This is a genomic window from Chitinophaga filiformis, from assembly GCF_900102545.1.
Classification (GTDB): domain Bacteria; phylum Bacteroidota; class Bacteroidia; order Chitinophagales; family Chitinophagaceae; genus Chitinophaga; species Chitinophaga filiformis.
Genome location: NZ_FNBN01000006.1, coordinates 288,358 through 403,700 on the forward strand (window position 1 = coordinate 288,358; position 115,343 = coordinate 403,700).

General features: G+C 45.9%; 98 protein-coding genes and 1 tRNA gene (3 of these 99 cut by a window edge). 50 read left to right on the plus strand and 49 right to left on the minus strand.

Annotated features, from left to right (window positions below):
• The 5 genes in view from BLR32_RS23515 to BLR32_RS23535 are tightly spaced (at most 23 nt apart) and all read left to right on the plus strand, a layout consistent with a single transcriptional unit that may run on beyond the window.
• Positions 1-119 carry the 3' portion of a DUF350 domain-containing protein gene (locus tag BLR32_RS23515; protein WP_089835300.1) on the plus strand. Its footprint begins 85 nt before the window's first position, so only the last 119 of its 204 coding nucleotides appear in the window; its start codon lies beyond the left edge, outside the window; its stop codon occupies positions 117-119.
• A 12-nt stretch (positions 120-131) separates the two neighbouring features.
• Entirely contained in the window at positions 132-1,658 is a 1,527-nt protein-coding gene (locus BLR32_RS23520) for a polyamine aminopropyltransferase (RefSeq protein ID WP_089835301.1), read from the plus strand.
• A gap of 3 nt (positions 1,659-1,661) precedes the next feature.
• On the plus strand, positions 1,662-3,272 hold the full coding sequence (locus BLR32_RS23525) for a flavin monoamine oxidase family protein (protein WP_089835302.1): 1,611 nt from the start codon (positions 1,662-1,664) through the stop codon (positions 3,270-3,272).
• Positions 3,269-4,342 (plus strand): hypothetical protein, encoded by a 1,074-nt coding sequence (locus BLR32_RS23530; protein WP_089835303.1) that lies wholly within the window; start codon positions 3,269-3,271, stop codon positions 4,340-4,342. Before BLR32_RS23525 ends, BLR32_RS23530 begins: the two co-directional genes overlap by 4 nt.
• Positions 4,343-4,365: 23 nt before the next feature.
• The gene (locus BLR32_RS23535; RefSeq protein WP_089835304.1) at positions 4,366-5,049 is read left to right on the plus strand and encodes a VIT1/CCC1 transporter family protein; all 684 of its coding nucleotides are present in this window, start codon (positions 4,366-4,368) and stop codon (positions 5,047-5,049) included.
• Here BLR32_RS23535 and BLR32_RS23540 read toward each other — a convergent pair.
• Together BLR32_RS23540 and BLR32_RS23545 are read right to left on the minus strand one after the other, a co-directional pair.
• Positions 5,042-6,268, minus strand: coding sequence for an ATP-binding protein (locus tag BLR32_RS23540; RefSeq protein ID WP_089835305.1), 1,227 nt, complete (start codon positions 6,266-6,268; stop codon positions 5,042-5,044). The genes BLR32_RS23535 and BLR32_RS23540 overlap by 8 nt on opposite strands.
• Before the next feature lie 174 nt (positions 6,269-6,442).
• Positions 6,443-7,330 carry a sugar phosphate isomerase/epimerase family protein gene (locus BLR32_RS23545; protein WP_089835306.1) on the minus strand — a complete coding sequence of 296 codons (888 nt, stop codon included), beginning with the start codon at positions 7,328-7,330 and terminating at the stop codon, positions 6,443-6,445.
• Between the two features lie 156 nt (positions 7,331-7,486).
• Between BLR32_RS23545 and BLR32_RS23550 the strand changes: the two genes are divergently transcribed.
• Both BLR32_RS23550 and BLR32_RS23555 read left to right on the plus strand, forming a co-directional pair.
• Positions 7,487-7,912 (plus strand): ADP-ribosylation/crystallin J1, encoded by a 426-nt coding sequence (locus tag BLR32_RS23550; protein ID WP_089835307.1) that lies wholly within the window; start codon positions 7,487-7,489, stop codon positions 7,910-7,912.
• A 421-nt stretch (positions 7,913-8,333) separates the two neighbouring features.
• A complete protein-coding gene (locus BLR32_RS23555) occupies positions 8,334-8,921 on the plus strand; it encodes a class I SAM-dependent methyltransferase (RefSeq protein WP_245705506.1) in 588 nt (195 codons plus the stop codon).
• Between the two features lie 8 nt (positions 8,922-8,929).
• Here the strand turns inward: BLR32_RS23555 and BLR32_RS23560 are convergent, their stop codons facing one another.
• Together BLR32_RS23560 and BLR32_RS23565 are read right to left on the minus strand one after the other, a co-directional pair.
• Positions 8,930-9,637 carry a Crp/Fnr family transcriptional regulator gene (locus BLR32_RS23560; RefSeq protein ID WP_089835309.1) on the minus strand — a complete coding sequence of 236 codons (708 nt, stop codon included), beginning with the start codon at positions 9,635-9,637 and terminating at the stop codon, positions 8,930-8,932.
• Between the two features lie 155 nt (positions 9,638-9,792).
• The gene (locus BLR32_RS23565) at positions 9,793-10,383 is read right to left on the minus strand and encodes a class I SAM-dependent methyltransferase (RefSeq protein ID WP_089835310.1); all 591 of its coding nucleotides are present in this window, start codon (positions 10,381-10,383) and stop codon (positions 9,793-9,795) included.
• A gap of 216 nt (positions 10,384-10,599) precedes the next feature.
• Here BLR32_RS23565 and BLR32_RS23570 point away from each other — a divergent pair, with 216 nt between their 5' ends.
• On the plus strand, positions 10,600-11,316 hold the full coding sequence (locus tag BLR32_RS23570) for a Crp/Fnr family transcriptional regulator (RefSeq protein WP_089835311.1): 717 nt from the start codon (positions 10,600-10,602) through the stop codon (positions 11,314-11,316).
• A gap of 76 nt (positions 11,317-11,392) precedes the next feature.
• Positions 11,393-12,406 (plus strand): chemotaxis protein CheB, encoded by a 1,014-nt coding sequence (locus BLR32_RS23575; protein ID WP_176842406.1) that lies wholly within the window; start codon positions 11,393-11,395, stop codon positions 12,404-12,406.
• A gap of 54 nt (positions 12,407-12,460) precedes the next feature.
• On the opposite strand, the gene BLR32_RS23580 is transcribed toward BLR32_RS23575, so the two are convergent.
• Both BLR32_RS23580 and BLR32_RS34245 read right to left on the minus strand, forming a co-directional pair.
• On the minus strand, positions 12,461-15,361 hold the full coding sequence (locus BLR32_RS23580) for a CheR family methyltransferase (protein ID WP_317042846.1): 2,901 nt from the start codon (positions 15,359-15,361) through the stop codon (positions 12,461-12,463).
• A gap of 57 nt (positions 15,362-15,418) precedes the next feature.
• The gene (locus tag BLR32_RS34245) at positions 15,419-16,219 is read right to left on the minus strand and encodes a chemotaxis protein CheB (RefSeq protein ID WP_218124242.1); all 801 of its coding nucleotides are present in this window, start codon (positions 16,217-16,219) and stop codon (positions 15,419-15,421) included.
• A 104-nt stretch (positions 16,220-16,323) separates the two neighbouring features.
• Here BLR32_RS34245 and BLR32_RS23585 point away from each other — a divergent pair, with 104 nt between their 5' ends.
• Positions 16,324-16,728 (plus strand): response regulator, encoded by a 405-nt coding sequence (locus BLR32_RS23585; RefSeq protein WP_089835313.1) that lies wholly within the window; start codon positions 16,324-16,326, stop codon positions 16,726-16,728.
• A gap of 407 nt (positions 16,729-17,135) precedes the next feature.
• Here the strand turns inward: BLR32_RS23585 and BLR32_RS23590 are convergent, their stop codons facing one another.
• The 3 genes from BLR32_RS23590 to BLR32_RS23600 are packed head-to-tail and all read right to left on the minus strand — an operon-like array spanning position 17,136 to position 19,579.
• Positions 17,136-17,471 (minus strand): YegP family protein, encoded by a 336-nt coding sequence (locus BLR32_RS23590; RefSeq protein ID WP_089835314.1) that lies wholly within the window; start codon positions 17,469-17,471, stop codon positions 17,136-17,138.
• Positions 17,472-17,486: 15 nt separating this feature from the next.
• Complete coding sequence (locus BLR32_RS23595; protein WP_089835315.1) at positions 17,487-18,608, minus strand: SUMF1/EgtB/PvdO family nonheme iron enzyme; 1,122 nt, start codon at positions 18,606-18,608, stop codon at positions 17,487-17,489.
• 29 nt (positions 18,609-18,637) lie between these two features.
• Positions 18,638-19,579, minus strand: coding sequence for a caspase family protein (locus BLR32_RS23600; RefSeq protein ID WP_089835316.1), 942 nt, complete (start codon positions 19,577-19,579; stop codon positions 18,638-18,640).
• A gap of 241 nt (positions 19,580-19,820) precedes the next feature.
• Between BLR32_RS23600 and BLR32_RS23605 the strand changes: the two genes are divergently transcribed.
• The 5 genes from BLR32_RS23605 to BLR32_RS23630 all read left to right on the plus strand — a co-directional run bounded on the left by BLR32_RS23605 (position 19,821) and on the right by BLR32_RS23630 (position 25,218).
• Positions 19,821-20,288: a hypothetical protein gene (locus tag BLR32_RS23605; protein ID WP_089835317.1), complete on the plus strand. Its 468-nt coding sequence runs from the start codon at positions 19,821-19,823 to the stop codon at positions 20,286-20,288.
• A gap of 672 nt (positions 20,289-20,960) precedes the next feature.
• Positions 20,961-21,782 (plus strand): sensor histidine kinase, encoded by an 822-nt coding sequence (locus BLR32_RS23615; RefSeq protein WP_089835319.1) that lies wholly within the window; start codon positions 20,961-20,963, stop codon positions 21,780-21,782.
• Positions 21,779-22,456, plus strand: coding sequence for a response regulator transcription factor (locus BLR32_RS23620; RefSeq protein ID WP_089835320.1), 678 nt, complete (start codon positions 21,779-21,781; stop codon positions 22,454-22,456). The genes BLR32_RS23615 and BLR32_RS23620 overlap by 4 nt, the downstream gene beginning before the upstream one ends.
• 235 nt (positions 22,457-22,691) lie before the next feature.
• Positions 22,692-24,386 (plus strand): CBM96 family carbohydrate-binding protein, encoded by a 1,695-nt coding sequence (locus BLR32_RS33840; protein WP_143011555.1) that lies wholly within the window; start codon positions 22,692-22,694, stop codon positions 24,384-24,386.
• Positions 24,387-24,435: 49 nt separating this feature from the next.
• Positions 24,436-25,218 carry a hypothetical protein gene (locus tag BLR32_RS23630; protein WP_089835321.1) on the plus strand — a complete coding sequence of 261 codons (783 nt, stop codon included), beginning with the start codon at positions 24,436-24,438 and terminating at the stop codon, positions 25,216-25,218.
• An 86-nt stretch (positions 25,219-25,304) separates the two neighbouring features.
• On the opposite strand, the gene BLR32_RS23635 is transcribed toward BLR32_RS23630, so the two are convergent.
• The 3 genes from BLR32_RS23635 to BLR32_RS23645 all read right to left on the minus strand — a co-directional run bounded on the left by BLR32_RS23635 (position 25,305) and on the right by BLR32_RS23645 (position 31,590).
• Positions 25,305-27,104: a glycoside hydrolase family 36 protein gene (locus BLR32_RS23635; protein ID WP_089835322.1), complete on the minus strand. Its 1,800-nt coding sequence runs from the start codon at positions 27,102-27,104 to the stop codon at positions 25,305-25,307.
• Between the two features lie 24 nt (positions 27,105-27,128).
• Entirely contained in the window at positions 27,129-29,009 is a 1,881-nt protein-coding gene (locus BLR32_RS23640; protein WP_089835323.1) for an alpha-L-fucosidase, read from the minus strand.
• 127 nt (positions 29,010-29,136) lie between these two features.
• Positions 29,137-31,590: a glycoside hydrolase family 2 protein gene (locus BLR32_RS23645; RefSeq protein ID WP_176842407.1), complete on the minus strand. Its 2,454-nt coding sequence runs from the start codon at positions 31,588-31,590 to the stop codon at positions 29,137-29,139.
• Positions 31,591-32,136: 546 nt separating this feature from the next.
• Between BLR32_RS23645 and BLR32_RS23650 the strand changes: the two genes are divergently transcribed.
• The 4 genes from BLR32_RS23650 (at position 32,137) to BLR32_RS23665 (ending at position 35,941) form a co-directional block, all read left to right on the plus strand.
• A complete protein-coding gene (locus BLR32_RS23650) occupies positions 32,137-32,871 on the plus strand; it encodes a class I SAM-dependent methyltransferase (RefSeq protein WP_245705507.1) in 735 nt (244 codons plus the stop codon).
• Positions 32,872-33,011: 140 nt separating this feature from the next.
• Positions 33,012-34,427, plus strand: coding sequence for an aldehyde dehydrogenase family protein (locus BLR32_RS23655; protein ID WP_089835325.1), 1,416 nt, complete (start codon positions 33,012-33,014; stop codon positions 34,425-34,427).
• Between the two features lie 639 nt (positions 34,428-35,066).
• A complete protein-coding gene (locus tag BLR32_RS23660; RefSeq protein ID WP_143011556.1) occupies positions 35,067-35,597 on the plus strand; it encodes a DUF6232 family protein in 531 nt (176 codons plus the stop codon).
• On the plus strand, positions 35,594-35,941 hold the full coding sequence (locus BLR32_RS23665; RefSeq protein ID WP_089835327.1) for a hypothetical protein: 348 nt from the start codon (positions 35,594-35,596) through the stop codon (positions 35,939-35,941). The genes BLR32_RS23660 and BLR32_RS23665 overlap by 4 nt, the downstream gene beginning before the upstream one ends.
• Positions 35,942-36,129: 188 nt before the next feature.
• Here BLR32_RS23665 and BLR32_RS23670 read toward each other — a convergent pair whose 3' ends face one another.
• The gene (locus BLR32_RS23670; protein ID WP_089835328.1) at positions 36,130-37,326 is read right to left on the minus strand and encodes a hypothetical protein; all 1,197 of its coding nucleotides are present in this window, start codon (positions 37,324-37,326) and stop codon (positions 36,130-36,132) included.
• Between the two features lie 288 nt (positions 37,327-37,614).
• On the opposite strand from BLR32_RS23670, the gene BLR32_RS23675 reads away from it, so the two are divergent.
• The 3 genes from BLR32_RS23675 (at position 37,615) to rhuM (ending at position 39,525) form a co-directional block, all read left to right on the plus strand.
• Complete coding sequence (locus BLR32_RS23675; protein WP_245705508.1) at positions 37,615-37,899, plus strand: hypothetical protein; 285 nt, start codon at positions 37,615-37,617, stop codon at positions 37,897-37,899.
• Between the two features lie 129 nt (positions 37,900-38,028).
• Positions 38,029-38,367, plus strand: a complete 339-nt coding sequence (locus BLR32_RS23680; protein WP_089835329.1) for a hypothetical protein — start codon at positions 38,029-38,031, stop codon at positions 38,365-38,367.
• A 162-nt stretch (positions 38,368-38,529) separates the two neighbouring features.
• Complete coding sequence (gene rhuM, locus BLR32_RS23685) at positions 38,530-39,525, plus strand: virulence RhuM family protein/type II toxin-antitoxin system death-on-curing family toxin (RefSeq protein WP_176842419.1); 996 nt, start codon at positions 38,530-38,532, stop codon at positions 39,523-39,525.
• A 53-nt stretch (positions 39,526-39,578) separates the two neighbouring features.
• Here rhuM and BLR32_RS23690 read toward each other — a convergent pair.
• Both BLR32_RS23690 and BLR32_RS23695 read right to left on the minus strand, forming a co-directional pair.
• Positions 39,579-39,652 (minus strand) — tRNA-Met (locus BLR32_RS23690).
• 87 nt (positions 39,653-39,739) lie between these two features.
• Complete coding sequence (locus tag BLR32_RS23695) at positions 39,740-41,869, minus strand: alpha-ketoacid dehydrogenase subunit alpha/beta (RefSeq protein ID WP_245705509.1); 2,130 nt, start codon at positions 41,867-41,869, stop codon at positions 39,740-39,742.
• A 70-nt stretch (positions 41,870-41,939) separates the two neighbouring features.
• Between BLR32_RS23695 and BLR32_RS23700 the strand changes: the two genes are divergently transcribed.
• Complete coding sequence (locus BLR32_RS23700) at positions 41,940-42,374, plus strand: MarR family winged helix-turn-helix transcriptional regulator (RefSeq protein WP_089835331.1); 435 nt, start codon at positions 41,940-41,942, stop codon at positions 42,372-42,374.
• A 305-nt stretch (positions 42,375-42,679) separates the two neighbouring features.
• Here the strand turns inward: BLR32_RS23700 and BLR32_RS23705 are convergent, their stop codons facing one another.
• The 4 genes from BLR32_RS23705 to BLR32_RS23720 all read right to left on the minus strand — a co-directional run bounded on the left by BLR32_RS23705 (position 42,680) and on the right by BLR32_RS23720 (position 45,652).
• Positions 42,680-43,291 carry a fumarylacetoacetate hydrolase family protein gene (locus BLR32_RS23705; RefSeq protein WP_089835332.1) on the minus strand — a complete coding sequence of 204 codons (612 nt, stop codon included), beginning with the start codon at positions 43,289-43,291 and terminating at the stop codon, positions 42,680-42,682.
• Positions 43,292-43,354: 63 nt separating this feature from the next.
• Positions 43,355-43,930, minus strand: coding sequence for an aminoacyl-tRNA hydrolase (pth, locus tag BLR32_RS23710; protein WP_089835333.1), 576 nt, complete (start codon positions 43,928-43,930; stop codon positions 43,355-43,357).
• Between the two features lie 153 nt (positions 43,931-44,083).
• Positions 44,084-44,665 (minus strand): 50S ribosomal protein L25, encoded by a 582-nt coding sequence (locus BLR32_RS23715; protein ID WP_089835334.1) that lies wholly within the window; start codon positions 44,663-44,665, stop codon positions 44,084-44,086.
• A 42-nt stretch (positions 44,666-44,707) separates the two neighbouring features.
• The gene (locus tag BLR32_RS23720; protein WP_089835335.1) at positions 44,708-45,652 is read right to left on the minus strand and encodes a ribose-phosphate pyrophosphokinase; all 945 of its coding nucleotides are present in this window, start codon (positions 45,650-45,652) and stop codon (positions 44,708-44,710) included.
• 240 nt (positions 45,653-45,892) lie between these two features.
• On the opposite strand from BLR32_RS23720, the gene radC reads away from it, so the two are divergent.
• A complete protein-coding gene (gene radC, locus BLR32_RS23725; protein WP_089835336.1) occupies positions 45,893-46,603 on the plus strand; it encodes a RadC family protein in 711 nt (236 codons plus the stop codon).
• A gap of 62 nt (positions 46,604-46,665) precedes the next feature.
• The gene (locus tag BLR32_RS23730) at positions 46,666-47,646 is read left to right on the plus strand and encodes a Gfo/Idh/MocA family protein (protein WP_089835337.1); all 981 of its coding nucleotides are present in this window, start codon (positions 46,666-46,668) and stop codon (positions 47,644-47,646) included.
• On the opposite strand, the gene BLR32_RS23735 is transcribed toward BLR32_RS23730, so the two are convergent.
• The 4 genes from BLR32_RS23735 to BLR32_RS23750 form a co-directional block, all read right to left on the minus strand.
• Positions 47,647-48,330 (minus strand): 2-C-methyl-D-erythritol 4-phosphate cytidylyltransferase, encoded by a 684-nt coding sequence (locus tag BLR32_RS23735; RefSeq protein WP_089835338.1) that lies wholly within the window; start codon positions 48,328-48,330, stop codon positions 47,647-47,649.
• 72 nt (positions 48,331-48,402) lie between these two features.
• Positions 48,403-49,452 carry a tRNA preQ1(34) S-adenosylmethionine ribosyltransferase-isomerase QueA gene (queA, locus tag BLR32_RS23740; RefSeq protein WP_089835339.1) on the minus strand — a complete coding sequence of 350 codons (1,050 nt, stop codon included), beginning with the start codon at positions 49,450-49,452 and terminating at the stop codon, positions 48,403-48,405.
• Positions 49,453-49,543: 91 nt separating this feature from the next.
• Positions 49,544-51,292, minus strand: coding sequence for an ABC transporter ATP-binding protein (locus BLR32_RS23745; protein WP_089835340.1), 1,749 nt, complete (start codon positions 51,290-51,292; stop codon positions 49,544-49,546).
• A gap of 15 nt (positions 51,293-51,307) precedes the next feature.
• Entirely contained in the window at positions 51,308-52,078 is a 771-nt protein-coding gene (locus tag BLR32_RS23750; protein ID WP_089835452.1) for an AMP nucleosidase, read from the minus strand.
• Between the two features lie 115 nt (positions 52,079-52,193).
• Between BLR32_RS23750 and BLR32_RS23755 the strand changes: the two genes are divergently transcribed.
• Positions 52,194-52,637 (plus strand): type I restriction enzyme HsdR N-terminal domain-containing protein, encoded by a 444-nt coding sequence (locus BLR32_RS23755; RefSeq protein ID WP_089835341.1) that lies wholly within the window; start codon positions 52,194-52,196, stop codon positions 52,635-52,637.
• A 227-nt stretch (positions 52,638-52,864) separates the two neighbouring features.
• Here BLR32_RS23755 and BLR32_RS23760 read toward each other — a convergent pair whose 3' ends face one another.
• The 4 genes from BLR32_RS23760 to BLR32_RS23775 form a co-directional block, all read right to left on the minus strand.
• Positions 52,865-54,283, minus strand: coding sequence for a Glu/Leu/Phe/Val family dehydrogenase (locus BLR32_RS23760; protein WP_089835342.1), 1,419 nt, complete (start codon positions 54,281-54,283; stop codon positions 52,865-52,867).
• A gap of 35 nt (positions 54,284-54,318) precedes the next feature.
• Complete coding sequence (locus BLR32_RS23765; RefSeq protein ID WP_089835343.1) at positions 54,319-54,570, minus strand: CcmD family protein; 252 nt, start codon at positions 54,568-54,570, stop codon at positions 54,319-54,321.
• Entirely contained in the window at positions 54,567-55,229 is a 663-nt protein-coding gene (gene ccsA / locus BLR32_RS23770; RefSeq protein ID WP_089835344.1) for a cytochrome c biogenesis protein CcsA, read from the minus strand. The genes BLR32_RS23765 and ccsA overlap by 4 nt, the downstream gene beginning before the upstream one ends.
• Positions 55,230-55,319: 90 nt before the next feature.
• Entirely contained in the window at positions 55,320-55,985 is a 666-nt protein-coding gene (locus BLR32_RS23775) for a heme exporter protein CcmB (protein ID WP_089835345.1), read from the minus strand.
• A gap of 39 nt (positions 55,986-56,024) precedes the next feature.
• Between BLR32_RS23775 and accC the strand changes: the two genes are divergently transcribed.
• The gene (gene accC, locus BLR32_RS23780; protein ID WP_089835346.1) at positions 56,025-57,509 is read left to right on the plus strand and encodes an acetyl-CoA carboxylase biotin carboxylase subunit; all 1,485 of its coding nucleotides are present in this window, start codon (positions 56,025-56,027) and stop codon (positions 57,507-57,509) included.
• A gap of 60 nt (positions 57,510-57,569) precedes the next feature.
• Positions 57,570-58,055 carry a GtrA family protein gene (locus BLR32_RS23785; RefSeq protein ID WP_089835347.1) on the plus strand — a complete coding sequence of 162 codons (486 nt, stop codon included), beginning with the start codon at positions 57,570-57,572 and terminating at the stop codon, positions 58,053-58,055.
• A gap of 72 nt (positions 58,056-58,127) precedes the next feature.
• Here BLR32_RS23785 and BLR32_RS23790 read toward each other — a convergent pair whose 3' ends face one another.
• The gene (locus BLR32_RS23790; RefSeq protein WP_089835348.1) at positions 58,128-58,700 is read right to left on the minus strand and encodes a thymidine kinase; all 573 of its coding nucleotides are present in this window, start codon (positions 58,698-58,700) and stop codon (positions 58,128-58,130) included.
• Positions 58,701-58,828: 128 nt separating this feature from the next.
• Between BLR32_RS23790 and BLR32_RS23795 the strand changes: the two genes are divergently transcribed.
• The gene (locus BLR32_RS23795; RefSeq protein WP_089835349.1) at positions 58,829-59,800 is read left to right on the plus strand and encodes a hypothetical protein; all 972 of its coding nucleotides are present in this window, start codon (positions 58,829-58,831) and stop codon (positions 59,798-59,800) included.
• Here BLR32_RS23795 and BLR32_RS23800 read toward each other — a convergent pair.
• Positions 59,770-61,041 (minus strand): 3-deoxy-D-manno-octulosonic acid transferase, encoded by a 1,272-nt coding sequence (locus tag BLR32_RS23800; RefSeq protein WP_176842408.1) that lies wholly within the window; start codon positions 61,039-61,041, stop codon positions 59,770-59,772. The two genes, BLR32_RS23795 and BLR32_RS23800, sit on opposite strands and share 31 nt — an antisense overlap.
• A 106-nt stretch (positions 61,042-61,147) precedes the next feature.
• Here BLR32_RS23800 and BLR32_RS23805 point away from each other — a divergent pair, with 106 nt between their 5' ends.
• The 6 genes from BLR32_RS23805 (at position 61,148) to rfbD (ending at position 67,145) form a co-directional block, all read left to right on the plus strand.
• Positions 61,148-62,287, plus strand: a complete 1,140-nt coding sequence (locus BLR32_RS23805; RefSeq protein ID WP_089835351.1) for a DegT/DnrJ/EryC1/StrS family aminotransferase — start codon at positions 61,148-61,150, stop codon at positions 62,285-62,287.
• Positions 62,284-63,597, plus strand: a complete 1,314-nt coding sequence (locus BLR32_RS23810) for a UDP-glucose dehydrogenase family protein (RefSeq protein ID WP_089835352.1) — start codon at positions 62,284-62,286, stop codon at positions 63,595-63,597. Before BLR32_RS23805 ends, BLR32_RS23810 begins: the two co-directional genes overlap by 4 nt.
• Positions 63,598-63,625: 28 nt before the next feature.
• Positions 63,626-64,564: a UDP-glucuronic acid decarboxylase family protein gene (locus BLR32_RS23815; RefSeq protein WP_176842409.1), complete on the plus strand. Its 939-nt coding sequence runs from the start codon at positions 63,626-63,628 to the stop codon at positions 64,562-64,564.
• A gap of 92 nt (positions 64,565-64,656) precedes the next feature.
• A complete protein-coding gene (gene rfbB / locus BLR32_RS23820) occupies positions 64,657-65,712 on the plus strand; it encodes a dTDP-glucose 4,6-dehydratase (RefSeq protein ID WP_089835353.1) in 1,056 nt (351 codons plus the stop codon).
• 2 nt (positions 65,713-65,714) lie between these two features.
• Entirely contained in the window at positions 65,715-66,281 is a 567-nt protein-coding gene (gene rfbC, locus BLR32_RS23825) for a dTDP-4-dehydrorhamnose 3,5-epimerase (RefSeq protein ID WP_089835354.1), read from the plus strand.
• The gene (gene rfbD / locus BLR32_RS23830) at positions 66,282-67,145 is read left to right on the plus strand and encodes a dTDP-4-dehydrorhamnose reductase (protein WP_089835355.1); all 864 of its coding nucleotides are present in this window, start codon (positions 66,282-66,284) and stop codon (positions 67,143-67,145) included.
• A 61-nt stretch (positions 67,146-67,206) separates the two neighbouring features.
• On the opposite strand, the gene BLR32_RS23835 is transcribed toward rfbD, so the two are convergent.
• Positions 67,207-67,902, minus strand: a complete 696-nt coding sequence (locus tag BLR32_RS23835) for a TapB family protein (RefSeq protein ID WP_143011557.1) — start codon at positions 67,900-67,902, stop codon at positions 67,207-67,209.
• Between the two features lie 128 nt (positions 67,903-68,030).
• Here BLR32_RS23835 and tyrS point away from each other — a divergent pair, with 128 nt between their 5' ends.
• Entirely contained in the window at positions 68,031-69,314 is a 1,284-nt protein-coding gene (gene tyrS / locus BLR32_RS23840) for a tyrosine--tRNA ligase (protein ID WP_089835357.1), read from the plus strand.
• A gap of 166 nt (positions 69,315-69,480) precedes the next feature.
• Here the strand turns inward: tyrS and BLR32_RS23845 are convergent, their stop codons facing one another.
• The 3 genes from BLR32_RS23845 to BLR32_RS23855 all read right to left on the minus strand — a co-directional run bounded on the left by BLR32_RS23845 (position 69,481) and on the right by BLR32_RS23855 (position 74,425).
• Complete coding sequence (locus tag BLR32_RS23845) at positions 69,481-69,984, minus strand: pyridoxamine 5'-phosphate oxidase family protein (RefSeq protein ID WP_089835358.1); 504 nt, start codon at positions 69,982-69,984, stop codon at positions 69,481-69,483.
• Positions 69,985-70,089: 105 nt separating this feature from the next.
• Entirely contained in the window at positions 70,090-71,382 is a 1,293-nt protein-coding gene (locus tag BLR32_RS23850; RefSeq protein ID WP_089835359.1) for an amidohydrolase family protein, read from the minus strand.
• Between the two features lie 25 nt (positions 71,383-71,407).
• Positions 71,408-74,425 (minus strand): amidohydrolase family protein, encoded by a 3,018-nt coding sequence (locus BLR32_RS23855; RefSeq protein ID WP_089835360.1) that lies wholly within the window; start codon positions 74,423-74,425, stop codon positions 71,408-71,410.
• A gap of 205 nt (positions 74,426-74,630) precedes the next feature.
• On the opposite strand from BLR32_RS23855, the gene BLR32_RS23860 reads away from it, so the two are divergent.
• The 9 genes from BLR32_RS23860 to BLR32_RS23900 all read left to right on the plus strand — a co-directional run bounded on the left by BLR32_RS23860 (position 74,631) and on the right by BLR32_RS23900 (position 85,647).
• Entirely contained in the window at positions 74,631-75,059 is a 429-nt protein-coding gene (locus BLR32_RS23860) for a hypothetical protein (RefSeq protein ID WP_089835361.1), read from the plus strand.
• A gap of 201 nt (positions 75,060-75,260) precedes the next feature.
• Positions 75,261-75,827 (plus strand): RNA polymerase sigma-70 factor, encoded by a 567-nt coding sequence (locus BLR32_RS23865; RefSeq protein ID WP_176842410.1) that lies wholly within the window; start codon positions 75,261-75,263, stop codon positions 75,825-75,827.
• Between the two features lie 40 nt (positions 75,828-75,867).
• Complete coding sequence (locus BLR32_RS23870; RefSeq protein WP_089835363.1) at positions 75,868-76,857, plus strand: FecR family protein; 990 nt, start codon at positions 75,868-75,870, stop codon at positions 76,855-76,857.
• Positions 76,858-76,880: 23 nt separating this feature from the next.
• Positions 76,881-79,445: a TonB-dependent receptor gene (locus tag BLR32_RS23875; RefSeq protein ID WP_089835364.1), complete on the plus strand. Its 2,565-nt coding sequence runs from the start codon at positions 76,881-76,883 to the stop codon at positions 79,443-79,445.
• A 93-nt stretch (positions 79,446-79,538) separates the two neighbouring features.
• Complete coding sequence (locus tag BLR32_RS23880) at positions 79,539-81,014, plus strand: HmuY family protein (protein ID WP_176842411.1); 1,476 nt, start codon at positions 79,539-79,541, stop codon at positions 81,012-81,014.
• A 100-nt stretch (positions 81,015-81,114) separates the two neighbouring features.
• Positions 81,115-82,425 (plus strand): glycerate kinase type-2 family protein, encoded by a 1,311-nt coding sequence (locus BLR32_RS23885; protein ID WP_089835366.1) that lies wholly within the window; start codon positions 81,115-81,117, stop codon positions 82,423-82,425.
• 208 nt (positions 82,426-82,633) lie between these two features.
• Entirely contained in the window at positions 82,634-83,809 is a 1,176-nt protein-coding gene (uxuA, locus tag BLR32_RS23890) for a mannonate dehydratase (RefSeq protein WP_089835456.1), read from the plus strand.
• Between the two features lie 120 nt (positions 83,810-83,929).
• On the plus strand, positions 83,930-84,406 hold the full coding sequence (locus BLR32_RS23895) for a MarR family winged helix-turn-helix transcriptional regulator (RefSeq protein ID WP_089835367.1): 477 nt from the start codon (positions 83,930-83,932) through the stop codon (positions 84,404-84,406).
• Between the two features lie 308 nt (positions 84,407-84,714).
• Positions 84,715-85,647 (plus strand): tetratricopeptide repeat protein, encoded by a 933-nt coding sequence (locus tag BLR32_RS23900; protein ID WP_176842412.1) that lies wholly within the window; start codon positions 84,715-84,717, stop codon positions 85,645-85,647.
• Position 85,648: 1 nt separating this feature from the next.
• Here BLR32_RS23900 and BLR32_RS23905 read toward each other — a convergent pair whose 3' ends face one another.
• On the minus strand, positions 85,649-85,885 hold the full coding sequence (locus BLR32_RS23905; RefSeq protein ID WP_089835369.1) for a hypothetical protein: 237 nt from the start codon (positions 85,883-85,885) through the stop codon (positions 85,649-85,651).
• 162 nt (positions 85,886-86,047) lie between these two features.
• Here BLR32_RS23905 and BLR32_RS23910 point away from each other — a divergent pair, with 162 nt between their 5' ends.
• Both BLR32_RS23910 and BLR32_RS23915 read left to right on the plus strand, forming a co-directional pair.
• On the plus strand, positions 86,048-86,908 hold the full coding sequence (locus BLR32_RS23910) for a helix-turn-helix domain-containing protein (RefSeq protein ID WP_089835370.1): 861 nt from the start codon (positions 86,048-86,050) through the stop codon (positions 86,906-86,908).
• Positions 86,909-86,950: 42 nt separating this feature from the next.
• The gene (locus BLR32_RS23915; protein ID WP_089835371.1) at positions 86,951-87,610 is read left to right on the plus strand and encodes a siderophore-interacting protein; all 660 of its coding nucleotides are present in this window, start codon (positions 86,951-86,953) and stop codon (positions 87,608-87,610) included.
• Positions 87,611-87,655: 45 nt separating this feature from the next.
• On the opposite strand, the gene BLR32_RS23920 is transcribed toward BLR32_RS23915, so the two are convergent.
• The 8 genes from BLR32_RS23920 to BLR32_RS23960 form a co-directional block, all read right to left on the minus strand.
• Positions 87,656-89,176 carry a RagB/SusD family nutrient uptake outer membrane protein gene (locus BLR32_RS23920; RefSeq protein ID WP_089835372.1) on the minus strand — a complete coding sequence of 507 codons (1,521 nt, stop codon included), beginning with the start codon at positions 89,174-89,176 and terminating at the stop codon, positions 87,656-87,658.
• 11 nt (positions 89,177-89,187) lie between these two features.
• Complete coding sequence (locus BLR32_RS23925; RefSeq protein ID WP_089835373.1) at positions 89,188-92,295, minus strand: SusC/RagA family TonB-linked outer membrane protein; 3,108 nt, start codon at positions 92,293-92,295, stop codon at positions 89,188-89,190.
• A gap of 310 nt (positions 92,296-92,605) precedes the next feature.
• The gene (locus BLR32_RS23930; RefSeq protein ID WP_143011558.1) at positions 92,606-93,202 is read right to left on the minus strand and encodes a response regulator transcription factor; all 597 of its coding nucleotides are present in this window, start codon (positions 93,200-93,202) and stop codon (positions 92,606-92,608) included.
• 991 nt (positions 93,203-94,193) lie between these two features.
• Positions 94,194-94,508, minus strand: coding sequence for a LytTR family transcriptional regulator DNA-binding domain-containing protein (locus BLR32_RS23935; RefSeq protein ID WP_089835375.1), 315 nt, complete (start codon positions 94,506-94,508; stop codon positions 94,194-94,196).
• Positions 94,509-94,821: 313 nt separating this feature from the next.
• On the minus strand, positions 94,822-95,112 hold the full coding sequence (locus BLR32_RS23940) for a hypothetical protein (RefSeq protein WP_089835376.1): 291 nt from the start codon (positions 95,110-95,112) through the stop codon (positions 94,822-94,824).
• Between the two features lie 791 nt (positions 95,113-95,903).
• Positions 95,904-96,605, minus strand: a complete 702-nt coding sequence (locus tag BLR32_RS23950) for an alpha/beta fold hydrolase (RefSeq protein ID WP_089835378.1) — start codon at positions 96,603-96,605, stop codon at positions 95,904-95,906.
• A gap of 11 nt (positions 96,606-96,616) precedes the next feature.
• Positions 96,617-99,202 carry a phosphatidylglycerol lysyltransferase domain-containing protein gene (locus BLR32_RS23955; RefSeq protein WP_089835379.1) on the minus strand — a complete coding sequence of 862 codons (2,586 nt, stop codon included), beginning with the start codon at positions 99,200-99,202 and terminating at the stop codon, positions 96,617-96,619.
• A gap of 222 nt (positions 99,203-99,424) precedes the next feature.
• Complete coding sequence (locus BLR32_RS23960; RefSeq protein WP_089835380.1) at positions 99,425-102,022, minus strand: family 20 glycosylhydrolase; 2,598 nt, start codon at positions 102,020-102,022, stop codon at positions 99,425-99,427.
• Between the two features lie 148 nt (positions 102,023-102,170).
• Between BLR32_RS23960 and BLR32_RS23965 the strand changes: the two genes are divergently transcribed.
• The 3 genes from BLR32_RS23965 (at position 102,171) to BLR32_RS23975 (ending at position 107,520) form a co-directional block, all read left to right on the plus strand.
• Entirely contained in the window at positions 102,171-102,989 is an 819-nt protein-coding gene (locus BLR32_RS23965) for a mechanosensitive ion channel family protein (RefSeq protein ID WP_089835381.1), read from the plus strand.
• A 39-nt stretch (positions 102,990-103,028) separates the two neighbouring features.
• Positions 103,029-104,585, plus strand: coding sequence for an FMN-binding glutamate synthase family protein (locus BLR32_RS23970; RefSeq protein WP_089835382.1), 1,557 nt, complete (start codon positions 103,029-103,031; stop codon positions 104,583-104,585).
• 121 nt (positions 104,586-104,706) lie between these two features.
• Complete coding sequence (locus BLR32_RS23975; protein ID WP_089835383.1) at positions 104,707-107,520, plus strand: S8 family peptidase; 2,814 nt, start codon at positions 104,707-104,709, stop codon at positions 107,518-107,520.
• A 375-nt stretch (positions 107,521-107,895) separates the two neighbouring features.
• On the opposite strand, the gene BLR32_RS23980 is transcribed toward BLR32_RS23975, so the two are convergent.
• Positions 107,896-109,344 carry an alpha-L-fucosidase gene (locus BLR32_RS23980; RefSeq protein WP_089835384.1) on the minus strand — a complete coding sequence of 483 codons (1,449 nt, stop codon included), beginning with the start codon at positions 109,342-109,344 and terminating at the stop codon, positions 107,896-107,898.
• Between the two features lie 578 nt (positions 109,345-109,922).
• Positions 109,923-110,648 carry a 6-phosphogluconolactonase gene (pgl, locus tag BLR32_RS23985; RefSeq protein ID WP_089835385.1) on the minus strand — a complete coding sequence of 242 codons (726 nt, stop codon included), beginning with the start codon at positions 110,646-110,648 and terminating at the stop codon, positions 109,923-109,925.
• A 5-nt stretch (positions 110,649-110,653) separates the two neighbouring features.
• A complete protein-coding gene (zwf, locus tag BLR32_RS23990) occupies positions 110,654-112,159 on the minus strand; it encodes a glucose-6-phosphate dehydrogenase (protein WP_089835386.1) in 1,506 nt (501 codons plus the stop codon).
• Between the two features lie 58 nt (positions 112,160-112,217).
• Positions 112,218-113,630: an NADP-dependent phosphogluconate dehydrogenase gene (gene gndA, locus BLR32_RS23995; RefSeq protein ID WP_089835387.1), complete on the minus strand. Its 1,413-nt coding sequence runs from the start codon at positions 113,628-113,630 to the stop codon at positions 112,218-112,220.
• Positions 113,631-113,808: 178 nt separating this feature from the next.
• Complete coding sequence (locus tag BLR32_RS24000) at positions 113,809-114,510, minus strand: urease accessory protein UreH domain-containing protein (RefSeq protein WP_089835388.1); 702 nt, start codon at positions 114,508-114,510, stop codon at positions 113,809-113,811.
• Positions 114,511-114,522: 12 nt separating this feature from the next.
• On the minus strand, positions 114,523-115,343 hold the 3' portion of the coding sequence (locus BLR32_RS24005; RefSeq protein WP_089835389.1) for an urease accessory protein UreD. The gene runs 16 nt beyond the window's last position; 821 of the gene's 837 nt are visible here — the last part of the coding sequence; its start codon lies off the right edge, out of view; it ends in the stop codon at positions 114,523-114,525.
• Positions 115,302-115,343, minus strand: partial view of an urease accessory protein UreG gene (gene ureG / locus BLR32_RS24010; RefSeq protein WP_089835390.1) — the 3' end only. It continues 597 nt past the right edge of the window; 42 of the gene's 639 nt are visible here — the last part of the coding sequence; the start codon falls outside the window, past its right edge — the gene reads right to left on this strand; its stop codon occupies positions 115,302-115,304. Before ureG ends, BLR32_RS24005 begins: the two co-directional genes overlap by 58 nt.

Consider the following 115,343-nt stretch of genomic DNA (forward strand, 5'->3'; position numbering starts at 1 on the left):
TGACGCCCAGGCATAACCTGCGCAAAGAGATCATGGAGAAGCAGAATATGGCCGTAGCTGTACTGGCAGGATTTTTCATGCTGGCCATGGCTATTATCATCGCATCTGCCATTCACTAAGTAAACGAACCAATGTCTAAAAAAGAAAGCGGCGCACAGTGGCTGTTATTGACGGCAGTATTTGTTATTGCTACCTGTGGATTAATTTATGAACTGGTAGCGGGTACCCTGGCTTCCTATCTGCTGGGGGACAGTATCACACAGTTCAGTACTATTATTGGCGTGTACCTGTTTTCTATGGGAATAGGCTCCTTCCTCTCCAAGTATTTTAATCAGAACCTGCTGGCCTGGTTCATCAGGATTGAACTGCTGGTAGGATTGGTGGGAGGATTCAGCTCCGCCCTACTTTTTATCGTATTCCCGCTGGCCGCCTCCTTCCGCCTCATCCTGTACGCCATCGTGCTGATCACCGGTGTACTGGTAGGTCTGGAGATTCCCCTGCTGATGCGCATACTGGAAAAAAAAGTAGCTTTCAAGGAGCTGGTCAGCCGTGTGTTCACCTTCGACTATATCGGTGCTTTGCTGGCTTCCCTGATATTTCCTTTATTGCTGGTACCTCACCTGGGGCTCATCAGAACATCCCTCTTCTTTGGGATATTAAATGTAGGTGTAGGCTGGTACCTTGCCCACCATTTCTCCAAAGAGATCAGGCAGGTTGTGTTGTTAAAAACAGCCGCCATTACATTGCTGCTGACACAGCTGGTCTGCTTTGTATTTTCAGAGAGCATTATGAGTTACAGTGAAACGATGACTTATGATGACAATGTGGTGTACTCCACGTCCACTCCTTACCAGCGAATCGTCATCACCAAAAACAAACATGAACTGCGGCTGTTCCTGAACGGCAATCTACAGTTCAGCACTGCGGATGAATACCGTTATCATGAAGCATTAGTACATCCCACATTTTCCTCTCTCGATCAACCCGAGCAGGTATTGGTACTGGGTGGCGGAGATGGTCTTGCAGTAAGGGAGATCCTGAAATATCCATCAGTCAAACAGGTTACCCTGGTTGATCTCGATCCGGCTATGACAAAGCTGTTCTCCCGGCAGGAGATGCTTGTCAGGCTGAATGATTCCTCCCTGCTGAACAGCAAAGTGCATGTACATAATGCAGATGCCTTCACCTGGCTGCGGAGCAATAAAACATTATTTGCCGCGATCGTGGTAGACTTCCCCGATCCTTCCAATTTCTCCATCGGGAAGTTATACAGTACTTCATTTTATCAGCTGTTGAAACGTGCACTGCGTCCCGATGGTATAGCCGTAATACAAAGCACCTCTCCTTATGTAGCACCTAAAAGTTTCTGGTGCGTGGATACCACCCTTCGTTCAGTAGGATTACACACCATCGCTTATCATAACTATGTTCCATCCTTTGGCGAATGGGGGTATATCATGGCTACCCCGGAGGAACCACATCGCTGGTTCAGTCATCTTCCGGCGCCATTGAAATTCCTGAATCCAACTACCCTGCAACAGATGCTGACATTCCCCGAGGATATGAAAGCACATCAGTTGCTCGACATCAATAAACTCAACAACCAGGCGCTGGTAAAGTATTTTGAAGAAGAGTGGGGCAAATATCTTGAACATTAAGATATGCGGAGAAGATCATTTATACAATCCATAGCAGGACTCACAGTTGTGAGCAGTGTCATCGCCTCCTGTCACCGGCAACGGGTGATTGGTGGCAGTGTGATAGGGGCTAATTTCCATACGGGACATCTGTTGCGGGATAAAAAGTTTGCTGCACCGGTCAGTACAACAGAACATGCTGTAGTAATTGTGGGTGGTGGCATCAGCGGATTATCCGCTGCACGTTATCTTCACAGGCAGGGCGTCAGGGACATCGTTATACTGGACCTCGAGAAAGAAATGGGAGGCAATGCAGCCTGTGGAAAGAACGATATTTCAGCTTATCCATGGGGCGCGCACTATGTTCCTATCCCTAACAATGACCTGACGGAATATACCGACTTTATGCGTGAGTGTGGGGTTATCACCAGCGATGCCGCCGCTCCCCTACCCGCTTACAATGATTATTATATCTGTTTCGACCCCGAGGAAAGACTCTACATCAATGGGCAGTGGCAGGAAGGACTTATTCCTCAATTTGGTGTACCTGCTTCGGAAAAGGCACAGATACAACAGTTCCTCGATAAAATGCAGGCCTTCCGCCTTGCTAAAGGACAGGATGGGAAAGATGCTTTTACCATACCGCTGGATCATTCCAGTAAAGATCCCGCCTTCACACAACTCGACAGCCTTACCATGAAACAGTGGCTGCAGCAGCAGGGATTGACCTCTCCTTACCTGCAATGGTATGTGAACTACTGCACCCGCGATGATTACGGCACCACTTATGACGAGATCAGTGCCTGGGTGGGCATCCACTATTTCGCCAGCAGGAAGGGCAAAGGCAGTAATGCTGAACATCATGATGTACTGACATGGCCGGAAGGCAATGGCTGGCTGGCAGCACATCTGAAGCAGGAACTACAGCCTTATTTTCATAACGAAGCATTGGTGGCCCGTATTCAGCAGGAAAATGATACACTAGCGGTAGACTACTTCGATGTAAAAGAGAGTCGCCTAAAAAGGATCATTGCACAACAGTGTATCCTTGCCGTACCACAGTTTGTAGCTGCCAGGATATTACAGGATGAAGCACGCCTGCAGAAAGTACATCAGCATATACAATACAGTCCCTGGATGGTAGCCAATATCCGCACAAAGGAACTGAAGGAAAGGAGTGGTCCGCCACTCAGCTGGGACAATGTCATCTATAATAGTCCGTCATTAGGATATGTGGAAGCCACGCACCAGGAAATCCGGCAGGGTATCCATCGTAGGAACCTGACCTATTACCTGCCCTTAACAGCTCATACACCCGCAGAAGGAAGAAAAGCAGCACTGGAAAGAACACATGCGGAGTGGGTAAAACTGATCGTCGAAGATCTGGAGAAAGTACATTCCAATATAACAGATGCCATAGAAGAAGTGAATGTGATGATCTGGGGCCATGCCATGGCCAAACCCTTGCCAGGCATAGCACATGGTACGATTCGGCAGGAACTGGCTGCATCTGTGAATGACCGGCTACACTTTGCCCATACCGATCTGGCGGGCAACAGCATATTCGAGGAAGCCTTTTACCAGGGACTTTCCGCTGCAAAAAAAGTAATGACTCACTTATCCGGTAATATATGAACAAGCAAGCGTGGATAGGCAAACCGTGGATTGACAGTATATTCATACTACTGCCCCCATTTTTAAGCCTGCTGGTAATTATATTCTTTCCCTCCCTCTTCAGCAACAACAAAGAGATGCCGGAGGCAGGCTGGGTAGTGCTTGTACTGCTGGTAGATGTGGCGCATGTATACAGTACCCTGTACCGGACCTACTTCGATCCGCAGGCACTGAACAAACAACGCTTCCTGCTCTGGATCATACCACTGGTAAGTTTTATAGCAGGTGTATTGGTTTACACGATGAGTAGTCTCTTATTCTGGCGGATACTGGCTTATGTGGCTGTTTTCCATTTCGTGCGCCAGCAATATGGCTTCATGCGTGTATACAGCCGGCAGGAAAATGCACACCGGTATAGTAAACTCATAGACACGGTTACCATCTATACGGCAGCATTATACCCAATGGCATACTGGCATTTCAGTGGTCCGCGGAATTTCAGCTGGTTTATTGAGAATGACTTTGTCTTCTTCCCATCGGCAGCACTACTGTATCTGCTGACGATCGTATACCGGGTGATCGTCGCTATATATGTCATCAAGGAGCTGTACCTGCTCTTTACCACACGTACTATCAACATTCCTAAAACAGCTATTATCACAGGTACGCTTGTGTCCTGGTATTTTGGGATTGTCTTCTTTAATGGAGATATGGCCTTTACTCTGTTGAATGTGGTTAGCCATGGTATTCCTTATATGGCATTGATCTGGGTGTATGGAGAAAAGCAATACAAAGATCCGCGTAAGAGTAATTCATTCCTGCAACTCGTATTCAGCAGGTATGGCATTGTGATCTTCCTTCTGCTGATCTTCCTGTTTGCATTCATTGAAGAAGGTCTCTGGGATATGACCGTATGGCAGGAGCATGCCACTATCTTTGGTACTGCGCATCTGCCATCGCTGGAACTGAACCATCAGCTGCTCTGCCTCATCGTTCCCTTGCTGGCCTTGCCACAGATCACACATTATATTCTCGACGGTTTTATCTGGAAGATAAAGAAGGAAGAATTTAAATGGAGCAATGAAATTTAATACTTTTAGATAAAAGATCACCTATGCACCAGGAAACGCATGTCACCAGTTCTAACATCGTAAGGGATATCATCATTGGTATGGCTGACGGACTGACCGTGCCCTTTGCACTGACGGCAGGCTTAAGCGGTGTGCTGGATACCAATCACCTGATTATTGTATCAGGTGTATCTGAGATTGCGGCAGGCTGTATTTCTATGGGTCTTGGTGGTTTTCTGGCTGGTCAGACGGAAGTAGAGCATTATGATTCGGAACTGAAACGGGAATATGAAGAGGTAGAGAAAGTGCCGGAAACAGAGCGGAAAGAGGTGGAGGAGATCTTTATTTCTATGGGGGTAGATGAGGCGCTCAGTAAACAGGTGACGCTGCAAATCAGCCAGGATAAGCATAAATGGGTGGACTTTATGATGCGCTTCGAACTTGGACTGGACAAGCCGGATAAGAACAGGGCTTATCAATCTGCTATTACTATTGCACTGGCCTACCTGGCGGGAGGATTTATCCCTTTATTCCCTTACCTGGTCACCAGCAACAATCAGCATGGCTTTTACTGGTCATGTGCTATTACCATTCTTGCACTACTGATATTCGGATATTTCAAATCAAAAGTAACAGGGCAGCCGCTGCTGAAAGGCACCCTGAAAGTAGCTTTCACAGGTATCCTTGCCGCAGCGGCTGCATTTATTATCGCAAAACTGATCAGTTAGTTTCCGCCTCTGCCATACTTCCCTGGCTGACTAATGCGAGCAGTTCTTCTTTTTTACCAGTCTGCAGCAGCATACCGATCAATCCTATGTATACACGCTGCTGCTCCTTATTCAATCCCTGAAACAGTCTGGGTTCTGTAGAATAGATCCCTTTCAGGAACTGCTGCAGTTCTTTTTTGTTTCCTGTATTCGGCAATATGCCATTCCTGTCATAGTTATCTATCAGTTTCACCGCCGCTTCGCCATCTACAAAAGATTTCTGCCTTAGTCTTACCAGTTCATGCAAATGTCCCATCAGTTCCTTGAATACACTATGCTGTTTCGTTCTTTCAAACAGGTTCTGTGACAGCTCAGTATCGCCTGGATTGAACGCGTCAAAGTAACGGGACTCCACGTAAACGCTATGATAAAACCCGATCGCATTGTTGTTGAACGAGGTCAGGTCTTTAAATACTTCCGACTGCTTTGAGTTCAGGAAATAGAAGAAGAACTTATCTCCTATTCTTTCTGCCCACCTTACAAAGGTGATCCTGAAGAAGAATTCTGCTCCTTCTGCATCTCGTAGGGATATCACGCCGGTATCACTTTCGGCAATAGATGGTGTATATTCGATGGGCACACCGTTGATCCTGATCTTATATTCCTTTTCCCTGTTCAGCATCAGGAACCAGCCAAATTCACGTACCAGGAAGCTTTTAAACTCGGCCGACTGGAAAGAGAAACCAGATACTTCAAACAGGTCATAAAAAGTAACGGTAGTACCGGTAGCCTTTTTCAGGGTTGTTTTCTTCCCTTCCGGATCATAGAAATCCTTGGAATTCCTGCTGATGGTAATATCGTATTCCATCATATCTCCTGTCTGGCTATCCCGGTATACGGTATGCCACGTTGCCTTTCCGCTGAAAGCGGAAAAAGAGAAACGACCACGCCCCTTATTTCCCTTTATAAAGGAAGACGATTTCTGAAAGGATGCTTTTTTGATGGAATCATTGAAGTGCCCAAAGGTTTCCTTCAGGAGATCATAGTCGATACCAGTACCATTATCGGTAATAGATAAACTATAGATCGTATCAATCTCATTGGATTCAAAATGGATATCGATCACAGAAGCAGCTGCGTCAAAGCCGTTCCAGATATACTCGGCTACGGCCTCCATATAATCTTTCGGCAGTCCGGAAGACTGGATGCCGGTATCCGTCACTGACACCTTTTCTTTCATCTTAGCTATTTTGGCTGCTATTTACTAATTCTTTTAGTAACTACAGCATTTTTTCTCGTTGATTATGAGGATGTATACCTATCGAAACAGATCATCCTGCCTTATATACCGCGTATAAAACAAGGGTATAGGAGGCAGGATGATAAATTTATTTACTGCGGATAGTGCTGTAAATTATACCAGGTTCTTTTTGATATATTTAATGCTCTTCGCTATGCTGACAAACGGATCGCCGGGGGTTTTATCCTGTTCTACGAAGAAATATTTCATACCGGAATCGCCTGCATGTTTAAAGATCTCTTTGAAGTTGATGGAGCCATTGCCCACTTCTGTAAAATCCTTTTGAGGCGTTTTGTCCATATCCTTTACGTGCCAGAGCGGGAAACGGCCTTTATGCTCCTTCATCAGGGCTACAGGGTCCAGGCCTGCTTTCGTTACCCAGTAGATATCCATTTCCATTTTCACCAGGTCTTTATCCGTCTGCTGTAAGAGGATATCATAAGGCAAGCCACCGTCCTGCTGCTGGAATTCAAAATCGTGGTTGTGGTAACAGAACTGTATACCGGCCTTTTTACAGATCTCACCGGCCTTGTTGAAATATTCAGCCAGTTGTTTATAATGGTCGAGGTTACCACGTTCTTCTTCAAACAGGTAGGCGCATACCATATATTTGATGCCTACAGCAGCCGCATCTTCCACAGCTTTGTCCCATTCATGCAATACAGTCCCTTTTACATCTGCTCCGCCCATCTTCTGTTCTCCCAGTACATAATGGCTGCTCGGCATCTTCAATCCCTGTTGTTTCAGCACCTGCGCAAATGCTTTAGGGTTCATACCATAGAATTGCTGCGTGCCGGTGTAGGTAGCACCTTCTACGGTGTTAAATCCCAGTTTTGCTACCTTTTTCAGGGTGCCTGCCGGGTCTTTCTGCATCGCATCTCTCACTGTATATAGCTGCAGCCCTATATTGGTAGCTGGCGTTTTCCATAATTCGGAGGGCCTGATCAGCAAACCGGCCGAAGCCAGGGTGGTTGTTTTCAGGAATGATCTTCTTGACGTCATTGGAATTTATTTCTTGTTTTAAATTGGGCTGTGCTCTCGCCGATACCGGGGATAAAGATATAGTTTAAGGGGATATACTGCTAGTCAATTTTAACAGCGGTAAGAGATGTACAGTGGTATGCCGGAATCAGAGCAAACGGCGTACCTTGCATTGCTATGGAAACGGTTACCCTTTATCGTCCGATAGGACTGAAAGAATTCATACTGATCGCTGCCGCTGATTTTAAAAGTTTCCCGCCAAGACTTTCCTGGCAGCCCATTTTTTACCCCGTACTTAACCAGGCATACGCGGAGCAGATCGCATTTGAATGGAATATCCATGACGAAGCGTCGGGATATTGTGGTATTGTGACCCGGTTCAGCATCAGCAAATCCTTTATTGAAAAATATGAGCCGCAAAATGTTGGGAGTACCAACCATGATGAGCTCTGGATCCCTGCGGAAGAACTGGAGGTTTTTAACCAGCATATCCAGGGGAAAATTGAGGTGGTAAGCACCTTCCTGGGAGAAAAGTTCGTTACACCAGAAGATCCGGTATTGGCTGAGATGATTATTTCCAATAGCCGGGAGCATCAGATTTAAACAAAGTATTATCAAATGGATCTCAACCTGGCTATTTGCCCTTTTTGGGGCGGCATGGAACATCCGGAGCTTAAATGTTCCAAGTCCAACCTAAAGCCATAGTAAAGGCATAACAAAGGCATAGTAAAGGCATGGTTAAAGCATGGTATCGTGGGCCAAAAATGGCCCACACAATCCGAGGGCACCTTTCCTGCATATAAACCAAGCAAACCAGGATCAAACTTGTATATGAACTTACATGCTCACTATACCTACTGATAGTCAACGAGAGTGACATTTTGCAACTTTTTTATTGAAAAGTATCAGTCTGACCGAAGTCATCCACTGCCTACCTTTGTAAGGTTAAATGATGCTTCATCCGTCGCTGGCGGAACGAAGTCTTTATTAGTGATGAAGAGCCAACATGGGAAATATTAGAAATATGATATCAGGATCATCCTGGTACACAAGTGATGCTGCATTTGACTGGTTATATCCGGCAAGAATTCAAAAACTCTCCAAACAACACTGGACACCTATGGAAGTGGCCAAAAGAGCCGCGGGCTTCCTGGCTACCGGAGAAGGAACGAAGGTCCTTGACATAGGCAGTGGTGTCGGCAAGTTTTGTCTTATCGGCGGATATCATTTCCCGGAAACTACCTTTTATGGCGTGGAACAGCGAAAAGAGCTCTATCATTTTGCCCGCGCAGCCAAAGATTTAACGGAAGCAAAAAATGTGGAGTTTATCAATGCCAACTTTACGCAGATAGATTTTGAGGACTTCGATCATTTTTACTTCTACAATTCCTTTTTTGAGAATCTGGTGGCTGACGGACAAATCGATCAGCAGATGGAATACTCTACCAGCCTGTATAACTACTACTCCCGGTATATGCTGAATGCCCTGGACAGTAAGCCCAGTGGTACCCGCCTGGTTACATTTCACAGTTTGGAAGACGAAATACCGCCCAGTTATCAACTGGTAGATGCCACGGTCGATTTCCTGCTGAAAATGTGGGTAAAGCGCTGATAACGCTGTTATTTGTAGTTTGCTATGGAGATCAGCTGGCTGACATCTTTGATGATGATCTTCCTGCCTTTTGTTTCCAGTATATCATGCTCTTTAAATTCAGTCAGCACGCGTACCACATTCTCCCTGGCGGTGCCTACAAGGCTGGCCAGGTCTTCGCGACTGATATCTATTTCTATAGGCATACCCTCCACATGATTGACTTTATACTTTTCCCGGATGATGATCAACTGTAGTGCAAGCCTTTCCCGTACGGTTTTCCGGGCAGATATTGTAAGACTATTGGCCAGCACTGCAAATTCATGACTTAGGGTTTTGAGCAGCCTGTTGTTGAGCAATGGAGAGTGGTCAAGGGTATTCAGAAAATCTTCCCTGGGAATAAAGGCGATGGCACTTTCTTCCATTGCGGTAGCGGAATCGGGGTACCTGTCTTCTGACAAGACAGCATGATAGCCGATCAGTTGTCCTGAATTGGCGATGTAAATGATCTTTTCTTTGCCATCTTTATCTACCTTATATTTTTTGACCTTGCCTTTAGTGATGTAAAATATACCGGAAGGATAAGTTCCTTCCCTGAACAGCTGCTCATTTTTTCTGTATACCTGCTCACTCATGTGGACTGTCAGCATCTCATAGACAGCTTGTGGCAGGTCTGCCAGAATGGACTCACTTTTAAAATCCCATTTATCAATTGGAAACTTATCCCGGATGTTCATAGACCACAAATTACTATTTTAAAAGCAAGGGTATAGATGGGATAAATATTAAGGGACACAGACGTATCCCCTCTCTTATTGTTCAAGTTCAAATTAGAGATAGCGTTGCGTTATCCACAATGCCATATCTTCCGATTTAGACTATGTATATTCTGTTATCTCTTCATCCACATTTTTAACAGGAAATCTGCTGAGGTATCCACCACCTGATAACTGGGTGGTATCTCATCTTCACTGCTATGGAAGGTCACCAGTCTTGTTCCGGCGGGTTTCCTGTCCAGTTCTTTGTACAGAAAACGGGAGTAATAGTGATACAGGCTGTCGGAATATTCAATGCGATGATCTATTCTACCATGGGTGGTCAGATTCTCAAAAAAGGCATTGTAAAAGTAAAAGTGATCATATGCAGCAAGATTCACCTGTGTAAAATTCTGGTTGATGAATGTTGCATTTTCCGTTCCTGTATATTCTTTTGCTGATAGTGCATAATGATGCAGCTCGCTTCTTTGCTCCACGCCATAAAAGAACGACCGGGGATGATAATGGGCACCAATGAGGGTAAATTTGCCAACGCCACTTCCTATATCGAGGATCTTCTTCCCTTCCTCTGCTGCCAGAAAGCCAGCGGCTTTTTTTGCAATGCCCATTGGAGTCCAGTGTCTTCTTGACATCTGCTGGATCCATTCCGGATATAGCCAGTCAAAAGAGGCATCGCTCATGAACGATGCCGGTCTTGCATTTCCCATTCTCTGTAATCAATTGGTAAATTTTGGGCATATTAGCTTTACGAACCCAACAGCACTATTAAAACCCATCCACATGAAGCCGGTGAAATTAAATACCGGGTCAAAAACAGTTGATATTTTCGTATTGCGAAGGTACCTTTGATACTATTCGATTTCACTGATACTTTTCAATTTAAAAACTGCAAAAGATCACTTTTTACCACATAGTCCATTACTATGAGTTTAGCGGGTCTGTTTCCCATTGATAAATGGAATTTTAAATCTCAGTCCATTTTAAATAGTCTGCCGGAAGATGAGCGTGCGGACCTCTATTCTCATATGCAGGAACAACGATATGGTAAGGGAGAGATCATTTTCAGGGAGGGAGCTGTGGCTTCCGGTATTTTCTTCATCAAAAAGGGGAAAGTTAAAAAGTACCAGGTGGACCAGGCCGGTAAGGAACAGATCATCTATGTAGCCAATACGGGAGAGCTAATCGGATATCACGCTATTCTGGCGGAGGAACATTACCCCGATTCTGCAGCCACATTAGAAGAAAGTATTATTTCATTTATCCCGAAAGAAGATTTTACAGCTGTGCTGGAGCGATCCAGCGTGTTACCCCGAAGACTGCTGAAAGCGCTCAGCCATGAATTTACTGTGCTGACAAACAGTATTTCTGTATTTGCCCACCGCTCGGTGAAGGAAAGGCTTGCCATTGCATTAATAGTGTTGCGCGAGAGATTTAAAGCGGAAACATTGCCGGGAGAAGAAATAGTGATCAATCTTTCCCGCAGCGACCTTGCCAATATGGTAGGCACGGGCAATGAGAATATTGTCAGGTTCCTCACAGAATTTAAAGCTGCAGGCATTTTGAATACCCAGGGAAGAAAGATCTGGATCACGGATATAAAGGAGCTGATCAGGTTATCAGGTTATGGCCTTTCCGGATGAGCCTTTGCCTGCCGGCGTTTGGCATAGTCGTTGTACTTTCAAAGCGACTATTTCAATCATCCGAAGTATCAGGTATATGGATACATCCCCCCAATTCATTGTGGTAACCGGCACGTCCGCAGGCGGCTTGTCTGCACTCCGTCAACTGCTTGGCAGCATCAGTACAGATGGCGATGTAGCATATGTAGTAGTAATGCATTTATCAGGCAAGCCGGTCACTAATGTTTTATTTGATGGATTACGCACGCATACAGCGTTGCCGGTAAAGATGGCAGAGGATGGAATGCCCATTCAAAGAAATCACATTTACATTGCACCACGTAATGTACACCTCATCGTAAAAAAGGGATATCTGAAACTTGGTTACGGGCCTAAGGAAAACCGGTGGCGCCCCAGTATAGATGTATTATTCCGGTCGGCAGCAGTTGCGTATAATACCCATGCTATCGGTATCGTATTAACCGGTATGCTCAACGATGGTGTGAGCGGCTTGAAGGCGATTCAGCGTTGTGGTGGTATTACTATCGTGCAGGATCCTGATGAGGCATCCTTTCCTGATATGCCGCTGAATGTGCTGGAACAAATGGAGGTGAATCATACGCTTCCCATTTCAGGCATGAATGATATCATTCAAAAGGCAATACAACGGGATGTAGCATTTATGACACCACCTGAAAACCTGCGCCTAGAGGCAGAGATATCCGAAAAGACTGTCATAGGGGCCGAGATTGTTCCCGGACTGGGGATACAAACCACACTATCTTGTCCGGATTGTGGAGGCTCTTTGTGGGAGATCAAAAACGATAATATAACACATTATCGTTGCCATATTGGGCACACATACGGAGAGCAGGATCTTTTGCTGAAACAATGGGAAAAACTTGAGTCCGCCCTTTGGATCGCCGTCAGGATCACAGAAGAGCGACGTAATATGCTGGCTAAGCTACAGGAAAAAGCTATTAACCGGGGATTTGTCAAATCAGCTGCCAGTTATGAGGAAAATGCGGCTGAGCTTGGGAATACGATAGAGACATTGAAACAACTCCTGTATCAGATGGAGAAACGCGAATCGGATACAGCTAATGAATAAAATAAAAGCCAGCAACCTAGAGGCCACTGGCTTTTTATAATGTTATTTATTCAGTTAATTATTCACGGGCTGCGTTACAGGCAGAATAATATAGAAGGCAGTACCTTCATTCCCTAAGGATCTTGCAAAGATGATCCCGTTATGATTATTGACGATCTTCCTGCACAATGCCAGTCCAATACCCATACCAGGAAACTGCTCCCTGTCATTCAGGCGCTGGAAGATTTCAAAGATCTGCTCTGCAAATTCAGGGTCTATGCCAATTCCATTATCAGCAATTACCACTTCATGATATTTCAGGCTGGGCTGTAATTCTTTATATTCAGCTAGCTCCTCTGCTGTTAGTGCTCTGGAATTGATTTTTATAACGGGAGGGACAGATGATTTTGAAAATTTCAACGCATTACTGATAAGGTTATGAAACAGTTGTTCCATCTGTAAAGGAATTGCCTGCAAAGAAGGCAACTTGCCTATATCTATTACAGCATGTTTCTGACTGATGACCAGGTCAAAATCAACCAGCAAGTCTTTTACAACCTTATTAAGGCTGGTCCTTGTGAAACCATTATCGTTGCGGGCGGTGCGTGAAAAATTGAGCAGATCATCTATCAGGCGTGTCATGCGTTGGGAGGAGACGCCAATTTTGTCGATGTACTTGCGTTGTGCTTCCGGGAGGCTATCCTTATGTGATTGCAGGCGATCGGCAAAGGTCATGATCTTACGTAATGGTTCCTGCAGGTCATGGCTGGCCACATAAGCGAACTGTTTTAGTTCGCTGTTTGAGCGCTGCAATTCTTTATTCATTTCTTCCAGGTCCTGCGTACGTCTCTTCACCAGTTGCTCCAGCTCGTCATGCATCATCCGTTTATCGTGAATTTCTATACAGGAGCCGATGTAACCTGCAAAGTTACCATCTGCTGAAAAATCGGGCTTGCCGGTTTCCTGTATCCAGCGGTACTTGCCATCGCCCCGGAGCAGGCGGTAGTCGAGTACATATGCTTTACGATCATCAAAATAGGCATTATAGGTATTGAGACACCGATCTCTGTCTGCTTCATGCACACTGCTTTTCCAGCCATCGCCGATTTCCGCATCAAGCTTTCTGCCAGTGTATTCAAGCCAGGTACGGTTAAAGAAATTACGTTGCTTATTACGGTCGGCCACCCATATCATTACAGGGGCGTTGTCGGCCATATTACGGAACCAGGCTTCACGTTCATTTACGAGGCGCTGGGCCTGTTTGTGTTCAGTAACGTCCTGGATAGCCAGCAGGATAAGTTGCTGCCGGTGTATCTTTTGAATAATACGGCGTCCACTGAGCAATAGTACTTTCTCACCAATGCCGCCAAATGTATGCCTGATCTCGCGGTTCTGGAACTGGCTTTCGTTGGGGATCGTTTCCTGCAGCAATTCACGCAGTGCAGGAATATCCCATTGCCTGTGGCCAAGTTCATAGATGAGGATTCCTTCCGTTGTTTCTTCCCGGGCCTGGAAGATACTATAGAAGGCTTTATTAGCGGTTTTTATCCGCAGGTCTTTATCTAACAGTATCACCGCTTCCTGGATGGTGTCGAACACGGCTTCTGCATATTCATACGATTCTGCCAGCTGTTCGTTACGGATCTGCAACTCAGTATTAATGGTCATTAATTCTTCGTTGCTGGATTCGACTTCTTCCTTGGAAGTTTCCAGTTCTTCATTGATACTTTGCAGTTCTTCGTTGGTAGATACGATCTCTTCGTTAGCTGACTGCAATTCTTCATTGCTGGCTTCCTGTTCTTCCACGATGGAACGCATATCTTCTTTTAGGGCGGCGAGTTCATCCTGCAGTCTTTTCACCATCTTGTCTTTGGAAGAAGCCCGGCTGCTTTCTATGAGTTCCATATTAGCAAACAGCTCTTCGAAGATAATGACACAGAGCTTCTCTTCAGTTTCTGAGGGCAGTGGCAATACTTCTATGCTGACCTGCTGTAAACCGCCTTTTGTCTTGATCTCCAGCCCTGATTTCTTGAATGGCTGATTGCTCTTATTCACTTTATGTACTGCGCTGCGCAGTTCGAAGGCCAATCCCTGTTTAGCCATTTTCAACAGATTTAGACTGGCTTTGCCTGGCGCAGGTTCCAGGAAGGTACTTACTTCCCCCCGGAACTGCAGGATCTCAAGTTCCTGATTTACCAGAACAGTTGCCGGAATGTATTTACTCAGCAGCAGATCGTCTACTACCTTTTCCAGATCTTTCTGCGGAGCTGTCTGTTCCCGGGGAACGTTCCTGCGTGCATGCAGATGTTCACTACGCTGTACTTCCGGCAGCCTGTAGTTCATTTCAAAGATAGCTTTGCTGGCTGCATCATTCTTACGTGCATAGATTTTAAACTTCTTTTCTACCTGGGTGAACAGCTGGCCTGAAGCACCAATTGTTTCAGACTTTCCAAGGATCAGGTAGCCTTTATTATTCAGGGAATAATGGAAGGTAGCAATGATTTTCTTCTGCAATACCGTATCAAGATAGATCATGACATTGCAGCAGCTCACCAGGTCCAGGCGGGAAAACGGTGGATCTTTAAATACATTATGGGGAGCAAATACAACAATATCGCGGATTGCCTTGGAAATACGATAACTACCGTCGATCTTGGTAAAAAAACGTTGTAAGCGTTTAGGAGACACATTTATCAGATCATTGCGGCTATACAGGCCCAACCTGGCTTTGGCAATGGCGAGCTCACTAAGGTCTGTTGCAAAGATCTGGATAGGAATACTGGCATACCGCTCTCCCAATATCTCCATGAGAATGATGGCCAGCGAATAAGCTTCTTCACCTGTAGAGCAGGCCGGCACCCAGATACGGAGGGGATTCGTTTCATTCTTTGTTTTGAGAATGCCTGGCAGTAATGTTTTTTTCAGGTATTCCAGGGAATCGGGATCGCGGAAGAATGTTGTAACGTTTATCAGCAGGTCCTGATAGAGGTGGCTTACCTCATCAGGGTGCTGTTTGAGATATACCGCGTATTCCTACAGAGTATCCAGCTTAAAAAGCAGCATACGCCTGATAATGCGGCGACGGATAGTATTTACTTTATAATGCGTAAAATCAACACCTGTATTTTTTTTTACCTGTTGCAGGATGGGCCCCATGTCTTCATTCATTCCTGCTGTTACCTCGTCTTCACTTTCCTGCATAGCAGCCTGAAAGATATCAGCCTTACTACTGATCCGCGCCAGCTCTTCTGCAATCTCCTTTGGAGACAGCACCATATCAACCACACCTTCGGCGATAGCCGAACGGGGCATGCTCTGGAACTTGGCAGTCTGGTCCTGTGCGAAGGTAAGACCGCCGGCCGTTTTAATAGCCTTCAGTCCGAAGGTGCCGTCACTGGCTGAACCAGACAGGATTATACCTATTGCGCCTTCCCGGTGTTTGTCTGCCAGAGAAGCAAACAATTTATCGATAGGCATGTGAATTGCGGGCTTGGCAGGTCGTGGATTTAAGGTTACAACACTGTCAACAATCGTCATGTCCTTATTTGGCGGAATAACGACAACCTGATCGGGTTCCACACGCATGAGGTGCTTTGCCTCAAGCACCTTCATTTTTGTTACTTTCGACAGAATAGGCACCATCTTACTTTCATGCGTAGGATCCAGATGCTGAATATAGATATAAGCCATCCCTGTACGGGAAGGCAAGTGTGACAATAATTCAACTACTGCCTCTAATCCTCCGGCGGACGCACCGATCGCGACAATAGGATAAGGCTTGGTCCGGCGTTTTTTTTCTTCACCGGTTGGTCTATTTTTTGTATTTTCACGCATAATGCCCTTAAATGTACTGTATATAAGGAGAATGTAAGCACTAAAGTTACATATTCCCTGACAAGTCAAATTAATTTCGTAACTAAATTCCGGAACTTACTACAATGCTTACGAAAGCCAAAACTGTTCTCATCGCAGATGATGATCCGGATGATATAGAAATGTTCGTAGAAGCACTGCAGGAGCTAGACAATCACATACGCTGTCTGAGTGTAGGTAATGGTTATGAAGCACTTCAGTTACTGAATGTTGTGAATGCACCAAAACCCGATATCATCTTTTTAGACCTCAACATGCCAAAACTCAATGGTAAACAATGTCTTATTAAATTGAAGCAACAAGACCGATTTGCTGACATTCCAGTAATTATCTTTACTACATCCAAGCTGGATGACGACAATGAAGAGATGCGCCGGCTGGGGGCTGTCGATTTTATTACCAAACCATCGAAGTACGGTGACCTGGTACATTTACTGTCTAATTTACTGACCAGTATATCAGTACACTGATCGTACATCTGCCTATTATGTCATGTGACAGATTTACGACCATTAAATGAAAAAGCAGTTATGTCGAGTATGTAGAACCAAAAATTTTAAAATAGGGGGATTGTCTGAATAAGCGTATAGAAGCTATGCGCAGGGATTTATTTTGTGTTTATTGGCTGTTAGCAGTTAATGGTTATTTTATTGACTTCACGAACGAGCCCGGCCGGGTCCATCCCCTTTTGCTATAATAATAGTTCGCCTGGATAAGGTACCAGGCAGACATGCGGAAATTTTTGAAAACCATCTCGAATCAGTATGCATTTCGAGGTGACTTACTATTTCATTTTCTGTTGGGTTCCTGAGGTACATAATAAGCTCGTGAGCTGGATGTAAAAGGGGAACGAACAAATACTTCGTTCCCCGCGGTCTTAACACAGATCATCAACTGTTGCATTGGGTGCGTCTTCCTTTACCGAGTCAATACCAGTATCACGGCTTGCAGGAGAGGTATAACTCTGGCTACGGCCGATAATTTCACCATTACGGGCTTTTAGCACAAAGGTGTAACTGCCATTGTTCTGTCTGCGCTCGAAGCGTTGTTCATCCGGGGCATTTTGTTTGACGGATGCTATACCATCTTTACAGGATTGCTTAGCGATATACCCTTCACTGCTGAGGGTAATTTTTCCATTGACAGCTTTCAGGCGAAAGTAGTACTGGCTGTTAGCGGAACTTTTGTAAAGTTCAAATTTGGGATTTTCCATGTTGTTTGATTTTTATTAGCGATTATTCCAGGCTACCCTGAAACCGATATAGGGGCTTCGGATATCGGGATGTTCTTTGGTACGGTAGGTAAGGTCTAATTCATTCACAGGCCTGATGCTGCTATTGTAGGAACCACCTCTTACAGCCTTCCATGTGAGGGAAGAGTCAAACCAGTCATCACACCACTCTGCCACATTACCAGTCATATCGTATAGTTTAAATGCGTTGGGATCTCTGGAGGCGACCCGCATAGGCTTCTGCCTGTGGTAGACAGCTACCTTTGATGCGTTATTGCCGCCACTATATTTAACAGCCAGGCCTGCGCTGGCCGCATACTCCCATTCAGCTTCAGTAGGGAGCCGTCCCTGCACCCATTTACAGTATTCCAGCGCTTCGTACCATGTGACGTTCCTTACAGGGCCATTTTCATCAGAGTAGGGTGGTTGCGGAGGACATTCCTTTTGCTGACTTTCGCAAAATTTCCTGTATTGGGTAATGGTGACTTCGGTGTTGCTGATGTAAAAAGAATTTATGTCCCTTTGTATATTTCCCCCATTTTCCGTTAGGGCGGGCATGCCTGTGATTAATACTTTTTCTTCCTTTGGCGGGGTCATAAGAGGGCGTCCTCCAGGTGGCCAGGAAATGTGATAACTTACCGCTGCGGTAATGCTCAAAAGAACAATACATATAAAAAGCGGGAGCTCTCTGCGTAATGCTGCACGTTTCTGCCGCTTAATCTTTTCTTCGAGAATACCGGCAATTTCTTCGGGATTATTATTCCATTCGAGATATACCTGGTGCTTAGAAATACTGTCTACCGGGGTATTATCCAGCCTCAGTTGCAGCACACGTGGCTTGCCCCTTACAAAACTTGAAACAGCCACTTGTAATTCTACACCAGACCAATATTTCTCCACATAGATCTGGCTGGTGATCAGTAAAATGTACCTGGCGTGTTTACCATAAGCATCCTTCGTGAGGTTCATGACGTATTCTCCCCAGTTACCAGCAGTATCATCTTCATAATAGTAGTAGGGTATGCTCTTCTTCTTTAATGCTGCGACAATTTGCTTTGCGACATCTTTATCTTCCTCGGCGACGGAGATAGCTACATCATATTTAAACGGCTTTCTCATTATTCAAGGGGATTTACATATTGCTGGAGTTATATTCTTTTATCTGTGAGTAGCTTCCAATAATAAGTCCCCATTGAGGTGAGGCGACAACTTTTCCTGTTGATAGCGGCCCAATACATATACTCTTCCCCTACAGGCTCGACCAGGCCTATGAGCTGCATTCTGCGCAAGACCTTAAAGATGTTGATATTTTCGGTGTCTGGAGCTTCAGCGGTGTATTCATAACTCGGGTCAAGCGGATATTCGCTATCGGCATGCTGAAAGTATTCTGTCAGCTTTCTTAATTCTGACAAGGCTACCAGGGGTTTTACTTTACGTAGGCTGACCGTACGTACTATGTTAGCCTTAAAAACCGGGCGCTGTTTCCATCCGCCAAGTGCTTTGTCAATATAACTGTAAATATTGCCGGGTGTCACTTCTCCCCCTATATCGGCAGCGCCACCTTTTAGTGCATCGATAAGTAAATTTGTAAATACGCCATGTCCGGATGCCTCCATTGACAATTCGGTCCTACGGCTTGATGCAAGTATAATAACCCCCTGTTCCAGGAATGCTGCGCTATTTCCGGGTATTGTAACAGTTCCCATGGCCCCCGCATGACAGCAATCAAGGATCACGATCTTGTGCCTTGCGGCAGACAGGCTGGCAATTTTCAGTATTTCGTCCATTGAAATGCCTTCATCATGCCGACTGAAATCGGGCGTTACGATATAGCCACCTATATCTGTCACATATCCGTGGCCTGAAAAATAGAAAAGGCTGATTTCATCATCACCTTTAAAAAGGTCGAGTATCAGGGATTTGAGGACAGACCTGGTCTTTACATTATTGCTGACCATCACATCAAAATTTGGGGATCCATCGGCGTTTGTGTCTAACAGCCTGGCTACTTCCATCGCATCATTTTCGCACCCTTTCAGCCTGGCGCTACCGGGGTATTCATCGATGCCGACAACCAATGCTTTTCTCATGGGGAATAAATTGAGGATAAGAACAATCTCTGTTTAACAACACAAAGGTTATAAAGCCTTATGAAGGAAAAAACCCGTGTGAAGGGGGAAAAATCCCCTTTTTTCTCATTACCGGATAAACCCCTTTTCCATAGGGAGGATTTTTCCTGTATTTGCGTTGAGCTGAATTTTTTAAACTGTTGAAGCCATAGTTTCGCAGTGGTAAAATTCCATACTCCAACTATTTTTTAAAACTCCAATTATGCAACACCATGTAACAGTAAAGCCCCTTCCTTTTTTCTATGTGGGCCAAAAAACAACCGCAGACCGAATCACCCGGTTCCAAAATCAAAAACACAATGTTTTAAGTCAGGCATTAGGCAAGCCAGACACTAAATCAGTCTGGTATTCAAAAGAGCATTTCGTAAAGTTGTTGGAGGAAATTGAGTATGCCGGGGGAGACGGTATCAGAATCAACTTTGGCACGTACGAAGACGGCCATCAGTATGCAGGACAATTATGCCTGCTGTTCAATGTTACCAGGGAAAAGGCCATCGGTAATACTACCATACACCATAATGTGGTACTGGAGAAAGAATCGAATTATTCGGAAAGATCATCCCTCCCCAGGGAGATCATCTTATTTCCCGGCGACGACCCTGCTGAAGATGGAAAAGACTTTAATCTGGGACTACCCTGTCCCCCACGCTGCGACGACAGTTTTGAATAACATTCAGTAAATTGAGTAAATGCAGCGTCTACTAAAATATGAATACCTATTTCTTGTACCACTATTGCTTAGCGCCATTTTTAGCCTGAAGAGTTTCTGGCAAAAATGGCCTAAGCCATATAGGTTACTTTCGATATTAGTAATAGTATCACTGTTAACTGAACTGGCAGCTTTCTTCTGGCGTTTGTTTATCCACAAGATGTTCTTCTGGGATTATTCAAAAAATAACTTCTGGATCTATAACCTCTTTATTACCATCCGCCTGGGAATCCTGTTGGTCGTCTTCTATCTTATCCTGGATGCTCCGCGGATAAAAAGGATCATTCCGCCTGTGGCATTCATGCTGGTATCATTCGGCCTACTGGATTACCTGATTATTCAGGGCCCATTTCAGTATAACACTTACAGCGTGATCTTCGCGCATATACCAATCATTGTGCTATGCCTCCTTTATTTTAAACAGTTATTACAGGAAACCAGAATAATTGTGTTACATAAAGAACCATTGGTTTGGATGACGTTGGGATTATTTGTATACCATGCAGTATCCCTTCCATTTCTGATAATGTTGGGATTTCTGAACATGCAGCAATCCGATTTGTCTTTAGTGTTCCTTCCAATCAATGATACGTTCAATTTATTAATGTGCACCTGTTATTTAATAAGCTTTTTATGCAAACCTCAACTCTCGCAACCGCACTAACGATTATAATTTCCACCGCTATTGTTCTTTGCCTTAGCATTGCTATTATCTATTTCCTGTTCCTCTATCAGCGGAAAAGATTCCGACATCAACAGGAGCTAGTTGAAATACGCGAAGCATTTAACCAAACCCTACTTCAGTCCAAGCTCGCCATCCAGGAGCAAACCCTTGACCATATTTCCAAGGAGCTGCACGCTAACTTCAGCCATCTTGTTTCGCTGATCAATATAAATCTTTCCGAGGCCCTGCCCCAGATTCCGGTAGAACAACGTGAGAATATTATTGAAACGAAGTCGCTGGCCAAACAGCTGATGAGTGAATTAAAGGCCCTGAGCGCCAATCTTAATACCGATCACATTATTCACATTGGTTTTGTAAAGGCATTGGATAATGAGCTAAGCAGACTTGCTAAAACGAAAAAATATGAGATTGTCATTGCCAAAACCGGTGAAGAGTACCGGATGTTACCAGAGCATGAAATCATTCTTTTCCGTTTGTGCCAGGAGGTATTAAACAATGTCGTAAAGTATGCGAAGGCGTCAAAGGTCTCCACATCCCTTACCTTCTCTCCGGACCAATTTGAACTGACAATAGCGGATGACGGATCCGGATTTGATGTAGAAGAAGCTTTAAAACGAAGTGGGGAGAAACAAAGCACTGGCCTCCTTAACATCCGTAAAAGGGCGGCGCTTATTAATGCCGAATTTAATATTGCCAGTCGGGAAGGAGAAGGTACCTTAGTGTCGATAAATATACCACGTCCCGAAATACTTAAATCCCTCGTTTTATGAAAGACGCTGTCCCCAAACTGAATACACTGAACATTGCCATTGTCGACGACCACAATCTATTCCGCAAAGGCCTGATCAAGCTTATTAACCTCGGTAATGTACAGAACAGATATAACATCCTCTTTGAAGCAGACAATGGACATGAGCTCCAGGAAAGTATGAAACAGGTACCGTTTCCCGATATTATCCTGATGGATATCGAAATGCCGGATATGAACGGGTTTGAAGCCGTGGATTGGTTGCAACGCACGCATCCTTCTGTGAAAGTAATGGTGATATCCATGGTAGAATCAGATGAGGCGATCCTGCGCATGTTACGCCTGGGTGTAAAAGGATATCTATCCAAAGATATTGAAGTAGAAGATATGCATCGTGCACTGGAGACCATTGCCAATAATGGTTTCTATTATTCTGATACGGCAACCCAGGTTATGAATCACAATTTAAACGGTACAATAAGCAAAAATAAAGACGCTGTATATCTGTCAGAAAACGAAAGGGAATTCATTAAGCTTGCTGCTTCAGACCTGACTTACCAGCAGATTGCTGAAAAAATGAGCCTGAGCCCGAAGACTATTGATGGTTACCGGGAGGCACTCTTTCAACGTCTGAAAGTAAAGAACAGGGTGATGCTGGCACTTTATGCTGTAAAACATGGTATTGTACAATTGTAGGCAGGCATCTTTTAAGGAAGATCTACTCAAATTTCCGAAAAGCATCCTATAAACATATTACATCCCCGGGGACTCATTATAGAATATAGCAATCATTTGCCAAATTAAAAAATTTGCTTTCTATTAGAAACTCACTAATTTAACGTTAGATGCAATCGATTGGCAAGTCGAAACAAACGTTTACTTTTTAGATAAACTTTAATTCCCACATCCCCTTCACCTCAAAATTTCCGTTATGAAAACATCCCTACGATGCGGCAGCATTATGCTGTTTTTATTTTCCATGTCCCCTCTGTTGCATGCCCAGGTTACATTATCGGCGAATGGGCCAGGTGATACATATGAGCTTATTCAAAGTGTTTTAGGCAGTGGCACGGCCGGAGAAGTGCCCGACTGCGGCCATACTTCTTTTGGCAGACATATTACCGAGGAATTTGATGCCCAGCTTAACAGATATGTTTTTGTATTCCATATTCACGTAACACCCGACAATGATCGCTGCAATGGCAGTACAGACAGGCAAAGGAATGAAATTAAAACACAGGGCTCCTCTCCTGCCAATGTGAAAGGCTCATTGAACGAAACCGTTACTTATCGCTGGAAATTCAAGCTGGACGCAGGCTTTAAACCTACGGCAAACTTTTGTCACATACACCAGATCAAAGCAGGTGATGGCGATGATGGCGCTCCTATCATTACCATTACACCACGTGCCGGCAATCCACAGAAACTGCAGATCATCCACAGTACTGGCAGTGGCGGCACCGGAGGAGAAGTTCATAGTGTAGATCTTTCTGCATTCAAAGGCGTATGGGTGGAAGTATTTGAGAAAATCAAATACAGCACGAGCGGTTCTTATGAGGTAGTAATAAAACGAGTCAGCGATGGCGCCACGCTGCTTACCTACAGCAATAGCAATATCAATATGTGGCGTGATGGAACTACCTTCTGCCGGCCCAAGTGGGGCATCTACCGTAGTCTCAACAGTATATCAGACCTGCGGGATGAACAGGTACGTTTTGCAGATTTCTGCATTGCGGAAGGCAATAATACCTGCCCAAGTGATGTAGGTAATGGTGGCGGTGGAGAAACAACCACATTAACGCCAAGCGCAGATGCCTACGTAAGAAGCGGCACTTATGCAGGTACAACACATGGCAGCACGGACCCCAGTATCCTGATTGCCAAACTTAATTCCTCGGGCTCTGCTGACAATGACCGGCAAACCTATGTAACTTTTGATCTGGGCAGTGCAGGGACTGATATTTCATCTGCTGTATTAAAGCTATACGGAAAGATCGACGATACCAGGTCGTCAAACGTACCCGTCAGTGCATACAGTGTATCCAATACATCCTGGTCGGAATCTTCAATTACATGGAATAACAAACCAGCTACTTCCAGCGCGGCGCTTAGCAGTGCAACTATTACTGATGCCACCGCCAGGTATTACACCTGGAATGTGACGAATTATGTTCAAAGTCAAATTGATGCTGGCAACACGAAAGTATCTTTTGCGTTAAAGAGCACACAGATCACCGATCCACGAATCACCTTTAACTCGAAGGAAACAGGTTCTAATCCGCCACAGCTGGTGCTTAATCCAACAAGTGCAATAATTGCACAAGTTCCACCAGCTTATGCACCTGTTGACAAAACAGCCAAAGAAACGGCTGACCTGGTAGTAAATGTATTTCCTAATCCGCTGGGCGATAATACTACGATAGATCTTAACTTAAAACAGGCTGGCCGTACCCAGGTAGAAGTATTTGATCTGCAACGGCGGAGAATAGCGGTACTGATAAATACCTATTTGCCGGCGGGAGCTCATCGCACTATCTTCGACGCCAAATCTGTTCCTGCGGGCACTTACATTGTAAGCGTACTGCACAATGGGAAGGTAGTTACAAAGAAAATCTCCAAACAGTAACACTAAATTTTATTTCCACGTCATTTATTAACTGATCAAATCAACAACCATGAAAACCACCGCAATGGGCAGCAATGCCTCACATCTGCTATGGCAGCTAAAACCGCTGCTGGTATTATCTCTCATCATCTTTCTTAGCAGCAGTTGTAAAAAAGAGGCGCAAACACCTGATGAGCGTCCTTCCCCTTCATCTGAAACGGCTAACATCAACGAAGATGTAACAATAGCTTCTGCCGTAGGTAGCGGCTGGGTGGCATACTCTCCTACCAAAAAAATCCACCTGGACGATGAGGACGGGCTGCAGATCTTTAACTGGACATCTTACAAGTCTGTCGGAGACCCTATCTGTGCAGACTACCAGTACGACAATGGTACAGAGACTTTCCGCATTGTAAATAATAAGTCGAACCGCTCTGAAATACGACTGCAAAATGAGTATTCCTCAGGCAGCCGCCAGTTTGAGGGATATGTTACTTTCAATGCCCCACTTGACGATGAATCATTAATGCAGATCTTCGGCAGTACTGAGGGAGCAACCCAGTTAATGATCCGTGGATATGCTGCCGACGGAGGTTCCATCAGAGGGGCTGGCCAGACATTGGCTACAAACGTTTATGGAAAAGAAGTGCATATAAACGTCATTCATTTGCAGGAGGATAAAGGCAACAGGATCAAAATCTATATCAATGGTGTCAAGAAGGCGGATATTGCCGATAATGAAGCGGTTACCAACTATATGAAGTATGGTAATTACGGTACATTAAGAACCGGCACTGCTACGGTAAAATGGAGAGGCGTGAAAGTGTATAGGGATGGTACTGCGCCTAACTGATTTTTCATCATACTACTATTTATCCCTTAAAAGGCTTTCAGACGGGTGTCTGAAAGCCTTTTGACATGTTTTATTATCAGCCTGTATTATTCCTTTATTTCTACCACACTTCCATCATGCGCATTGAGATTTACAGTGTATTTATCCCGGAATTTCCCCAGGCTTTTGCCTGTCCAATGATCCGTAATTTCGCAGGGCCTGTCCAGTTTAACGGTGATAGTTTTAGCAGAGCTATCCCAGTTTAACAAGACGAGGCATTTACCATTGGAGGTAGACAATCTGCCTATTTCAAACTTTGTGTTTTCAAAAGCAGCAGCATGTGCGGTGGGCGGTACTGTTTTCCGTAAGATGTTTAAGCGTTCGGGAGTAATTGTGGTCAGGTCATCGCCACTTAACAACATTCCACCAGTGCCGTATATCAATGCTGCATGAAAACGAAATTCGTTATCCGGCATTTTACCGGTCAACAGCAGGCAATCCGGATCGTTCCACCATAAACGTCCATTCTGCCAGGAACGGTACAGATTCTCCCTTCCTGAGCGCTCAAAAGTAGTCCATTGACGTTTGATATCCATCGAGCTGCGGGAGCCATGTATAAGACCTAATGAAGGCCAAAGCGGATGATTACAACCCAGTATAAAGGCATCTCCGGTTCCTTTGAGTATAGCTTCCATACCGCGGCGGTAAGCCTCTACACGGGTAGCCTGTTTGTCATAGAAATGGCCACCATGTATAGCGCCCCAGAAATTGGCATCCAGTTTAAAGTAGGTACATCCCCATTGCTCACGCATAGTGCGGAACAACGCTTCCAGGTGTTTCTGCACTGCCGGATTGGTACCATCCAGTACGTACCAGGGTTTGAGTCGCCAGCCCCCAAACGTTACCAGGTCACTACGCAATGGCTTACCGTTTGCGTCTTTCACCAGCCAGTCAGGATGCTCTTTGTACACTATTGAATTACTGTCGCAAATAAAGGGGGCGACCCATATAGCAGGCTCAAAACCTTTGCTCCGTATACTACTCAACACTGGCTGTATATTACCGCCAAATGATTGGCCTGTCGACAGCCAGTCGCCCATATGCGGCTGATACCCGTCATCTATCTGTATATATCGCAGGGCGGGTATATTAGCCTTAATGTAATCCAGGTTATCATAGATATTCTGCGCAGTTACCCGCGGACCAAAACAATACCAGCTACACCATCCGGTAGGTGGCTCTTTAAAGGCCAGCCGTGGATGATGATGATTGATACGACCGGCGAATTTTTCGAGCAGGGCATTCCCTTCCCTACCCTTCAGCAGGGTCCATTCTTCCAGTTGAAAGGTTGCGCCGGGAGCCAGGAACAGGTTCTCCAGGTCCATTGCCACTTTAATAGTGTCTGCATTGAGATAGAACTTGCCGACAAAACGCCTGCAACTGGTAAATCCTGCCAGCAGTTCCGGTTCTCCTTCCGGATATAACCGTAACAAGTTATACACAGCCAGATAGCCGGCTGGCTGCGGTATCCTGTAATGTCCATCGTCAGTATAATTCCCAAGCACCTGCGGTTTTTCAAGGGTGCCACTTGTCTGCGTCAGCATCTGGAATCCCTCAGCGTAAAAGGGTGTATTGCGCGCTAATATTTTACCTGCCTGTGCCAGTATTACTTCGCGGATGCGTACCGGCGTATTCCCCGTATTTACTATCCGTGCGGTACAAAAATCTCCTTCCCAGGTACGCGAGACTTGCACGGTAGCAGGAGCAGGCTCTCCATTGGCCATAACAACGGTCGCTTTACTGTTTTTTAAGGCCTGCAGGAACTGGTCTGCCGGACCAGCATGCAGACCTGCTCCCGCAAGGAGGGCTGCCAATAAAAAGGCTGGAAAAGGTTTCCTGAATATCATCTGTATAAATTTTTCTGCCAGTTATTAAGGTGCTAAAGTGATCTCAAATAATTTCATCAATTCCTTACCCCTGATTGCCTCCGGCCGGATGCTTAAGGTATGTACACCGGCAGGTAAAGACAGATCTCCTAAAGCCTGAGTCATGATCTTTTCCTTAGGCACTGCCTGGGTTGTCCCATTGAGTGTTTTCCCATTTACCGTCACTATGAATTTATTTTCGCTGGTAGTGGAATCTGCTGAATATTTGATATTCGTATGGAAACGCGCCGGCTCTGTCAACCGGAACGTCCAACTGATATACTGTTCAGGTCTGGTCCAGTTATATACGTAATATTTCGGTGCTTTGCCATCGCCATACTGGAAACCGTCTCCATGCAACGTACCGTCGAAAGCCCGCAGTACATTAGTGATAGAGCGGGTATCCAGTACACGGATGCTATCCGTTTTCACTTCCTGCATTTCCAGTACGATTACGCTGTTCATGGAATCAATTGCTTTAGCGGGCAAGGCAATTGTGATATCCCTGTCGTTCACCCGTTTTACAGGCAGGGCCTTCTGTTGCGGGTCTGCCAGTAGCCAGGCTTTGCGGACATTGCTCTTCAATCCGCCCACGTATAGAGGCGCTTTTGATGGCCAGTCAAATACATGCAGGTACAGGCGATTACCCTTCAGGGTACTTTCTCCCCAGGGTTGCAAAGGCAGTGGAGATGCGGTAGTACCATAAATGCTTTCGCCATTCGTTTGCATCCAGGCGCCAATACTGTGCAGGATAACTGTATCACGCGGATCTACCAATCCATTGCCCATAGGGCCGATGTTCATCAGCAGGTTACCTCCCCTGGCAGCAGCTTTGGCCTGCAATCTTACGAAGAAGCCGGCTGGCTTATGGCTGTCGTCGTACTTTGAATAACCATAGGATTCATTTGTGGTAGGAATGGCTTCCCAGTCGCCGGTAACCGGGTAAAATTCTGCAGGACGATCGGATGTGTTTATATAATCACCAAAAGAGATACGGGGAGTACGTGCCAGGCGGCCATTTACTACAACGTTGTTGTCTACTTCACGGATCGCTTTTAAGATGCGGATATTTTCACTTAAGGGTAATTTACTAGGAGTATCAAACCATAGTATATCCGGGTGGTATTTCCGGATCAATTCTACTATCTGTGGTATCGCTTTTTCGTTCACGTACTTCACTGCTTTGGGCAATTTTTCAGGATGCACATCAAACCAATTGAGTCCTCCCCATAAACGTTTATCGCCAGCAGGATTATCATAATCCCAGTCGTTACCCGGAGCATCTGGATGCTCCCAGTCGAAAGCATGTGAATAATAGAATCCGAAGCGGATGCCGTACTTCTTACAGGCAGCAGACAGCTCCTGCATAGGATCACGTTTAAATTGAGAAGCACTGATATTCAGATCGCTTACTGCTGAAGGATACATGGCCACGCCGTCATGATGTTTAGACGTAATGATCAGGTAGCGCATACCGGCGGCTTTTATCATTCTTACCCAGGCATCAGCATCGAACTGTTCCGGGTTGAATGTTTTCAGCAGTTTCTCTTTGTACACGGCTCTGGGTATCGTCTCTTTACGCATCAGGTGTTCTGCATAGCCATCCACCTTTTTGCCATTCCATTCACCGCCTGCAGTGGAATACACTCCCCAGTGAATGAAGCAGCCAAATTTAGCTTCCCGCCACCAGGCAATGCGGGTATCGTGATTTTCCATGCTACGCTTCCACCAGCCATTTACAGCTTCATTGATAGCTGCCTGATCCCGTTCAGCTCCTTTTTGCAATAAAAGGCCTTGTTCGTCGCCTTTATCAGCGCTGGCCTGCGTTTGCGCCTGTAGCCGGAATGATATCATGATAATGACTACACTGAAAAATACTTTCCTCATAGTATTATGTTTTATGTGAGCTACGCGTTTATAGGTGTTTAAGTGTAATTATCTTTTGTGGTTATTCTAAGGTTTATACAGTCATTACCTCTTTACGGGGCAGCTACATTATCTGGGACGGGAAGCATTATAAAGCAATAAACGCTACCGGTATCCCTTTTACGATAGCTCCTACCGTACTTTTCCCTTTATTCAACTGTACACTGATCTGCGCCTGTCCGTTGGCCACTTGTACTCCACGTGATCCGCCGGCAGTTCCCTGATCATCTATCAGCATGCCATTTCCTGCAATGGAAAAATTGATATAGTCTGCTGCGTCCAGACAGGGTACACCCTGAGCATCCAGCAGCTTAACCTTTATTATAGCTGTGTCGCCGGTAATTGTCTTCTCCATTGCCAGGCTCGCAGGTTTGGTCCATTGCGCTGTCTGATAAGAAAACGACACTTCATCTGTTACAGTTTCTTTTCCTTTACGAGCTACTACTTTCACCTGGTATTCTCCTTTGTGCAAAGGCAGTTGCCAGCGAAGGCCGGCTGCAGGGAAGTCCTGGCTGTTACGTTTTTTAACACCATAACTTTTACCGTTTACAAACAGTTCTGCTTCGGGACAGTTAGAGTACACCCATATCATTTTGTCTTCTCCATCTTTACCCCAGCGTATTGGCCAATTGTGTCCGTAAATATGTGCCATGGGCCGTGTGGTCCAGTAGGATTGGAATACATAGTAAGATTCTTTCGGTGTAAGATCACGGGCTACTACACCTTTCTGGTTTACATATGGCACAGGATTGTCTGGCCGTAAGGGTGTGGAGAAATCTTTAAAGATCCAGTAAGCGCTGCCTGTAAGTTGTGGTATTGTTTCCTGTTCTTTCAAATGCCAGTCGATAAGTTTACACGCATATGTTTCTGACCAGTCGCCATCTTTGGATGCACGGGCACTACCACCGGTAAGTGCGAAGTCGCCAGTGCGTTCATCTGTGCCTTTGCCGGTGGCTACTTTTTTCAAGGCAGCTTCAGGATATTCTGCATGCCGGCCCTGATGGCTGTCAGCGCCCCATTCCGCATGAAAGAAATGAGGAACATCAGCAATGGCTTTTAAGGTTTCATCCTTATACTCTGTGTAGCGACCGCGATACCAGCCAGCCCAGATGGAAGGAGAATATACGTCTACAATATCCTTACAGAAATCACAGCGACGAATGGTTGTTTTACGTGAGCTATCCAGTTGATGCGCCAGCGCATTAAGTTCGCTCATGAAAGCGCGGATCTTCTGTTTGTCAAACTCGGGGAAATCACCAGGCCAGTCATTTTCATTTCCCAACCCCCATAAGATCACTGCAGGGTGATTAGCATGTTGGCTGATCATGTTTGTCAGCATGCGGCGTGCCTGCCCTTTGTATACTTCACCTCCTAATCCACCGCGGCACCAGGGAATTTCTTCCCACACCAGTATGCCCAGGCTATCACATAAGTCAAGCACTAAAGACGACTGCTGATAATGCCCCAGTCGTATAAAGTTGGCGCCCATGTCCTTTATCATTTTCATTTCCCGGCGTATCATATCTTCAGTAAGTCCTGCCGCAACACCAGCACCATCTTCATGCCGGTGCGTGCCTTGCAACAGGAGACGCTGTCCATTCAGCATAAAAGGTCCGTGCGTTACAAATTCAAAATGCCGGAAGCCGAAATGTCCTTGCCAGACAGCTTCTCCAGCAGAGCTCTTGATACTGGCCTGCACTGTATATAACTGCGGTTGACCAGGTGACCATAACCAAGGTTTCCTGATAGTAATTGGAGGTATTGCCAGGATGCTATCTTTCAGTAATACCTGTTGTTTGTAGTGTTGTACTACTTTTCTCTGAGGGTCAAGTATGTTGATATCAAGCGTAGCCTGCTCAGCATGTTGTGGATTACGGAACGCTGCACGTAATTGTACCACACCTGTTTTTCCCTGTGCATCTACCTGTGGCTGTATATGTAATTGTTCAAAGGATAATGCCGGCGTGTATACCAGGTTTATGTACCGGTATAGGCCTCCATACACATTAAAGTCTGACATAGAAGAAGGGATCATCTCAGCATCCCGTGCGTTGCTACAGCGGATTTCCAATGGTACTTTCCCTTTGTACCGTTTGGCATCAGGGCTTTGCAGGAATTGTTGTATAGCGTCGGTAACGTCTACCGTCCATGCGTCATAACCACCTGTATGATGAGCAACGAGCGTCGTGTAAATGTATACGTCTGTTTTTTGTCCGGCGCCTTCGAAATGTAGCAGGGTACGACCCTGTGTATATGGGTTTGTAATTTCCAATGTTGTTCTATACCAACCCGGTCCCTGGTAATAATTCACGTCGGGATCTACAGCATCTTTTGCGTTGAAGCAATGAGGTAAGGTGACCTTTTCCCACAAGGGCACGGATTCCGGGCTACCTTCTGCAGCGGGGCGTACAGCTTCCCATGCGCTGCTTAGATCTTCCTTTAAGAATTCCCAATTCTGTGTAAGGCGCTGGCTTTGCTGCGCCTGTGCAGTTGACAATAGCAGACAAAAGATAAGTCCTGTTAAGAGCAGGTGACGGATCATTATTAATATCGAATTATGTGTTCAATACTAGTGTTCGTAGATTACAGGCAAAGGCTTGTCATGCGTTGTCTTTAATGGCAACGGTGCTATTATGACGGCATTTTTAATTGAGAAAAAGAGGGGATAGATAATAGTGGGTGTTACTCCTTCTTTTTCATAAACCTGGAATCTTGTTGTAAGTTATGCAATCGTTTGCACTAAATGAAATTATTGGGGGAAATTTAAGTACTGGGGAGCGCTGATAGTTCGAATGGAGGGGCATGTGGAGGCAGAAATGTAGAATAATGACGCATTCTGATGTTATTTTATCAAGAGTTCGGATTTTCCGAACAGTTCGTTAGACAATATGGTTTCCATTGAATCTGAATAATACTATCTCGATGATTATATTCGATCAGAGGCATTCAGTTCTGCATACAGCTACACAATTTTCAAGGATTATCTTATCCAGGGATATCCCATCAATGAGAAAGCGCCCAAGTGGTGGTAAGCCTTATCAGTAGGTATAATTGACAATGCCTATGATTCTACGGAAAAAGACTCACAGTGGGAGAATTTCTTAATAACTTTATGGTTGTACGTTTAATTAGTATGGAACTATTAACAGAAAACCAGTTAATCTGGTCGCCAATTGTTGCTAACAATCGGATGAACCGGAAGCGAATAGCAAGCGGGGTAAACAGCTATGAAAAGGAGTTGAATTTTAATCCGGGCGTATATTTGAATAAATGTCTGGAAGAACGAAAATATGCGAAATGGTTGGATCTATGCTGTGGAGAAGGCAATGCACTGATTCAGTATGCCAAAGAAGTAGCGGACAAAAACCTGCAGGAGCGAATCACATTAAAAGGCATTGATCTAGTAGATCAGTTTGAATCAATCCCACTCGCTATCAACTGCCTGCAATTTGAGATATGTTCGCTTGTTGATTGGGAAGATGAGGAGCAGTTTGATCTGATTACCTGTGTTCACGGCCTTCACTATGTTGGCGATAAACTTAAAGTTCTGATGAAGGGATTGAAGGCAATTAGTGAACACGGCATAATGATGGCAAATCTTGATTTGAATAATATTAAGATTGAAGGCGATCAGAAGAGAAATTACCTAAAGAAGTTGTTCAAGGAAAATGAAATCGGATATAACGCCCGAAGGAAACTAATTACATGTGAAGGTCCGAGAGATATCAAATTAAATCTTATTTATAGGGGCGCAGATGATAAGGCCGGTCCTAATTATACCGGGCAAGCCGCTGTAGATTCTTATTATTCAATAACGGATTAAAATCAATCCCTCTCTATTGAGAAGTGCTTGCCAAGGCAATGTTATCCCTCAAGCATAGCTGAACTTTACAACAAAGCAAATTGACCTTTATAGCAAAAGTGAATGTCTAACACCGCGGTACTTTTGTATAAAAAGGAACAATGAAAAACATAGATCGAATTTACATTAACGGGAAATTTATTACCCCGAAGGGAACAGAGAAGGCAGATATCATTAGCCCTGTAGATGGCTCGGTAGTAGCGCAGCTCACATATGCTAACGAAAGCGATACAAATGACGCCATTGCCGCGGCAAGCGAGGCTTTAAAACACTACTCCCAAAGCACAATAAAAGAACGGACAACTTATCTTCAAAACATCCATAACGAGATTATGAAGAGAATGGATGATCTTATTGAAGCTACCATTACTGAATATGGCGCCACCAAAGAACGGGCTAAGTGGTCAAATATGCTTGCAGCAACCACATTCTCAAGCCATATATCGATCCTCGAACACTATCCATTTGAAAAGAAGATCAATGAATCGAAAATTGTGATGGAGCCGGTTGGCGTTGCAGCGTTGTTTACGCCCTGGAATTCCAGTTCCGGATCAATTGCAGTGAAGCTCGCTCCTGCGCTGGCTGCAGGTTGTACAGTGATTATCAAACCGAGCGAGTTTAGTCCCTGGCAGTCGCAGATCATCATGGAATGCATTGATGCGGCGGGTCTACCTGCCGGTGTGGTGAATATGGTCAATGGACGGGGAGACGTTATCAGCAAGGCACTGATGGAAAGTCCGGCGGTTACAAAGATCGCTTTTACCGGTTCTACACAGGTGGGAAAAATCATTGCACAGCAATCTATTGCCACAATGAAAAGACTCACATTAGAGCTCAGTGGTAAATCTGCCAATATTATCTTAGATGATGCAGACCTCTCCATAGCAATCCCTATGGCTCTGCAGGCAGCTTTCATGAACAACGGACAAGCATGCATTGCAGGCTCGCGTTTGCTGATACCTGAAGCCAAAACGGCTGAAGTAAGAGAAGCGTTGTTAAAGGCTGCTGGACACTTTAAAGTAGGCAAACCTTACTATGACGGTATCAATGTCGGTCCGGTTGCCAGCCAGAAGCAATATGATCGTATACAACAATATATCGGCATCGGTATTGAAGAGGGCGCCGAAGTAATATGGGGGGGACCTGGTCGTCCCAAAGGACTTGAGGATGGTTATTATGTGAAGCCCACTATTTTTATGGGCGTCAACAATAACATGCGTATTGCGAGAGAAGAGATATTTGGGCCTGTGCTTAGTGTCATCCCTTATCGTAATGAGGAAGAAGCAATAGCTATTGCCAATGATACTGATTATGGATTGATGGCTTATATCAGTTCAAAAGATGTTAGTCGCGCGGAAAAGATTGCGTCCCGGCTTCAGGCAGGCAGGGTATTGATCAATACATTGAAACATGATCCTCTGGCGCCCTTCGGTGGGTTCAAACATTCAGGCATCGGAAGAGAAAACGGAGCATTTGGATTAGAAGCATTTTTGGAAGTGAAGGTGCTCATATCTTAACTCGCACTAGATAGTAGAGGCAGGGAAAACTTGATATCCCTGCCTCTTTTATTGCATTAAAATATTTGTTCCAGGCCCCTTTACGATTTCATAACACATCCTTCCTTCCATTTTTATAGTTTCATCCCTTATCCTACCTGTTCTGACGGTGGCATTAACTGAACTTTCAATATCTGACTATATATATGAGAGGAAACTATTGCTTACATCTGTAAGCTTGCCGGCACTCTGTGCCAGTATGCAGGCGCAGGACCTACCAGTGGTGGAAAACAAAAGAGTGCCTTACCTGATGGCGGGTCACTCACTTCAACAGGCAGCAGTCTGCCACCCGGAGATCTGGTGCCCTCCCAGTATATCAATTCGCAAGGTGCTGCGGCGACAAAAGCTTCGGGGAATAGCCTGGAGTCTTTGTTGTTATTGTTAACATTTAATGATCACTATTTAATGATCACTTTTGCAAACTGCATATCATATACCGAATACAACTATTAGGACTGCATTATTACCGCTCCTTTCTTACAAGGGAAGGGGCAGCTCTGTTACAAAGAGATGATGTTATTTCCTACAATAATTTTTTTTTCGTATTTTAAATACCTGATATCCCCGTTACAGCTATTATTTGACCCTAAAATCGACAACATGAGGAACAGCAAAGGAGAAGGTAGCAAACCGTATCGCGGCTCGTTAACATTCACTAATCAAACTATATCATTTGGTGGAACAACTATTCAATTAAGAAATGTAACAAGAGTCGGGACGTATGAACTTAAAAGGTCTCATCGAATTTCACCTCTTGCACTGGCAATAGCAGTAATAGTATTCTTTCTGTCTTTCTCAACAAAAGGTTGGGGAATTATCAGCATTCTTGCAGCAGCAATCGCAGGATATGGCATCTATGAATACTTCCGCCCAAAGTTATATGCACTTATTATTGAATTAAATTCTTCCTATCATTATACGCTAAGTAGTACTGACAGAGAGGGAATACTCCAGGTACGTAACAGAATTACGTCAGCCATGAATGCTACAGAACCAGTTAATACCACTGTTAACTTCAACGGCGACAAGATTATATTCGGAGATCACGTTGGACGCGACAAATATGAGATTCACAATTCAAAGATTGGTAAAGTAGGCTCATTTGATAACAATTCAGAAAAATCATTATGAAAAACAATGACTTCGTTATGGGAGACAAAATAAGTATACACAATTCTGCAATTGGTGCTGTTGGCAGTGGCGCTGTTAATTATGGAAACGTAACTTCAGCATCTCCAGATTATGATTATAGTGTAATACTCGAGGAAATCAAAAAACTCAAAGAAGCACTATATAATATTCCTCAGAATGATGCGCAGATTATTGCGCTGTCAGATATTATTCATGCTGAACAAGCTGCAGTAAGCCAGGATGGTTCTACAATGGTGAAATATCTGAAGAAATTGGGAGTATGGGTACTTGATGTAGCTAAGGAAGTAGGAGTAAATGTTATATCAGGTTTGATAGGTAAGTGATAGCTATAGCTCTCCCTTATGTAAAACTTAGATCAATTATTTCAATGCACCGGACAACTACAATTTCCTGCAACAATTGCCTGTATGTTTCCGGTGCATGCCTTTACTTGCTGATACAAGCAGCAAAAGATATATTCCTAGAAAGATTATTTCTTTGAAATATTGATGAATTATATAGAATCACTTTCTTATAAAGGAAGCATTCCCTTTTGCCTCCATATTGCTATTACATCTTGTTTCACCCCACATTCTGACAGGATCTCTTCAAGCTCTTCATCATTATGTCCCTCAATAGACCAGTCGATAGCGTATGCAGCAAAATCTTCCGTAGCCTCTATTTTACCAAAAAGCTTACCCTCGGTTAGAATAGTGCAGGCCTTACGTAGCATCACACTGCCAGGCTCCATGTCATCATTCTCATTCATCATTTGTTCAAGCAAAACAAAAAGATCTTCAAAAGGTGTTATATCTACACCCGGCCCTCCATATTTATCATTGATAAAAGGAATATCGCCACGCTGTATTTTTTCTTCTATTTCTTTAGTCGATTGCCATGACAAAATAGGATGATAATTATCCCCTAAATGATAATATAACTCAAGAAGAGCAATCGGCTCCTGTATATTTTGATATGTCAGGACTTCAACTATTGCACTTGCCATAGCCGATGCAAGTTTATCTATAAGCGCGGCTAAATCAAGATTCTCCTTGTTTCTGCAATAACTAAGTTGGCTTCTTCCGTCTTCAAAAAAGGTCCTGATTTTCTCAAGAACTCCCGGTTCGTCATAGATATATTCACCAGTGGTCGTATACATTCCTAAACCAGGCGTATTATGAATACTGGAGGATGTATTAATTCTATCACCTTCATATTTAAAGCTGGTAGCTGTAATAAAGAAAGAAGATTCATCATTCTTCAACTCATTTATTCTCTCCTGCGGCGTTAAATGTGGGTATCCACTCCCCCTGCTATTCACGACCAGGTGTTGCAGCATAACTTTCCTGCCATCCAGGAAAACCATTCGGGCAAATACAGAAGGCACACCTGTATTAAGACAGAATTCTATATATTTTACCTCGTCGCCACTATATGTGTAAAAACCTTTCCAGGCTACTTTATTATACACATGCCCGAACTCAATGTAACAGGGTAATCCTGTTTCATTGAATCCATATTTATACAGATCGGAATGTTCCAATCCGGGGCTGTCTTCTATCATGGGACCACCACTTGGAAATGATGTCCTGTTAAATTTTGAGATGTCATATCGACTACCATTTGAGTATTGAATGGTATTGACCGCATCTCCATAATAGTCAATTAAATGTATATCATCGAATGCCTGCTCCCATCTTTGAAGGAGATCATCAAGTAGTTCTTTCATTTGAGAATAATTAGTACCTGATTGGTTAAAACTTATAACATTTACCCATGACTTCCATGTTCGGGGTTGGTTAGATATAGAAAATTACAAAAAAGTGGGATGAAACATGAAACAATCTCAACCAAAATAAAAAGCTTTTAGAGAAATTCTTTAAAAGCACGGCCTATATTCTAGCGAAAACAGGTGTAATATCCCTCCAGTTGCTATCAGACTTGCTATCTTAGATTCCTGATTATTAATATTACATTATTAAAAAAAAACAGCAAACAACACAGAACGGCAAAATATATGAATACCCAAAGAGATAAAAGTAAAATAATAACCTATCCTCCAGAGACATTAAGAACCTTTAGCGTGGAAGCGTATCAATGGATAGATAATCTGAATTTCACCATCAATCCGGAAGAGTGTTTGAAAAACGCGGAGGAATATCTCAGTATAGCAAGGGAAATGTTCTTAGATGCAGGCTGGGACGGCGACGGAAAAATAGAACTCATGTGGATTCCTCCTTTTATGTTGCGGAGTAGCCCAACAGCGGAGCTTACCCTTGGAGTTACTAATCTGGCATGTTAAACAATTAGAAGATGGGGTATCCTGGCTTTTATCACCAGATAGAGTTGCCCGGTTCAACCTGGTCCGGAATCGTTTATCAGTTGATGAATAGTTTGGAAAAATCTTGCTATACCAGAAAAAGGAAAATATATGAATAGTCAAAGAGATAAAAGTAAAATAATCACCTATCCACCGGAAACATTGAGAACCTTTAGAGTGGAAGCATATGAGTGGATAGATAACCTGAATTTCACTATTAGTCCGGAAGAGTGCTTGAATAACGCGGAGGAATATATTAGTATAGCAAAGGAAATGTTTTTGGATGCAGGCTGGTATGGTGACGGGAAAATAGAACTAATGTGGATCCCTCCTTTTATGCTACATGGTATATTGACGGAGGAATTAACAGTTGGAGCTACTATCTGGCATGTTAAACAAAAAGAAGATGGTATATCCTGGCTGCTGTCACCAATAGATTTGCCACGTTAACAATTTAAGTAAACAATACAGACCTGGATAATAAAGGAGTAGTGCACCATGCATTATTGCAGTTAAAGAAAAAAGCTTTCATGCGTTTGCCTGAAAGTTTTTTTAAAACCTTTAACCACCTCTAACTATGGATATGCTACCTTCATAGTAATACGATCAATGATGATAGAAAATAATCAGATAGTTATTTATCAGACATCCGATGGGGAGACGTCTATAGATGTTACTCTTGATCAGGATACTGTTTGGCTCTCCCAAAATCAGATGGCTGAATTATTTCAAAGCAGCAAGCAGAACATCAGCTTACACATAAATAATATTTTCAATGAAGGAGAACTTGAGAGAAATGCAACTGTCAAGGAATCCTTGACAGTTCAAAATGAGGGTAAAAGAGCGATTAAGCGAAAAATTGAACAGTATTCATTGGATGTAATTATTTCAGTAGGATATCGGGTTAAATCCAAACGCGGCATTCAGTTTCGTATATGGGCAAACAAAGTGCTAAAAGAATATCTTATTAAAGGCTATGCCTTGAACGAAAAACGCCTGCACGAACAAAAGCAGCAATTCGAAGCACTAAAACAAACAGTGCGACTAATGAGCAATATTGCAAGCACGCAGGAATTATCAAATGATGAAGCTACGGGATTATTAAAAGTAATTACAGATTATACTTATGCGCTGGATGTTTTAGATAAATACGACCATCGCAATTTGACAATTGAAGCTATCCATCTCCATGACTCTTTTGTCTTCACATATGAAGAAGCAACAAAAGCTATTTATGGGCTAAGAAATAAATTTGGAGGAAGTAACTTATTTGGAAATGAAAAAGATGAATCTTTCCGAAGTTCTATCTCAACAATTTATCAATCTTTTGGAGGACAAGAATTATATCCTAGTATTGAGGAGAAGGCCGCACATCTCTTATATTTCGTTGTAAAGAACCATTCTTTTTCAGATGGGAATAAGAGAATCGCTGCATTCTTGTTCGTATGGTTTCTTGAGAAGAATAATATTCTTTATCGGGAGGATGGATCTAAACGTATTGCAGATAATGCGTTAGTAGCACTTACGCTTATGATTGCCGAAAGTAAACCAGATGAAAAAGATATAATTGTGCAGGTGGTTGTTAACTTGATAAATGGTTACAACTAATATTCACAACAAAAAAGGCTTTCAAGCGTCTGCCTGAAAGCCTTTTTAATTCGTAGCGAGAAAGGGAGTTGAACCCTTGACCTCAGGGTTATGAATCCTGCGCTCTAACCGCCTGAGCTACCTCGCCATATTTCCCACTCGTCCAAAACGGGAGTGCAAAGATAATAGGGAATTTCCTAAAAGCCAAGAGCTACCCTTAAAAAGTTTCTAATATTTAATAAGATAACAATTCTTTCATTGCTGCTGCTACCTTTTCGGGATTCGGCAACATCGCATTTTCCAGTATGGTATTGATCGGTACTGCCGGCAGATCAAGGGCGCCCAGCGTAAAGACCGGTGCGTCCAGTGATTTGAAACAAGCGCGTTGAATCCGTCCTGCCAGTGCCTGTGCGAATGAATTGTTCAGCTGCTCTTCTGTTAAGATGAGCACCTTGCCATGTTTTTTGACCGTAGAAAAGATCAGTTCTTCATCCAGCGGAAATAAAGTACGCAGATCAATGATCTCTACCTGGCCCGGGAAACTGGCAGCGGCGGCCTGTGACCAGTATACGCCCATGCCGTAAGTGATAACACAAAGCGTATCCCCTTTTTTCAGGTCGCGGGGATGAGCATTTTGCACGATCCTTCCCTTACCCAATGGCAATACGTAGTCGGCGTCTGGCTCTACGGTGATGGCGCCCTGTGTACCGGGCACTTTACTCCAGTAAAGACCTTTGTGTTCCAGCATGACCACAGGATTGGGATCGAGGAAGGCTGCCTTCATGAGTCCCTTCATGTCGGCGGCATTGGAAGGGTACACCACTTTGATGCCTTTGACGGTCAGCAGAGTGGATTCCACGCTACCGGAATGGTAAGGTCCGCCACCACCATATGCGCCGATAGGAACGCGTATAAGTGTCTGCACGGGGAACTTCCCATTGCTCAGGTAACAGGATTTGGAGATCTCGGTCACCAGCTGGTTAAAGCCGGGATAGATATAGTCAGCAAACTGGATCTCTACTATGGGTTTGACACCCACAGCTGAAAGGCCGGCGGTCGAACCAACGATATAGGCTTCCTGGATGGCAGTGTTGTACACCCTGTTATCACCAAATTTTTCCGCCAGCGTAGCTGCCTCCCGGAATACGCCTCCGAGCCTGCGACCTACGTCCTGACCGAAAAAGATAGCTTCGGGGAACTGTTGAAGAATCTCCTCTACCGCGTGCAGAGCGGCATCCACCATCATAACCTTATTACCGTTGGTAGGAAACCTGTTACCTTTTTCAGCGGTAACAGCTGCCGGAGCAAAGACATGGTCTGCTACTGAATCAACAGTAGGGTCCGATGCTTCTTTTGCCCGGTCAAATTCAAGACTGATATATTTTGGGGTGTCTGACTCTATTGCCAACAGATCCTTCTCCAATACACCTATCTCTAGCAACCGCTCCCTCAACAGCGGTTTAGGATCCTTTGCCGCATGCAACGCCAAATCTTCTTCTGTACGGTACCATTCCTTCCGTACACCGGAGGTATGATGCCCTAACAAAGGCACACAGGCGTGTACCAGGATGGGCTTCCGTTCCTGGCGTACATAACCGATAGCTGCGCCCATTGCATGAAAACACTCTTCGAAATTACTACCGTCCACACGCATGCGTTCCATGCCTTTAAAGCCGGCCGCATACTCATAGGCATCCATTACCCGGGTCTCTTCGGCACTGGCCGAAATACCCCACTCATTGTCCTGTACGAGGTAAATAACAGGTAATTCCCACAACACAGCACTCTGCCAGGCCTCACTCACCTCTCCTTCCGTTACACTGCCATCACCCAGGGAACAAAGCACTACCGGCGCTTCACCTTTAGGACCTGTCCTTAAACAAGTAGCCCCTATCTTTTCCAGGTAGCGAATACCTTGCGCCATACCGGTGGCTGGGATGACCTGCATGCCCGTGGCACTGCTCTGATGTGGGATACAGGGTTTCTCAGGGTCCAGGCTGCTGGGATGACTGTAGTAAGAACGCCCTCCGGAGGCCGGATCGTCCCTTTTGGCCAGTAGCTGCAGCATCAGTTCATAGGGCGTAAAGCCCATCGCCAGGAGCATGCTGTCGTCCCTGTAATAAGGACTGGCATAATCCCAGGGGCTTAACTGCATGCCTGCAGCGATCTGAATAGCCTCATGACCGCGGGAAGTGGAATGTACATATTTGCAGATATTGCGGTTCGCTTCGTAGACGGCAGCCATCTCAGCAGCCTGACACATGAAGCGGTAAGCTTTTAATAGTGTAACCTGTTTGCCGGAAGACCGCTCCTTACCGGGAACAGCAGCTTTTAAAGTTGGAACACTTATGCTATCTTTAAACACGTAAGAATTGTTTTGGTGTGTGAGTACTATTAGTTGCTAAAGCAACTATTGCTATTGCAAATTAACAAATATGACTGATACTTTTGTAAGCAATCCGTCTTTTTTTAAGTTGGACGCTACCTTAAAACGGATACGGAATTACTGGCAAAAAACCTTTGACGCCCACAAGAAAGATATTACCGTAGACCAGTGGTTATTAATTGAAAACCTCTATAAGCACAAGAAAATCACCCACAATGAGCTTGCCAGAGTGACCTCAAAAGACATTACCACTGTTTCCCGTATTATTGAATTGCTGGTAAAAAAGGAACTGGTGGTCAGGGAAGGCTCCCCGCAGGACCGTCGTAAGGTATTTCTTCAGCTGACTGCCAAAGGCTCGGAAAAGTATAAGGATGTAAGACCCCTGGTACTGGAAATGCGAAAAACGGGTTGGGCAGGATTAACGGAAAATGATTATGCTGATTTGACGAGGATACTTGATGTGATCTATAATAACATTCCCTGATAACCGCAACAGTGAATTGAAGACTACGCACGTCCTGACTATGAACGTTACCATCTGAAATCTGTCATTAACGTAAACTATCTGTCAGCCCTTCACCTCATTATTGAAATTCTCCGGATAGTAGTTTTGTTCTGCCAGCCTTAGATAATACACTGCATAATATGCGGAAGGCAGGTTATTGCCCATAAATGTACTTTATACTAAAGTTTCTTCCGGATGCAGGATATGGATTTAGATATAAAACAAAAACGCTTAACGCAAGAGATAACAGTTTGCGTTAAGCGTTCCTTATAATTGCATGGGATCTATTTTATCATAAACTCCAGCAGGCTGTCATTTTCAATAAATGCTTCCAGCGTGTCCCCTATTTCAACTGGTCCTACACCCGCAGGTGTGCCTGTAAATACAAGATCACCTATGTTCAGGGTGAAGAATTTTGAGATGTAGGCGATAAGGAAATCAAAAGTGAACAACAAGTCTTTGGTATTTCCCTGTTGCATCAGTTCCTTATTCTTATAGAGACAGAAATTGATATCTTTCTTGTCCATCTCAGTTGTAATAGGAATGAATTGTCCAACTACCGCAGAATTGTCAAAAGCTTTGGCAATCTCCCAGGGCAATCCCTTCTGCTTCTGCTTTTCCTGCAGATCACGAGCGGTAAAGTCAATGCCGACGCCGATATGATCATAATATTTATCCGCAAATTTCTCCTGGATATGTTTACCGTTCTTGCTGATACGCAACACCAACTCACATTCGTAGTGAAGATTGTCAGTAAACTCAGGATAATAAAACGGGTGATTGTTCTGTAACAATGCATTCTTCGGCTTCATGAAAATCACTGGTTCAGTTGGCACCTCGTTTTTCAGTTCCTTTGCATGATCTGCATAATTTCTTCCGACGCAAATAATTTTCATGACAGATTTTTCTTGGTTTTAAGGTTAAATAAACGGATCATATCAGATTTCGTCAATTTATTGCTAATAAGGATAGACCAGGGTATTAAAGATATTCATAGTACGTGGTAAGCCCACAGACGCAAAGCTCTCGATCAGTTCCACACATTTCCCCAGCTTTGCCATCACAACAGCCCATTCCTCATTATTCCATTTACCTAAGACAAACTCTACCTGCCGACCACGAGGGAAGTTATTCCCAATACCGAAACGCAAACGGGGATACTGGTTAGTACCCAACAATTCCTGGATGCTCTTCAACCCATTCTGACCGGCGTCACTGCCACCAGCGCGAAGACGTATTACTTCCAATGGTAATGCCAGATCATCTACTAACACCAGTATATTCTCCAGTGGTACTTTCTCTTTATCCATCCAATATTTCACCGCCTTCCCGCTCAGGTTCATGTAAGTGGTGGGCTTGATGACCACGAAAGTCCTCCCCTTCCACTTCACTTCGGCTACATCAGCCAGCCGGTCTTCCCGGTAGCTACCTCCATGCTTTTCTACAAAAGCATCTGCAATATCAAACCCTATATTGTGGCGTGTATGTTCGTATTCTGCACCTATATTCCCCAATCCTACTATCAGGTACTTCATCGGATTACAATTTTAATGCTAAACACTGCATTACGCCCTGCTCATACCTATACATACGAAAGAACGGGAAAACGTAATGCAGGGCAAAAATAGAAAAAGTCCCATCCCGGACGAGCCGGAACGGGACTTTTTGCAAAATATTCTAAAAGAAAATTATTTCTTTTTACCTTCTGCAGCTTCTTCCTGACGCAGCTGACGGGTCATTACTACTGAAGCGATAGGAATACGTGGAGAGTTCAGGATCTCGATGTTCTCAGCAATCACATCTTCTACACGGATGTTAGCATTCAGCTGCAGATTGTCGATGTTTACCTCAACATTCTCACGCAGGTATTTAGGCAGTGCCTTTACCTTCAGCGTCTTCATTTTTACTACCAGTTTACCACCGGCTTTAACACCTTCGGACTGGCCAGTAATTCTGATTGGCAGTGTAACAGCAACAGGCTTATCTTCTACCAGTTCCATGAAGTCGATGTGAGCCAGTTCGTCTGTAACAGTGTCAAACTGTTTGTCTTTCAATACACATTTGTAGGTTTTACCACCTACTTTGATCTCAGCGATCTGAAAATCAGGCGTATACACCAGATCTTTGAAAGATGTTGCCGGAGCTGAAAAACTTACGGTTTCTGCACCCCCGTAAATAACACAAGGCACTTGTCCCTCAGAACGTACCTGGCGGGTGGCTTTTTTGCCAAATTCGCTCCTGAGTTGTCCTTCGATTGTTATCGTTTTCATTGATTAAACATTTATGATTGTTATAAATAATGCTTGTTCTTATTACCTCCGGTGACTATGAACGAACAGGTTCGTGATAGACCTGTTCTCGTGCATATTGCGGATAGCTACTGCAAAGAGGTCCGCTACACTGATCACTTTGATCTTGGGACTCTGCTGTTTCATCGGCATTGTGTCGCATATTACCAGCTCTTCCAGTACGGAGTTGTTGATATTTTCATATGCCTTACCGCTTAACACCGGATGGGTACAAAAGGCTCTTACACTTCTTGCTCCCTTTTCTTTCAACAGGTTAGCTGCCTTGGTCAATGTACCTGCTGTGTCGCAGATGTCATCTATCAATACAATGTCCCTGTCTTTCACATCTCCTATCACCACCATGGAAGCAATTTCATTCGCACGCTTACGATGCTTGTCGCAGATCACCATTTCGGCATTGAAATAGGCTGCTACTTCCCTTACCCTGTTGGTACTACCCACGTCAGGGGACGCAAAGGTAAGATTTTCCAGCTTTAAATTCTCAATGTACGGGATGAAAATTGCGGAACTGTCCAGGTGATCTACCGGGATGTCAAAGAAGCCCTGGATCTGTGGAGCGTGCAAATCCATGGTTATCACACGGTTAGCACCTGCAGAAGTCAGCAGGTTGGCTACCAGTTTCGAGGCAATCGCCACCCTGGGTTTGTCCTTCCTGTCCTGCCGGGCAAAACCAAAGTAAGGGATCACTGCAGTGATATAACCTGCGGATGCCCTTTTCGCGGCGTCTATCATCATCAACAGCTCCATCAGGTTGTCTGAAGGGGCATTGGTGCTCTGTACGAGGAAAACATAATCACCGCGGATACTTTCCATGTAAATTGGCTGGAATTCTCCATCGCTGAACTTCTGAATAGTCAGCTTGCCAAGACCGTTACCGTAACGCTTTGCAATTTTTTCTGCAAGAGCTGTATTACTGTTCCCTGTGAAAATTTTTACTGATGGTTGCATGGATTAATAGAAAGAGGTTGCAAAACTATGCTTTTTGGAGTAGCTATTCTTATTTTTTTAGTCATTGTGCCCAGTGGTACACAATTCCAGTATTTCCCAAATAGATAACGTGATTATTTACAATGCCTTACATTCACACTTTACGCTGTGGTTCCTTATTGGTAGGCTAATTTAAATTAAAATTGGGGGAAGTGAAAAAAACCAGACGGAAAGGATATATTTGCTAATAATTTTAGCAAAATGGAAATGGTAGTTACCCCCACAAATCATGTTGCAATCAAAGATTGGGCGCCAGATGACCAGCCACGGGAAAAACTGATCAATAAAGGCTGCACGGCTTTAAGTGATGCAGAATTGTTAGCTATTCTACTGAATAATGGTCACAAACAGAAGTCTGCCTTGTCCCTTGCCCAGGAAATATTACGCCTGTCCTCCAATAATCTCGGGGAAATGAGTAAGCTGAATGTACAGCAGCTGAAAAAGATACAAGGAGTTGGTGTTGCCAAGGCCACTACCATTGTGGCAGCCATGGAACTGGCCCGCCGCAGGCAGGCAGGGTATATGCACGCTAAAAAGACTATCCGCACCGGCGCCGAAGCAGCCCTGTATTTTAAGCCACTATTAGGCGATTCTCCTTACGAGTCCTTTCACGTACTCTACCTCAACCATGCCTGCCGCGTATTACAACACCGCTGTATCAGTAAAGGCGGCGTGGCCGGTACCGTCATTGACATCGGTCACATCTTCAGGGCAGCCGTTGAACTGAACGCTACACAACTTATGCTCTGCCATAACCATCCATCCGGCAATTTGCGCCCAAGTACAACAGATATTCACACCACCAAAAAACTTATACAGGCAGGCAGTTTATTTGATATCCGAATACTGGACCACATCATAGTTTCTGAGGCCGGTTATTGCAGCATGGCAGAGGAGGGATTCATTATATAATATCTCGATATAATACTCTCTTTTTCCTTACATTCGCAATTATTTTATTATCAGATAATAACATGCTCAAAATAGGAATCTTCGGTGTGGGGCACCTGGGCAAGATACATCTATCCCAATGGGCCACTATGAAAGACGTAGAAATAGTCGGTTTTTTTGATCCAAGCAATGCAAATGCCGACAGTGTAGCTCAGTACCAGATTCCGAGATTCGCCTCCGCGGAAGAATTGATACAGGCGTCAGATGCGATAGATATCATCGCTCCTACTACACAACACTTCAAACTATGTGAACAGGCTATCCGTAACGGGAAACACATCTTCGTGGAAAAGCCGATGACCAATACCATGGAAGAGGCCAAAACACTGGTAAAATTGGTGGAAGAAGCCAACATCAAATTCCAGGTAGGTCACGTAGAACGCTTCAACCCGGCATTCCTCGCCCTTAAAGGACATGAACTGAAACCTATGTTCATAGAGGTACACCGCCTGGCTGAATTCAATCCCCGGGGAACAGATGTCAGCGTGATCCTCGACCTGATGATCCACGACATTGATATCATTCTGAGCATCGTACAATCAACTGTAAACCGCATCTCTGCCAGCGGCGTAGCCGTGATGAGCGATACACCCGACATCGCCAACGTCAGGATAGAATTCCATAACGGCTGTGTAGCGAACCTCACCTCCAGCCGTATTTCCCTGAAGAAAATGCGCAAAATGCGCCTGTTCCAGAAAGATGCCTACATCGGTATTGACTTCCTCGATAAAAAGACTGAGATCATCAAGCTGAAAACGCCTGAAGACGAAGGACTCTTTACCCTGGATATTGAAACCAATTCCGGTAAGAAGACTATCGCTATTGACAATCCGGAGATCAAACAGGTAAATGCCATCCGTATGGAGCTGGAACTGTTCCGTGATAGCATTCTCCTCAATAAACCTGTGCCGGTGAATGCAATAGATGGCTTACAGGCAATGGAGGTTGCTCACCAGATCCTGGCGAAAATCAACAAGAGCCTGTCTGCAGACGTGGCTCAATAACTATACATTCTTTTCTTTTAACAATGCGCCGGCAATGGTCAGATCAAGCGGGCGCGTGATCTTTATATTCGCTTCTTCTCCGGGTACCAGGTGTACGCGGTGTCCCTGCCGCTCTACTACTGTCGCTTCATCCGTAAACAACGGATCATAGGGTAATTCAAATGCAGGTAACAACCATTCAGACAAAAACGTCTGGGGAGTCTGTATAATCTTGAACTGTTCGCGGTCTACCGCTTTATTCCCCTCTCCTTCCACCTCCCGGATACTGTCTTTCATATCGATAACGGGAATAGCACTTCCTTTCGTTAAGGCTGCTTCATAACAGGTATGGATCAATGCAGTACTGATCAGCGGACGCACGCCATCGTGTACAAACACCACAGAAGGCGTCTTTACTTCCTGCAAGCCATTCTTTACAGAATGAAAACGGGTTTCCCCTCCTTTTACGAGTGTAACGTTTGCGGTTGTATTAAATTCATGCAGCCAGGGCTCAACATATCCAAAATGCACTTCCGGCAATACTAATACGATGCGGATATCGCTGAAAGCACTTACAAATGCGTTCACTGTGTGCCATAATACAGGCTTCCCCGACAGGTCGAGGAACTGTTTGGGAATAGAGCTTCCCATACGGGAGCCGGATCCGCCGGCAACAATGATCGCTATTTTATTACGCTGTTCCATAAATGGCCTTACATGAATAGTCCTGTCCCGTATGGATACGAGACAGGACCTTTTTCAATAGTTCGTTATCGCTTAGATGATCAGCATGGCATCACCATAGCTGAAGAAACGGTATTTTTCTTTGATTGCCTGCTGGTAGGCTTCCATCACCAGATCATAACCTGCGAATGCGCAAACCATGATCAGGAGGCTTGTTTTAGGCAGGTGGAAGTTGGTAACCAGTGCATTAGGAATAGCGAAATCGTAAGGCGGGTGAATGAACGTGTTTGTCCATCCTTCTGCTGCTTTCAGCAGGTTCTGCGCAGTTACGGAAGACTCTACCGCTCTTACAGTAGTGGTACCGATAGCACAAACCTTGCGGTTTTCTTCTTTCGCTTTGTTGACAATCTTAACGGCATACTCGTCGATGTTGAAATACTCAGCATCCATCTTATGCTTGCTCAGATCTTCCACCTCGATAGGACGGAATGTACCCAGACCAGTGTGGAGAGTAACCTCTGCAAATTTAACACCCTTGATCTCGAGACGTTTGATCAGCTCACGGCTAAAGTGCAGACCGGCAGTTGGAGCTGCCACTGCGCCTTCATACTTAGCATATACTGTCTGATAACGCTCCTTGTCCTCATCTTCCGGCTTACGTTTGATGTACTTAGGCAGTGGCGTTTCACCCAGGGTGTCAAGCACCTGCTTGAACTCGTCGTCATTACCTTCGAACAGGAAACGGATAGTACGGCCACGGGAAGTGGTGTTATCAATTACCTCTGCTACCAGCGACTCATCATCGCCGAAGTATAACTTATTACCCACCCTTATCTTACGGGCAGGGTCTACTATTACATCCCACAGACGGTTCTGCTTGTTCAGCTCACGCAACAGGAAAACCTCAATCTTTGCACCGGTTTTCTCTTTACGGCCATAAAGGCGTGCAGGGAATACCTTGGTGTTGTTCACCACCATGACATCCTTATCATTGAAGTAGTTGATAATATCACGGAAAACTTTGTGCTCTATTTTTCCGGTGGCACGGTTTACCACCATCAAACGTGCTTCATCTCTTGTTTTGGAAGGGTGCTGCGCAATCAGATTTAAAGGAAGATCGAATCTAAACTGTGATAGTTTCATATTACGGTATGAATAAATTTAAAGGCTGCAAAGGTATTGATTATTATACAATCTATCAAAAATGATTATGGATAGACTATCATTCACAAGCTTACACATAAATATTTTTAGGTATAGAATTAATTAGCTGCTTTGTATATGCACTCTTCGGATTTTCATAGACCTCGACAGCCAGACCGGCTTCTTCAATTTGCCCCCTGTTCATCACCATCATCCGGTCACTGATAAAACGTACAACTGACAAGTCGTGAGAGATAAAGATACTGGTAAATCCGAACTCTTCCCTCAATTGCATCAGCAAATTCAGTACCTGGGCCTGGATGCTGACGTCCAGCGCAGCAACAGACTCGTCGCAGATGATAAAGGACGGGGTTAGTGCCAGGGCCCGGGCAATCACAATACGCTGCCGCTGCCCGCCTGAGAATTCATGCGGATACCGGTTATAGTGTTCCGGCAAAAGGTTCACTTTTTCCAACAGCTCCTTTACCTTTTCCCGGCGACCGGCTTCATTACCATATAAGCCGTGCACCTTCATGGGCTCCTGGATGGCCTGTCCTATAGGCAGACGGGGATTAAGAGAGGAATAAGGGTCCTGGAAGATGATCTGGATGTCTTTACGCAGGTCACGCAATTCTGCAGCAGGCAAAGCGGTGATGTCCTTCCCCTTGTAGAGAATGCTGCCCGATGTAGGTTCAGCCAGTCGCAGCAAAGTCCTGCCCAAGGTGGTTTTTCCACAACCAGATTCTCCCACCAGGCCCATCGTCTCTCCTTCCCTGACATCAAAACTGACGCCATTGACGGCCTTGGTCCAGCTAAGTACTTTCCCGAAAATATTCTTCCTGGCCGGGAACCAGGTATGCAGATCCTTCACTTCCAGCAAAGCGGGACGCTGTGATAATTCTTGCGCTCTATTGATGATAGTATTCTGGGGAATCTCCAAACTATGGACGAATGCTTTTACTTCCCGGGCTTTTTCGACAATATTGCCCTGAGGGTCTATCTCCATAAAATCCCGCGTTACGGGAAGCCTGAACAGTCGCTTGTCTAACGGCGGCCTACAGGCCAACAGCCCTTTGGTATAAGGATGCTTCGGGTGGGTAAACAATTCCTGTACACTCCCCTCCTCCACAATGCGACCTTTGTACATCACCGCTACCCTATCAGCTATTTCTGCAATGACGCCCAGGTCGTGCGTAATAAAGATTACGCTCATACCTGTCTGGCGTTGCAGCTCTTTCAACAGTTCCAGGATGGTCTTCTGTACTGTCACATCTAAAGCGGTAGTAGGTTCGTCGGCTATCAATAACCGGGGCTGGCAGCTGATGGCCATTGCAATCATGACCCGCTGCTTTTGTCCGCCGGACAGCTGATGAGGATATCTCTCCATCAGTAACTCAGGATCCGGCAAACGGACCTGTTTAAACAGGGCCAGTGTTTGCAGCCGGGCGGCTTCCCTACTCAGTTTTTTATGCAGGAGGAGGGCTTCCATTACCTGGTAGCCGCATTTATGCAGAGGATTCAGAGAGGTCATGGGCTCCTGGAAGATCATGGCGATTTCATTGCCCCGCCAGGAACGCATTTCTGGTTCTGATAGCTGGACAATGTCGCGCACCGGCACCTTACTACCCCTTAACTGGTACAGCAGGCTGCCGCCGGTTATCTTACCCGGGTGTTGCAGCAAGCGCATGAGCGATAATGCGGTCACGGATTTCCCGGAACCGGATTCTCCTACAATGCCCACTATCTCACCCGGCATAATGTCCAGTGAAATATCATTGACAGCCTTTGTGCTGCCAAAAGAAACCGTCAGATTCCGGATGGATAATAATGGTTGCTGCATATTGAGAACGCGGTGTTAGAACCGCAGGTGCTTCACTGTCTGGTGACTGTTAATCAGATTTTTCAGGGAATCAATACCGATACGGACATGCCTTTCCACATATTCGGTAGTTACTTTCCTGTCGCTTTCCTCTGTTTTCACGCCTTCCGGGATCATGGGCTGGTCAGATACCAGCAATAGAGCACCGGTAGGGATCTTGTTGAAGAAGCCGACAGAAAAGATAGTAGCTGTTTCCATATCGATGGCCATTGCCCTGATCTTTTCGAGATAACGTTTGAACTCCACGTCATGTTCCCATACCCGGCGGTTGGTACTGTAGCAGGTACCTGTCCAGTAGTCACAACCGTATTCGCGGATAGTGGTAGAGATCACTTTCTGCATGGCGAAAGACGGCAGGGCCGGCACTTCGGCAGGGAAATAGTCGTTGGAAGTACCCTCTCCCCTGATGGCAGCAATGGGGAGTATCAGGTCGCCGATACTGTTCTTTTTCTTCAGTCCACCACATTTACCAAGGAACAATACCGCTTTCGGATGGATAGCGCTGAGCAGGTCCATTACGGTTGCAGCACTGGGACTTCCCATACCAAAGTTGATAATGGTGATATCATCTGCAGTGGCGCATTGCATGGGTTTTCCGACACCTACAATTTCTGTATTGTGCCATTCAGCAAAATAAGTGAGGTAATTACTAAAGTTGGTGAGCAGGATGTGGGAACCAAAATTCTCCAGTTTCTCTCCTGTGTAGCGCGGGAGCCAGTTAGCTACAATTTCTTCTTTTGTCTTCATAGCCTTTTGGCATACGAATATACGGAAAAATCTCCGATCTCCGGTCCTTTCTGTCGTGTTAACCATCTGTTATGTCTTACAGCTGCAAAGGGAATCTATCAGTTATCTTTGTGGTATGATCGCTATTGAGTTTCCGGCACCGGATTTCAAAATTGTACAGGAGAATGGTAAAACGCTCATTTTTGACCGTTTCCGTAAAAAGCATGTGGTGTTGACGCCGGAGGAATGGGTACGGCAGAACTTTCTCAATTACCTGGTAAGTACCCTCGGATATCCTGCTTCGCTGATCGGTATAGAGAAAGAAATATACCTGGGGGAACTCCGGAAGCGCTGTGACATCGTGGTCTACAACAGGGATATGCAACCCTGGATGATCGTGGAATGTAAAGAGATGGATGTACCGCTTACCCAAAGCACACTGGAGCAGATCGTTCGTTACCATATGGTGTTGCCAACAGCTTACCTTGTTATCACCAATGGGGTGAATACCTTCTGTTGCCAGCATATGGTAGATGCACAGCAATGGCAATTCATTGCACAGTTACCCTCTCATTTGTGATATTATTTTCACATCCGTCGTTTTTAATAGGCGGTTACAGGAAGATAACCTGGCCAAACCCTGTAGCACAGGCCTTGTATACACGAAGTAAGGGTGGACTTAAGGTGGAGTTGAGGTGGACTTAAGTTGGACTTAATATTACAACAAAATGGAGAAAATGATATAAAACGGAGGGTGTACCCGTAAAGGTACACCCTCTTTTGTAAACTTTTATATTGATATAAAAATCAAGGGAAAATACCTAACTGGTCGTAAGCAGCTCCCACTTTATCAATAGCACATACATAAGCGGCGGTGCGCATATCGTGAATATCCGGGTGGTTTACCATGATGGTACGCACTTCATGCAGTGCTGCATGCATGGTTTCTTCCAGGCCGGAATATACCAGGTCAACTTCATCTGCACCATGTGCGATGAATTTCCTTTCTCTTTCTGATACGGATTTACCGGTGAGGTCTTCGATAACGCCCAGGATGTGGATGTTCATATTCTCATCGAAGCGTTTTCCCAGACGACCATAACGCACGTGGCTAAGGTTTTTCAGCCATTCGAAGTAAGAAACGGTCACACCGCCTGCGTTGAGGAACATATCAGGTACTACGATCACACCTTTCTTGTTCAGGATCTCATCCGCTTCCGGAGTGATAGGACCGTTAGCACCTTCACCGATTATTTTAGCCTTGATACGCGGAGCGTTCTCTTTGTGGATCACGTTTTCCAGTGCTGCAGGGATCAGGATATCACAATCCATTTCCAGACCTTCTCCATTTGCGCCCAGTGTTTTTGCACCCGGGAAGTTGATAATGGAGCCTGTTTCAGCCCTGTGTTTCAGCACTGCTTCAGGATCCAGGCCTTTTTCATTGTACAAGGCGCCATCCCACTCTATCAGGCCTACGATGATAGCGCCTGCTTCATGGAAATATTTAGCGGCATGGTAACCCACGTTACCCATACCCTGTACGATCACTTTTTTGCCGATGATGCCTGGTTCGAGGCCGATACGTTTCATATCTTCCTTGATGTTGCAGAGTTCCTGCAAGCCAAAGAATACACCGAGACCAGTAGCTTCCTTACGGCCACGCACACCACCCTGGGAAACCGGTTTACCGGTTACGCAACCATAACCATCTATCTCACCCGGACGGAGACTCATGTACGTATCCAGGATCCAGCTCATTTCCCTTTCACCTGTACCATAGTCAGGAGCGGGAACATCCACACCGGGACCAATGAAATTCTTTTTTACCAGTTCCGCGGTGTAACGGCGGGTAATGTTTTCCAACTGGAAGGGGGAATAATTACGTGGATTGATCTTGATACCTCCTTTGGCGCCGCCAAAAGGAACGTTTACGATAGCGCATTTATAGGTCATGAGGGCAGCGAGCGCCATTACCTCATCCTGGTTAACGGCATCGCTGAAACGGATACCACCTTTACAGGGTAGTTTGTGGTGTGAGTGTTGAACGCGGTAGGCTTCTATCACTTCGATCCTGTCGCCAATGCGTACCGGGAACTTAATCTGGTACACAGCGTTACAGGCCTTGATCTGTTCAAGAATCCCGTTTTCCCATTTCGTGAATTTTGCGGCTTTGTCAAAACTTCTTTCTACGCTCTTAAAGAAGTCATAATGTTGCTCTTGCGCCATAGACAATTGTTTTGGTAAAATATGTAGAGTTGGACTTATTTGCCGTGGATGTTCTCCCGCTGTTCCAGCCTGGTAATTTTCCGGTCGAGCGCTATCAAAAATATCACAATGCCAATAAAGATGATCAGTAGCACTCCTACTATAACATATATCTTGCCATTGCTGCGGAAAAATTCGTTTACAGGCCCTGTCTCTGTATTCTGATTCTGGTTTTCCTGTGCGTTAGCGAAAAGAGAAACAAGTAACAGTAAGCAGGTACAGCAGAAAGAAAACGCTTTGTTGATCATTTAAAAATATTTTTTAGCTCTAGTTTTTTATACCGTACAAACAGGGTATAGATCCAGACACTCAATAAGACCCAACCAATGAATGCAGGGTACAATACCATTCTCATATGGTCGTCGGTGTCACTGGATGCAAATCCAGGCGTCGTGGCGCTTCCGGGATGAAGGGAATCAACCATACGCGGGATGATATACGTTAAGGGAATCAACAAAGCGAATGCGAAAACGTTAAATACGGCTGAGATCCTGGCACGTTTGTCAATGTCAGGGATGGACAGACGCAGTACGAGATAGGCCATATAGATCATGAGCGCCACAGCGGTGAGCATCTGTTTGGGATCGCTGGTAAAGGAGCCTCCCCATGTGTAGGTAGCCCACAGTGTACCTGTTGCGAAACCGAGAATACCATAAAACACCCCTACATTGGCTGCCGCGCTGGCATATACATCTCTGCGGAGGTCGTATTTAGCGAGATAAAGAACGGAATTGACTACGGAGATAGTAAACATGGTGTACATGCACATCCACATAGGAACGTGAAAGAAGAGGCCCCGGGAAGACTGCCCGTTTGTGCCGATAATCGGTATCTCAATCGTAAATCCAGCTATGATCACATAAACAAGGATTAATACTGCTAGAGCTTTCCACCAATGCTTTGCCATTTTAACCAACTATATTGTGGGCAAACCTACACGTTTTATCACTAATCACAAAATTCCGTAACCTGTTTCCCATCATCCAGGCTCAGGTTGTTAATCTTTCCACAAAAATGGGAATAATACCAGGGATAGGGCGATGATCAGAAAGTCCATCGTTCCTAACATAAGGAACATTTTGGGCAACCCTGGCTGGTATACAGTGATGAAGGAAGATTTGGCGATATTGGACAGCAACATGAGGAGGGGCAGCATGATAGGGAACCCCATAATGGCCATCAATGCGGCATTTTGATTGGCCTGGGCCGCGATGGCCGCCAGCATGGTGAAAAGCAGGGACAGGCTGATGCCGCCCAACAGGCTCACACCCATGAAATACATAAAACTGGTGACAGGATTACCCAGGAACATCATACAGCACACGATCGTGATCAGCGTCATGACAGCCATCAGTATGATATTATAGATAAGTTTCGCGACTATAAAGCTGCGGGGATGTACCAGGGAATAGAAATACAGGAGACGTCCTCTGTTTTCCTGCAGGAAGCTTTTAGCAATAGCATTCACAGCCACGAACAGCTGTACCACCCAGAAAAGCGCATTCCAGATCTTTTCTTCCGGCTTATTGATCATCAGGTTGATCACAAATACGGTAGATACAATATATAAGAGGATACCGTAAAAAGCGTACTTCTGCCTCAATTCCAGCAGTATGTCCTTTTTTACCAGGGTGATTGTTTGTCTGAAAGGGCTAGATTTCATGTTGGCGCAAAGATAGGAGAATCACTTATATTCGCTTCCATGAAAAAAATACTGGTAGCCAACCGTGGTGAGATTGCACTGCGTATCATGCGATCAGCCAGGGAAATGGGCATCGCAACAGTAGCTGTATATTCCGAAGCCGACCGCGCTATGCCATTTGTACAATATGCAGATGAAGCGGTGTGTATAGGCCCGGCTCCTTCCAGCCAGTCCTATCTGCTGACAGATAAGATCATGGGCGCTGCCCGGCAGACCGGAGCAGACGCTATTCACCCCGGATATGGATTTCTCAGTGAGAATGCCCGTTTTGCCCAGGCGGTGAAAGACGCCGGACTTACCTTTATTGGTCCCAGTCCCTCGTCTATTGAGGTAATGGGCAGCAAGCTGGCGGCCAAACAGGCAGCCCAGCGGTTTGGCGTTCCCATGGTGCCAGGCACTGAAACGCCCCTGCGCAGCATTGACGAAGCCCGGGAAGTAGTGAAAAAGACGGGATTCCCCATCCTGATCAAAGCATCTGCCGGTGGTGGCGGTAAGGGTATGCGGGTAGTCAACAATGCGGATGAACTGGAAGAGCAGGTCAGACTGGCTAAAAGTGAAGCTATGAGTGCGTTTGGAGATGACGCTGTGTTCATTGAGAAATATGTAGGCGCACCACGACATATAGAGATCCAGGTACTGGGCGACCAACACGGAAATTATGTCTATCTGTTTGAACGCGAGTGCTCTATACAGAGAAGGCACCAAAAACTGATCGAGGAAGCGCCTTCCTCCTGCCTCACGCCTGACATCCGGGAAGCGATGGGCAAATGTGCACTGGATGTGGCCCGCGCTTGTCAGTATTACGGAGCAGGCACCGTTGAGTTCCTCGTAGACGAAAATCTCCAGTTCTACTTCCTCGAAATGAATACCCGCCTGCAGGTGGAACATCCTGTTACAGAAATGATCACAGGACTGGACCTGGTGAAAGAACAGATCAGGGTAGCCAGGGGTGAGAAGCTTGCCTTCAGCCAGGCAGACCTCAAAATAAACGGACATGCCATCGAACTGCGCATCTGTGCGGAAGATCCAGCCAATAACTTTTTACCGGACACGGGCACACTTACTACCTATGTACGTCCGCAGGGTTATGGCATCCGCGTGGACGATGGTTATGACCAGGGAATGGACATTCCCATCTACTATGACCCTATGATCTCCAAACTGATCGCCTGGGGAGCCGACCGGGAAGAAGCCAGGGAACGGCTGCTACGCGCTATCAGTGAATACCATGTAAAAGGCATCCGCACTACACTGCCCTTCGGCAGCTGGGCACTGCAACAGCCCGCATTTATTAATGGCGCTTTTGACACTAATTTTATTGGGAAGTATTTTACCCCGCAATCGCTGGACCATTCAGATCCTGAGGCAGCAAAAGCCGCAGCCATACTGGCTGTACAAGTATGGCAGGAGCAACAACGGAGGGTCAGACAGCAACCTGTGAATCAACAGCAAAAACTTTGGAAGAACAGAAAATTGTTAAGATAATATAAAAGCGCAGTACAGTAACGGTAAAACTGACTAGTTTTGTTGCTGTACAAATATTTTATGAAAAGGTTCATTTTATTGGTATTAGATTTTTTTTACCTCCCCTTTGCGAAGCTTATGCCTTTGCAAACCTTCCGTTACCTTGCCTGTGGCAGCGGTAATACGGCTATGGATATCCTATTGTATTACATCAGTTACCATTTCATCCTGAATGAAAAACCTGTACATTTCTCTTTTCTAACCATCAGTCCGCATATTGCCGCACTGTTTATGGCCATGACAGTTACATTCCCTACAGGTTTCCTGCTGAGTAAATACATTGTTTTTTCTGAATCCAACCTGAGAGGCAGGGTGCAGCTGGTCCGCTACTTCATGCTGGTGGGCATCTGTATATGCCTGAACTATGGATTTATGAAGCTATTCGTAGAATACCTGCTGATCTATCCGACTATTGCTAAGATATTGACAACCATATTTGTAGTAGGATTCAGCTATCTGACACAAAAGAAATTTACGTTTAAGGTGAAAGAAGGTGAGGCCTTATAAACGTAATAACATCATAGAAAAGGCCGTATTGGACATCCCGATACGGCCTTTTCAATTATTCTGCGGTTTGTATTAATCTACATTGTTATAGTAACAATGCCTGCACCTGGGTTCGTACACGTCTGTTTCTCCGAGCAACACCGTGCTTTTTTCCTTCGTTTTACGATATGAGTAATTGGCGATATTGCCACATTTCACACAGATAGCGTGCAATTTGGTAATATAGTCGGCCTTTGCCAGCAGGAAAGGCATCTGTCCAAAGGGCTTGCCCATATAATCCATATCGAGGCCGGCCACTATCACCCTGATACCACGCAAGGCCAGCTGATCACAAACCTCGGGCAATTCTCCATCAAAGAACTGTGCTTCATCAATACCCACCACATCTACTTCCTGCGCCAGCAGCAGGATCTGCTGGGAGTTTTCCAGTGGTGTGCTGATGATACGGCTTTCGTCATGAGACACAATGTGTTGTACATCGTAGCGTGTATCTATCACCGGTTTAAAGATCTCTACTTTTAAATTGGCTATCCGGGCCCGCTTTAATCTTCTGATCAATTCCTCCGTTTTCCCGGAAAACATTGAGCCACAGATCACTTCTATCCACCCTCTTCGCCCTCCTGCTAGAGAAGGTTCAATAAACATATTTTAGTATTTGATTAACAGTTAATTAAAATGCGCTAACTTTATGCAAATAAAATAAATTCCCCCATATCGCGTTAACAATTAAGGCATGGAACGCATTTTGCATTCAATTTATTTTTTTTACAGCTATGGAAAAAATAAGTGCATTAATTGATAAGTTACAGGAATTAAAGAACTCAAACGCCGGACTGCAGTCTATATCGTACTATGTACAGCTACTTCAGGCAGAGATCTTACACGCAAGGAATCTTCAAAGAGAGCATGAACGCACACAGCAAAGGCAGGATAGCCATGTTGCAGTGATTATGCCTGCTACTCCCCTGACAACGACTGCGACTCCAGCCACTGTTATTGTGGAAGTACCTGTAACAACATCATCCAGAGAAACATTACCGGAAAATAAACAGGCGGCGCCTGTAGCGGCACATACTGCTGCGGAGGCCTCGACCTTAACATTACCCTTACAGAACACCTCACTTCCCAAACCGGCGGCAGCACCTGCAGCTACGATGAACGGGAATGGGACTTCCGCTGTTACTGTGAGTGTTCCTCCTTCTACCGCTGCAGCGGCCACTAATGGCGCGACTTCTTATCCGTCTACGGCTACGGCTCCCTCTTCTATTCCTCAACAAACGGAAGAGGTTCCGGCAGACAGGAAACCGGCATTTGTCACCATCTACAGTAATGTGGAAACGCCACAACCGGTTAGTACGCCATCAGGTAACTCTGAGAAAAAACCAGAAACCAACGGAGCGCGTAAAGAGCTGAAGGAACTGAACCAAATGATCGCTCAGAACACGACTTCGCTCAACGATCGCCTGAAGCAGACGCAGACAGAACTGGGAGACCGTTTTAATGAAATTCCTGTCAAAGACCTGCGCCAGGCTATCGGGATCAATGACAAATTCCAGTTCATACAGGAATTATTCCGTGGTGATGTGGACACTTATGAGCGTTCCGTTAAGACCATCAACGAAATGAGTTCTCTCCAGGAAGCAGAATACTGGATTGAAAGAGAATTGAAGATCCGTCAGGGATGGGTAGACGATAACCGTACTGTAAGACAGTTCTACAATCTTGTCAAGAAGCGTTTTTCCTGAATATACTGTAGTATTTTACTGGTAGCTCCTTTGTTTTCAGCCACATACTCTTTAGCCTTTGCGCCCGTTTGCAGACGAATGGCTTCATCCTGCAACAGCTTCCCCATCTGTGTATCAAAAGTGCCCAGATCATGAATGCTGATGCCTCCGCCGGCAGTGATCAGTCCTGCGGCTTCCGGGTATTTATGGAATACAGGCCCGAACAGTACGGGTTTGCCATAGGTAGCGGGTTCCAGAATGTTGTGAATGCCATCTTTCCCAAAGCCTCCCCCTACATAAGTGACGGCAGCATAGCGGTATAATACCGACAGCATGCCTACATTATCGATCAGCAACACACGCCCTGCCTGCTTCTCCGCTGTTTTTACCCATTCAGTGTATCTTATCGCTTCCGGGAACAATTCCAGCAGTTTACTGATATGGGCAGCGTCTATTTCATGCGGAGCGATGATGAGACAAGGTCCGTCCTTATCCTGTTGCTTCTTCCACCATGCAGCCAACAAGGCCTCATCTGTTTCCCAGGTGCTTCCGGCAATAATGGCCTGCCTGTCGTTGATGAATTCCCCAATACCAGGTAGTGAGCGTTCTTCTTCCTGCAGGGCCCAAACCCTGTCAAAGCGGGTATCACCCGCGATGGCTGCATGCCGGACGTCTATCTGGTCCAGCAGCGACATAGATTCCCTGTTCTGCACAAAAATGTAGCTGAACTGTTGCAGTAGCTTCCGGAACATGCCCCCGTAGGATTTGAAGAAAGGCTGTCCCGGCCTGAATATACCCGAAATAAGAAGTACAGGCACCTTTTCCCGGTAAAGCCGTGTGAGCATATGGTACCAGAACTCGTATTTAATAAAAATGGCCAGGGCCGGCTTTACAATACGGATAAAATCCTTTGCATTCCGTGGGGTATCCAACGGCAGATAACATACGTAATCCGCACCGGGATAGTCTTTACGCACCTCATAACCTGAGGGAGAGAAAAAGGTAAGCAGGATCTTACAATGCGGATATTGCTGCCGGAGGGCTTCCAGGACAGGGCGTCCCTGTTCAAACTCTCCCAGGGAGGCGGCATGTACCCAAACGATGGGACCGGCATCAGACAAGTGCTGTTCCAGCACTGTCCGCCAGCTTCGGCGTCCTTCCAGCCATTTCCGGGCTTTGGCATTGCCTGTGGCCGCGGCCAGGGCCACTCCTGCTTTGTATCCTCTTATTCCCAGATCGTATATGATGGTGCTTACCGGCATGCCTGAAGGTACTTTTACTGTTTTTTGGATCGGCTGCAAAGATACTGCCCTTCCTATGTCAATTTTTGTAAATTTGCTCACTTTAAACAAAATATCTATCCCACACATGGTTCCTATTCAAATGGTGGATTTAAAACGCCAATACTTGAAAATAAAGCCGCAGGTAGATGCTGCAATGGCTGACGTGCTCGATAATGCTGCTTTTATTAATGGCGCACCTGTACAACAATTCACCACTGCGCTGCAGACTTACCTCGGTGTAAAACATGTCATCCCCTGTGCCAATGGTACGGATGCACTGCAGATAGCCATGATGGCGCTGGATCTTCAGCCGGGCGACGAAGTGATCACACCTTCTTTCACTTTCATCGCTACTGCGGAGGTAATTGCCCTGTTACAGCTGAAACCTGTATTTGTGGACGTAGATCCTAAAACATTCTGCCTCGACCCAGTGCAGGTGGAAAAAGCCATTACACCTAAGACAAAGGCGATCGTTCCTGTACACCTGTATGGTCACAGTGCAGAAATGGAAGCTATCATGGAAATTTCCAGGAAATATAATATCCCTGTCATTGAAGATAATGCCCAGGCTATAGGCGGACACTATACTTTTTCAGATGGCACTACCCAGAAACTGGGTGCTATCGGACAGATAGGATGTACCTCCTTCTTCCCTTCCAAGAACCTGGGTTGCTATGGAGATGGTGGTGCGATCTTCACCAATGATGATGCACTGGCCGCCAAAATAAAAATGATTGCCAATCACGGACAATCTGCCCGTTACTACCATGATGTAGTAGGCGTAAACTCCCGCCTGGATACACTGCAGGCGGTTGTACTGAATATCAAACTGCCTTTGCTCGATGAATATATTAAAGCACGCCGCGCTGTAGCGGATGCTTATGATGCCGGTTTTGCCGGTATTCCGCAGATCACAACTCCTTACAGAGCCGGCAACAGCTATCATGTGTATCATCAGTATACACTACAGCTGAATGGCGCTGACCGCAATGCATTGCAGCAATATCTGGCCGAACGCAAGGTACCTGCAATGATCTATTATCCTGTTCCTGCACACCGTCAGAAAATGTTCGAGAATTTCGGTGGTGCTGAATTCAATCTCCCGGTTACTGACGACCTGACCTCAAAGGTTATTTCATTACCGATACATACTGAGATGGACGCTGACCAGCTACAGTACATCATTGATTCAGTTAAATCATTCTTAAATCAAAACTCCAAATGAAAATTACAGTAGTAGGTACAGGCTATGTAGGCCTGGTTACGGGGACCTGCTTTGCGGAAACGGGCAATGACGTTGTCTGCGTTGATATAGATATCAACAAGGTCAACAAGCTCTCCAACGGGCAGATCACCATCTATGAACCTGGACTTGAAAAATTGTTCGAGCGTAACCTCAAAGAAGAACGTCTTCATTTCACTACCAATCTCGCTGATGGCGTAAAACACGGGGAAGTGATTTTCCTTGCCCTGCCTACTCCTCCTGGCGAAAATGGCTCTGCTGACCTTTCCTATATCCTGCGTGTAGCAGATGAACTGGGGAAGCTCATCACAGATTACAAAGTGATTGTTGACAAAAGTACTGTACCGGTAGGCACAGCCGAAAAGGTACAGGCTACCATTGCAAAACATTGCAAACATCCTTTTGACGTAGTATCCAATCCGGAGTTCCTGCGTGAAGGGGTAGCGGTAGATGACTTTATGAAACCAGACCGTGTAGTGATCGGTACCCGCTCTGAAAGGGCGCGTAAAGTAATGGGCGATCTGTTCGCACCGTTTGTACGTCAGGGTAACCCTATACTCTATATGGACGAGAAATCCGCAGAACTGACCAAGTATGCAGCTAACTCCTTCCTGGCAACCAAGATCTCTTTCATGAATGAGATCGCAATTCTCTGTGAGAAACTCGGCGCTGACGTGGATATGGTGCGCAGAGGTGTAGGCAGCGACGACAGGATCGGTAAACGTTTCCTGTTCCCCGGCATTGGCTACGGAGGCAGCTGCTTCCCGAAAGATGTGCAGGCGCTGGTAAAATCATCTGAAGATGCAGATTATGCATTCAAAATACTAACGGCAGTAATGGATGTGAATGAGCGGCAGAAACTGTTCCTCATGCCAAAGATCAAGGCATGGTTCAAGGATGAACTGAAGGGCAAACATTTTGCTCTCTGGGGACTGGCTTTCAAACCTAATACAGACGATATCCGCGAAGCACCGGCATTATACATGATTGATGCCCTGCTTGCGGCGGGAGCAACTGTAAGCGTATTTGATCCTGAAGCGATGACAAATGTGCAACGTCTTATCGGCGACAAAGTAACATATGCTTCCAGCCAGTATGAATGTCTTGCAGATGCAGACGCCCTCGTCATTGCTACAGAATGGAGCGTGTTCAGGACCCCTGATTTTGACAGGATTGGCGCATCTCTTAAGAACAAACTGATATTCGACGGAAGGAACCTGTTTGACGTAGCCCGTATGGCCGAACTGGGATTCCATTACGAGAGTGTCGGACGCGCTGCTGCTACTAACTAACTTTCACGCATTGAAAATGCCTATTGAAATGAAAAGAGTGCTAATTACCGGCGCTGCCGGCTTCCTGGGATCACACCTGTGTGATCGTTTTATTGCAGAAGGCTACCGTGTTGTTGGAATGGACAATCTCCTGACCGGCAACATCAAGAATATAGAACATCTCTTTCCTTTACCGGAATTTGAATATTATCATCATGATGTAAGCAAATTTGTGCATGTACCAGGCGAACTGGATTACATCCTGCACTTTGCTTCTCCCGCCAGTCCTATTGACTACCTGAAAATGCCTATCCAGACATTGAAGGTAGGTTCATTAGGTACCCACAACCTGCTGGGGCTTGCCAAGGAAAAAAAGGCGCGTATCCTGGTGGCGTCTACATCTGAAGTATATGGCGACCCGACAATACATCCACAGCCGGAAGAATACTGGGGGAATGTGAACCCGGTAGGCCCACGTGGTGTGTATGACGAAGCCAAACGTTTCATGGAATCTATCACCATGGCATACCACAATTTCCATGGTGTAGATACAAGGATCATCAGGATCTTTAATACCTATGGTCCGCGTATGCGCCTTAATGACGGCCGTGCACTGCCTGCTTTCATGAGCCAGGCGCTGACAGGTCAGGACCTCACCGTTTTTGGCGATGGCTCCCAGACCCGCTCTTTCTGTTATGTATCAGACCTGGTAGATGGTATTTACCGCCTGCTGCTGAGTGATTATCACCTTCCGGTGAACGTCGGCAACCCGGCAGAGATAACCCTGAAAGAATTTGCAGAAGAGATACTGGCGCTGACAGGCAGCAAACAAAAGATTATCTATCAGCCACTTCCGAAAGATGATCCGAAGCAGAGAAAACCAGATATCACCAAAGCACAGGAATTACTGGGCTGGGCGCCAAAAGTAGACAGGAAAGAGGGGCTGAAGATCACTTACGAATATTTCAAACAGGCGCTTAATAAATAATTCCGGATAGCGGGTGAGCCTTTACTACCTAAACTGGTTAGAAAAAGGTTCATCCGCAATTCGTAATTTGTAGCCCGAATTAAATAATCATTATGCACAACACCATATTAATCACCGGTGGCGCAGGATTTATTGGATCTCATGTAGTTAGATTATTTGTAAATAACTACCCTCATTACCAGATCATCAATCTGGACGCATTAACCTATGCCGGTAATCTTGAAAACCTGAAAGACATTAAGGATAAGCCTAATTATAAATTTGTGAAGGGCGATATCACCGATGAATCATTCATCGATGAGTTGTTTGCCACTCATCAATTTGATGGCGTGATCCATCTGGCAGCTGAGAGTCATGTGGACAGGTCCATCATGGATCCGCTGGCGTTTATCAGGACCAATGTGATGGGGACTGCCGTGCTGCTGAATGCCGCCAGGAAATACTGGAAAGACAATTATGAGGGCAAGTTGTTCTATCATGTGTCAACCGATGAGGTATATGGTAGCCTGGGGGCAGAAGGTTTCTTCACAGAAGAAACTGCGTATGATCCCCGTTCACCTTATTCTGCCTCTAAAGCGAGTTCAGATCATTTTGTGAATGCATATTATCACACTTATCATCTGCCAGTTGTTATATCAAACTGTTCCAATAACTACGGATCCAATCATTTCCCGGAAAAATTAATTCCGCTGGCTATCCACAATATCAAGAACAATAAGCCGGTACCTGTATATGGTAAAGGTGAGAATGTACGTGACTGGTTATTTGTGGAAGATCATGCCAGAGCGATAGATACTATTTTCCATAAAGGCCGCGTTGGCGAAACCTACAACATCGGTGGTTTTAACGAATGGAAAAATATTGACCTTATTAACCTGCTGTGCATGATCATGGATAAAAAACTCCAGCGTGCACCGGGTACTTCTGCTAAACTGATCACTTTCGTAAAAGACCGCGCCGGCCATGACCTGCGCTACGCCATTGATGCTACCAAGCTCAATAAAGAACTGGGTTGGGCGCCTTCCCTCCAGTTTGAAGAAGGTCTTGAAAAAACAGTGGACTGGTACCTCGCCAATGAAGAATGGCTGGAACATGTAACCAGCGGAGCGTACCAGGATTATTACAGTGAGCAGTATCAAAAGAGATAACTATGCCTTTTACAGAAACAGGGATCCCAGGGTTGTTAGTATACGAACCCAGGGTGTTTAATGATAGCCGTGGCTATTTTTTTGAGAGTTACAGTGCGCAGACCTTTGAACAGTATGGATTACACCTGCCTTTTGTACAGGATAACCAGGCACGTTCTACTTACGGTGTACTGAGAGGATTACATTACCAGCTGGAGCCCTATGCGCAGACAAAGCTGGTGAGAGTGCTGGAAGGAAAGATCATCGATGTGGCAGTGGATATCCGTAAAGGATCTCCTACCTATGGTAAGGCCTTCAGCATAGAGCTGACTGCTGAAAATAAATTACAGCTGCTGGTGCCGAAAGGCTTTGCTCACGGATATTCCGTGATCAGTGAAACAGCAGAAGTGATGTATAAATGCGATAACTTTTATCATAAAGCCAGTGAAGGAGGTATTATATACAATGATCCTGCACTGAACATTGACTGGGGTATTGACCTGGCCGATGCGATCGTGTCTGAGAAAGATATAGTGCTGCCTACACTCGAAAACTGTACGCATAACTTCGTTTTCAATCCAAATAAGTAAATGAAAAATATTCTGGTAACCGGCGCCAATGGCCAGCTGGGACAAGCATTGAAAAAGATTGCTGCGGATTATTCCGGGTTTTCCTTTGTGTATACCGACTTCAATGAGCTGGATATTACCAGTGAGGAAGCTGTCAGCAACTTGTTCTCACAGCAGGAAATACACGCCTGTATCAACTGTGCAGCGTATACCGCGGTAGACAAGGCAGAGAATGACGAGGAACTGGCCTTCAAACTGAACTTTGAAGCCGTACTCAACCTGGCCAATATCTGCCAGCAGCATAATGCGCAGCTGGTACATATTTCCACTGACTATGTGTTTGACGGCAAACAGAACGTGCCTTACACAGAAACTGATGACGCCAGTCCTGCCAGCATCTATGGAAGTTCCAAGCTGCGTGGAGAAGCGGCTGCTGTAGATGTCAACCCGGATACTATCGTGATACGCACGGCCTGGCTGTATTCCGAATTCGGTGTCAACTTCGTAAAACGTATGCGTGAGCTGATGCAGGAGAAAGAGCACCTGAACGTGGTATTTGACCAGGCAGGCACTCCTACCTACGCCGTAGACCTGGCAAAAGCCATGTTGAATATCCTGACCAAAGTATGGGATACCCCAGGCAACTATGGTGGAGTATATCATTTCAGCAATGAAGGGGTGACCAGCTGGTATGATTTTGCAGTGGCTATCCGCGAGCTGACAGGCGCGTCCTGCACCGTGGCGCCTATTACTTCAGACCAGTATCCTACTCCGGCAAAAAGACCGGCTTACAGTGTTCTGAACAAACAGAAGATCAAAGATACTTTCGGATTACAGATCCTTCACTGGCGTGAAAGCCTGAAGGAATGCCTGAAAAGCCTGTAAACCGGCTTCATAAAAGAAAGCCCTCCATCTTCGTGGAGGGCTTTCTTTTTATACGATCAGGCTATTTCTTTACATGGGTGATCTCCATATGGCCCGCCGGTTTGCCATCTCTGGAGGTTTCGGTTTTTACCACACCGAAACCGGGAGCAAACCATTCAGCAGCTACCATTTCCACCGGGATGCTCATTCCCATCATTTTCATGGAGAGGCTTATGTTGTAAGTGATCTTATAGCAATCCCAGCTACCGCCGGCAGTCGTTACCTTTTCTTTACCAGCCACTTTACGGTTGGTCACTTTGTATTGAAGGCCCATATCCATGCCGTTGGCATTACCATTCATTTCGAATGAGCCATCCGGCAGCGACTGCCCTTCTTTCAGGTTTGTCGGGTAATTCAAAAAAGCATTCCCTTCTGACTCCATTTTCATATCCTGCAGCTGGGGAAGATTAGGCAGGGACATTTTCATATCGATCATGATCTGACCGCCATCACATTTGAATTTTCCTTTTCCGGAAGAGATCGTTTTTCCTTTTACATCTTTCAATGTAGAGGTAAAGTCAGATACGCTGGCATCGCCTTCTTTACTGACAGACAATACGTTGTAAACATTCTTAGCTACAGCAGCGCCCTTTGCATCGAACACCGTCATTTCTACTTCTGCATTGTTCAGCAAATAGTAGTAGTTCTTGCAGTCCTGGGCACTTAATGCATTGATTGTCAATGACAGGCATGCGATAAAAAACAAGATTTTTCTCATAGTGTACTCTTTACAGAAGATGGCGGTTTTATCCGGGATTCAATGTACGAATTTAACGTACACAGCCGGTTCCCCACATATCGTTTAAAATTCTTTTCTTACGTTTGCAAAAATTATCCCAATTAATCATGAACCTGATAGAGGAATTACGCTGGAGAGGAATGGTGCAGGATATAATGCCGGGCACAGAGGAGCAATTATTAAAAGAAATGACCAGTGCTTATGTAGGATTTGACCCTACGGCAGACTCCCTTCATATAGGCAGCCTGGTGCCGATCCTGCTGCTGGTACACTTACAAAGAGCTGGCCACAAGCCATTTGCGCTGGTGGGAGGTGCTACCGGTATGGTGGGCGACCCTTCCTTTAAAGCAGAAGAGCGGAAAATGCTGGATCTGGATACGCTGGCACACAATCAGAAAGGTATCAAGGCACAGCTGGAGAAATTCCTGGATTTTGATCCGGCAAAGCCTAATGCAGCTGAAATGGTCAATAACTTCGACTGGTTTAAGGACATTTCCTTCCTGGATTTCATCCGTGATGTAGGTAAACATATTACTGTTAACTACATGATGTCCAAGGATTCTGTAAAAAGAAGACTGGAAGGAGATAGCGGTATGTCCTTTACAGAATTTACCTATCAGCTGATTCAGGGATACGACTTTTACCATTTATACACTGCGAAGGGCGTTAAGCTCCAGATGGGCGGTTCTGACCAGTGGGGAAATATTGTGACTGGAACTGAACTGGTACGCCGTAAAGCGAACGGTGAGGCGTTTGCATTTACCTGTCCACTGTTGAAAAAAGCGGATGGTAGTAAGTTCGGGAAATCAGAGAGAGGCAACGTGTGGCTGGATCCTCAGAAAACATCTCCTTACCTGTTTTACCAGTTCTGGGTAAAGGTTGCTGATGAAGATGCCAAGAATTATATCAAAATATTCACGTTCCTTCCTCAGCAGGAGATCGATGAACTGATCGCTTTACATGATCAGGATCCGGGTAAAAGACTGCTTCAGAAGAAACTGGCAGAACAGCTGACTATCTTTGTACATGGAGAAAAGGAACTGGAATTTGCGCTCAAAGCATCCGATTTACTCTTCCGTAATGATACAGCCGAGGTACTACAATCCCTGACAGAAACACAGCTATTAGAAATAATGGATGGTGTACCACAGGTAGAGGTAGCTGCCGCGGATCTTGAAGCAGGTAAAGATGTTGTTTCTTTCCTCGCAGAAACAAGTATACTTCCAAGTAAGGGAGAAGCAAGAAAAATGGTGCAGAACAATGGTATCAGCATTAATAAGGTAAAAGTAACTGCTATTGACCAGAAGGTTGACAAGAGCCAGCTGTTAAACGACAGATATATACTCGTTCAAAGAGGTAAAAAAGATTACCATCTAATAATCGTTAAATAAATAATTACAGGGACAATCAAGGGCCGGCAATTCATCATTTGCCGGCCCTTATTGTTTAATGTCTTTCCGTTGGACCCGTATTATTCCCCGGGGTTGAAACCCCGCGCTACAAACAACAGGACTCCTACCGGAGTCTATCGGCGTTTTGTTTCCCGAACATATTATTCTACTCTATATCCAGCTCCCCATGCTCCCCTTCCTGATACTTCTTTCCTGTAATAATCGATGTCAGCATATTAAAGAAGATCACCATCTTACTGGAAGAATTATCCCAGAACCAGGCCTGTTTCGTATCTACTTTCAGCAGGCATAAGCGGGGATCGTCAATCCCCTCGGGGAACCAGGCTTCTACTGCCGGTGTCCATAATTCCCTCATTTTCTCCCGGTCAATGATGATAGAGCCAATACCGAAGATATTCAGATAGGTATTATGCCCCGGATGGGAGTAAATAAGGTTCAGCTCATTATTCTCTGAAATCTGGGTCACTTTGCCGGAATATTCGTTGGAAAAGAACCATACATTCCCATCTTTATCCACATCAACAGTGGCCATGGGTCTGGAAATGACGTGTCCGTGGTCGTCTATGGTGGTGAACATGCATACCCTTACCTCATTGATCAGGTCGGAGACCTTCCGGATAGCATCTTCTCTTTTGAGGATTGCACCCATTTTACTGTGTTTGCTATGGAAACAATAAAAATTCATGCCATAACTCAAAAAAAAGCAGGGTATTGCATAGTACAACACCCTGCTTTTCAATTATTTTTCTATGCCTTACTTCAGTCCGTACTTATACTTATAACGCTCATACAGCTGTTTGTGTTTATTGTTCAGATTGATCTCCCTGCCCTGGATAAAGGCATGGGTCACAACACTGCTACGCATATCCAGCAGATCTCCGGTGCTTATAACGATATTCGCATCCTTACCTGTTTCCAGGGAACCGGTGCTTTTATCAATGCCCAGGATGCGGGCTGTGTTCAGCGTTACCGCACTCAGGGCCTGTTCTTTAGTAAGACCATAAGTGCTGGCGGTACCGGCTTCAAAAGGCAGGTTACGCTGTTGCCAGAAACCTTCATTGCTCAGGCAGTACAATACGCCTGCCTGCTGTAACTGAGCAGCTGTTTTATATGGCTGGTCTACATCATCGTCCTGTAATACCGGCAGGCTATGCGGCTGGATCAGCACCACAGCGATATTGTTTTGTTTCAGCACATCTGCGATGATCCAGGAATCAGCTCCTCCCGCAATCACCACATCAATTCCGAACTCTTTTGCAAAGTCAACCGCCACCAGCATTTCCTTTACGAAGTTGCAGTGAATGAAGAGCTTCTGTTCTTTCGTAAACAGTTTCCTCACGGCTTCAAACTTCAGGTTCACTTCATTGTGTTTGTCTTCCTGCAGATAAGCTTTTGCCTCGCGCAGAAAGGTACGCACCTGACCGGTCTTTTCTGCAAACTCTGCTACCACATCTTTGGTGACAGGGAAACGACCCGGTGTTGAAGGCGGCGGCAACAGGCTGGGCATATAGAAATGGATAGCCCCGTCTTTCTTATAAGCGGCATCTTCCCAGTTCCAGGCATCGAGTTGGACTACGGAAGATGTACCAGGAATCAATCCACCTTCAGGTGTTACCTGTGCTAACAGGATACCGTTTGAACGAAGGGTATTGATCACTTTTGAATCGGTATTATAAGCTACCAGTGAACGTACGGAAGGATTGATCTCTCCTACTTCATGGAAGTCGTTGGTAGCCCTTACAGCCTCCACTTCGGTCAGACCAAGGTTGCTCAACGGAGCGATCACACCGGGATATACATGATTCCCTTTCAGATCCATGATGGTACCATCGGCAGCGGGAGCAGGAAGATTATTGCCTACAGCAGTGATCTTGCCATTGGTAAAAGTCAGAGCGCCGTTTTCGATCACCTGTCCGTTACCAACATGAATAGTGGCGTTGATCAGGTAAATAGTCTTTCCCTGCGGCGGTGCAGGATATATTGTTTCCTGGGCAAATGCAGCCATACAGGAAAGCGCGGTGATATATGTTAATATGATCCGTTTCATGATGTTTAGTTAATGCGTCGGGCAATTACAATTCATTATTTCCATCTGTCAGGCGTTGCTGATGGCCACCCTGCAGATCTTCACAATGATACATTTCCTCCATGGTAGCAGCGGCTTTCTGGGTAGGCGTACCTTTTTTCTTCTCTCCCAGCATTTTCTGCACCAGGCGGTTGCGCTCAGCACTGATACGCTGACGCAGTTCCAGGTCTTTTTCCCTGTCGAAATAAACGATACCGTCTACCAGGGTTTTGTCGGCCTTTGCATAGATACTGAGCGGGTTGTCGCTCCAGAGTACCAGGTCGGCGTCTTTACCTGCTTTAATACTACCTACATGAGCGTCTACATGCAGCAGTTTAGCCGGGTTGAGCGTAACAAGTTTCAGTGCCTCCTCTTCTGTCATATCGCCGTATTTGATACTTTTTGCCGCTTCCTGGTTCAGTCTGCGAGCCATTTCAGCATCATCAGAGTTGATGGCTACATTCACACCCACACGTTGCATGATTGTAGCGTTGTAAGGAATAGCGTCCTGTACTTCCATCTTATACGCCCACCAGTCAGCGAAAGTACCGGCACCAGCGCCATGCTGTTTCATTTTATCAGCTACCTTATAACCTTCCAGGATGTGGGTGAATGTGTTCACACGGAAGTGGAAAGTATCTGCCACATGCAGCAGCATGTTGATCTCACTCTGTACGTAGGAGTGGCAGGTAATAAAGCGTTTGCTGTTCAGGATCTCTACAAGCGCATCCAGTTCCAGGTCACGCCGTTTGTTCGGGCCTGCTTTTTCATAATCACGGGCGCGGGTAAAGGCATCTGTCAGTACCTGTTCTACTCCCATACGCGTTTGCGGGAAACGCTCACGCTGGCGTTCACCCCAGTTGGACTGCTTCACGTTTTCACCCAATGCGAATTTGATAAACGGATCAGCGCCGGCAAATTTCAATTCTTCCGCATCAGCGCCCCAGCGTAACTTTATCAGCTGGCTTTGTCCGCCGATAGTGTTGGCAGAACCATGCAGCAGGTGAGACGCTGTAACGCCTCCACTCAGCTGCCTGTAGATATTCACATCATCAGGATTCACTACATCAGCAATACGCACTTCAGAAGTCACTGACTGCGTGCCTTCATTCACGCCCTTAGAAATAGCGATATGAGAGTGCTCGTCGATGATACCCGGTGTAAGGTGTTTACCTGTACCGTCAATAACACGGGCATTACCAGCAGGCAGATTCTTACCTATCTGGGCGATCTTGCCATTACGTACAAGTACATCTGTATTTTCCAGTTTACCTTCCTGCTCATTTGTCCAGACAGTGGCGTTCTTAATCAACAGGTCCTGCTGTTTAGGCAATGATTCCCATCCGTAGCCATTGAAAGGGAAATAGACATTACCGATCTGCAGAGCTGTCTTTGGTTTAACTGAATCCGGTTTGTTGTTGGCTGCACTGAACACAGCGCTCCATTTCACCCATTTTCCGCTCGTATCCACTCCTGTACCTGTCCATTCAGTAGCACCGGCTACACCACTCAGGCGTAACTGAGCGCCACCTTTTTTCAGGGGGAATGCCAGTTTTACCAGCTGACCATTGATGGTCACTGTACCTGTCAGAGTATCCTGCTGTATGAGCGACAGCGCAGGCGTTGCAGCCGTTCCTTTTAACTGGAGGGTATATTTTGCATTGCCGGGATTAACAGTAAGTGTGTAGGTACCACGTACATCTTTCCAGCCTTCGTCTTTTACAACATATTTCTTACCCTGTATCCAGTTCTGGAACAATACGGTATTTTCATTGAAGATGGTGCCTGATGTAAGCAGGAAGTTAGCCAGTTTGCCGGGTTCCAGTGAACCCACCTGATCGTCTGCCTTAATGATACGTGCAGGCGCAAGCGTTAATGCATCTAATGCCTTTTGTTCACTGAGGCCATATTCAATAGATTTTCTTACAGCTGCAAGCAGCTGTTTTACATCTTTCAGGCCGGCAGCGGTAAAGCAGAAAGGGATATTTGCCTTTTCAAAAGCAGCAGCTTCCGTAGGCGCCAGTTCCCAGTGTTTCATTTCACTCAGGGCTACAAAGCGCGCATCATTTGGATCTTCCACGTCTATCGGCTGAGGAAAGTTTAAGGGCAGAATGAATGACGCTTTCGTAGCGATCATTTCAGGCATGCGCTGGTATTCATTACCACTGGCTTTGATGATATATTGTACACCGAATTCGTCGCCTATTTTATCAGCACGTAATACATCCCATTTATCGGATACTTCAAATATCTGAGGCAAGGCACGGTTGTCATTCCATGCCTGCAGCGAGAGGTTGGTACCTTCTTTTGCAGGGTGTGACTGATACCATTGGGCATCGAGATATGTTTGCCGCAGCAGGGCAATGCTACCCATTAAAGAGCTGGGATAATTCTGTGTGGAACTTCCTTTGTCAAAGGAGTACTGCGCACTGGCTTTCTCCTTTATCATCGCTTTATTATCACGCTCGTCTGCCAGTGTTACCAGTACGCCGGTACCACGGGCAATACCATCCTGCTGATGGGACAGTACTGTACCGAAACCTACATTCCTGAGTGTTTCTGCGCCAGTGTCATCTTTCGTAAAAACAGCGGCAGCGTTCACTTCACTTTTGATGGCCTGATTCCAGCCATAGGCGCCTTTTGTGGCAGACAGGAACTGTACTTCACTTCTGTAGCCACCGGGACCTTTCTTCACGGGCGGGGTACCGTAATCGCTGTACAGGTCTACGAAAGAGGGATAGATATATTTACCTTCACAGTCGATCACTACAGCGTCTTTAGGCACAGAGCCATTGCCAACACTCACTATACGTCCATTGCGGATCACCAGGGTGGCATTGTTAAGAACAGTACCTGCGTTTTTTACAATAGTAGCTTTGACAAAGGCATAACAGCCTTCTCTGTTGTCAGCCACACCATTCACAGGAAAGGTCTCCTGGGCCCGGGCATAACTACCTGCAAGCAGGCCGCCCAGTAGGAGACACAGACGGGAAAGCCGCTTACGCGGCCAGGAAAATTTACTCATTGGCTTTCGTTTGACTATTTGGTTTAGATTTTGGGTTCATAGCGTACTGACTATCAGAAGAGTGCTACCAATGCGAATAACACCAGCCGATCCTTAAAAGTAACAAATGATTAATGTGGTGTCTGCATGTTCATCAAGTTTTTTGATGATTGGTACTAATATTGCAGTAATTACCTATATTTAAGGGGAGAACAATTCCTTTTTTATGAAAAGACGTATGATCCGAATCAGTGGGCTGCTGGTATGTCTGTTACTGGCTTTCAATGGTATCAGCATGGCACAGAAGAGTGATAGCACTGCAACAAAAAAGGTACGCTTTACACCCGAGGACCGTGCTAATAAAATGAGCGATAAACTTGACCGGCGGTTGAACCTTTCCAAAGAGCAGGACAAAGATATTCATACGATTAACACTGATATAACCCGTCGTATGGAAGAGCTCAAACACAATACCACGCTTTCCAAAAAAGATAAGATGCAGCAGATGAAAGCATTGAATGAAGAGCGTAGCCAGCGTTTTAAGTCAGTGCTGACACCCGATCAGTACAAGAAATGGAATGACTGGGAGATGAAGAAGAAAGAACAAATGGAAGCCAGAATGGATAAGAAACAACAAAAGCGTAATGCCCGCTGACAACACCACTTTGCAATAACCTGCAACGCGGTACATCCATTGAACTGTTACTCAATTTCCTGCTGATCCTGCAACACCTGTTTCACTATCCTCATATCAGATTATTTTTCTAATATTATGCTCTCTGTACTGCCTGCTTAGAGTGCATGTTGCAACATACGTCTACATAAGCCAGTCCGTTTATTACAAAAAACATTTCATGTGGATCGCCAGGATCTTTATACACAGTTTCGCCAACTATTCCAGGAATTCTATGACCCTCTTTGCAAGTATGCATTTCACCTGTTAACTGACAGAGACGGCAGTGAAGATATAGTCCAGGAAGTCTTTACCCGCATCTGGGAAAAACACCAGGACGTTATTCCATCCCCGAAGATCAGGGCGTACCTGTATCAGGCGGTAAGGAACAGCTGTTTTAATTTCCTTGAACAAAAGAAACGTTTTCCGGTTGCCAGTGCAGACTGGAATGCTGAGGAGGAAATTGCTGCCAGCTGGGACATTGCAGAGGGACCGGAAGAAGACAATCTGCAGGCCTACCGGGATTTGCTTAAGAACGGCATTGACCAGCTTCCGCCAAAATGCAGGGAGGTATTTCTATTGAGCCGGACGGGCCATCTCAGTAACCAGGAAATTGCCGACAACCTAGGTATTTCTGTCAATACCGTCAATAACCAGACCTGGAAGGCCATGAAACTGCTCAAGGCCTTTGTACAAAAGGCCAGAATATGGGTGTTACCCTTTTTTCTTATTTTTTCTGCAAGACAATAGGAGTTTTTAAAAAAGTCTTGTCTTATATCGGGGATAACTTATGATACAGATACCTGAACATATCGTCTCAATCATTATAAAGCATTTACGCGCCATTCAGACCAGTGCGGAAGAAGAAACACTGCAAGCCTGGATAGCGGGGAGTGAGGAGCATGAAAAGGCCTATCAGCAAGTGGTTAAACTGTGGCATGAATCAGGCAGCATTCTGGAGCGACCTGCTTTTGATACCGCGAGGGCATGGGAGAAACTGGACAGCTCTCTGGGCCATGGCGCCCCTCTGGGAAAAAGCGCGAAGGTCCGCTATATGCGACTGGCTGCGGCGGCCTGTGTGGTGGGCATACTTGCACTTGCCGGCTGGATATTTTACCAGCAGCAGGACAAGACCATCCTGACAATTGCAGCAGCAGGCAAGGGTAGTCAACGGCTGACGCTTCCTGACGGTTCCCTGGTCATATTACGGGAAGGCGCCTCTATTCGTTACCCTAAGACATTCAGTGCCACAGAAAGGGCTGTTACGGTGACCGGTGAATCCTACTTTGATGTGCAGCAGGAAACCAATCATCCCTTCCGGATACAGACCGCCAGGGCTACCATCGAGGTATTAGGTACTTCCTTTACGATCAACAGTAATGAGCATCAGGACAGGCTGATAGTAAGTAGTGGAAAGGTCCTTTTTACCGGCAAGGACCAACATGCCGGAAAGCATATCGTGACTGCGCAGCAGGACGCTGTATTGGATGAAAAGGGCATTAACATTGCGACTGTCAAAGATTCCAACTACCTGTCATGGCAAACGGGCATACTGCAATTTGATAATACTCCTTTTGCAGATGTAGTGACTGCCCTTGCCGACTATTATCACCTGCATATAAAGGCCGACAGTGTGCTCACAAGGCAGGCGGATCTATCCACTATTACTGCCAGATTTGACCATCAGCCTTTGGAGCAGGTGCTGGAGGAGATTAAGCTGTTGATAAATGTGAGTTACCGTAAGCGAAACGACACAATCATATTCTATCAATCACAATAAAACATCCTGTATCCTTTTCTGAGATGCCTATATTCCGTTTAATCCTTGCCCTGGCAGGCTGCTTCATTCTGTCAGAAAGTGCCGCCCAGGGCAGCCTGTTAAAGACGAAGTTTTATTGCAGGGCTACTTCTGGGAAAACCGCTGCCATACTTCGCGAATTATCCGGCTATTGCGGTGTTGCCATTGAGTTTTCACCCTCCAGCCTGGATACCACTAAAAGACATACACTTACGGCAGGGCGGACCTCATTGGGCGCAGTACTGGACAAAATTCTGGCAGGCCAGTACGTTACCGTCACGGAAAGAAATAACAAGATCCTCATTGGAAAAGGCAGCACTCCCCTGCCCAACGGTTATCTGCAGGAGAAATACATGTTGTATGGGTATATACAGCAGGAAAGTGGCCTGGAACCCCTTCCCTTTGCATCTATTACCGTCATGCCTGATAACCGGACCATCCAGTCGAACGTACATGGCTTTTATAGCCTTAACCTGCCTGCTGGCAGGTATGTCCTGATGATCTCTTTTTCCGGCGCGTCTTCAAAGACGGTGGCGGTAGACCTGCAGGAGAATACCACCATGAATCTTGTACTCTCACCCGTACTACTGCCGGAAGTACAGGTCGATGCCGGGAATCTTCCCCGTCGGGATGCCGCTGTAAAGCTGGACAGATACAAGGGAGGTATGTATAGTAATATGCTGGGAGAAACGGACCCCGTGAGGTCTATGTATCTGCTGCCTGGCAATACGGAAAGCCAGGAATCCGGTGGCAAACTGCTGGTACGCGGAGGAGATCCGGGACAGAGCATGTTCCTGCTGGATGGAAATCCGGTGTTTAATCCGGCGCACTTAATGGGTGAGATCTCCATACTGGGTAATACCAGTATTAAGTCTGTGCTGCAATATAAAAATGATTTCCCCAGCCGTTTCAGCGGAGGTCTTTCTTCCATCACCGCCATCAATACAAAGGAAGGGAACATGGAACACTGGAGCGGAGAAGCAGAGGTCGGGCTTACCTCCCTCGCCTTCGCTATTGAGGGACCACTGAAGAAAGGACGTACCGCCATGATGGTATCTGCCAGGCAAAGTTTAGGCGAGTCCGTCTACCACGACATACTCAGTTATGATGCTAATTTTGGCGATATCCACCTGAAGTTGACACATCTGCTCAACAGGCACAATAAACTGATGGTAAGCAGTTATATCGGCAATGACAGACTGGAATTGACACAGGATAAAATGCAGCAACTGGTACAGAATACGAACCAGTATCTGCATCGCTGGAATAACACACTGACAACAGTTAACTGGAACAGTATTATCGGCAGACGTGCGTTTGCGAATACTGCCTTTAACTACAGCAGTTACAATAACTATATCGCCATTATGTATACGCCTCCGTTAGATGGAGGTGTTGGTGGTTTATTTGACAGAGCTGCTCTCAACAATTATTCCTCCGGCAAGCGGTATGAGGTAAAAACAGATATCGAGATCACTACCCATGATCACCTGCAGCATTTTTTCGGGGGAAGATTTGAATATACCACAATACAACCTTACCGTACACTGTTTGGCAGTGATTTTAAAGAAGCAGCAGATGATTTTAGTCGCAGGGCCTTCCTCCCATTTTCAGACAGGATGCTGTATTACGAAATTGCGCTGAGAGTTGGCAACAGGTTGCTGCTCAGACCCGGTTTGCATTTCAATGACTATCAGCACAACAGCTTTCATAACCAATCCTTTCAACCCAGGTTTTTCTCCAGCTATGCAATTGATAAGCGGCAAAGGATAAACTTAGCATATACACATATCGGGCAACTGCTGCACATGATCACGAGTCCTTACACAGGCATTAACCGCGAACTATGGCTTCCGGCAAATGAAAGGCTGAAGCCAGCGGAGAACAGGATGGTCAATCTCGGTTATGAATACAAAGACAACAGGATAGTCAATATCACAGCAGATTTTTATTACAAAAAGATCAGCAATCTGGCCATGTTTGGAGAGAAGACCAATATACTTTATAACAGCGACAGCACTGAGAAAAATATAGTTACGGGGACAGGTTGGAGTTATGGCGCCGAAGCAGCTCTTGAAAAAAGATTTACCAAATGGAAGATACTACTGTCTTATACCTTGTCCTGGAGCTGGCGCCAGTCAGACAGTCTGAATAGCGGTATAAAGCAACCGTACCGTTATGACAGACGACACAATGTAAATATGCTATTGGGCTATCAGCCTCTGAAGGGGCTTGAGATAAGCCTGCTCTGGCATTTTCATACGGGTGATTTCATTACGCTACCTGTATTGATCTCCTTCAAACCTGAAGCAACATTTGCTGATACCAATATGGGAAGTGTGCCTTTCAGAGGTAGCATTTACAACAGGCTAAATCTGAATGCCAGTTATCGCATCCCTACTCATGGCCGGTTCAAACATACTGTTGGCAGTGGTGTGCATGCTGTCAGTCAGTCGCAGGGAGATTATCTCACAACGATTGCAACTACATCCAGAAATTATACAACGCCCTTATACCAGGAACAGCTATTCAAGTTTAACCCTTATTTCAGCTATAAATTCAGTTTCTGATTCCTCCGCATAAATTATTTCTTCTTCACGCATAGGAGTTTTTCAAAACGTGCTGTCTTAACTGCAGAAATCATGTTTAATTCCTTTACACTTATGCGTACAACAACTTTAAGAATTTTACTATTACTGGCAGTAATATATGCGATTGCTTCATGCAGTAAGAAAGATACTGGCATTCTCCCCGGAGATACACCCAATCTACCCACCCCCCCTGATTCTTCGCATCAACCGGGAGACTCCTTACCTGGAGATTCTGTGATCGTGGTTAATTATCTTGCATTTACCAGCCGCGGACAAGAGATTGCGGATGAAATAAATACGGCTACTGTAGCACTGAAACTTGACAAGCCCGCAACGAAACAAATCACTGTTACAATTGAGCTTACCAATAAGGCTATTGAATACGGTAAAGACTATACAACAGTGCCTGCTGCAGACTTAGGAAAACTGAAAATAAATATTCCTGCAGGTACAAGTACTTCCAGCTTTGTAGTGAATGTGCCGGCAGACAAACCATTTAAGGAAGGTGATGGCATTGATTTCAGGATCACCGCTGTAGATACACCGATCAGGATCAGCAATGATTCCGTACATGCGCTTCGGTTCCTGGAGAAACAATATCTTGATTCATTAGTGAAGATGAACATTAATATCGGTCCTTATGGCGTATACAAAACGTTCGTTGATCTGAGTGAAAGCAAACAACAGGCAGTTGCACCTACCAAATGGGATTTTGGCTTCTATTCCGGTGGAGATGATTTCAGGGTAATACTTAATTCTTCCGCTGGAATGCTGGTAAAACGATTGGATAAAAACGATCTGAATGCAGTGACTGCTAAAGATACAGTAGACATAGCGCAGGCGGAAGAACTTATATTCAGCGATCCTCCCTATTATATTGGCGCCTCTTCCGCTTATTTTGATGATGCCGGTGGAGACCTTTCAAAAACAGCCATTGCTGCCGTATCTGCCAATGCTGCAGATAACAATGTATATATCGTCAACCGTGGCTGGAACACAGGTACGACAAACGGGAAGAGACCCTGGCAAAAGATCCGGGTACTGCGTAATAATTCCGGCGGCTACACTTTACAGTATGCGGATATCGCTGCAACAAGTTACAAGTCAATCAATGTTCCCAAAAATGACAGGTACTTCTTCAATTATGTATCCCTTAACGAAGGTCTGACAACCATAGAACCTGAAAAGCAGCAATGGGATATTGCCCTCACCTGGCTGCCTGTTAATGGAAAGACTTCCAGTGGCCAGGAAACGCCCAGTTTCCAGTCGCATGTTTTCATACAAAACCGTAATGTAATGGTGGCAAGCGTTTCAACGAAGACCCGTTCTTTTGCATCTTTCTCTAAGGTAGATCTGACCGGGTTGACATACAGTAGTTCACAGATAGCTATTGGCACCTCCTGGCGTTTCCTGTGGAATGGCGTAGCGACTATCTACCAGGATATATTCTATGTGATCAAAGATAGTAATGGCAGGATATACAAACTCCGGGTCACTAACCGTGGCGATCAGTATTCACCGGAAATAGAGTACGCCCCTGTTAAATAAACTGATATTACTACCATATCCTGTTGCCAAAGGTCAAGGTCCCGCCTATGCGGGGCCTTTTCTGTTGAAATACGTGGGTATTTACTTTAATTTAGAGCTTATGTCCAATATAATGCGGGAACACGCTATATCCATATTCAATGCCGCGGTAGATGCTGTGCAGCCATCATACCTGATGCAGCAGCATGTGCAGCTACATGGTGATGTGTTAACAGTATGCGGTAAAACATTTTTATTACCTGCCGGCAGACCTGTATGGATATTTGGTGCAGGTAAGGCGGCGGCTGCGATGGCACAGGCGCTGGAGCCGATATTCCAGTATGTTCCTGTTCAGGGTATTGTCATTACCAAATACGAACACGCATTACCGTTGCAGCATGTCCGGGTAGCAGAAGCCGGCCATCCATTACCGGATGAAAATGGCGTACAGGCGACTGCACGAATGATTACTCAGTTAAAAGGAGTACAACCGGGTGATGTGGTGTTGTTCCTGCTTTCAGGCGGAGCGTCTGCCCTGCTGGCAGATTATCCCGAAGGGGCCGGCCTTGCACAGGTGCAACAGGTATTTGAGCTGCTACTTAAAAGCGGTGCAGATATTCATGAAATGAATGTAGTGCGTAAGCACCTGTCATCAGTAAAGGGCGGCCAACTGGCGTTGCTGGCTGATACGGACGCCTGGAGCAGCCTTATACTCAGCGATGTGGTGGGCGATGATCTGTCTATTATCGGTTCCGGCCCCACCGTACCGGATCCTTCTACTTTTTCGGATGCGGTGGCCATACTGGATAAATATAATCTGACGACAAAATTACCAACAGCGATACATGAACACCTGCAGCGCGGTTGTGCCGGTGATATTCCTGAGACGCCCAAACCCGGGCATGCGGGATTAAAGCATGTGAATAACTTCCTGGTTGGCAGTAATGCCATTGCGCTCGATGCGGCAGCGCAACAAGCTGTCAGCCTTGGTTATGCTACACAGGTATTATCATCTACTGCTACCGGGCAGGCCACTTCTGTTGCGAAAGAACTGGTAGGGAAAGCTAAAGACTGGAAAGGCACCCGGCCGGCTTGCATCTTAATGGGTGGAGAAAGTACTGTTACGGTAACCGGTCAGGGATTGGGAGGGCGAAATCAGCACCTGGCACTTGCGGCAGGTCTGTTACTGGCAACACGACCGGGTATGACTATTCTGAGTGCTGGTACCGATGGTACCGATGGTCCTACGGATGCCGCAGGCGCTGTTACAGACCAGGAACTGATGCTCAGCGCTGCTGCCCAGGGGCTGGATGCGGCGCACTATTTTGCGCATCATGATGCTTATCACTTCTTTGAAAAGGCAGGAGGCCTGATCAAAACCGGCCCAACGCAGACCAATGTGATGGACATTATGCTGGCAATCATTTCATGAAGCGTTGGTTCATCTTCTCAGATTTTCTTAGGTTTGCAAAACTTTACGAGGGCAGCGTTATCATAAACCATTGGAGTACACGTAATTCCAGGATGAAAAAGGGAGCAGCAATATAACGGTGGCCTTGTAATCAGGAGAAATCATTATTACTAAATCATTAATTATTTTCCGGAAGTCCTATTTTTGGGGCTTAAACCTTGATATGCGTATGTTAAGAATGGAACAGACATGGCGTTGGTTCGGACCGAATGATCCGGTTAGCCTTGCCGACATTAAACAAGCCGGAGCAACCGGTATTGTAACGGCACTACATCATGTTCCCAACGGAGAGGTATGGACTGTAGAAGAAATATTGAAAAGGAAGGAGATGATCGAAGCAGCCGGTCTTAGCTGGTCTGTGGTGGAAAGTGTTCCTGTTCATGAGGATATCAAGACACAAAGCGGACGATTCAAAGAATACATACAGCACTACCAGCAATCGCTGCGCAACCTGGCGCAATGCGGTATTTATGTTGTGACTTACAACTTTATGCCGGTGCTGGACTGGACAAGGACCGACCTGGCTTATACCGTTGCTGATGGTTCCAGGGCATTGCGCTTTGAAAAAGCAGCCTTCCTGGCGTTCGACCTGTTCATGTTACAGCGCCCGGGCGCAGAGAACGATTATGATCCTGCGGAAATATCCATGGCGAAAGAACATTTTGACAGTATGACCGATGCAGAGAAAACTTTACTGCAAAGGAATATCATTGCCGGACTGCCAGGTTCTGAAGAGAGTTTTACCTTACAGCAATTCCAGGAAGCACTGGATAAATATAAAGGCATTGACGCCACCCAGCTGAAACTGCACCTGTTTTACTTCCTACAGCAAATAGCCCCTGTAGCTGAGGAAGTCGGCATTAAACTGGCTATCCATCCGGACGATCCTCCATTTCCTATCCTGGGACTGCCAAGGATCGTTAGTACTGAGCAGGATGCCAGGGAACTGCTGGCAGCTGCACCATATGCGGCCAACGGACTTTGTTTCTGCACCGGCTCTTACGGCGTACGTGCAGACAATGACCTGTCGGGCATGGTGGAACGTCTGGGCGAGCATATTCATTTTATACACCTCAGAAGTACACAAAGGGACAGTATTGGCAATTTCCACGAGGCCAATCACCTGGAAGGAGATGTGGACATGTACGCAGTAGTAAGGGCCTTACTGGCAATTATGCATAAGCGCAGCGTGTCTATCCCTATGCGTCCCGATCACGGTCACCAGATGCTGGACGACCTTCACAAAAAAACAAACCCCGGTTACAGTGCAATAGGCCGCCTACGGGGCCTGGCTGAACTACGGGGCCTGGAACTGGGTATTGCACGCTCCCTCTTCAACAAATGAAAGTCCACACCTGCCGCCCACTGGCAGCTCTATAAGGTTGGGATCAGGAATGAGAGGGTGAGCAGCTGGCTACAGGAACGCTGATGATATTTAATTTAATAGCTCCAAAAAAAATCAACCATGAACAGTTCACTGGATGAGCAACTAGAGCAGCATCTGGCGCAACGGCAACATAGTCTTATCAGGTTATTAGGCTTGTTGAAGAAGGATATGGATTGTAGAATAACCGGGAAACTACAACACAGGGGATACAACAACTTTAAACTGGGAGACCTTGTGCTGATCATCAATATTGAGCCACAAGGGACTATTAACAACGAGCTGGCTAAAAAAGCCCGTATCACCAAACAGGCTATGAGTAAAGTGGTGAAAAACCTGGAGGCGGAAGGGTACATCAGTACCTGTAAGCATGCCAGCGACAACCGGGCATCACTTATTTCACTGACAGATGAGGGTAAAAAACTGATTATCTGCGCGGCCGAGAGTTTTGAGGAAATACAGCAGGAGTACACCGATATGATCGGAGAAAAGGATGCCGCTGCCCTGAAAGAGATATTAAGAAAGCTGGTATTCAACCTGCATCCACAGCAATGCTGATCGCAGATTTTATTTTATCTCTTTTTGATATGGGCTAAATTCGGGCGGCACTGTAACGTTTATACTCATTTAAGTATAAAAATGTATGGCAGCTGCCTGCCATATAAATAAGAAACTTGTATCGTAGACGAAAAAATAAAACATAACTGTTCACTTTTATATGTTCAGCCCCAGATTCCGGCACAGGCATTGTATTATTATTTTTGTCTATTGACCAGTGATTTTATACTTTTAATATCAAGTAGCAGACGTAGCAACTTATGGTTTCCAGCCGGCTAATAAATAATGACGATGAATACATTGATGGTTTGCTAGACAGCTCCCCTGCCATTGTAGACGCTATATACAAGCGCTTCGCCCGTAAGGTGAAACATATGGTGACAGGTTGGGGAGGCAATATCAAGGAAGCAGCCAATGTATTCGAAGATGTCATAATGGCGATATACGATTATGCTCATCTTCACAAATTAACCCTGACCAATCACTTCGAGCCTTTTTTCCTGTATGCCTGTCAACTGAAATGGAAGCAGGATCTCATGCAAAAAGAGCCTGGTAAGGCCATGTCCTTCCATCCGGTAGCGCCCGCCCCCGGCCTTGACGAACAACATATCAGATACATTGAGGCAGCACTAGCTGCCCCCCACCCTCACGTCAAACACGGTGCGGACAATACCAGGGAAGAACTGGAAGAAATAATTGCTGACCAGCGTGAACGCTGGTTTCACACCAAAGATGGTCCCAATAGAAAAGTGAGCATCTACGTGATCATAACGGCAATAATAGGCGCTGGCCTTGCAGGACTATTGTTCGTTAGTCCCTGGCATAAAGACATCTACCGCCAGTTCTCAGGAACGGAGATGGTGCATGCCAATCATAAAGCAACAGAAAAGGATACCGCATTACTTATGCATCAGGCAGCAGCAGCCTTCAATCATGGTCATTTCAATAAAGCGATAGGTCTACTTAATCAGATTATAGTTAGGGACTCCTTAAATACAACAGCCCGTTACTACAGGGGAGTCAGCCTTGTAGACGAGGGTAATCTTGCAGAAGCGCGTAAAGATCTTGAGACGGTTTTCAACAGTCATTCACCACACCGCTATGACGCCGCTTTTTATATGGCATTAAGTTATATCCGTGAAAGAGATAAGCAACAATGCCTGGAATGGGTGCTTAAAATTCCGGAGAATGCGCCCATATACTGGAAAGCGGCAAGACTCAAAGAGGAACTGTCTTACTAGATCAGTTCAGGTGGATCATGTGCTTGCTGAAGTGGATAATACTTTCTACTTCACCTTTGATCAATTCGTAAATCTTAACATTGTCCTTCTTGATCATAATGAGTTGTTGCAGAACGAGGTAGTAGGTTTCTCCGCCGTGGCCACTCATCTGGGCCCTTAAAATCTCTTTTTTGACTTCTTCAAAACCAACAGCTCCCAGCTTTTGGTAGATTACGTTTAGTTCTTCAATCCATTTCATAGGTTATGTGTTTTTGCATAGGCATATAAATTTATTCATAATATAATTAATAAACAAGGGGTTGGAGATATTTTTTTTGTTGTGTCACCCATACAATTTATCCCTTTTTCATTCGTCTACATTCTGGAAACAATTCGTCCAAATTCTGGAAACTATTTCATCATGTCTGCTCCCGTCCCTTTGATCACCTCTCATGAGCTGGGAAATATTTCTCCGGCAGGTGTTCCTTTCTATATAGAAAAGCTCTCTTCAACTACGGTGAAAGATGAAAGAATGTTGCATCTGCACCGCCATGATTTTTATGTGCTTGGTCTGTGCCTCGAAGGCGCCACCACACATATGCTGGACTTTAAGCAGGTTACCATTAAGGCGGGAGAAATGTTGCTGCTCATTCCCGGACAGGTTCATCAGGCTATGGATATTGAAGGCTATGGCGTGAATGGCTACATGATCGCATTTAATGCCGACTTTCTGCTGCCTATTCAAACCGCGTTGCCGAATTATCCGGTGGGCCCCGTTCAGCTTCCCGCGGCAGATCTGCAACAGGCCTTGCTGATATTTAGTCAGCTGCAAAAAGAATATATAGAGCGCTCACCACAATTTGTGGCAATGTTACAGCATTACATGGCCCTGCTGATCATGCTCTTCCATCGTCATACTGCTCCTTATACACAAACGGGGCCACCGCTTCTCAGGCGCTATAAGGAATTACTGGCCACACATTTCAATGAATGGACAAAACCAGCCCAGTATGCCAGCGCCATGCACATCTCTGCCGATCATCTCAATGAAGTGATAAAACAACATACCGGACAAACACTTTCTGCACACATCAGTGAGCGGCGCATACTGGAAGCCAAGCGGCTTCTTTTACATGCAAAAGAGAGCATCAAAGAGATTGCCTGGCATCTGCAGTTCAATGAAGTATCTTATTTCAACCGCTTCTTCAAACAACATACTGGCTTTACGCCCGCGGCCTTCAGGGAGAAAGCCCGGGAAAAGTATCTATCTGACCCGGAATAGTATAAATACACGCCTTAACGGCTCCTTTAGCTTTGCATTACTATGTCATACCTGAAAGAAAAAGCCACGGCATTCCTGATGTCGCGGATAGGAAAACCTGCGCATGTAATTGCCGCGGAATATATTACAGACAGTCTGCTTGCCATCACACTACATATGCCTGAATTTGTGAAATGGCGCAGCTGTCAGCACCTGAAATTTGAAACGGAGAAATCCCACTTCCGTGACTATACGCTGGCGCAATGGGCTGAATCCAGCAAACAGGGCACCCTGCTCATAGATGTTGGTCATAAAGGCCCTGGTAGTAACTGGGCGAGGCAACTGCAACCAGGACAATCCCTGGTGTATGCCGGTCCGGGAGGAGGTTTTCATCAGCCTACAAATGCGCCTCACCTGGTCTGTATAGGTGATGCCAGCGCTATCGGGCAGTTTACCTCTTTATACCACAGAACAGAGTCCTCGCAGCAATTGCATGCACTTATCTGTCATCAACAGGCATTGCCTGCTACAATACTGGAGATGCCGGTTATTACCACATATGGGCATGTTGCAGGTATTGAACGCTGGTTGCTGCAGCAGCCCCTTCCCATGCATGATACAACATTCTATACTGCGGGGAATATCCCTCTGGTTGTGCAGATAAAAAAACTGCTTAAACGGTTGGGAGCGCAACAGGTAAAGGCTCAGGGGTTCTGGGAATAAAAAACGCCCCGTAGAAAACGGGGCGCCTCTTTATAGCCGAATTAATCAATTATACCCATCGTTCTGCTTCAGGTTACCACCTCCCAGGTCAATCTGACGCTGTGGAATCGGGAACACCTTATTCTTACCCGCAAATGTTTTGCCATGAGCAGCAAAAGCTGCGGCTGCCCGTCCGGGCGACAGTGCGTCCTGTCTGATCAGGTCAAAGAAGCGGTCATGCTCCATGCCCAGTTCCACTCTCCTTTCATGCCAGATGGATTCTCTGGTTACACTTGCAACAGGTCCCAGCCCGGCACGTGGATGTAATGCATTGATATCAGTTATCGCTGCACCCGGATTACCTAGAGCCAATGCTGCTTCTGCATGGATCAGCAGGATTTCGCCATAGCGCAATATGCGCAGATTCTTCGGCAGGCGTCCCCTGTTACCACAGTTTGACTCGGCAGTCTGGCTGTGATAAGACTTGTAATTATAACGGGGGTTCTCCACGCTGTCCCGGCTCGGTATGCGGAAACCATCCCAGAGGAAAGTACCGTTTGGATTGATGAAAATGATGGTAGCCGCCTCTCTGAGATCGCCATCGTCATACTCATCCAGCAGACTCTGGGAAGGGGTACCAAATCCCCAGCCAAGGTCAGCCCATCCAAACTTACCTCCGGCACGGGGAGCCTGGCATTCTGCATAGTTGGCGATAGCCGCTTCGCAGGCTGAATTGATGCCTGTCTGTACTTCAAACAGGGACTCTTTACTATTGGCCCCGGCTTCCCGCCAGATCTGGAAATAATTATCCAACAGGCCATAAGCGCCCACTTTCTGGGTGATGATGGAATCAGTGAGGCTGAATGCCCGCGCCCAGTTCTGTCGGTACAACATCACCTTAGCCAGCATACCGGCGGCAGCGCCTTTTGAGACCCTGCCATCGGCAGAACCGGCAGCGCCTTTAGTAGCGACATTTGCCAATGCAAACTCAAGATCTTCTATGATCAACGCATAGATATCATCTACACTTGCCTTGGTCTGAAAAGCTGCGCTACCCGCCTCCTGTGGTGTGATCACCCTGTCTATTTTAGGCACACCGCCAAAGAAGCGCACAAGATCAAAATAGAAATAGGCACGCAGGAAACGCACCTCTCCCATCAGCTGGTTTTTCATTGTCGCATCCAGCGTACTGGCATTGAGGGAAGCCAGGGCCTGATTGGCGCGTGATACTCCCAGGAAGAAAAGCCGCCAGATACTATTCAGGGTATTGACAGAAGCATCCATTGTCAGGTTGTCCAGGGCGCCGGAATTAGGCGTATCATCGCCGGTACTACTACCCTTATCTGCATCATCAGAGGCGATATTGGTCATTTGCACAAAAGCAAAGCCATGCATATCGCCTTCCCACATGGTATTATACACACCCACTACCAGTTTCTGGGCAGTGGCAGGGTCCAGGGCGGAAGCTTCCTGGTCCAGCTGTCCCTGAGGTTTTACATCCAGGTAGTTGCTGCAGGATGTGATGCCACTTAATAGTGCCGTCATGAGGCAGCACCAGATCGTTTTATGTTTATTTAAAAGGTTCATAGTTTTCCGTTTTAAAATGTGACATTAACACCCAGCGCAAAAGTGCGGGTGGTGGGATAAGCGTTCAGTTCAATACCAGCATCCAGGATACCGCTTTTGTTGTTGGTAGCATTCGCATCGTCAATAGTACCACCTGGCAATTCCGGGCTGAAGCCACTGAATTTCTTCAACGTGAAAAGGTTCTGTGAAGTAGCATAAACGCGGAAGCTGCTGATCCCGATGGATTTCATTGCTTTGGAAGGGAAGGTATATCCCAGCATCAGGTTGTTGAGACGCAGATAAGTACCTGATTCCACGAAATAGGTGGAAGCAGGCGTATTAGACATAATCAGCCGCGGATCGGTAGATGAGGGCCGGTCGGCCTTCCAGCGTTTCTCCGCATACTTCGCCTCTATATTATCTGCGGGATCAAAACGGAAAGCTTTTTTACCGTTATAGATCTTGTTACCTGCGTTGCCATAGAAGTTGGCGCTGAGATCAAATCCTTTATAATTAAGCCCCAGGTTAAACCCAAAGAAACATTTAGGCTGGAAGGAACCCGCATAGATTTTATCGTTGTCATCAATATCGCCGTCATCATCCACATCCCTGTATTTCAGATCGCCGGGGGCAGCACCTGGCTGTAACACATTGCCGTTTTTGCCTTTATAGTTATCTATTTCCGCCTGGTCCCGGAATACGCCAATAGCGTCTCTTACATAGAAACTACCTACAGGATGCCCATTGTCTGTACGGGTTACAAAACTCTGTTGACCAACATTCCCACCGAGCAGCGCCTGTCCGCCGTTAAGGCCAGTCAGCTCGTTGGTGTTAAAGGTGATATTACCGCCTATATTATAACTCAGGTCGTCGGTGATCTTATCCTTCCAGTTCAGGGAGATCTCCCAACCCTGGTTCTTAAAAGAGGCTGCATTGGTGATGTAGGAGTTGTCCTGGTCACCCAGGATAGCGGGAGTGTTTACGATCACTAACGCGTCTGTTGTTTTTTTACTGTAGTAGTCCACCTCGCCGCTCAATCTGTTCTTCAGCAGGGCGAATTCAAGGCCGACATCATATTGGGTGGTAGCCTCCCATTTCAGGAAAGGATCTTTGATCTCTTTCAGCGCACCGCCGATGCTGACGTTACCGCCAAAGACATAAGGAGCGTCTACACTGGTCACCGCTATATAAGCGTTGGTGGGAATATTGTCGTTACCCAGTTTACCCCAGCTGCCACGCAGTTTCAGGAAGTCAAAAACGCCTTTGTCTTTCATGAAACTTTCCTCAGAGATCACCCAGCCCAGCCCTACTGTCGGGAAATATCCCCAGCGGTCGCTGAACTTTGAGCTACCATCTGCACGAATGGAGGCGCTCAGCAGGTAGCGGCCATCATACCCGTAGTTGATACGTCCTACGAACGACTGACGGGCATATTTATCACCTACGTTCGCAATGGTCGACTGTACATTCGGATCTCCCAGATCGAGGTACCATAGGTATTCGCTTTCCGGTACATTGATACGTACTCCTTTCAGAGAGGTACTGTAGAAGCCTTCTGTTACGGAACCAGCCAGTACGGTGAGGGAGTGTTTGTCGAAGGTCTTGTCAAAAGTGATGGTATTATCCCAGATCCAGCCCTGTGAGCGATATTCTTCGCGGGTCAGGCGGCTGTTCTGATTTTGCTGGTTACCACCGGCCACCAGAAAGGTCTTGTCGTCATTAAAGTACTGGTAAGCGTAAATGCGGTCATTGCCGTATTTCAGGTCAGCATTAAAGCCTGAGCGAAGTTTCAGGAAGCGGAACGGGGAATATTCCAGGGCCACATTACCCTGCAAACGGTTTTCCTGGCGTCCGTCATTTCGTTTATTTATCGACAGCAAAGGGTTACCCACGTTGGCCCAGCCGGAGGTGTTACCATACCGGCCCCCTTCCATTGCCTTGATGATAGGAGCTGCTCTGTATACGTTGCGGTAGGTATCTCCCAGTTCTACATCGCGGGAAGTAGCCCGGGAATAGGATAGCTGGGCAGTGAAACGCAGCTCATCGGTAATATTGACTTCATTGTTAGCTCTGAAGGTGAACCGTTTGAAGTTGTTGGTAGTGATAATACCGTCTTCCTGTATATAGCCGCCACTCAGGTAATAGGTGCTTTTCTCGGAACCACCTGACACAGAGATGTTGTGGTTCATCTGGAAAGCCTTTCTGAGCACCTCATCATACCAGTTGGTGGTACCGTTGAATACGTAAGGATTGTTTATAGGGTCTTTACCTGGCGAAGCCTCGGCGAGGTAGTCGATATACTGGTCACGGCTGGCCATTTTAACCAGATTGGAGGCCTCCCGGAAACCAACGTTCGCATCATATCTTACCTGTGCGGCGCCGGCCTTCCCTTTACGGGTAGTAATGATGATAACACCATTGGCAGCACGCACACCATAGATAGCGGCGGAGGCATCTTTCAGTACATCCATGGTTAAGATGTCGGCAGTGGCAATGTTGCGGATATCATCCGTCAGAACCCCGTCTACCACGTACAAGGGGTTAGCGCCCGCCAATACGGAACCAGTACCGCGTACCCTGATCTGTGGCTGGGAGTTCGGTTGTCCGGAAGAGATGACCTGGACGCCGGCTATACGGCCCTGGGCCGCCTGTGTAACTGTCTGTACGGGCTGGGTCAACAGATCCTCTCCTTTGACGGAGGAAATAGACCCTGTCAGATCTTTTTTACGCTGAGTGCCGTATCCGACCACGACCACCTGTTCCAGCTGACTTTCTGAAGATTGCAGGATGATGTTCATGGGGGATGCTCCCGCCTTTACTTCCTGGCTTATATAACCGAGATATGAAAAGATGAGAGTATCTTTTCCTGCCGGCAGATTGATGGTGAAAGCGCCATCCGGACCAGAGGTAGTCCCTACGCTGGTACCTTTGACACGGACGGTCACTCCTATGAGACCAACTCCGTTATTATCCTTTACTGTCCCTCTTACAGGTCCTTCCTGTTCTGCCGGTCTACTGTTATGGGTAGAGGCGACCGTTCCCTCTGCCGGGTTAGATGCCTGCTGTGCCACAGCCGGAAAGGCCATAAGCAGGGCCAATAGCAGCAGGGCACCGGCTTTGTTTGTACCATTAATTCTCATAACGATGATTTTTGTTGCTTGGGTTTGATCAATTACTATGCTGACCGTCGATAGTTAAGTATTTAATAGTTCGTAAGTTCACTAGTGAAATATGACAGTTTAAAAAGTGAAGAAAGAGGCACGGGTAAACGGACAAGCGACCGCTGTACAATACATGGATTATTATGCTACGGGTACTGCGGGTTAGTACAAGCTCTCAAATGACACGGGTGACAAGCAGCTGCAGACAACCAGGTCTGGTCGAAAATAGCATGTTCCAGTTAGATAACAAAACAGGGAATAAAAAGTTATGGATGGGGAATGGACAGGCTCAGCTACCTACAAGTCTTTCCTGCATAGCTTTAACAATGGCGCCGGAACGGGAATTTACATCCAGCTTACGGTAGATATTCATAATGTGTGAGCGTACGGTGCCTACGCTGATATGACAATGTTCAGCTATTTTTTTATAGGTATCTCCATTTACAAGACAATCAAGTACTTCGAGTTCGCGTGGCGACAGGCCATAACGGTGTTCGTGACCATTGCTGGTCTTACGGTTAAAGAAGGCCAATACCTTTTGTACCGCGAGAATATTGGTCTGCATAGCCGCTTCATATACCTGGGAAAAGAAATTGGTCAGTGATGCAGGAGGACTCAGTGATATATTACGTGGATGAACGTTGGCTACAGAAAATTCATTACCATGCGCGGTGAACAGAATGATATTCATGTCAGGATAAGCTGCTTTTAATATACCGGCGGCCTCTGTGGGCGTTAATCCGGGAATATCCATGTCCATGAATACGATGTTACTTATATCTTTCGCTAACTGTTGGATAAGTTGTTTGGCTTCGCCCTGACCTTCTGCATCTAAAGCGTCGGCTTCATCAGTCTGTCCAGCGCTGTTACGCCTCACATTTTTCATAATGTTCTTTTTGGGTTTGAAATGTTGCGAAACCTCTTTCCGGTAAAGCAAGTACTGCCGATTCGTCTCTAAAAGTATGGCCACAATATGTTAAAACTGGCTAGATTTCATGGTTTCACATACTGAAACAAATTTGATACAAATACCAGCAGTAGTCAATCGGATAAGTATATGATTTTTCAATAAATACTAATAAACAAATTATTCAATATTAAAAATATCCCCAAACGAAAGGCGGGATATCCGGCAATAGAAGAGTTTGACATAGGTGTAACGCGGAGTAATTTTATGTCAGCAATTTACAGGTAAATACTGAAAAAACTAACCATGTGATGAAAGGATATGAAACAAGTTGTAAGTCGTTGGATGATATCTAAAAAGTGAGGTGTCCTTAACAATCGGTTAACCACGGATTCAAAATATTATCTCTAGTTTTGATATAAATAACCCTTTTTAGTACTGATTATCAAATATTTTATTTTGTTGCGGTTATCGATATTCTTGCCATTCTGAAATCCGCAACGGTTGACATGTGAATGTTCAGGGCCCTTACCCATCAGTTGGTAAGGGCTCTTTTTTTTTGTCTGGGGTTAGATTCCGGGCTACAAACGGATCAAGTTGAAAACTTGGAGGATTACCACCAGGCATATAGTTTAACAAGCCCTAAAAAGAAAGAAGTTTACGTCCCTCACGCTCTCAGCATTTCTAAATGATTCTAAGCATTAAATGATTCAGCCGCCGCATTGGCAGCGCTGTTCCCGACCTCGCATCACATTTCTGCACCGAATGGTTTTGATAATCCGCGTTCCGGCAGCTATCTGTCGGCCTACTGTAGGTTTACCATCGGCCTGGAGTCGGCATCCTATTAGGGTGCTAATTTGATATTAATATGCCATTTGAAGAGGGCTACAAATAGGAGGCCCACCACGGGGGGCCGTTGCGTTTTGTTTGATTTAACCTGGAGTTATTATCCGGCGTGTGCTGCGGACCGTTACAGCCAATGCGCGCTGATCGTACCTGTCTGTCTTTCCCGCTGTGGGATAAGCCCGGTTCGCATGTGGATATAGTCATCACAGATACCTGCAATATGGTGCAGGTTGATCATGAACTTACGCCTTACTGCCAGGAAGGAATCTTCCGGCAGGCGTGCCCAGATCTTTTCAGGAGAATCTTCGGTAATGATATGTGAATGAGTAAGGTGGAGTACGCAGCCATCTGCCCGGATCTCAACAAACTGAAGTTCCTGCAGAGGGATCCTGATACGCTGGCCTTTTGAGTGTACGTGAAATACGGAATGGTGATTCATTTTATCCTGAGTGGTGGTTATGGCTGATATAAAGTTTTTAATAGCATATAGAGTAAAAATCTAGCAGGTAACTGAATAGAAACCTGCGTACAGAAGCTTATGAAATCTAAACCGTCTTATGAGAAAAGTATTTTGAAAATTTGTTTGTTTGGATGTATATAGGAAAGATATAAAGGAATCAGCAATGGGTGGTTAACTGCCTGTTAATGGAATAGTTAATACGGAGTTAACTGCGGAGTGTCAGACTCCGCAGCAATTCCGTTCAGGCAAGGAAAATCCCCTGCAAATCCAATAAGAGCAGGAGGAAAACGAGTTACGGCAACAGGAACGAAATGTTCGTAAACATTCCCTGAAGGGCTATCAAGGCAAGCGTTAGGTTTTTCACAAAACGAATGTTGAATCCGCCCTTTTCCGAATAGTAGTAGCTTTCCTTATAGCGATCATATGCTATGGGAGCTCCCAGCTCTTTCATCATTTTAAGGAATTCAAATAATGTCCTTTCGGAAATGCGCAATCTTTTTGCAAGATGAGCGGGCTTCCCGGTTCCTTTGATCCTGATCAGATAATCAATGGTCTGCAGTCTTTCAAAATAACGTTTAGGCATGCTGGCATAGTGGGGTTTACAATGAACAGATTAAATGATAATTTCTTTTTGCTTCCTGGTTCGCATCGGCTTTCTCCGGGCTAATGTTGTGAGTAGCCATAATGTATGTGTCTTTTTGTATCGATTGCTGAATGCTATGATGATATGTTTCTTTTCGCAACGGCATCTTCATAAGACTTTAATTGATCCGGATCATACAAACAGGGTCCACCGTTTCCGGTAGCGATAAGTGCAATTTTCATAAACATATATTTTGAGGGTATACGATCAACTCAAATTCGCATAAAAGATGGCCCTTATGCAAGCTAAAGAAATGTACTGCTATTTTGTTGCAGCCCTGCTGGTTTTTGTTGTTGTATTTCATACAGCAAGAATAAACTCCCCCGGTTGAAACCTGGGGAGTATTCATCAAAAACCAACCATTAAAAGTCTCTTCCACCGCGGTTTTCGTCTGCACAGCTCCACAACCGGGCAATGTCTTCTTTAAAAAATATTTATCCATTATAGCTGTAACCTTCAGATAACTTTTAAAACTCTCAGGTAGATACCTGAGGGCTTATCCATGGCTGACAAATAGTGGTATATCCTTTAACTATCTTTCGCTGCATCACTACGTTGTAATACTACAATACGCGCCGCAGAAATTAGTTAATAAGATGTTAACGGAATAAAATTGTCCACCTCGCCTAAGCTAAGCTCATGTATATGAAAGATTTATAAAAGAGGGAAAGTAGATCGTTTTAGCAATGAAATGGAGGGTCGTTAACATGTTGTTAAGTGAAAAGGGAAACTTAGCGTTGTACGATGTACGAGAGTATCTGTTGTACCACGCTGACAGCATCGTCATTATAGTGATGCCCACCCGGCAACACCACCTGCTTGTAATTGCTGATAGTAAGCGCTTTACTGTCGAAATCCTTTTCATCCTGCCCGAATATCAGCAGCAAGGGCTTGCCCGTGATATTGTTCATAGCCGCTGGCACATTCATACTGCCAGGTGTACTTGTTCTCCCCAGCATGTCTGATATATGCACCACCATGTCTGTACTGGCAGAAGGCGACATAAATACCAGGTGATGCACCTGGTCCTGCAACATCGCAGGAAGCTTATGATAGATGAAAGGCAGCACATCTGCTCCCATTGAATACCCTACGAAAATAAACGAGTGATTGTTCCATTGCGCCGCATAATATTGCATCAGCGCTGCCACATCCGCAGCAGCCTGTTCCGGCGTCTTTTTACTCCAGAAGTATTTTAATGCATTCAGCCCGATAACAGGATATCCACGGCCCGCCAGTGTATTCACAATATCTACAGAAAACTTTTTCATTCCCCCGTCGCCGGTGATATAAAACACCACCGGATGCCCTGCCGCCGGAACTGCAGGCACCTTCACCGTTACAGGCAGGTTGCTGATATCGCGTTGTGCACTCACTGATATTGCGCCGGCCATTATTACCAGCAATAGCAACACATATTTTCCTCGTCTCATATTATTCCTGTTTACGCTCTCATTACCTTACTCAAAGCACCCGGTAACTGGATAAGATCAAAGTCATGTTCATATACCAGGTATTTATTGGACCACTCTGTTGCATACTTCTCTTTGAACTCACGCAAGCCGTGATAATGGCGGAAAGCTTTTATTTTTTCGTAAGCAAATTTCACTACCTGTTCAGCCGTATTCTGCGGCTGGCTGATACCTGACATTGGTACGAGACCCAGGTTGAGATATTGTAAGCCCTTCTCTTTTGCATTTTGTATCAGGGCAATGATCAACGCATCCATACAACCACCGGGGGCGTCTGTCCGTTTGCGGATCAGATCGTAGGTACACTCGCCCGGTGCATAGTCTGGGATGATATTCAGGAACGCCGCTATTCTTCCTTCCGGATCTGTTACTGTAATCACCTCCTGTTCCATGATTTCATCTGCATCAAACAGTCCCTGTGAGAATGTCATCTCTTTTACTTCATACTGTTCCAGCCACTCGTCTGACACTTCTTTCAATTCCTGTACCAGTACCGGCGACAAAGGCGCTGTATGGATCGTAGTGACATATCCCTTGGCGGCGAGACTATTCAAGCCATTGCGTAATGACTTCCTGTCTTTTCCGCTCAATGTGAATGCGGCGACATCCACAATACCCTCCTGCCCTATCAGCAGTTTCTTCTTGCGCAGATGTTCAAAGTAATACATGCTCTGCTCATCCACCCGGTAGAACGCGGGTTTTAGCCCCGTTTTAAGGCACTGCTTTTCAAACTCCTGCAGCAGGGGAAGTTTTACATCGTCTGCACATACAGGCTCTTCCAGTACAACAGCAAAACCATTCGCGATACGATATGATATAAAGCCCTGATGTTCCTCAGACACATACAGCAACTTATCATCTCCTACCTTAAAGTGATCCATTGCGGAACTACCATATTGACTCAGATAATATTGCGCTTTTTCCATCGCAGCATTACTTTGCTTGCCTGCAGGCAGGTAAGGCCGGATGATGGTATAGAACAGGAAGGTCCAGGCGCCCACACCCAATACCCTGATGGCGCTCAGGAACTCCCGTCCGAAACGGGTAAGCGGACGCAGACCATCATCCTCAAGTAGCAGGAAGCCATGAAAGGATGCCGTTAATGAATGCAACCAGGTGAACTCCATCCCGAAATGGCGGGCATGCAGAAAGTAAAAGCCGACCGTCCCGAAAATGAGCACTACCAGCAAGGTAGCAATCGCTGTCACCACGCCGATATTCATCAGTTGCCGGTTACTCTTCAGGCGGTACTGGCTGGCTGTAATGACCAGGATAATAGCCGTACCTAATGCCAGCGAGGCCTCTTCATAATCAAGCGCCTTACTCATATGTCCCAGCACTGACAACAGCGATACGGACAATGCCACAATCCAGGCATTGCGCAATCCACGGAAGAGGAATGTAGCCGTTACCAGCAGAATCAGTCCAAGGAATACGACCAGCAGGTTGGATGCATGGATGCTTTCCACCGGTATATAAGCCCTCAGCATCCTTAAACGGCCCCTCAGTGGAGGCGTGAGCACTGAAAAGATATTCACCATCCCCAGCAAAAAAATAAGCACCGGAGGGATCAATCTTAGCATTAGTTGTTTTCCTTTCAGCAGAAAAGCAACTACTCCGGCAACCAGTGGCAGCCAGAATTCAAAGAGACGGTATAATAAGGTTATTTCCAGCGCTTGTAATGAGGTGAAGCCATAGTTGGTCAACAGATAGGCAAGAGACAATTCTATGGCCCCTAAACCGCGTAAAAACGGGGATACGATCAGGAAGATGGTGGCAACAATATAGCCTACGCAGGCAGCCTCCAGGGAAGGAGTAGCGCCTGTCGCCATCATACTGATATACAGGTGGGCAATACCCACGATCTCTATCCCGGCAGACACCAGGACGGTATGGATAAAAGAGGTACGGTTCAGGTTAAAAGCGAAGATCTCATCCACATGGCTTACTACGCCCGGGAAATACTTCGCCATCAGGTTGTAGGCAGCCCCCCTGGTTTGCATAGACCGCACCAGCCATGCTACGCATCCCAGCACTCCACAGATAGCGATCAGGCCAATCACCGCCTGGAACATCGACTCATCATGCAGAATGGCATACCCTACGACAGGAATACCTACCAGGAACACGGAAAAGATACCGGTGAACCCATAAATACCAGATGCCTGGTGCACCTGTTGTTTGTTAATATGGCTGCGACGAAGATTCTGTGGCAGATAAGCCAGTGAGCTGACACCTCCCGCAGGTAGAAAAATACTCAGCAGATTTCTTTTCAGAAAAAGTTCAGTACCAAGATGCAGGTCGAGTTTCCCACCTACTGAACGGAAGCTATATCGGTACATTAACGCCTGCAGCAGGATATATCCTCCGGTGAGCAGGATACCGGCAATCACCCAAAAGCGGTTTGCCTTTTCAATAGCGGGTCCGAGTGCATACAACTCATGTCGTTGCTGCCGGAAAAAGTAGATGGCAAGTAATATGAAGAGTACGGCTAATAATTCCTTCCAATGCAACTTCCGCATTATAGTTCCGAGGTTCAGTTTGTCCTTTAGCGCCATTACAGGTTATGGTTTAATGGATAAATGTTCACGACATTCTTCACAAAGCTACGGGGAAGTTGAAAGGCAAAACCAGCGGGGGAAGTACTTTAATGAGATTTTAAGGCCATAGATCAAGATAAAATGGCCACCAGTAAGGGGAGAGAAGCAACAGGCGCTGCCAGGTAGGACCGGGTAAATTAACCCCAATTTAAGCTGTTATTAAAGTAAAAAAGGTGATGACTATAAGTCACCACCTTTTGATAATGTTTGCGCTCTGAGCGGATTAATGACTGTGGCAGTCCTGCTGCCCCGTCCCCGCGTATCGAATGCTTTAAAGCGGATCGTTCCTTTTTCAGTGACCGGCCCTGTATAGATCTTACTCTTGTTATCAGGCTCCTTTCCATCTGTTGTGTAACGTAAGGTGAAACCCGGCAACTGTATATTGGCAGTAACAGCACCATTGTTCAGTTGTAATCCCGGTGTAGGTATGCGGTAATTGTAACCACCATTGTAATGATCCAGTCTTACCAGTTCTCTTTTACCCACTACATTCACAAAAGTATTCCAGGCGTTGTTATACAACTGCTCACTACGGGCACTGTCTTTCTCTGTTGCCCACTCCGGATTCTTTGCCCAGGCACGTTCTGCGAGTCCCAGTAACTTCGGCAGGATCATATATTCCATGCGCGCGGAATTCTTTACTGTTTCGCTCCACAGTAATCCCTGTACACCAACAATGTTGTCTGCACCATAAGCCGTCAGCGGATCTTTTCCTTTGAAGATATCCGGATTCAGACGGTTACCCAATGCATCTACTTTTGAATTCTTGTAGTAATTCTCCGGGATGAAATAGAATGGTTTGTCGATGTCTACAAAACCGCCCCAATAAAATCCGGGTTCTTCGAAAGACTTCATATAAGCCATGTCGAAATACAGGTTGCTTACGCCTGATAATACTACTTTATAGTTCGCATTAGCCAGCCTGTAAGCCAGGTCTTCTGCACCGCCTCCCATTACGTTATTCCATACATCCACCATAAAACCATTGTTGCTGAAATCCGGGTTAGGAATATAATGAGGTCTGCCATCAACAGTAGTCTTACGCATGCCCATCTCTTCCCATCCGTATTGCTTCAGTCCACGCGCTTTCAACAGTGAATATACTTTACCGTAGTAATAGTACCAGAGATCATCCGTGTTTTTGATCGTCTTATCCTGCTGCATCAAAGCCTGTACTACCGGCGATTTTGTCCATACACCCGCAGGCACTTCATCACCGCCCATGTGTACATATTCCAGCGGTACACCAGCTTCTTTGTAATACGCCTGCAAACCATCTACTACCTTATCGAGGAAGGTATAGACTGATGGTAATGCCACGTTGATCACATTATCATTCCAGTTCTGTACAGAGTGATATACTGATTGGTCCTCCAGGTCTGACAACAGGTATTGTGTTGCTTCAGCATTTTTTCCTGCTGCCTGTAATTTCGCGTAACGGGCTTCCATCGCTTTTACTGCAGCACGTGCGTGACCGGGCGTTTCTATTTCAGGGATAACAGTGATATGTCTGTCTGCAGCATATTTCAGTATTTCCAGAAAATCCTGTTTTGTATAAAAGCCGCTGCCTGCTGTATCTGTTATGTCAGGTCCTGAGCCATAAGAAGGCAGCAGGTGATCCTTTTCGTCTACAGTATGACCGCGATGACCGCCTACTTCTGTCAGTTCAGGCAAACCGGGTATTTCCAGTCTCCAGCCCTCATCATCTGTGAGGTGGAAATGAAATACGTTCAGTTTATACAGGGACATTAATTCCAGCAGTCGTAATACATCCTGTTTACTGTGGAAGTTGCGGGACACATCGAGCATAAATGCACGGTAGCCGTAACGCGGTACATCCTTTACCTGTATGGCTGGCACTTGTATAGTTTTCTGTACGCCAGCCCAGGAAGCGGGAGGCAATATACTTTTCAAGGTCTGAATACCGTAAAAAATACCCGCGGCATCGGCAGCTTTGATGGTCACACCCTGCGGAGTTACCTGCAGCGAATAGGCTTCAGGCGCCAGGCTGGCATCTTCCTGCAAAGCAATACCGTTACCACTGCCAACCGCTGGTTTAGTACCCAGCAATTTTCCCAGTTCATCCGCCAGGTAAGCACTCTCTTTTGCAAATGCAGGCGCTGCATTGATCTGTATACCGGTCTGTAGCACATAAGTGCCTGTACCGGGTATAACTTCCTGCGGTGTGGGGAATACCAGCGGCAACTGTTCGGCGGGAATATCCTTAATGTTCTTATTCTGAGCATACACATCCGCGGGAGTGGTCAGTGCTGTTTTGTCGCCCGGGAAGCGCAGATATTGTTTAGGCTGGGTAGAAGGACGTATTTCCAGCGGGGGCAGGCGATAACCTTTAGCAGGCTCCTTATCCCATACCAGGTACAGTCCATCAGGCGCATCTGTAAAGTTCACGGCCCAGGCATCTCCTACCATTTCAACGCGGATGGAATCGCCAGGGGCAATGCCCTTACTGTCATCCGCAGGAGATAACTTATATAGATCGCCGTTTACATGTGCAGCTGTTACCCCACCGGTGGTAGCGCCTTCCTTCACTGACCTCACGAAATTAAAATACAGCTGCCAGCCCTTTGCGGGAAAAGCAGTCTTGCCTTTGTTTACGATGGTAAAGGCAGAAAGGAACTGAGCTTTCCCCTGGTGGTTGTTTTCCACTACTTCCCATGAAACCTTTATCCTGGAGGCGTCAAACGGCGCCTGTGCATGCGAAGGGGCTACTGCTCCCGTGAGCAGGCCACATGCTAATATCAGATGGCGAAATTGCATAAGCTGAAAAAAGTTGTCCCGTAAGATAAGGTTATACCCTCTTAAAACAAACTGAAACTGTCCCGGTTTTTCCGCAATTGACCGGTTCCAGGCAGATGGCACAGTTATTAGATAGTCTAAGTATCTGTTTCATCAAAACCTGCTTATTATGAATAAAAGTTTTTCGAGCTGGGGAGACCTGATATGGGATAAGCTGCACCGGTGGGCAACTGCAGGTATTAAAATGCTTCCCAACATGGCGGTGGCTATTATCGTAGCGATTGCCTTTTTCCTGCTTGCCAGGCTTATTAAAATACTGGTGTATAAGTTCGTGTCAAAACTGTCGGACAACCCGGCATTAAGCGGCCTTTTCGCCAACATTTTCTCTATCATCGTCACCCTGATCGGTTTATTTGTGGCGCTGGAAGTACTCAAACTGGATAAGGCGGTATCCTCCCTGCTGGCAGGCGCCGGTATCATTGGTCTGGCGCTCGGCTTTGCATTCCAGGACCTGACGGCTAATTTCATTTCAGGTATCTTCATCACTTTCCGCCGGCCATTTGAAGTGGGGCACCAGATAGAGACAAATGGCTTTTGCGGAAATGTGGAAGACATACAGCTTCGTTCTACCCTGCTCCGCACCATCGACGGACTTCATGTCATCATTCCCAATAAAGATATCTTTCAGAAGCCTATCATTAATCATTCCCTCACGCCTGAACGGAGAACAGAAATTACTTTTAATGTACCCGCTGTACATGAAAGTGCCTTAGAGATCCAGCGGCTGGCCGCAGAAGCACTGAGAGGTGTGGATCACCTGGCGGAAAACAAACCGCCCGAGGTTTATTTCACCAATATTGACGGCGCCAATATCAAAGTGACCGTAGCCTGCTGGATCGTGAATGAGGATATCCGCACTTTTGAGGACACAAAAACCCAGCTCATTATGAAGATTACAGCAGTGTTAAAGAACAATAAGCTGATCTGATTTTTCCTAACTTAGCCCCTTATTAAAGGGAGCTTACATATGAAAGGATTTATTGCTTTTACGGTAGTCAGCCTGGCTTTTATTACCTGTCTGGGATATTTCTTCCCCTGGACCTGGTGGTTACTGGTACTGATATTGCCGTTGATTGTCATGGGGTTGATCGATATAACCCAAAAGAAACACGCCATCATGCGCAACTACCCTATCGTGGGTCGTCTGCGTTATTTTATGGAAGATATCCGTCCGAAGATCTACCAATACTTCGTGGAGAGTGATATTGACGGCAGCCCGGTAAACCGTGTAGACCGCTCTACCATTTACCAGCGTGCAAAAAGGGAATTGAACTCCCAACCATTTGGTACACAGTTCAATGTATACGCTGAAGGCTATGAATGGATGGCCCATTCCATCCAACCCAAAGCTTTTGACAAAATGAATAAAGATCCGCGTGTGCTGATTGGGGGCAATGATTGTACACAACCTTATTCCGCCAGCATCCTGAACGTTTCCGCTATGAGTTACGGATCTCTCAGCTCCAATGCGGTGCAGGCACTGAACGGAGGCGCTAAACTGGGCAATTTCGCTCACAATACCGGAGAAGGGGGTATCAGTGAACATCACCTGGCGCAGGGCGGTGATATTATCTGGCAGATCGGTACCGGTTATTTTGGTTGCCGTACGGCAGAAGGCAATTTTGATGAGAAGCTATTCTCCGATAAATGTGCCACTCCTCAGATTAAAATGATCGAACTAAAGATCTCCCAGGGCGCGAAACCGGGTCATGGAGGGATATTACCTGCCTCCAAGAATACGCCTGAAATTGCGGCTATCCGTCACGTGCAACCGCATACTACCGTGGCGTCTCCGCCTTATCATACCGCTTTCAATACACCCCGGCAGATGGTGCAGTTCATTGCCCGTATGCGGCAGCTGAGCGGAGGGAAACCGGTAGGTTTTAAACTCTGTATCGGACAAAAAAGGGAGTTCCACGCTATTTGTAAAGCTATGCTGGAAACAGGCCATTATCCTGACTTCATTACGGTGGATGGCGGCGAAGGTGGTACCGGCGCAGCTCCTCCTGAATTCTCCAACTCTGTAGGTATGCCGCTGATGGACGCACTGGCATTTGTGCATGATACCCTGACCGGCTATAATATCCGCAATAAAGTGAAAGTGATCGCTTCCGGTAAGATCCTGACCGGTTTCCATATCCTTCGCGCACTGGCTTTGGGGGCAGATGCCTGCAACAGCGCCCGCGCCATGATGATGGCTCTTGGCTGTATACAGGCGCTGGTATGTAATACAAACCGCTGTCCTACAGGCGTGGCTACCCAGGACAAATGGCTGATGGCGGGTCTGGTGGTAGACGACAAGAAGCACCGCGTATCCAATTATCACCAGGATACGATAGAAAGCGCTATAGAACTGGCGGCTGCAGCAGGTCTGGCAACACCACACCACATCACCCGCAGTCACATATCCCGCCGCGTGTTCATGAACCAGGTAAAAACATTCGAGGAAATATACCCCAGCACTCCTGCCGGCTCATTGCTGACCGGACAGGAAATGGAGACGGTGAGCATAGACGCATGGTAAGGAACTGACGATTAAGAATCAGGAATTTAATCCCGTTATACTCATCCGCCACTAATTCCTGATTCTTAATTCCTGACTTTTTTATTTACATTCATGTCTCAACCAAAATTGTTACCCATACATGAATGCCCGTGTTCCGATATTATTTCTATTCCTGCTGATCAATTTGTTCATTCCCTATGCTGTATCCGCTCAGCAACGTACTACTACCGATAGCATTGTACTTCGTTATGCAGATACCACAGCCACACCTTCCGGATACTTTCTCGTAAAATTTGATGCATTTCCTGGTAGCGCCTTGTTACAAAAACATGGGCTGACAAAAACACTCAGTCCCCGGCATCATATTCTGCAGCGCGCACTGTTCGATTCTGTTGAAGCGAAACACGTAATGCAGATCTATCCTGCTAATTATAACTGGAAGTGTAGTGATGCCCTTGTCAGGGATATCGGTACGTTACAACTACGGGATAGCCTGCTGGTGCAGGTATCGTTTAATAATACTGTTAATACCCTTCAATATTGCCGTCCGCTGTCTGCTGCTTCGTCTTATCCTGTTGTGATAGCAAGTGTAAAGATGAAAGACTGGGCCTTATTTACCGCACAACCTAATGTGCGCTTCGTAGACAGATTCCGTACTGCGCGCACAGAGGTGGCTATCAACAATGCGCTGCCTTCTGTTGACTATATCAATGTGCTACACCAGCAATATCCCGCCTTACAAGGCAACAACCATACTGTGGGCATCAAGGAAGAATGGTTTGACACTACTGATATTGACCTTTTAGGAAAAGCGGTTCCTTCTCCGCTTGCAGCTACTACCATCAATCCGCATGCAACCATGATGGCCACGCTGATTGCCGGTCTTGGGAATACAGGCCCCAGTGGTAAAGGTGTTGCTGTAAAGGCCAGGTTAAGCTCTTCTAATTATCAGCGGCTATTGCCGGATGAGAACAATTATTTTAAGAACGCCAATATTATCGTACAGAATCATTCTTATGGTACCACCCTTGAGAATTATTATGGCGCAGAAGCAGTAGCATATGATCAACAGGTATATACACTGGATACACTATTGCATATTTTTTCTTCGGGCAACATCGGCAATAGCGCTCCTGCTGATGGTATCTATAAGGGATTACCAGGTTATGCCAATCTCAGTGGTACTTTTAAACAGGCAAAGAATGTACTGGTGATAGGTGGGATTGATACCGGTTATAATGTTCCCGTGCTCAGTTCAAAAGGTCCTGCCTTTGATGGCCGCATCTCTCCACAGCTGGTGGCTTACGGACAAGCCGGCACTTCTGATGCTGCGGCGACTACGACCGGTATTGCCACAATTGTACAGGAGGCTTTTCAGCAGGAGTTTAGCAGTACGCCTTCATCCGCGATGGTGAAGGCTATCATGGTCAACAGTGCAGATGATATTAATACGCCCGGGCCGGATTATAGCAGCGGATATGGCTTACTGAATGCTGTTGCAGCGGTGCGTACGATTAATGACAAACGGCTTTCCAGTGGTGTGGTAACCACGGGGAATAGTGTAAGTATTCCTGTCAATGTACCACCCAATACCGCCAGGCTGAAGATCACGCTTTGCTGGAATGATCCTGCTGCGACAGAGAATATTAGTAAATCCCTGCTTAACGACCTGGACCTGTCTGTTACAGACAATACAGGCAAGAGTTACCTGCCCTGGTTACTGAGCACCTACCCTTCTGCGGATTCCCTCTCTGCACCCGCCCGCCATGGCAGGGATAGTATCAATAATGTGGAACAGGTATCTATTGAGTTGCCGGCAACACGAACGGTGAACATCCAGGTGTCTGCCCGGCAACTATCGGCAGGTACTACGCAACGCTTTCATATTGCCTGGCAGGCTATTCCCCTGTCTTCCTTTGAATGGCAATATCCGGCTGCCGGCGAACAACTTACTGCCGGAGATAATATTGCGATACGCTGGCGTACACCTCATACCGGCAACGGTACGCTTTCCTTCAGTGCAGACAGTGGACGTAGCTGGACACCGATAGCAGTTGATATTCCACTGGCAGGTGCGAATAGTCGCTGGAATATTCCCGCCATTTTTAGTAAAGGCTTACTGCGGATGAGTACTACGGATACAACCTGGACGAGTGATTATTTCAATATATCTACTCCGATAAACATTAATGTAGGGTATAATTGTCCGGATACATTGCAGATAAACTGGCGTCCTATAGACAATGCTTCCGGTTATGAAGTATATACCATGCAAGGGAAGTTGTTGTCTCTTATCAGTACTACAACGGATACAGTGCTACTTATTTCTAAGGCACAATTGTCATCTCCTTATATCTCGGTCACACCACGACATAAAGATGGATGGAGCGGATTACAGAGCGCCACTTATAACTATGAACAGCAGGGTGTGCTTTGCTTTTTCAGACAGATACTGGCAGACGTGCTGGCAGATAATAGTGTTGATGTTACCGTAGTGCTAAGCACGCAATACAGGGTGAAAAAGATCTATTGGGAACGCTTACAGGTAAACGACTTTGTGGTGCTATCCAGCCAGGATATCAGCTCCAGCGATCAATATATTTATAAAGATCATCCAAGCCATTCTGGTATCTTTTATTATCGTGTGAAGTTGGAATTAACTGATGGCCGTTTCATTTATTCTGATGTGCAGTCGGTGCAGATATTGATCAACCAGGAGTTTCATTTATTCCCGGTGCCGGCTTCACAGCAACTCACGCTGCTCAGTAGTCGTCTTGGTGATTTGCAGATACGTTTCGTAGATATGAATGGCCGTACGGTGTTCACACGGCAGCTGACGCAGATGCGGGAGACTTATTCGCTGAAGGGAATGGCCGCGGGTGTTTATATCTGTGTAATCTATGAAGGAGAAAGGAAAATATTCACGAAGCGGTTTGTGAAGTTGACGGATTGATGTTATTGCGGCGGTTGATGTTCGTCATAAACCTCCCCGGGTGTCGCTATCGTGATTTCCCAGTGTTGAAGCTATAGCCACTTTTCATTCACGCTAAGTAGCTTCGGTTTCAGTATGGGATGGCGGTCGGCGCCTCTCCTTCTTTGGAATGCTATTGAGCGTTGTCAAGCGAATAGGGGGTTGAATATACATGGGGCAGTATCGGTCGTGTTGCCGGAGAGCCGAAGGCCCGCCCTTCCCACCTGAAACCGCCTGCTACTTCCGCGTCGCTCTTAAATGGTTAGGCGGCTAGCTTATCAGAGTAAGGAGGTTGCATCAAATTACTTTTGCTGCTGATACAACCTCCTTTGCGTTTTGTTAATTGATATTTGTTAACTACTGTATCTTCACTACAAACAGGTTGCTGGTAATATCTCCGGGCCGTAAACCAGACAGATTGATTACACAATCCTTGCCTTGTTGCTGCCAGGTAATGGATTTATTACAACCCAGAATTACTGCTTTGGCGTTTTTCGCCGGTGTGAAGTCCTTTATCTTTAATTGTGGTTCATAACCGGTCGCGATACAATACAAGGCGTCATCCTTCTTTGTAAAGAACATCTCAATATGTGCGTGTTCTTTGGATGGTTTTACCATCTTTGCCACATTGTAATCAGACATGAAACTAGCCTCTTTCACCTGCGGACGTTTTCCTGCGCTCCACTGACGCGTCTCTTTCCATGGTTTTGTATTGTAGATTGCTTCGCCATTCACTTCCAGCCAGGCACCGATATCTACTAACCTTTGCTGCATGATCACTGGTATGCGGCCATCTGCAGTGGGCCCTATATCGAGTAGCAGGTTACCACCACGGGAAACGATATCTATCAGCAATACGGTCAGGTCATTGCTTTTCTTGTAATCATTTACGGTTTCCATACGGTTATAGCCGTAGGAATTACCGATGCCCTGGCTTTCCTCCCATATTACACCGGGCTGCATACCACTGCCGTATTCAGAGGTGAGGTAAGTAGCGCCGTTGTTATGTCCTCTTGTATTACTACCCCAGCGGTCATCTACTACTACTTCATCTTTTACGGGAGATTCATTGAATAACCAGGCCAGTAATTCCGGACTGTGCCAGGCGGTATCTGATTGTTCCCATTCTCCGTCAGAAAAGATTACAGAAGGTTTATAACGTGTTACAAGGTCTTTGAACTGTGGTGTCATTACATGCTGTACGTAGCTGGCTTTATCTTTCTTCCATAATGGATTGAACCATTCATAGAGAGAATAATAGTAACCCATTTTCAGACCAGCCTTTCTGACTTCATTGGTAAGATCTCCCAACAGGTCTCTTTTAGGAGTACCTGTTACTGCGTTCCATGGGCGCCCCCATACAGAATCGGCCTGTTTGTTATCCCAAAGGCAATATCCTTCATGATGTTTGGAGGTCAGTACTACATACTTAGCTCCCGAACGGCGAAACACATCTGCCCATTGAGCAGGATCAAATAAAGAGGCGTTAAACTGTGATTCAAACTGCTGATAAGAGAAATCCTTACCATAGTTCTTATCATGAAATGCCCGCACTTTCTGATGCGTCTCATCCTTTGCACCATCCAATTGATACCAGTACCATTCGGAATAACCGCCTGGTCCCACCACTGCAAAGGAGGGAACCGCATACACACCCCAGTGTATAAAGATGCCAAACTTAGCTTCATTGAACCAGGCGGGAATACCACGCTTATTCAGTGAGGCCCAGTCGGCCGTATATTGCTGTGCCGCAAGTGGCGCACATCCTATAAAAAAAGCGGCTGCATAAAGGAAGAGTTTTTTCATAACTGTAGTTGTAGTTGATAGATGAGACCATGAATTGATAATACCCTTAAATATAAAATGACAGGGTAGGAATTCCTAATAGCATCTGCACAGGGACCGGTACAATATTAGTCTTCCGAGCATAGTTTCCAACCATATCTTCCCATATTCAGATCACTTCAGATTGCAATAACCTTTGACAATCCACAGGACTTCTAACTGAATATTCATCTGATAAGCTAGTCGCCTATCCATTAATAGGAGCGCAAGTAGCAGGCGGTTTCAGATGGGAATGTCGGGCCTTCGGCTCTCCGGCAACACGACCGATGCAGCCCAATTCTTATTCATACCTCTATTCGCTTGACAACGCTCAATAGCATTCCAGACAGGAGAGGCGCCGACCGACATCCCATACTGAAACCGAAGCTACTTAGCGTAAATAGAAAGAGGTTATATCAAATGATGAAACCGAAGCTACTTAGCGTGCATAGAAAGGGTTATATCAAATTACTTTTGATGAAACCGAAGCTGTTAGCATAAAAAAAGAGGTTATATCAAATGATACAACCCCTTCTGCAATATTTTGCTATTACGAATACTTACATTTCCAGCGCGCCTGCCGCCGCTTCATCCACAAACCAGTGCAGCTCCCCATCCTGTGGACGGATCAGCTGAGAAGGGAATTTTTCGGCATTAAAGTCGCCTTCTATCACACTCTTCAATGTCAGGGCTTTGCCGGTACCGGTAGCCATGAATACTACGCAGGCGGCATCATTTACAACCGGTGCGGTCAATGTGATACGGAACATATCCTGTGCTTTCAGGAAGAACGCTTTTACCCAGGCTTTTTTCTCGTGTACGACTTCTGTACCAGGGAAGAGGGACAAGGTATGCCCATCATCTCCCATACCTAAAAGTACGAGGTCAAAGGTAGTTTCGCCTTCCTGGAAATATTTCCGCAGGATCTTTTCATATTCTGTCGCTGCCGCTTCAGGTTCAATATCCGTGCGCATTACATGAATATTTTCTGAAGGCACACCTACAACATTGAGCAGGGTTTCGTAGGCCATGCGGGCGTTGTTGCGTTCATCTTCAAAAGGCACCGCCCTTTCATCTCCCCAGAAGAAGTGGATCTTCTCCCATGGGATGATCAGTTTATACGGCTCTTTAGTGAGCAGCGTATACAGCTGTTTAGGTGTGCTTCCTCCGGAGAGGACAAATGTGAAGATCGGCTGGTCCTGCAGCACTTCCTGAATGTAATTGCTGATCCATGCGGCCAGGTTTTCGCTGAGTTCCTGAGTGTTCTTAGCTATATGTAGTTCCATTGCTCTTATTTAGGTAAGTTGATCCAGGCATGACCATCTCTCGCGATCAGGGCGTCTGCATCTTCAGGTCCCCAGGAATCAGGTGCATAGTTAGGGAAATCTACCGGAGTACGGGATTCCCATGTTTCCAGTATCGGCATTACTACTTTCCAGGCAGCTTCTACCTGGTCTGCACGCATGAACAGGGTTGCATCCCCTTCCATTACGTCCAGCAGCAGTGTTTCATATGCTTCTGGTGCGTGGTCGTCGCCATATTGACGGTCGAAGTTAAAGACCATTTCTACCGGGTCCAGTTCCATGCTCTGACCCGGGCGTTTTGCCTGGAAGCGGATACGGATATCCATTTCGGGCTGTATGCTGATGGTCAGGCGGTTAGGACGCCAGGTTTCTGCTGATTCTGCCGGGAACGCATAGTGCGGCGCCTGGCGGAACTGCAGGGTGATGTTGGTCGCCTTCTGGTGCATGTTCTTACCGGTACGTACGTAGAACGGTACACCCTGCCAGCGCCAGTTGTCAACATAGAACTTAACGGCAGCGTAAGTTTCAGTAGCAGAGTCCTTATCTACTCCTTTTTCTTCGCGGTAGCCTACTACCTGCTGGCCTTTTCTCCAGCCGGCAGAATACTGTCCGCGTACTGCGTTTTCGTGTATCTTATCTTTCGTGAATTTGCGGATAGCGTTCAGTACATCCACTTTCTTGTTACGGATCTCGTTCGCATCAAAAGATACGGGCGCTTCCATAGCAATCATACACATTACCTGCAAGATATGGTTCTGCACCATATCGCGCAGCGCACCAGAGCCTTCGTAGTAGCCTCCGCGGCCTTCCAGACCTACGGTTTCAGAAGCGGTGATCTGTATATGATCGATGTAGTTACGGTTCCAGATCGGCTCGAACAATGCATTGGCAAAGCGCAGTGCGATCAGGTTCTGTACTGTTTCTTTACCCAGGTAGTGGTCAATGCGGTAGATCTGTTCTTCAGAGAAGAGGCTTTGCAGCAGTGTATTCAGATCGTGAGCGCTCTGCAGGTCGTGACCGAATGGTTTTTCTATCACGATGCGGGTATTGCGCTTGTCGCTGCACAGGTTCAGGCTACCCAGTTTCTGTGCAATGGCGGGCATCAACTGCGGCGCTACTGACAGGTAAAATATCACGTTTGGATGTTCGTTCCACTCTTCTTCTTTTGCCTTCACATAATCAGTGATGGCGCTATATGCAGACTGGTCTTCCGCATCCATCTGCAGGTAGCTTACATGCTGGCTGAAATCTTTCCAGTGACCGTTCTGTTCTCCTTTACGACGGGAAAACTTCTTGATACCATCCAGTAAGCGCTCGCGGTAAGCATCATTATCATAGGGACTACGGCCAATACCTGCAATAGCAAATTTTTCCGGCATGTAGTTATCCAGGAACAGGTTGTATAAAGCCGGCGATAGTTTTCTGTAATTCAAGTCGCCGCTGCCACCGAAGATGAAGACGATGGAGGCAGGCGGACGTTTATGATTTTGCATAACTCTATATTTTACGAGAGTGCTTACCCGCCGCAAGCGGGCAAGCACTCCAAAATTCTTATTCACCCCATACGGTATGGAAACTACCAGTTGCATCTATACGCTGGTAGGTATGAGCACCAAAGTAATCGCGCTGTGCCTGCACCAGGTTGGTTGGCATGCGCTCGGTGCGGTAGGCGTCGAAGTAAGCCAGTGCAGACATCATACCTGCTGCGGCAGTACCTGTCAGTGCTGCCTGTGCTACTACTGCGCGTGTATTTGTAATGGCATTCTCTACAAGGGCTGCAACGTCCTTGTTCAACAGAATATTTGGTAATTCAGGAGATGCTTTGTAAGCGGTAGTGTATACTTCCAGGAGGGAAGAACGGATAATACATCCGCCTCTCCATACTTTCACTGCTTCAGGTAAAGGAATTTCCATCTGCAGTTCTTTAGACGCCTGGTGCAACATTGCCAGTCCCTGTGCATAGCTGATGATCACTCCAAAGTAAAGTGCATCGTGTACCTGCTGAATCCAGGTATCTGCAGGTGTATTGAGTTTTGCGTCAGCAGCTTTGTATAAAGCAGCTGCCTGTACACGTTCGTCTTTGTAACCAGACAGGGTACGCAGTGCAACAGCGGTGTCTATTACCGGAACGGCAACAGGCAGTTCCATTGCATCCTGTGAAGTCCATTTACCGGTTCCTTTGGAACCCGCTTTATCGGAGATCATGTCTACCAGTCTTGCGCTGGTCTTATCATCCTTCTGCAGGAAGATATCAGCAGTGATCTCTATGAGGAAAGATTGCAGATCTCCTTCATTCCAGGTCTTGAATACCTGGTGTAAACGGTCGTTATCCAGGCCAGCCTGTTTCAGCAGTGCATATGCTTCGCTGATCAGCTGCATGATGGAATACTCGATACCATTGTGTACCATCTTTACATAGTGGCCGGCGCCTTCCTTACCCAGGTAAGCTACGCAGGGCTCACCGTTTACCTTTGCAGAAATTGCTTCCAGCATAGGTCTTACTTTCTCATACGCTTCCTTATCGCCACCAGGCATGATGCTTGGTCCCGTACGGGCGCCTTTCTCACCGCCTGATACGCCGATGCCCATGAAATGAATACCTTTATCCCGCAGGTATTTTACCCGGCGCAATGTATCTGTATAATGTGAGTTACCACCGTCGATCACCACATCGCCTTTTTCCAGCAGGGGAATCAGTGATTCGATCACATCATCCACCGGCTGACCGGCTGGTACCAACATCATCAGCTTGCGCGGACGCTCCAGTAATTGTACCATGGTTGCCAGTTCTGCCACTCCCTTTACAGTAGTGCCAGCTGTAGCAGCCGATTCCAGAGCCCCGGTCTTGGTACTATCTTTATCAAAACCAATAACGGAAAAACCATGATCAGCCATGTTCAGTAAGAGGTTTCTACCCATTACGCCCAGACCAATCATGCCAAAATCGAATACGCTTTGTGCCATAAATTATCGTGTAAGTGCCTAAAAGAATGAAGTAAAAGTACGAATTATCAATTACCAATTACAATTACTATTAGATGACCTGAGAAAACTTTGAACATCCCATGTCAATTGCCGTTATTTATACATGAAAATCCGCGATAATTGCAAGCTCCCGCCATGTCTTAAATTTTCCTTAAATCTACCAGCCCAGGTATACCATTCCTATCCCGCATACCAGTATGGTAAACCCTCCCAGGGCATGCGCATACCGTTCTAAACTACTGGTTTTCAACACAGAAAAGCCGTAATAACCCAACATGACCATGGCCGTCATTGTAAGCAGCGTGAACAGTGTAAAAGACCCGATCAGCATCACCATGCCATAGGCAGAATGCTGCGCCGCGGGGTAGGTCAGCAGGGGAAGCAATGGCTCACAGGGGCCCAGCCCGAAAATGAGCAGCATGATCCAGGGTGTGACCTTCGTCCTGTCCTGAGGATAAACAATCTCCCCGTGCTTATGTTCATACACGTAAATATCGCCGTTATCATACACATCGAAATGCTTATGTACCTTGTTGCTCCAGGCCCGTTTCAGGCCCCATACCATATACAGGAGGCCAAAGGTAAGCAGGGCCCATCCGGCCAGTCCTCCGCGCAGGCCTTCCAGCCCGCTGATTTTCGACAAAGACCAGCCCAGCCCTATGCCCAGCAAGCCTAGTAGTACGGAGCTGCCCACATGCGCTATACCACACAACAATGTCCAGACCACCGTTTTACCGGCAGTCCAGCCTCTTACCCTGCTCAGTGCAATAAACGGGATGTAGTGGTCAGGTCCTGTTAATGTATGCAGACAACTTATTGTGATAGCTGTCAGCAGCAATACCTGCAATTCCGTATTCATATCCGGTACGGTTTATAATTTTCGTTCTTCTCCGGCCAGCAATGCGATCTTTCTGAATAGCTCATACAACTGTTCCCCTCCCTGCCCCAACACACGCAGGAGCAATGCCCCCGAGGCTGTGCGGGATACACCGGCAGTAATATTTGCTTCTGCAGATAAACACTCGTGTAACACCTCTCCCATCGCTGCCATGTCGCGCCTTTCATCATGCCACAACAGGGAGGCCTGGTGTGTATATCCTTCCCACTGGCCCATATTACCCGGTGGTACTATATCTGGTTGTAACAGGGTTACATCCTTAAACAACAACTTCCCATCCCTGTATACTTCCAGTATATTCTGAAAATGTTTACACCTGAATATTTCTCCGCTTAGTTTCCGGCCGCAGGTAATGATCTCTCCCCACAATAAGCGACAATCTTCTCCCAGCTCAATACGACTGGCACTGTCGAACACTGAGTGCTCATGCGGCACCGAAGGATGTGGCAGATAACATAAACTGCTGCCCCGCTCCATCTCTACATAAAAACGTTGCCGGGCGCCATGTTGCATGTTAAAGATGCGCTGATAGGATTGTGTGTACAGATGCAAACCAGCATCTTCCTCTAAGGTAACCCGGATATCATATGCATCTCCATCCAGTATGCCCGGCGAAGCCGTCATCATAGTAAGATGTAACATACCGGCCCTGCTGCCACTGATATCAGCCACCTTAAATGGCCTTGTATAATAGCAATGTTGCAGATAGGTACCTGCGCTCCTGACAGCGGCCTTTATTTGCAGTTCACTCTTCATTGCAGCAAGGCAGGCTCCTCTACCATCTCCAGTAATGC

What these genes read in the sequence shown, in the direction of transcription:
- pgl (WP_089835385.1), bottom strand. Translation starts at nt 110,648, where the DNA reads ATGGAACTACATATAGCTAAGAACACTCAGGAACTCAGCGAAAACCTG.
- BLR32_RS23575 (WP_176842406.1), top strand. Translation starts at nt 11,393, where the DNA reads ATGGATACATCCCCCCAATTCATTGTGGTAACCGGCACGTCCGCAGGC.
- pth (WP_089835333.1), bottom strand. Translation starts at nt 43,930, where the DNA reads ATGAAGTACCTGATAGTAGGATTGGGGAATATAGGTGCAGAATACGAA.
- BLR32_RS23620 (WP_089835320.1), top strand. Translation starts at nt 21,779, where the DNA reads ATGAAAGACGCTGTCCCCAAACTGAATACACTGAACATTGCCATTGTC.
- BLR32_RS23965 (WP_089835381.1), top strand. Translation starts at nt 102,171, where the DNA reads ATGAATAAAAGTTTTTCGAGCTGGGGAGACCTGATATGGGATAAGCTG.
- BLR32_RS23615 (WP_089835319.1), top strand. Translation starts at nt 20,961, where the DNA reads ATGCAAACCTCAACTCTCGCAACCGCACTAACGATTATAATTTCCACC.
- BLR32_RS23905 (WP_089835369.1), bottom strand. Translation starts at nt 85,885, where the DNA reads ATGAAATGGATTGAAGAACTAAACGTAATCTACCAAAAGCTGGGAGCT.
- BLR32_RS33840 (WP_143011555.1), top strand. Translation starts at nt 22,692, where the DNA reads ATGAAAACATCCCTACGATGCGGCAGCATTATGCTGTTTTTATTTTCC.
- BLR32_RS23530 (WP_089835303.1), top strand. Translation starts at nt 3,269, where the DNA reads ATGAACAAGCAAGCGTGGATAGGCAAACCGTGGATTGACAGTATATTC.
- BLR32_RS23930 (WP_143011558.1), bottom strand. Translation starts at nt 93,202, where the DNA reads ATGAAAAATGTGAGGCGTAACAGCGCTGGACAGACTGATGAAGCCGAC.
- rfbB (WP_089835353.1), top strand. Translation starts at nt 64,657, where the DNA reads ATGCACAACACCATATTAATCACCGGTGGCGCAGGATTTATTGGATCT.
- BLR32_RS23815 (WP_176842409.1), top strand. Translation starts at nt 63,626, where the DNA reads ATGAAAAGAGTGCTAATTACCGGCGCTGCCGGCTTCCTGGGATCACAC.
- BLR32_RS23860 (WP_089835361.1), top strand. Translation starts at nt 74,631, where the DNA reads ATGAAAAGACGTATGATCCGAATCAGTGGGCTGCTGGTATGTCTGTTA.
- BLR32_RS23755 (WP_089835341.1), top strand. Translation starts at nt 52,194, where the DNA reads ATGATCGCTATTGAGTTTCCGGCACCGGATTTCAAAATTGTACAGGAG.
- BLR32_RS23805 (WP_089835351.1), top strand. Translation starts at nt 61,148, where the DNA reads ATGGTTCCTATTCAAATGGTGGATTTAAAACGCCAATACTTGAAAATA.
- BLR32_RS23590 (WP_089835314.1), bottom strand. Translation starts at nt 17,471, where the DNA reads ATGGAAAATCCCAAATTTGAACTTTACAAAAGTTCCGCTAACAGCCAG.
- BLR32_RS23665 (WP_089835327.1), top strand. Translation starts at nt 35,594, where the DNA reads ATGAAAAACAATGACTTCGTTATGGGAGACAAAATAAGTATACACAAT.
- BLR32_RS23875 (WP_089835364.1), top strand. Translation starts at nt 76,881, where the DNA reads ATGCCTATATTCCGTTTAATCCTTGCCCTGGCAGGCTGCTTCATTCTG.
- ccsA (WP_089835344.1), bottom strand. Translation starts at nt 55,229, where the DNA reads ATGGCAAAGCATTGGTGGAAAGCTCTAGCAGTATTAATCCTTGTTTAT.
- BLR32_RS23970 (WP_089835382.1), top strand. Translation starts at nt 103,029, where the DNA reads ATGAAAGGATTTATTGCTTTTACGGTAGTCAGCCTGGCTTTTATTACC.
- radC (WP_089835336.1), top strand. Translation starts at nt 45,893, where the DNA reads ATGGAAATGGTAGTTACCCCCACAAATCATGTTGCAATCAAAGATTGG.
- BLR32_RS23545 (WP_089835306.1), bottom strand. Translation starts at nt 7,330, where the DNA reads ATGACGTCAAGAAGATCATTCCTGAAAACAACCACCCTGGCTTCGGCC.
- BLR32_RS23565 (WP_089835310.1), bottom strand. Translation starts at nt 10,383, where the DNA reads ATGGGAAATGCAAGACCGGCATCGTTCATGAGCGATGCCTCTTTTGAC.
- BLR32_RS23735 (WP_089835338.1), bottom strand. Translation starts at nt 48,330, where the DNA reads ATGGAACAGCGTAATAAAATAGCGATCATTGTTGCCGGCGGATCCGGC.
- BLR32_RS23595 (WP_089835315.1), bottom strand. Translation starts at nt 18,608, where the DNA reads ATGAGAAAGCCGTTTAAATATGATGTAGCTATCTCCGTCGCCGAGGAA.
- BLR32_RS23955 (WP_089835379.1), bottom strand. Translation starts at nt 99,202, where the DNA reads ATGGCGCTAAAGGACAAACTGAACCTCGGAACTATAATGCGGAAGTTG.
- BLR32_RS23850 (WP_089835359.1), bottom strand. Translation starts at nt 71,382, where the DNA reads ATGAAACGGATCATATTAACATATATCACCGCGCTTTCCTGTATGGCT.
- BLR32_RS23855 (WP_089835360.1), bottom strand. Translation starts at nt 74,425, where the DNA reads ATGAGTAAATTTTCCTGGCCGCGTAAGCGGCTTTCCCGTCTGTGTCTC.
- BLR32_RS23765 (WP_089835343.1), bottom strand. Translation starts at nt 54,570, where the DNA reads ATGATCAACAAAGCGTTTTCTTTCTGCTGTACCTGCTTACTGTTACTT.
- BLR32_RS23585 (WP_089835313.1), top strand. Translation starts at nt 16,324, where the DNA reads ATGCTTACGAAAGCCAAAACTGTTCTCATCGCAGATGATGATCCGGAT.
- BLR32_RS23675 (WP_245705508.1), top strand. Translation starts at nt 37,615, where the DNA reads ATGAATACCCAAAGAGATAAAAGTAAAATAATAACCTATCCTCCAGAG.
- BLR32_RS23605 (WP_089835317.1), top strand. Translation starts at nt 19,821, where the DNA reads ATGCAACACCATGTAACAGTAAAGCCCCTTCCTTTTTTCTATGTGGGC.
- BLR32_RS23540 (WP_089835305.1), bottom strand. Translation starts at nt 6,268, where the DNA reads ATGAAAGAAAAGGTGTCAGTGACGGATACCGGCATCCAGTCTTCCGGA.
- BLR32_RS23935 (WP_089835375.1), bottom strand. Translation starts at nt 94,508, where the DNA reads ATGAATCACCATTCCGTATTTCACGTACACTCAAAAGGCCAGCGTATC.
- gndA (WP_089835387.1), bottom strand. Translation starts at nt 113,630, where the DNA reads ATGGCACAAAGCGTATTCGATTTTGGCATGATTGGTCTGGGCGTAATG.
- BLR32_RS23750 (WP_089835452.1), bottom strand. Translation starts at nt 52,078, where the DNA reads ATGAAGACAAAAGAAGAAATTGTAGCTAACTGGCTCCCGCGCTACACA.
- BLR32_RS23925 (WP_089835373.1), bottom strand. Translation starts at nt 92,295, where the DNA reads ATGAGAATTAATGGTACAAACAAAGCCGGTGCCCTGCTGCTATTGGCC.
- BLR32_RS23570 (WP_089835311.1), top strand. Translation starts at nt 10,600, where the DNA reads ATGAGTTTAGCGGGTCTGTTTCCCATTGATAAATGGAATTTTAAATCT.
- BLR32_RS23600 (WP_089835316.1), bottom strand. Translation starts at nt 19,579, where the DNA reads ATGAGAAAAGCATTGGTTGTCGGCATCGATGAATACCCCGGTAGCGCC.
- BLR32_RS23720 (WP_089835335.1), bottom strand. Translation starts at nt 45,652, where the DNA reads ATGCAACCATCAGTAAAAATTTTCACAGGGAACAGTAATACAGCTCTT.
- rfbC (WP_089835354.1), top strand. Translation starts at nt 65,715, where the DNA reads ATGCCTTTTACAGAAACAGGGATCCCAGGGTTGTTAGTATACGAACCC.
- BLR32_RS23960 (WP_089835380.1), bottom strand. Translation starts at nt 102,022, where the DNA reads ATGCAATTTCGCCATCTGATATTAGCATGTGGCCTGCTCACGGGAGCA.
- BLR32_RS23785 (WP_089835347.1), top strand. Translation starts at nt 57,570, where the DNA reads ATGAAAAGGTTCATTTTATTGGTATTAGATTTTTTTTACCTCCCCTTT.
- BLR32_RS23715 (WP_089835334.1), bottom strand. Translation starts at nt 44,665, where the DNA reads ATGAAAACGATAACAATCGAAGGACAACTCAGGAGCGAATTTGGCAAA.
- BLR32_RS23640 (WP_089835323.1), bottom strand. Translation starts at nt 29,009, where the DNA reads ATGAGGAAAGTATTTTTCAGTGTAGTCATTATCATGATATCATTCCGG.
- queA (WP_089835339.1), bottom strand. Translation starts at nt 49,452, where the DNA reads ATGAAACTATCACAGTTTAGATTCGATCTTCCTTTAAATCTGATTGCG.
- BLR32_RS23800 (WP_176842408.1), bottom strand. Translation starts at nt 61,041, where the DNA reads ATGCCGGTAAGCACCATCATATACGATCTGGGAATAAGAGGATACAAA.
- BLR32_RS23635 (WP_089835322.1), bottom strand. Translation starts at nt 27,104, where the DNA reads ATGATATTCAGGAAACCTTTTCCAGCCTTTTTATTGGCAGCCCTCCTT.
- BLR32_RS23920 (WP_089835372.1), bottom strand. Translation starts at nt 89,176, where the DNA reads ATGAACCTTTTAAATAAACATAAAACGATCTGGTGCTGCCTCATGACG.
- BLR32_RS23810 (WP_089835352.1), top strand. Translation starts at nt 62,284, where the DNA reads ATGAAAATTACAGTAGTAGGTACAGGCTATGTAGGCCTGGTTACGGGG.
- uxuA (WP_089835456.1), top strand. Translation starts at nt 82,634, where the DNA reads ATGTTAAGAATGGAACAGACATGGCGTTGGTTCGGACCGAATGATCCG.
- BLR32_RS23885 (WP_089835366.1), top strand. Translation starts at nt 81,115, where the DNA reads ATGTCCAATATAATGCGGGAACACGCTATATCCATATTCAATGCCGCG.
- BLR32_RS23975 (WP_089835383.1), top strand. Translation starts at nt 104,707, where the DNA reads ATGAATGCCCGTGTTCCGATATTATTTCTATTCCTGCTGATCAATTTG.
- BLR32_RS23535 (WP_089835304.1), top strand. Translation starts at nt 4,366, where the DNA reads ATGCACCAGGAAACGCATGTCACCAGTTCTAACATCGTAAGGGATATC.
- BLR32_RS23660 (WP_143011556.1), top strand. Translation starts at nt 35,067, where the DNA reads ATGAGGAACAGCAAAGGAGAAGGTAGCAAACCGTATCGCGGCTCGTTA.
- BLR32_RS23730 (WP_089835337.1), top strand. Translation starts at nt 46,666, where the DNA reads ATGCTCAAAATAGGAATCTTCGGTGTGGGGCACCTGGGCAAGATACAT.
- BLR32_RS23705 (WP_089835332.1), bottom strand. Translation starts at nt 43,291, where the DNA reads ATGAAAATTATTTGCGTCGGAAGAAATTATGCAGATCATGCAAAGGAA.
- zwf (WP_089835386.1), bottom strand. Translation starts at nt 112,159, where the DNA reads ATGCAAAATCATAAACGTCCGCCTGCCTCCATCGTCTTCATCTTCGGT.
- BLR32_RS23645 (WP_176842407.1), bottom strand. Translation starts at nt 31,590, where the DNA reads ATGATCCGTCACCTGCTCTTAACAGGACTTATCTTTTGTCTGCTATTG.
- BLR32_RS23795 (WP_089835349.1), top strand. Translation starts at nt 58,829, where the DNA reads ATGGAAAAAATAAGTGCATTAATTGATAAGTTACAGGAATTAAAGAAC.
- BLR32_RS23525 (WP_089835302.1), top strand. Translation starts at nt 1,662, where the DNA reads ATGCGGAGAAGATCATTTATACAATCCATAGCAGGACTCACAGTTGTG.
- BLR32_RS23680 (WP_089835329.1), top strand. Translation starts at nt 38,029, where the DNA reads ATGAATAGTCAAAGAGATAAAAGTAAAATAATCACCTATCCACCGGAA.
- BLR32_RS23880 (WP_176842411.1), top strand. Translation starts at nt 79,539, where the DNA reads ATGCGTACAACAACTTTAAGAATTTTACTATTACTGGCAGTAATATAT.
- BLR32_RS23670 (WP_089835328.1), bottom strand. Translation starts at nt 37,326, where the DNA reads ATGAAAGAACTACTTGATGATCTCCTTCAAAGATGGGAGCAGGCATTC.
- BLR32_RS24000 (WP_089835388.1), bottom strand. Translation starts at nt 114,510, where the DNA reads ATGAATACGGAATTGCAGGTATTGCTGCTGACAGCTATCACAATAAGT.
- accC (WP_089835346.1), top strand. Translation starts at nt 56,025, where the DNA reads ATGAAAAAAATACTGGTAGCCAACCGTGGTGAGATTGCACTGCGTATC.
- BLR32_RS23775 (WP_089835345.1), bottom strand. Translation starts at nt 55,985, where the DNA reads ATGAAATCTAGCCCTTTCAGACAAACAATCACCCTGGTAAAAAAGGAC.
- tyrS (WP_089835357.1), top strand. Translation starts at nt 68,031, where the DNA reads ATGAACCTGATAGAGGAATTACGCTGGAGAGGAATGGTGCAGGATATA.
- rfbD (WP_089835355.1), top strand. Translation starts at nt 66,282, where the DNA reads ATGAAAAATATTCTGGTAACCGGCGCCAATGGCCAGCTGGGACAAGCA.
- BLR32_RS23520 (WP_089835301.1), top strand. Translation starts at nt 132, where the DNA reads ATGTCTAAAAAAGAAAGCGGCGCACAGTGGCTGTTATTGACGGCAGTA.
- BLR32_RS23630 (WP_089835321.1), top strand. Translation starts at nt 24,436, where the DNA reads ATGAAAACCACCGCAATGGGCAGCAATGCCTCACATCTGCTATGGCAG.
- BLR32_RS23760 (WP_089835342.1), bottom strand. Translation starts at nt 54,283, where the DNA reads ATGGCGCAAGAGCAACATTATGACTTCTTTAAGAGCGTAGAAAGAAGT.
- BLR32_RS23555 (WP_245705506.1), top strand. Translation starts at nt 8,334, where the DNA reads ATGATATCAGGATCATCCTGGTACACAAGTGATGCTGCATTTGACTGG.
- BLR32_RS23870 (WP_089835363.1), top strand. Translation starts at nt 75,868, where the DNA reads ATGATACAGATACCTGAACATATCGTCTCAATCATTATAAAGCATTTA.
- BLR32_RS23700 (WP_089835331.1), top strand. Translation starts at nt 41,940, where the DNA reads ATGACTGATACTTTTGTAAGCAATCCGTCTTTTTTTAAGTTGGACGCT.
- BLR32_RS23895 (WP_089835367.1), top strand. Translation starts at nt 83,930, where the DNA reads ATGAACAGTTCACTGGATGAGCAACTAGAGCAGCATCTGGCGCAACGG.
- BLR32_RS23560 (WP_089835309.1), bottom strand. Translation starts at nt 9,637, where the DNA reads ATGAACATCCGGGATAAGTTTCCAATTGATAAATGGGATTTTAAAAGT.
- BLR32_RS23845 (WP_089835358.1), bottom strand. Translation starts at nt 69,984, where the DNA reads ATGGGTGCAATCCTCAAAAGAGAAGATGCTATCCGGAAGGTCTCCGAC.
- BLR32_RS23910 (WP_089835370.1), top strand. Translation starts at nt 86,048, where the DNA reads ATGTCTGCTCCCGTCCCTTTGATCACCTCTCATGAGCTGGGAAATATT.
- BLR32_RS23915 (WP_089835371.1), top strand. Translation starts at nt 86,951, where the DNA reads ATGTCATACCTGAAAGAAAAAGCCACGGCATTCCTGATGTCGCGGATA.
- BLR32_RS23550 (WP_089835307.1), top strand. Translation starts at nt 7,487, where the DNA reads ATGGAAACGGTTACCCTTTATCGTCCGATAGGACTGAAAGAATTCATA.
- BLR32_RS23835 (WP_143011557.1), bottom strand. Translation starts at nt 67,902, where the DNA reads ATGAGAAAAATCTTGTTTTTTATCGCATGCCTGTCATTGACAATCAAT.
- BLR32_RS23745 (WP_089835340.1), bottom strand. Translation starts at nt 51,292, where the DNA reads ATGCAGCAACCATTATTATCCATCCGGAATCTGACGGTTTCTTTTGGC.
- BLR32_RS23980 (WP_089835384.1), bottom strand. Translation starts at nt 109,344, where the DNA reads ATGAAAAAACTCTTCCTTTATGCAGCCGCTTTTTTTATAGGATGTGCG.
- rhuM (WP_176842419.1), top strand. Translation starts at nt 38,530, where the DNA reads ATGATAGAAAATAATCAGATAGTTATTTATCAGACATCCGATGGGGAG.
- BLR32_RS23790 (WP_089835348.1), bottom strand. Translation starts at nt 58,700, where the DNA reads ATGTTTATTGAACCTTCTCTAGCAGGAGGGCGAAGAGGGTGGATAGAA.
- BLR32_RS34245 (WP_218124242.1), bottom strand. Translation starts at nt 16,219, where the DNA reads ATGCGTGAAAATACAAAAAATAGACCAACCGGTGAAGAAAAAAAACGC.
- BLR32_RS23950 (WP_089835378.1), bottom strand. Translation starts at nt 96,605, where the DNA reads ATGAGACGAGGAAAATATGTGTTGCTATTGCTGGTAATAATGGCCGGC.
- BLR32_RS23940 (WP_089835376.1), bottom strand. Translation starts at nt 95,112, where the DNA reads ATGCCTAAACGTTATTTTGAAAGACTGCAGACCATTGATTATCTGATC.
- BLR32_RS23655 (WP_089835325.1), top strand. Translation starts at nt 33,012, where the DNA reads ATGAAAAACATAGATCGAATTTACATTAACGGGAAATTTATTACCCCG.